The 115,343-nt window shown below is 69.0% G+C and carries 89 protein-coding genes, 1 pseudogene and 1 riboswitch (1 of these 91 cut by a window edge); of the genes and pseudogenes, 58 read left to right on the top strand and 32 right to left on the bottom strand.

Features of this window, described 5'->3' with window-relative positions; all coding sequences use genetic code 11:
- The 4 genes from VDQ83_RS01305 to VDQ83_RS01290 form a co-directional block, all read left to right on the top strand.
- Positions 1 to 683: the 3' portion of an L-serine ammonia-lyase gene (locus VDQ83_RS01305; protein ID WP_263395289.1), read on the top strand. It extends 700 nt beyond the left edge of the window; the window shows 683 of its 1,383 coding nt (coding positions 701-1,383); its start codon lies beyond the left edge, outside the window; its stop codon occupies positions 681 to 683.
- Between the two features lie 324 nt (positions 684 to 1,007).
- Complete coding sequence (locus VDQ83_RS01300; RefSeq protein ID WP_455433576.1) at positions 1,008 to 4,025, top strand: two-component regulator propeller domain-containing protein; 3,018 nt, start codon at positions 1,008 to 1,010, stop codon at positions 4,023 to 4,025.
- A gap of 69 nt (positions 4,026 to 4,094) precedes the next feature.
- Complete coding sequence (locus tag VDQ83_RS01295) at positions 4,095 to 5,102, top strand: alpha/beta fold hydrolase (RefSeq protein ID WP_455433575.1); 1,008 nt, start codon at positions 4,095 to 4,097, stop codon at positions 5,100 to 5,102.
- Positions 5,103 to 5,451: 349 nt separating this feature from the next.
- The gene (locus VDQ83_RS01290) at positions 5,452 to 7,506 is read left to right on the top strand and encodes a glycosyl hydrolase family 18 protein (protein WP_455433574.1); all 2,055 of its coding nucleotides are present in this window, start codon (positions 5,452 to 5,454) and stop codon (positions 7,504 to 7,506) included.
- A 106-nt stretch (positions 7,507 to 7,612) separates the two neighbouring features.
- Here VDQ83_RS01290 and VDQ83_RS01285 read toward each other — a convergent pair whose 3' ends face one another.
- Genes VDQ83_RS01285 through metX form a run of 3 tightly spaced genes read right to left on the bottom strand, consistent with a single transcriptional unit; the run spans position 7,613 to position 10,964 of the window.
- Entirely contained in the window at positions 7,613 to 8,668 is a 1,056-nt protein-coding gene (locus tag VDQ83_RS01285) for a homoserine dehydrogenase (protein ID WP_455433671.1), read from the bottom strand.
- 32 nt (positions 8,669 to 8,700) lie between these two features.
- Positions 8,701 to 9,918 carry an O-succinylhomoserine (thiol)-lyase gene (locus tag VDQ83_RS01280; protein WP_455433573.1) on the bottom strand — a complete coding sequence of 406 codons (1,218 nt, stop codon included), beginning with the start codon at positions 9,916 to 9,918 and terminating at the stop codon, positions 8,701 to 8,703.
- Positions 9,915 to 10,964, bottom strand: a complete 1,050-nt coding sequence (metX, locus tag VDQ83_RS01275) for a homoserine O-succinyltransferase MetX (protein WP_455433572.1) — start codon at positions 10,962 to 10,964, stop codon at positions 9,915 to 9,917. The genes VDQ83_RS01280 and metX overlap by 4 nt, the downstream gene beginning before the upstream one ends.
- A 70-nt stretch (positions 10,965 to 11,034) precedes the next feature.
- A riboswitch (SAM riboswitch) is annotated at positions 11,035 to 11,153 on the bottom strand.
- Positions 11,154 to 11,389: 236 nt separating this feature from the next.
- On the opposite strand from metX, the gene VDQ83_RS01270 reads away from it, so the two are divergent.
- The 4 genes from VDQ83_RS01270 to VDQ83_RS01255 all read left to right on the top strand — a co-directional run bounded on the left by VDQ83_RS01270 (position 11,390) and on the right by VDQ83_RS01255 (position 16,783).
- Positions 11,390 to 12,328, top strand: coding sequence for a peptidoglycan DD-metalloendopeptidase family protein (locus VDQ83_RS01270; RefSeq protein WP_455433670.1), 939 nt, complete (start codon positions 11,390 to 11,392; stop codon positions 12,326 to 12,328).
- A gap of 46 nt (positions 12,329 to 12,374) precedes the next feature.
- Positions 12,375 to 13,979: a peptide chain release factor 3 gene (locus tag VDQ83_RS01265; RefSeq protein WP_263395295.1), complete on the top strand. Its 1,605-nt coding sequence runs from the start codon at positions 12,375 to 12,377 to the stop codon at positions 13,977 to 13,979.
- 130 nt (positions 13,980 to 14,109) lie between these two features.
- Positions 14,110 to 14,754 (top strand): PAQR family membrane homeostasis protein TrhA, encoded by a 645-nt coding sequence (gene trhA / locus VDQ83_RS01260; protein WP_309918318.1) that lies wholly within the window; start codon positions 14,110 to 14,112, stop codon positions 14,752 to 14,754.
- 49 nt (positions 14,755 to 14,803) lie between these two features.
- Complete coding sequence (locus tag VDQ83_RS01255; protein ID WP_455433571.1) at positions 14,804 to 16,783, top strand: AsmA family protein; 1,980 nt, start codon at positions 14,804 to 14,806, stop codon at positions 16,781 to 16,783.
- Positions 16,784 to 16,882: 99 nt separating this feature from the next.
- On the opposite strand, the gene VDQ83_RS01250 is transcribed toward VDQ83_RS01255, so the two are convergent.
- The 3 genes from VDQ83_RS01250 to mtgA are packed head-to-tail and all read right to left on the bottom strand — an operon-like array spanning position 16,883 to position 19,073.
- Entirely contained in the window at positions 16,883 to 17,311 is a 429-nt protein-coding gene (locus tag VDQ83_RS01250) for a CBS domain-containing protein (RefSeq protein ID WP_184410723.1), read from the bottom strand.
- Positions 17,271 to 18,296, bottom strand: a complete 1,026-nt coding sequence (locus VDQ83_RS01245) for a glycosyltransferase family 2 protein (RefSeq protein WP_455433570.1) — start codon at positions 18,294 to 18,296, stop codon at positions 17,271 to 17,273. Before VDQ83_RS01245 ends, VDQ83_RS01250 begins: the two co-directional genes overlap by 41 nt.
- A 39-nt stretch (positions 18,297 to 18,335) precedes the next feature.
- Complete coding sequence (gene mtgA, locus VDQ83_RS01240) at positions 18,336 to 19,073, bottom strand: monofunctional biosynthetic peptidoglycan transglycosylase (protein WP_455433569.1); 738 nt, start codon at positions 19,071 to 19,073, stop codon at positions 18,336 to 18,338.
- Between the two features lie 81 nt (positions 19,074 to 19,154).
- Between mtgA and hslO the strand changes: the two genes are divergently transcribed.
- The 5 genes from hslO to VDQ83_RS01215 all read left to right on the top strand — a co-directional run bounded on the left by hslO (position 19,155) and on the right by VDQ83_RS01215 (position 26,650).
- On the top strand, positions 19,155 to 20,057 hold the full coding sequence (gene hslO / locus VDQ83_RS01235; protein ID WP_455433568.1) for an Hsp33 family molecular chaperone HslO: 903 nt from the start codon (positions 19,155 to 19,157) through the stop codon (positions 20,055 to 20,057).
- 117 nt (positions 20,058 to 20,174) lie between these two features.
- Positions 20,175 to 21,041, top strand: a complete 867-nt coding sequence (locus VDQ83_RS01230; RefSeq protein ID WP_455433567.1) for an XOO1806 family protein — start codon at positions 20,175 to 20,177, stop codon at positions 21,039 to 21,041.
- A gap of 244 nt (positions 21,042 to 21,285) precedes the next feature.
- A complete protein-coding gene (locus VDQ83_RS01225; protein WP_263395301.1) occupies positions 21,286 to 24,165 on the top strand; it encodes a TonB-dependent receptor plug domain-containing protein in 2,880 nt (959 codons plus the stop codon).
- Positions 24,166 to 24,242: 77 nt separating this feature from the next.
- Positions 24,243 to 26,087 carry a sulfotransferase gene (locus VDQ83_RS01220; protein ID WP_455433566.1) on the top strand — a complete coding sequence of 615 codons (1,845 nt, stop codon included), beginning with the start codon at positions 24,243 to 24,245 and terminating at the stop codon, positions 26,085 to 26,087.
- Positions 26,084 to 26,650, top strand: coding sequence for a 2OG-Fe(II) oxygenase family protein (locus VDQ83_RS01215; RefSeq protein WP_263395303.1), 567 nt, complete (start codon positions 26,084 to 26,086; stop codon positions 26,648 to 26,650). Before VDQ83_RS01220 ends, VDQ83_RS01215 begins: the two co-directional genes overlap by 4 nt.
- A gap of 48 nt (positions 26,651 to 26,698) precedes the next feature.
- Here the strand turns inward: VDQ83_RS01215 and VDQ83_RS01210 are convergent, their stop codons facing one another.
- Together VDQ83_RS01210 and VDQ83_RS01205 are read right to left on the bottom strand one after the other, a co-directional pair.
- Entirely contained in the window at positions 26,699 to 27,991 is a 1,293-nt protein-coding gene (locus VDQ83_RS01210) for an aspartyl/asparaginyl beta-hydroxylase domain-containing protein (RefSeq protein WP_455433565.1), read from the bottom strand.
- Positions 27,991 to 28,602 (bottom strand): TetR/AcrR family transcriptional regulator, encoded by a 612-nt coding sequence (locus VDQ83_RS01205; protein ID WP_263395305.1) that lies wholly within the window; start codon positions 28,600 to 28,602, stop codon positions 27,991 to 27,993. The genes VDQ83_RS01210 and VDQ83_RS01205 overlap by 1 nt, the downstream gene beginning before the upstream one ends.
- Positions 28,603 to 28,741: 139 nt before the next feature.
- Here VDQ83_RS01205 and VDQ83_RS01200 point away from each other — a divergent pair, with 139 nt between their 5' ends.
- The 3 genes from VDQ83_RS01200 (at position 28,742) to VDQ83_RS01190 (ending at position 32,700) form a co-directional block, all read left to right on the top strand.
- A complete protein-coding gene (locus tag VDQ83_RS01200; RefSeq protein ID WP_455433564.1) occupies positions 28,742 to 29,662 on the top strand; it encodes an alpha/beta fold hydrolase in 921 nt (306 codons plus the stop codon).
- Positions 29,659 to 32,139 carry an acyl-CoA dehydrogenase gene (locus VDQ83_RS01195; protein ID WP_455433563.1) on the top strand — a complete coding sequence of 827 codons (2,481 nt, stop codon included), beginning with the start codon at positions 29,659 to 29,661 and terminating at the stop codon, positions 32,137 to 32,139. Before VDQ83_RS01200 ends, VDQ83_RS01195 begins: the two co-directional genes overlap by 4 nt.
- Before the next feature lie 84 nt (positions 32,140 to 32,223).
- The gene (locus VDQ83_RS01190) at positions 32,224 to 32,700 is read left to right on the top strand and encodes a hotdog fold domain-containing protein (protein WP_455433562.1); all 477 of its coding nucleotides are present in this window, start codon (positions 32,224 to 32,226) and stop codon (positions 32,698 to 32,700) included.
- A 15-nt stretch (positions 32,701 to 32,715) separates the two neighbouring features.
- Here VDQ83_RS01190 and VDQ83_RS01185 read toward each other — a convergent pair whose 3' ends face one another.
- On the bottom strand, positions 32,716 to 33,069 hold the full coding sequence (locus tag VDQ83_RS01185; RefSeq protein ID WP_455433561.1) for a DUF1304 domain-containing protein: 354 nt from the start codon (positions 33,067 to 33,069) through the stop codon (positions 32,716 to 32,718).
- 90 nt (positions 33,070 to 33,159) lie between these two features.
- Entirely contained in the window at positions 33,160 to 34,524 is a 1,365-nt protein-coding gene (locus VDQ83_RS01180) for an NTP/NDP exchange transporter (RefSeq protein ID WP_455433560.1), read from the bottom strand.
- A 122-nt stretch (positions 34,525 to 34,646) separates the two neighbouring features.
- On the opposite strand from VDQ83_RS01180, the gene VDQ83_RS01175 reads away from it, so the two are divergent.
- Positions 34,647 to 36,242, top strand: coding sequence for a GMC family oxidoreductase (locus VDQ83_RS01175; RefSeq protein ID WP_455433559.1), 1,596 nt, complete (start codon positions 34,647 to 34,649; stop codon positions 36,240 to 36,242).
- 36 nt (positions 36,243 to 36,278) lie between these two features.
- On the opposite strand, the gene VDQ83_RS01170 is transcribed toward VDQ83_RS01175, so the two are convergent.
- Positions 36,279 to 37,175 (bottom strand): DMT family transporter, encoded by an 897-nt coding sequence (locus VDQ83_RS01170; protein WP_455433558.1) that lies wholly within the window; start codon positions 37,173 to 37,175, stop codon positions 36,279 to 36,281.
- 279 nt (positions 37,176 to 37,454) lie between these two features.
- Between VDQ83_RS01170 and VDQ83_RS01165 the strand changes: the two genes are divergently transcribed.
- Complete coding sequence (locus VDQ83_RS01165; protein ID WP_263395312.1) at positions 37,455 to 38,843, top strand: serine hydrolase domain-containing protein; 1,389 nt, start codon at positions 37,455 to 37,457, stop codon at positions 38,841 to 38,843.
- 1,295 nt (positions 38,844 to 40,138) lie between these two features.
- Positions 40,139 to 40,546 (top strand): annotated as a pseudogene (locus VDQ83_RS01160) (hypothetical protein); the annotation flags it as partial.
- A 1,266-nt stretch (positions 40,547 to 41,812) separates the two neighbouring features.
- Here VDQ83_RS01160 and gcvH read toward each other — a convergent pair.
- The 3 genes from gcvH to VDQ83_RS01145 all read right to left on the bottom strand — a co-directional run bounded on the left by gcvH (position 41,813) and on the right by VDQ83_RS01145 (position 44,072).
- On the bottom strand, positions 41,813 to 42,208 hold the full coding sequence (gcvH, locus tag VDQ83_RS01155; RefSeq protein ID WP_455433557.1) for a glycine cleavage system protein GcvH: 396 nt from the start codon (positions 42,206 to 42,208) through the stop codon (positions 41,813 to 41,815).
- A gap of 97 nt (positions 42,209 to 42,305) precedes the next feature.
- Positions 42,306 to 43,412: a glycine cleavage system aminomethyltransferase GcvT gene (gene gcvT / locus VDQ83_RS01150; RefSeq protein WP_455433556.1), complete on the bottom strand. Its 1,107-nt coding sequence runs from the start codon at positions 43,410 to 43,412 to the stop codon at positions 42,306 to 42,308.
- Between the two features lie 441 nt (positions 43,413 to 43,853).
- Positions 43,854 to 44,072 (bottom strand): twin transmembrane helix small protein, encoded by a 219-nt coding sequence (locus tag VDQ83_RS01145; RefSeq protein WP_003480622.1) that lies wholly within the window; start codon positions 44,070 to 44,072, stop codon positions 43,854 to 43,856.
- Positions 44,073 to 44,102: 30 nt separating this feature from the next.
- Here VDQ83_RS01145 and VDQ83_RS01140 point away from each other — a divergent pair, with 30 nt between their 5' ends.
- The 5 genes from VDQ83_RS01140 (at position 44,103) to VDQ83_RS01120 (ending at position 49,351) form a co-directional block, all read left to right on the top strand.
- On the top strand, positions 44,103 to 44,861 hold the full coding sequence (locus tag VDQ83_RS01140) for an SURF1 family protein (RefSeq protein ID WP_309922152.1): 759 nt from the start codon (positions 44,103 to 44,105) through the stop codon (positions 44,859 to 44,861).
- 27 nt (positions 44,862 to 44,888) lie between these two features.
- The gene (locus VDQ83_RS01135) at positions 44,889 to 45,464 is read left to right on the top strand and encodes a hypothetical protein (RefSeq protein ID WP_455433555.1); all 576 of its coding nucleotides are present in this window, start codon (positions 44,889 to 44,891) and stop codon (positions 45,462 to 45,464) included.
- 10 nt (positions 45,465 to 45,474) lie between these two features.
- On the top strand, positions 45,475 to 46,638 hold the full coding sequence (locus tag VDQ83_RS01130) for a COX15/CtaA family protein (protein ID WP_263396025.1): 1,164 nt from the start codon (positions 45,475 to 45,477) through the stop codon (positions 46,636 to 46,638).
- Positions 46,635 to 47,528, top strand: a complete 894-nt coding sequence (gene cyoE, locus VDQ83_RS01125; protein ID WP_309922158.1) for a heme o synthase — start codon at positions 46,635 to 46,637, stop codon at positions 47,526 to 47,528. Before VDQ83_RS01130 ends, cyoE begins: the two co-directional genes overlap by 4 nt.
- A 92-nt stretch (positions 47,529 to 47,620) precedes the next feature.
- Positions 47,621 to 49,351, top strand: coding sequence for a methyl-accepting chemotaxis protein (locus VDQ83_RS01120; protein ID WP_309922161.1), 1,731 nt, complete (start codon positions 47,621 to 47,623; stop codon positions 49,349 to 49,351).
- A gap of 213 nt (positions 49,352 to 49,564) precedes the next feature.
- On the opposite strand, the gene VDQ83_RS01115 is transcribed toward VDQ83_RS01120, so the two are convergent.
- The 6 genes from VDQ83_RS01115 to rpsU form a co-directional block, all read right to left on the bottom strand.
- Entirely contained in the window at positions 49,565 to 51,151 is a 1,587-nt protein-coding gene (locus VDQ83_RS01115; protein WP_455433554.1) for a thioredoxin family protein, read from the bottom strand.
- 328 nt (positions 51,152 to 51,479) lie between these two features.
- Positions 51,480 to 52,463 carry a bile acid:sodium symporter family protein gene (locus VDQ83_RS01110; protein WP_455433553.1) on the bottom strand — a complete coding sequence of 328 codons (984 nt, stop codon included), beginning with the start codon at positions 52,461 to 52,463 and terminating at the stop codon, positions 51,480 to 51,482.
- Between the two features lie 294 nt (positions 52,464 to 52,757).
- Complete coding sequence (gene dnaG, locus VDQ83_RS01105) at positions 52,758 to 54,494, bottom strand: DNA primase (protein ID WP_455433552.1); 1,737 nt, start codon at positions 54,492 to 54,494, stop codon at positions 52,758 to 52,760.
- 67 nt (positions 54,495 to 54,561) lie between these two features.
- A complete protein-coding gene (locus tag VDQ83_RS01100) occupies positions 54,562 to 55,476 on the bottom strand; it encodes a YihY/virulence factor BrkB family protein (protein WP_263396019.1) in 915 nt (304 codons plus the stop codon).
- Between the two features lie 128 nt (positions 55,477 to 55,604).
- Positions 55,605 to 56,051 (bottom strand): GatB/YqeY domain-containing protein, encoded by a 447-nt coding sequence (locus VDQ83_RS01095; protein WP_263396018.1) that lies wholly within the window; start codon positions 56,049 to 56,051, stop codon positions 55,605 to 55,607.
- Positions 56,052 to 56,343: 292 nt separating this feature from the next.
- Entirely contained in the window at positions 56,344 to 56,559 is a 216-nt protein-coding gene (rpsU, locus tag VDQ83_RS01090; RefSeq protein ID WP_003465342.1) for a 30S ribosomal protein S21, read from the bottom strand.
- 121 nt (positions 56,560 to 56,680) lie between these two features.
- Between rpsU and tsaD the strand changes: the two genes are divergently transcribed.
- The 6 genes from tsaD (at position 56,681) to VDQ83_RS01060 (ending at position 64,580) form a co-directional block, all read left to right on the top strand.
- Positions 56,681 to 57,760 carry a tRNA (adenosine(37)-N6)-threonylcarbamoyltransferase complex transferase subunit TsaD gene (tsaD, locus tag VDQ83_RS01085; protein WP_455433551.1) on the top strand — a complete coding sequence of 360 codons (1,080 nt, stop codon included), beginning with the start codon at positions 56,681 to 56,683 and terminating at the stop codon, positions 57,758 to 57,760.
- A gap of 96 nt (positions 57,761 to 57,856) precedes the next feature.
- Positions 57,857 to 58,213 carry a dihydroneopterin aldolase gene (gene folB / locus VDQ83_RS01080; protein ID WP_263396016.1) on the top strand — a complete coding sequence of 119 codons (357 nt, stop codon included), beginning with the start codon at positions 57,857 to 57,859 and terminating at the stop codon, positions 58,211 to 58,213.
- A gap of 108 nt (positions 58,214 to 58,321) precedes the next feature.
- Positions 58,322 to 59,770: a circularly permuted type 2 ATP-grasp protein gene (locus VDQ83_RS01075; protein ID WP_263396015.1), complete on the top strand. Its 1,449-nt coding sequence runs from the start codon at positions 58,322 to 58,324 to the stop codon at positions 59,768 to 59,770.
- Positions 59,770 to 60,711, top strand: a complete 942-nt coding sequence (locus VDQ83_RS01070; protein ID WP_263396014.1) for an alpha-E domain-containing protein — start codon at positions 59,770 to 59,772, stop codon at positions 60,709 to 60,711. The genes VDQ83_RS01075 and VDQ83_RS01070 overlap by 1 nt, the downstream gene beginning before the upstream one ends.
- A gap of 348 nt (positions 60,712 to 61,059) precedes the next feature.
- A complete protein-coding gene (locus VDQ83_RS01065; protein WP_455433550.1) occupies positions 61,060 to 63,237 on the top strand; it encodes a glycoside hydrolase family 3 N-terminal domain-containing protein in 2,178 nt (725 codons plus the stop codon).
- Positions 63,238 to 63,434: 197 nt separating this feature from the next.
- Positions 63,435 to 64,580: a PQQ-dependent sugar dehydrogenase gene (locus VDQ83_RS01060; RefSeq protein WP_455433549.1), complete on the top strand. Its 1,146-nt coding sequence runs from the start codon at positions 63,435 to 63,437 to the stop codon at positions 64,578 to 64,580.
- A 136-nt stretch (positions 64,581 to 64,716) separates the two neighbouring features.
- Here the strand turns inward: VDQ83_RS01060 and VDQ83_RS01055 are convergent, their stop codons facing one another.
- The gene (locus VDQ83_RS01055) at positions 64,717 to 65,022 is read right to left on the bottom strand and encodes a hypothetical protein (protein ID WP_263396011.1); all 306 of its coding nucleotides are present in this window, start codon (positions 65,020 to 65,022) and stop codon (positions 64,717 to 64,719) included.
- Positions 65,019 to 65,384, bottom strand: coding sequence for a PQQ-dependent sugar dehydrogenase (locus VDQ83_RS01050; protein WP_455433548.1), 366 nt, complete (start codon positions 65,382 to 65,384; stop codon positions 65,019 to 65,021). Before VDQ83_RS01050 ends, VDQ83_RS01055 begins: the two co-directional genes overlap by 4 nt.
- Positions 65,385 to 65,514: 130 nt before the next feature.
- Between VDQ83_RS01050 and VDQ83_RS01045 the strand changes: the two genes are divergently transcribed.
- Positions 65,515 to 66,429, top strand: a complete 915-nt coding sequence (locus VDQ83_RS01045; RefSeq protein ID WP_455433547.1) for a hypothetical protein — start codon at positions 65,515 to 65,517, stop codon at positions 66,427 to 66,429.
- A 348-nt stretch (positions 66,430 to 66,777) separates the two neighbouring features.
- The gene (locus VDQ83_RS01040) at positions 66,778 to 67,290 is read left to right on the top strand and encodes a hypothetical protein (protein WP_455433546.1); all 513 of its coding nucleotides are present in this window, start codon (positions 66,778 to 66,780) and stop codon (positions 67,288 to 67,290) included.
- 39 nt (positions 67,291 to 67,329) lie between these two features.
- On the opposite strand, the gene VDQ83_RS01035 is transcribed toward VDQ83_RS01040, so the two are convergent.
- From VDQ83_RS01035 to VDQ83_RS01015, 5 genes are all read right to left on the bottom strand, one after another.
- On the bottom strand, positions 67,330 to 67,827 hold the full coding sequence (locus VDQ83_RS01035) for a hypothetical protein (RefSeq protein WP_455433545.1): 498 nt from the start codon (positions 67,825 to 67,827) through the stop codon (positions 67,330 to 67,332).
- Between the two features lie 91 nt (positions 67,828 to 67,918).
- On the bottom strand, positions 67,919 to 69,214 hold the full coding sequence (locus VDQ83_RS01030; protein WP_309922201.1) for an APC family permease: 1,296 nt from the start codon (positions 69,212 to 69,214) through the stop codon (positions 67,919 to 67,921).
- Positions 69,211 to 69,966: a L,D-transpeptidase family protein gene (locus VDQ83_RS01025; protein ID WP_455433669.1), complete on the bottom strand. Its 756-nt coding sequence runs from the start codon at positions 69,964 to 69,966 to the stop codon at positions 69,211 to 69,213. Before VDQ83_RS01025 ends, VDQ83_RS01030 begins: the two co-directional genes overlap by 4 nt.
- Before the next feature lie 1,384 nt (positions 69,967 to 71,350).
- Positions 71,351 to 72,454, bottom strand: coding sequence for a dipeptide epimerase (locus VDQ83_RS01020; RefSeq protein WP_455433544.1), 1,104 nt, complete (start codon positions 72,452 to 72,454; stop codon positions 71,351 to 71,353).
- Positions 72,451 to 73,845 carry a C40 family peptidase gene (locus VDQ83_RS01015; RefSeq protein WP_455433543.1) on the bottom strand — a complete coding sequence of 465 codons (1,395 nt, stop codon included), beginning with the start codon at positions 73,843 to 73,845 and terminating at the stop codon, positions 72,451 to 72,453. Before VDQ83_RS01015 ends, VDQ83_RS01020 begins: the two co-directional genes overlap by 4 nt.
- Positions 73,846 to 74,222: 377 nt before the next feature.
- Between VDQ83_RS01015 and VDQ83_RS01010 the strand changes: the two genes are divergently transcribed.
- The 16 genes from VDQ83_RS01010 (at position 74,223) to hglS (ending at position 93,224) form a co-directional block, all read left to right on the top strand.
- Complete coding sequence (locus tag VDQ83_RS01010) at positions 74,223 to 77,015, top strand: TonB-dependent receptor plug domain-containing protein (protein ID WP_455433542.1); 2,793 nt, start codon at positions 74,223 to 74,225, stop codon at positions 77,013 to 77,015.
- Positions 77,016 to 77,120: 105 nt separating this feature from the next.
- Positions 77,121 to 78,701 (top strand): serine hydrolase domain-containing protein, encoded by a 1,581-nt coding sequence (locus VDQ83_RS01005; RefSeq protein WP_455433541.1) that lies wholly within the window; start codon positions 77,121 to 77,123, stop codon positions 78,699 to 78,701.
- 110 nt (positions 78,702 to 78,811) lie between these two features.
- Entirely contained in the window at positions 78,812 to 79,621 is an 810-nt protein-coding gene (locus tag VDQ83_RS01000) for an N-acetylmuramoyl-L-alanine amidase (protein WP_455433540.1), read from the top strand.
- A 118-nt stretch (positions 79,622 to 79,739) separates the two neighbouring features.
- Complete coding sequence (locus VDQ83_RS00995; protein ID WP_455433539.1) at positions 79,740 to 80,651, top strand: hypothetical protein; 912 nt, start codon at positions 79,740 to 79,742, stop codon at positions 80,649 to 80,651.
- 402 nt (positions 80,652 to 81,053) lie between these two features.
- A complete protein-coding gene (locus VDQ83_RS00990) occupies positions 81,054 to 81,839 on the top strand; it encodes a hypothetical protein (RefSeq protein WP_455433538.1) in 786 nt (261 codons plus the stop codon).
- Positions 81,840 to 82,004: 165 nt separating this feature from the next.
- Positions 82,005 to 83,969, top strand: a complete 1,965-nt coding sequence (locus VDQ83_RS00985) for an XVIPCD domain-containing protein (protein WP_455433537.1) — start codon at positions 82,005 to 82,007, stop codon at positions 83,967 to 83,969.
- Between the two features lie 351 nt (positions 83,970 to 84,320).
- Positions 84,321 to 84,878, top strand: coding sequence for a lysozyme inhibitor LprI family protein (locus VDQ83_RS00980; protein ID WP_455433536.1), 558 nt, complete (start codon positions 84,321 to 84,323; stop codon positions 84,876 to 84,878).
- 50 nt (positions 84,879 to 84,928) lie between these two features.
- Positions 84,929 to 86,308, top strand: coding sequence for a VgrG-related protein (locus VDQ83_RS00975; RefSeq protein ID WP_455433535.1), 1,380 nt, complete (start codon positions 84,929 to 84,931; stop codon positions 86,306 to 86,308).
- A 312-nt stretch (positions 86,309 to 86,620) separates the two neighbouring features.
- On the top strand, positions 86,621 to 87,292 hold the full coding sequence (locus VDQ83_RS00970; RefSeq protein ID WP_455433668.1) for a M15 family metallopeptidase: 672 nt from the start codon (positions 86,621 to 86,623) through the stop codon (positions 87,290 to 87,292).
- Between the two features lie 30 nt (positions 87,293 to 87,322).
- A complete protein-coding gene (locus VDQ83_RS00965) occupies positions 87,323 to 87,520 on the top strand; it encodes a CPXCG motif-containing cysteine-rich protein (protein WP_309913299.1) in 198 nt (65 codons plus the stop codon).
- A gap of 200 nt (positions 87,521 to 87,720) precedes the next feature.
- Positions 87,721 to 88,110, top strand: a complete 390-nt coding sequence (locus VDQ83_RS00960; RefSeq protein ID WP_455433534.1) for a hypothetical protein — start codon at positions 87,721 to 87,723, stop codon at positions 88,108 to 88,110.
- 225 nt (positions 88,111 to 88,335) lie between these two features.
- Complete coding sequence (locus VDQ83_RS00955; protein ID WP_263395996.1) at positions 88,336 to 88,692, top strand: EF-hand domain-containing protein; 357 nt, start codon at positions 88,336 to 88,338, stop codon at positions 88,690 to 88,692.
- Between the two features lie 288 nt (positions 88,693 to 88,980).
- A complete protein-coding gene (locus VDQ83_RS00950) occupies positions 88,981 to 89,361 on the top strand; it encodes an EF-hand domain-containing protein (RefSeq protein WP_455433667.1) in 381 nt (126 codons plus the stop codon).
- A 22-nt stretch (positions 89,362 to 89,383) separates the two neighbouring features.
- Positions 89,384 to 90,151: an HAD family hydrolase gene (locus VDQ83_RS00945; protein ID WP_263395994.1), complete on the top strand. Its 768-nt coding sequence runs from the start codon at positions 89,384 to 89,386 to the stop codon at positions 90,149 to 90,151.
- A 631-nt stretch (positions 90,152 to 90,782) separates the two neighbouring features.
- Positions 90,783 to 91,325 (top strand): hypothetical protein, encoded by a 543-nt coding sequence (locus VDQ83_RS00940; protein WP_455433533.1) that lies wholly within the window; start codon positions 90,783 to 90,785, stop codon positions 91,323 to 91,325.
- Positions 91,326 to 91,862: 537 nt separating this feature from the next.
- Complete coding sequence (hglS, locus tag VDQ83_RS00935) at positions 91,863 to 93,224, top strand: 2-oxoadipate dioxygenase/decarboxylase HglS (RefSeq protein WP_455433532.1); 1,362 nt, start codon at positions 91,863 to 91,865, stop codon at positions 93,222 to 93,224.
- Positions 93,225 to 93,463: 239 nt separating this feature from the next.
- Here the strand turns inward: hglS and VDQ83_RS00930 are convergent, their stop codons facing one another.
- The 3 genes from VDQ83_RS00930 to VDQ83_RS00920 all read right to left on the bottom strand — a co-directional run bounded on the left by VDQ83_RS00930 (position 93,464) and on the right by VDQ83_RS00920 (position 101,348).
- Positions 93,464 to 96,595 (bottom strand): efflux RND transporter permease subunit, encoded by a 3,132-nt coding sequence (locus VDQ83_RS00930; protein ID WP_263395991.1) that lies wholly within the window; start codon positions 96,593 to 96,595, stop codon positions 93,464 to 93,466.
- Positions 96,596 to 96,734: 139 nt separating this feature from the next.
- Positions 96,735 to 99,959 (bottom strand): efflux RND transporter permease subunit, encoded by a 3,225-nt coding sequence (locus VDQ83_RS00925; RefSeq protein ID WP_455433531.1) that lies wholly within the window; start codon positions 99,957 to 99,959, stop codon positions 96,735 to 96,737.
- A 141-nt stretch (positions 99,960 to 100,100) separates the two neighbouring features.
- Complete coding sequence (locus VDQ83_RS00920) at positions 100,101 to 101,348, bottom strand: efflux RND transporter periplasmic adaptor subunit (RefSeq protein WP_455433530.1); 1,248 nt, start codon at positions 101,346 to 101,348, stop codon at positions 100,101 to 100,103.
- Between the two features lie 287 nt (positions 101,349 to 101,635).
- Here VDQ83_RS00920 and VDQ83_RS00915 point away from each other — a divergent pair, with 287 nt between their 5' ends.
- From VDQ83_RS00915 to VDQ83_RS00890, 6 genes are all read left to right on the top strand, one after another.
- A complete protein-coding gene (locus tag VDQ83_RS00915) occupies positions 101,636 to 102,946 on the top strand; it encodes a M20 family metallopeptidase (protein ID WP_455433529.1) in 1,311 nt (436 codons plus the stop codon).
- A 199-nt stretch (positions 102,947 to 103,145) separates the two neighbouring features.
- Positions 103,146 to 103,964, top strand: a complete 819-nt coding sequence (gene queF / locus VDQ83_RS00910) for an NADPH-dependent 7-cyano-7-deazaguanine reductase QueF (protein ID WP_455433528.1) — start codon at positions 103,146 to 103,148, stop codon at positions 103,962 to 103,964.
- 111 nt (positions 103,965 to 104,075) lie between these two features.
- Entirely contained in the window at positions 104,076 to 104,369 is a 294-nt protein-coding gene (locus VDQ83_RS00905) for a LysM peptidoglycan-binding domain-containing protein (RefSeq protein WP_263395986.1), read from the top strand.
- A 78-nt stretch (positions 104,370 to 104,447) separates the two neighbouring features.
- Positions 104,448 to 104,978 carry a hypothetical protein gene (locus tag VDQ83_RS00900; protein ID WP_455433527.1) on the top strand — a complete coding sequence of 177 codons (531 nt, stop codon included), beginning with the start codon at positions 104,448 to 104,450 and terminating at the stop codon, positions 104,976 to 104,978.
- Positions 104,979 to 105,618: 640 nt separating this feature from the next.
- On the top strand, positions 105,619 to 107,850 hold the full coding sequence (locus VDQ83_RS00895) for an NADP-dependent isocitrate dehydrogenase (protein ID WP_455433526.1): 2,232 nt from the start codon (positions 105,619 to 105,621) through the stop codon (positions 107,848 to 107,850).
- 172 nt (positions 107,851 to 108,022) lie between these two features.
- Entirely contained in the window at positions 108,023 to 108,679 is a 657-nt protein-coding gene (locus tag VDQ83_RS00890) for a dihydrofolate reductase family protein (protein ID WP_455433525.1), read from the top strand.
- Positions 108,680 to 108,788: 109 nt separating this feature from the next.
- Here VDQ83_RS00890 and VDQ83_RS00885 read toward each other — a convergent pair whose 3' ends face one another.
- Complete coding sequence (locus VDQ83_RS00885) at positions 108,789 to 109,016, bottom strand: hypothetical protein (protein ID WP_455433524.1); 228 nt, start codon at positions 109,014 to 109,016, stop codon at positions 108,789 to 108,791.
- Between the two features lie 95 nt (positions 109,017 to 109,111).
- Between VDQ83_RS00885 and VDQ83_RS00880 the strand changes: the two genes are divergently transcribed.
- From VDQ83_RS00880 to fos, 4 genes are all read left to right on the top strand, one after another.
- Entirely contained in the window at positions 109,112 to 110,044 is a 933-nt protein-coding gene (locus VDQ83_RS00880; protein ID WP_263395981.1) for a LysR substrate-binding domain-containing protein, read from the top strand.
- A 9-nt stretch (positions 110,045 to 110,053) separates the two neighbouring features.
- On the top strand, positions 110,054 to 111,796 hold the full coding sequence (gene aceK, locus VDQ83_RS00875; RefSeq protein WP_455433523.1) for a bifunctional isocitrate dehydrogenase kinase/phosphatase: 1,743 nt from the start codon (positions 110,054 to 110,056) through the stop codon (positions 111,794 to 111,796).
- A gap of 84 nt (positions 111,797 to 111,880) precedes the next feature.
- On the top strand, positions 111,881 to 112,750 hold the full coding sequence (locus VDQ83_RS00870) for an energy transducer TonB (RefSeq protein WP_455433522.1): 870 nt from the start codon (positions 111,881 to 111,883) through the stop codon (positions 112,748 to 112,750).
- Positions 112,751 to 112,758: 8 nt separating this feature from the next.
- Entirely contained in the window at positions 112,759 to 113,175 is a 417-nt protein-coding gene (fos, locus tag VDQ83_RS00865) for a fosfomycin resistance glutathione transferase (protein WP_455433521.1), read from the top strand.
- A gap of 99 nt (positions 113,176 to 113,274) precedes the next feature.
- On the opposite strand, the gene rho is transcribed toward fos, so the two are convergent.
- Positions 113,275 to 115,119 carry a transcription termination factor Rho gene (gene rho, locus VDQ83_RS00860; protein ID WP_455433520.1) on the bottom strand — a complete coding sequence of 615 codons (1,845 nt, stop codon included), beginning with the start codon at positions 115,117 to 115,119 and terminating at the stop codon, positions 113,275 to 113,277.
- Positions 115,120 to 115,343 lie beyond the last annotated feature (224 nt).

The following is a 115,343-nucleotide window of genomic DNA, read 5'->3' as shown; positions in this document are numbered from 1 at the left end:
CCCTGCCCGGCGGCCTGCACGTCTCGCGCCGCGCGCCGGCGCTGTACCGCGAGCTGTCGTCCAAGCCGGAGGCGGCGATGCGCGATCCGCTGACCACGCTGGACTGGGTCAACCTGTACGCGCTGGCGGTCAACGAAGAGAACGCCGCCGGCGGGCGCGTGGTCACCGCGCCGACCAACGGCGCGGCCGGGATCATCCCGGCGGTGCTGCACTACTTCGACCGCTTCTGCCCGGGCAGCGACGAGCAGCGCATCTTCGACTTCCTGCTGACCGCCGCGGCGATCGGCATCCTGTACAAGGAAAACGCCTCCATCTCCGGCGCCGAGGTCGGTTGCCAGGGCGAGGTCGGCGTGGCCTGCTCGATGGCCGCCGGCGGCCTGGTCGCCGCGCTCGGCGGCAAGCCGGGACAGATCGAGAACGCCGCCGAGATCGGCATGGAACACAATCTCGGCCTGACCTGCGATCCGATCGGCGGGCTGGTGCAGATCCCGTGCATCGAGCGCAACGCGATGGGCGCGGTGAAGGCGATCAACGCCAGCCGCATGGCCATGCGCGGCGACGGCAAGCACAAGGTGTCGCTGGACAAGGTGATCCGCACCATGCGCGACACCGGCCGCGACATGCAGGACAAGTACAAGGAAACCAGCCGCGGCGGGCTCGCGGTGAACGTGATCGAGTGCTGAGCTGATGCCCGCGGCGCGGCCTGCATGCACCAGCGGGGCGCGCGGGGCGTGCCTGCGAACGCGGCAAGCCGGCGCCGGCGGCGCCCAGTCCACGGCATCGGCGCGCCCCCTAACGCGCGCGACCGCGTCCCCCGCGCCAGGCCTGCGCGGATGAATCGCCTCGCCGCGGCGGTCGCGATCGCCACGGCGCAGGCGTTTGCTGCAGTGCGGATAAAGATCCGCGCACCAGCGCCGATAGCGACTGTGACGACCCGCCGATTCGGCACTGGAATGCTCTTGCAGTCCCACCCCGCTTCCTGCTGCACCCGTGCGCTGCAGCTGGCCATGCTCCTGGGAGCGTGGTGCTCGCTCGTGCCGACGGCGGCCGCCCTGCAGCCGGACAAGCAGTTCAACCACTACGAAAGCCAACGCTGGGGCCTGGAACAGGGGCTGCCGCAGCTGAGCGTGCAGGCCTTCGCGCAGGACCGGCAGGGCTACCTGTGGATCGGCACGATGAGCGGGCTAGCGCGCTTCGACGGCGTGCGCATGACCACCTTCGGCGAAAAGGCGCCGGCGCACCTGCCCGGCCCGATGATCAAGGCCTTGCACGTGGATCCCAGTGGCGACCTGTGGATCGGGACCTACCGCGGGTTGGCGCGCTACCGCGACGGGCGCTTCAGCAACCTGCTGCCGCAGGATCCGCAGTCGCCGCTATTGAACATCGAAGCGATCGCGGTCGACGCGCAGGGCACGGTGCTGGTCGCGGCGCAGGACGGCGTCTACGCCGTGGTCGGCGACCGCCTGCGCCTGCGCCATCGCATCGCCGACGGTGCCTATGCCCTGCTGCCACGCGGCCGCGAGCTGTGGGTCGGCACGCGCGGCGCCGTGCTGCGTTTCGCTGCCGATGACGACGACGCGCCGCTGCCGCTGCCGGCGGACGCGCGCGAGGCGCCGGTACGGCAGTTGCTGGACGCGCAGGGACGGCTGTGGGCGGGCAGCCGCGACGGCCTGCTGTTCCGCCGCGATGGCCGCTGGCAGCGCCTGCCCGGCGACCCGGCGCTGACCCGGCGCGCGGTGGAAGCGCTGTTCCAGGACAGCGACGGCAACCTGTGGGTGGGCCTGCCCGGCTACCTGCTGCGCGTGCGCGACGGCGGCATCGTCGAGCAGTACGCCGAAGGCAACCAGGACGCCGGCGCCAGCGCGATCTTCGAAGATCGCGAGCGCAACCTGTGGCTGGGCAGCCGCTGGAAGGGCGCGACCCGCCTGTGGAACGGCTGGACGCGCCGCTACAGCAGTTACGAAGGCCTGGCCGACCCGTTGGTGTGGACCCTGGCGCGCGATCCCGACGGCTCGCTGTGGGTCGGCACCGGCAGCGGCCTGGCGCGGCTGCGCGATGGCCGCTACCAGCAGGTCCTGAGCCGCGAACAGCTGCCCGCCGATGTCCCCTACACCTTGCTGGCCGAACCCGGCCAGCTGTGGATCGGCACCCGCCGCGGCGCCGTGCTGTACCGCGACGGGCGCGCCACGCTGCCGCCGCTGCTGGCGCCGCTGCGCGAACTGCAGATCAGCGGCATCGTCCGCGACCGCGCGCAGCGCCTGTGGTTCGCCAGCAGCGACGGCCTGTTCCGCAGCGACGGCAGCCGCCTGCATCGCTACGGCACCAGCGACGGCCTGCGCGACCCGCGCATCCGCCTGATCCACGAGACCGGCGACGGCCGCCTGCTGGTCGGCACCCAGGCCGGCCTGTACGAATTGCGCGGTGAGCGCCTGGTGTCGCTGGCCGACGCCGGCTCGGCGCTGGCCGACGCCGACGTCACCGCCGTGCACGAATTGCCCGGCGGGCAGTGGGTGGTCGGCACGCTGTCGGAACAGCTGTGGGTGTTCGACGGCAAGCGCTGGACCATGTTCGACGAACGCGACGGGCTGCCCGACAACGCCGCGTTCTTCATCGCCGACGACGGCCACGGCAGCCTGTGGGTGGCGGGCCTGCGCGGCGTCTACCGGATGCCGTTGGCGAGCCTGCTCAAGCGCATCGAGGTGCCGGCCACGCCGTTGCAGGCCGAGCTGCTGCTCAACGAGCGCGGCGAGCGCCATGGCGGCGTGCAGGGCCTGTGCTGCAACGGCGCCGGCAACGGCAAGGGCTTCATCGACAACGGCACGCTGTGGCTGCCCAGCCGCGACGGCGTGGTGAGCATGGACACCGCCGGCATCGTCAAGAACCCGGTGGCGCCGCAGCCGGTGGTGGAACGCGTCCGCGCGCAGGGCCGCTGGCTGGCGCCGCAGGCGCTGCGCGAGGCGCCGCTGCCGGCGCAGGCGCGCGACCTGGATTTCGAGTTCACCGCCGCCTCGTTCCAGGCCCCGGAGAACGTGGAACTGCGCTACCGCCTGCTCGGCTACGACACCCGCTGGCGCACCCTCGACGACCTCCGCCAGCGCGTGGCGACCTATACCAACCTGCCCGGCGGCGACTACGTGTTCGAAGTCACCGGCAGCAACAACGCCGGCGTCTGGGCGCAGGCCCCGGCGCGGCTGCCGCTGCGCATCCGGCTGCGTTTCCAGGAGACGCTGTACTACAAGCTGCTGCTGGGGCTGGGCCTGCTGGCGCTGCTGCTGCTCGGCATCCGCATGGCGCGCCTGGTCAACCAGCGCCAGCGCGAGCGGCTGGAACGGCAGGTGCACAAGCGCACCGAAGCGCTGCAGGCGGCCAACCAGCGCCTGCAGGAAGCCAGCTTCACCGACGACCTGACCCAACTGCGCAACCGCCGCTACCTGTCGCTGCACATTCCCAGCGACATCGCGCTGTACCGGCGCATGGCCGCCAACGACCAGGACATGCTGTCCTCGGGCATGCTGTTCGCGCTGATCGACATCGACCATTTCAAGGCGATCAACGACAGCGGCGGCCACCACACCGGCGACGCGGTGCTGCAGCAGATGGCGCAGTTGCTGGTCAAGCTGACCCGCGAAAGCGACTACGTGGTGCGCTGGGGCGGCGAGGAATTCCTGCTGGTGCTGCGCTCGGCGCCGCGCGAGAACCTGACCGTGGCGGCCGAGCGCCTGTGCCGGGCGATCGCCGCACACCGTTTCACCCTCGATCACGGCCGCCAGGGCCAGGTCACCTGCTCGATCGGCCTGGCCGAATTCCCGTTCGTGCACGATCCCGACAGCCGCCTGGGCTGGGAACAATTGCTGATCCTCGCCGACCGCGCGCTGTACCAGGCCAAGGCCAAGGGCCGCAACGGCTGGGCCGCGTACCGGCCGGCGCTGGGCACGCAGGCCGAGCAGGTGCTGGCGGCGTTGCAGGAGCCGGCCGAGCGCATGCAGCACCACGCCTGCCTGAGCCTGGTGCACGGCAACTGCTGAGCCGCGTTGACGCCCCGCGTGCGCGGCGTGGGCTAGAGTCGCCGCGTCCCCCGCAGGTTCTCCCACCGCATGCGCCGACCCCTTTCGTTCCTTGCCGCGCTCGCCGCCGCCTCCCTGTTGCTGCCATGCCATGCCGCCACCCCGGCGCGCTATGGCCCGCAGTTGGAAGGCTTCGACTATCCCTCGAAGGTCGCGCACTACGCCCTCGTCTCGCAAGGTCAGTCCCTGCAGATGGCCTATCTGGACGTGGCGCCGACCGGCACGCCCAATGGCCGTACCGCGGTCCTGCTGCACGGCAAGAACTTCTGCGCCGCGACCTGGGAAGACACCATCGCGGCGCTGAGCGCGCACGGCTACCGGGTGATCGCGCCGGACCAGGTCGGCTTCTGCAAGTCGAGCAAGCCGGCGGCCTACCAGTTCTCGTTCGCGCAGTTGGCGGCCAACACGCACGCGCTGCTGGAGCACCTCGGCATCGCCCGCGCGGTGGTGGTCGGGCACTCGATGGGCGGCATGCTGGCGATCCGCTATGCGCTGATGTATCCGCAGGCCACCGACCACCTGGCCCTGGTCAATCCGATCGGGCTGGAAGACTGGAAGGCGCTCGGCGTGCCCTGGCAAAGCGTGGACGCGTGGTACCAAAGCGAACTGAAGACCGACTTCGACAGCATCAAGAACTACCAGCTGCGCACCTACTACGCGGGCCAGTGGAAACCCGAATTCGAACGCTGGGCGCGCATGCAGGCCGGCATGTATGCCGGCCCCGGCAAGCAGGCGGTGGCCTGGAACCAGGCGCTGACCTACGACATGGTGTTCAACCAGCCGGTGGTCTACGAACTGCCGCAACTGAAGGTCGCCACCACGCTGCTGATCGGCCAGAAGGACACCACCGCGATCGGCAAGGCGCTGGCGCCGGAGGCGGTGAAGGCGCAGCTCGGCGACTACCCCGCCCTCGGCAAACGCGCGGCGGCGGCGATTCCCGGCGCCAAGCTGGTCGAATTCGCCGAACTGGGCCACTCGCCGCAGGTGCAGGACCCGCAGCGCTTCAACGCCGCATTGCTGGACGCGCTGTCGCACTGAGCCGTGCGGCCCGCCGGGCCGCTGCACGTATTGCTCGTTCCATGCCACGCGCCGCTGCGTCGTCCGACCCAGCGGCGCACAGCGCTTGCGCCCTGCAGCATGACAGGCGCCATCGACTGTCTGCGCGAGCCCGCGGAACCAACGTTGTCACCCATTACTGAGATAGCCACCCCGATTGTTCAGCGCGGGGAATTGACAACGTTATCACCGCATCCGACGGTCCGTTCTCCAGCACGCCCGCACGACCCCGGTCGCGCCCAGGCGTGCTGGAAAGCAGCGCGTACAGGGGGAAAGGTCCGGCTGCCCCGGAAACGCAGGAACCACATCGCACAGGACAGGAGGTTTCACCATGAACGTGAAATTCGCTCTACCGTGGCTGTTGTGCTGTACCGCCCTCGTCGGATTCGCTTCCCAGGCACGCGCGCAGTCGGTGTCGTGCAGCGGCATCGCCGCCTGGGACGCGGCCAAGATCTACCAGAGCGGCGACAAGCTGGTGTTCCAGGGCAAGCTGTACCAGGCCACCACGCAGATATGGAACGCCGCGCCCACCTATTGCACCAGCTGCGGCTGGTACCAGGAACTGGGCACCTGCAGCACCACCGCCAACCAACCGCCGAGCGTGGCCCTGAGCGCGCCGGCCAGCGGCGCCAGCTTCGCCAGCGGCGCCACGATCACTGTGTCGGCGAATGCCGCGGATGCCGACGGCAGCATCGCCAAGGTCGAGTTCTTCCGCGGCGGCACCTCGCTGGGCAGCGACACCAGTTCGCCGTACAGCGTCACCTGGAACAACGCCAGCGCCGGCAGCCACCAGCTCACCGCCGTGGCGACCGACAACCAGGGTGCGACCGCCACCTCCGCGGCCCGCGGCATCACCGTCACCGGCACCCCGCCCACCGACACCACCGCACCGAGTGTGCCGACCGGCCTGGCCTCGGCCACGCAGACCAGCAGCAGCGCCACCCTGTCGTGGAACGCGGCCAGCGACAACGCCGGCGGCAGCGGCATCGCCGGCTACCGCGTGTACCGCAACGGCACCCTGGTCGGCTCGCCCACCGGCACCGCCTATACCGACTCGGCACTGGCCGCCGACACCAGCTACAGCTACCAGGTCGCCGCACGCGACAACGCCGGCAACGCCTCGGCCAACAGCGCGGCGCTGAGCGTACGCACCAGGCCGGCCGGCAATGGCGGCGGCAAGCGCGTCATCGGCTACTTCGTGCAGTGGGGCATCTACGGCCGCAACTACCAGGTCGCCGACATCGAGAAGAGCGGCTCGGCCAACTACATGACCCACATCAACTACGCCTTCGGCAATGTGCGCAACAACCGCTGCGAAGTGGGCGTGGTGCAGCCGTCCGATCCCAACACCGGCGCCGGCGGCGACGCGTTCGCCGACTACACCAAGGCGTTCGCGGCCGCGCAGAGCGTCGATGGCGTGGCCGATACCTGGGACCAGCCGCTGCGCGGCAACTGGAACCAGCTGAAGAAGCTCAAGGCCAAGCACCCGGGCCTGAAGGTGCTGATCTCGCTCGGCGGCTGGACCTGGTCGCGCGGTTTCGCCAGCGCCGCACGTCCGGAGAACCGCCAGGCCTTCGTGGCGTCGTGCATCGACGCCTACATCCGCGGCAATCTGCCGGTCACCGACGGCGCAGGCGGCACGGCGGCCGCGGCCGGCGTGTTCGACGGCATCGACATCGACTGGGAATATCCCAACGCCTGCGGCCTCAGCTGCGGCAGCGCCGAGGATCGGCAGAACTTCACCGCGCTGCTGGCCGAGTTCCGGCGCCAGCTCAACGAGGTCCGCTCCGGCCTGCTGCTGACCGTGGCGGTCGGCGCCGGCGTGGACAAGATCCGCGCGACCGATCCGGCGCAGTACCACCCGTCGCTGGACTACATCAACGTCATGACCTACGACTTCCATGGCGCGTTCGAGCCGACCACCAACCACCACTCGGCGCTGTTCGATTCGCCGGCCGATCCGTCCACCGGCGACCAGCGCTACTACAACAGCAACGACGCGATGCAGGCGTTCCTGGATGCCGGCGTGCCCGCGGCCAAGCTCAACCTCGGCATCGGCTTCTACGGGCGCGGCTGGAGCAACGTGCCCAACGTCAACAACGGCCTGTACCAGAGCGGCAGCCCGGCGCCCGGCACCTACGAGGCCGGCATCGAGGACTACAAGGTCCTGAAGAACGCGGCCGGCACCTCGCATACCGACAACGCTGCCGGCGCGCACTGGAAGTACAACGGCAGCACCTTCTGGAGCTACGACACGCCCGGCGTGATCACCCAGAAGATGGGCTACGTGAAGGCGCAGGGCCTGGGCGGCGCCTTCTTCTGGGAGTTCAGCGGCGACGCGCCGCAGGCGGAACTGGTCAAGGCGGTCAGCAACGGGCTGCAATAAGCGGCGCAGCGACGCCATCCAGCAAACGAAACGCCGGCGCAAGCCGGCGTTTCTCTTTGCGCGTCCCCGATACGGGGTCGGACGTCGTCGCGGTGCACGCAATCGCTCAGTCGGCGGCGATGCGCAACACGTCATCGAGCAATGCGGCCGCGGTCACCTCGGCGCCGGCACCCGGGCCCTGGATCAACAACGGCTGCTGCAGGTAGCGGTCGCTGTGCAGCGCGACGCGGTTGTCGGTGCCGGCACCGCTGGCCAGCGGATGGCCCAGCGGCAATGCGCGCAACCCCACCGACGCGCCGTGCGCATCGAAACGGCCGACGAAGCGCAGGCAGGCGCCGTTCGCGCTGGCCTGCGCCAGGCGCGCGGCCAGCGGCGCATCCAGCGCCGACAGCACCGCATCCAGCTCGCTCGGCGCTGCCGCGGCCAGCGCGGGCGGCAGCAGCGACTCCACCTGCACCTGCTCGGCGCGCAGCGGCAGCCCGGCAGCGCGCGCCAGGATCAGCAGCTTGCGGCGCACGTCCTCGCCGGACAGGTCCTCGCGCGGATCCGGCTCGGTATAGCCGGCCGCCGCCGCCTCGCGCACGCAGTCCGAAAACGCCTGCGTGCCGTCGTAGCGATGGAACAGCCACGCCAGCGATCCCGACAGCACGCCCTCCACCGCATGGATATGGTCGCCGCCAGCGACCAGCGCGCGCAGGCTGCTCAGCAGCGGCAGGCCGGCGCCGACCGTGGCGCTGTCGCCGTAGTGGGTGGCGCCCGTATGCCGCGCCGCCTCGATCTGCTGCGCGCGCTCCAGCGCCGCGCCGCGTCCTAGCTTGTTCGCGGTGACCACGTGCACGCCGCGCGCCAGCCACTGCGCATGCCGCTGCGCGACCGCGTCGCTGGCGGTGGCGTCGACCAGCACGTCGCCACGGCGCAGCTCGTCCGCCGCGAGGTCGTGCGCGCGCGCGCCGCGCGGCGCGGCGTTGGCCGCGTCCAGCGCGTGCGCGCTGGCATTGGCCAGGCACACCTGGCGCGTGCGCGAATTGGCCAGCCAGGCGAAGGCCGGCAGGCCCGCGCGCCGCTGCTGCAAGGCCTGGTAGCGCGCGACGAAGGCGCGGCCGACGGTGCCGGTACCGAGCAAGGCCAGCTGCGGCGCATGCACGACTGCCTCGGCGCGCAGCCGCGGCGCGAGCGCGTCGTCGGCGAGACGGCTCACGCGTCCACCCGTTTGCGTGCCACCGCCTCGCTGGCCTGCTGCGCGCGCAGCAGACCCGCCTGCAGGTCGGCGACCAGGTCCGCGCTGGACTCGATGCCCACCGACAGGCGCAGCAGACCGTCGCCGATGCCGGCATTGGCGCGCGCCTCGGCGGTCATCGCCGCATGCGTCATCGACGCCGGGTGCGCGACCAGGCTCTCGACCCCGCCCAGCGACTCGGCCAGGGTGAAATAGCGCAGGCCATCGACGAAGGCGCGCACCTCGGCCTCGCCGCCGGCCAGCTCGAAGCTGATCATCGCGCCGAAGCCCTGCTGCTGCCGCGCTGCGACCGCGTGACCCGGATGCGTGGCCAGGCCCGGGTAATAGACCTGGCTGACCGCCGCATGCCCGTCCAGCAGCGCCACCACCGCCTGCGCGTTCTCTTGGTGCACGCGCAGGCGCGCATCCAGCGTGCGCAGGCCGCGCAGGGTCAGGAACGCGTCGAACGGCGAACCGGTCAGGCCCAGCGCATTCGCCCACCACACCAGTTGCTGGTGCAGCTCGGCATCGGCGGCGATCACCGCGCCGCCGACCACATCGCTATGGCCGTTGACGTACTTGGTGGTGGAGTGGATGACGATGTCGGCGCCGAACGCGATCGGCTTCTGCAGCGCCGGCGACAGGAAGGTGTTGTCGACCACCGCCAGCGCGCCGGCCTTGTGCGAGGCATCGATGACGAAGCGCAGGTCGGTGATGCGCAGCAGCGGGTTGGACGGGGTCTCGATCAGCACCAGCTTCGGCGCCTGCGCCAGCGCCTCGGCCAGCGAGCGTGGATCGGTCAGGTCGGCGGTGATCAGGTCGAAATGGCCCTTCTTGGCCAGTGCGTTGAACAGCCGCCAGCTGCCGCCGTACGCATCGTGCGGCACCACCAGCTTGTCGCCCGGCTGCAGCAGCGCGTTGAGCACCAGGTTGATCGCGCCCATCCCGGTGGCGGTGATGACGCCGCCGGCGCCGCCTTCCAGTTCCGCCAGCGCCTCGCCGAGCAGGTCGCGGGTCGGGTTGCCGCTGCGGGTGTAGTCGTACTGGCGCTTGTTGCCGAAGCCGTCGAAGCTGAAGTTCGACGACAGCACGATCGGCGGGGTCACCGCGCCGTAGGCGGTATCGCGGTCGATGCCGGCGCGCACCGCGGCGGTGGCGGCGCTACAGGGCAGATCGTTGTCGTGGGCAGTGCTCATGCGGTAGCTCCGGTGGGGCGAAGGGCGGTGGCGAGGATCGCGTCGATGCGGTCGGTTTCTTTCAGGAAGGCGTCGTGCCCGTACGGCGAGCGCAGCACGCGCAGGCTGCCGCGCGGGCCCAGCCCTTCGACCAGGGTGACCAGGTCGGCCAGTGGCACCAGGCGGTCGCCTTCGACCGCGACCACCACGGTCGGCACGGCGACGGCGGCCGGGTCGATGCGGTGCAGGTCGATGGATTCGGACAGGCGCAGGTAGGCGTTGACCTGGGTGCGCGCCACGTACTGCGCGCCGGCAGCATCCAGGTAGTCCTCGGCGGCGACGCGGACGCGGCCGTTGATCACTTCCGGCGGCGCATCGAAGCGCTCGCCGAACTCTTCCGGGGTGCGGTAGCTGAGCATCGCGAACTGCCGCGCCAGCGACAGCCCGTGGCTCTCGGCGCACTGCAGCTGGCCCAGCGCCACCGCGCGGCGCTGCAGCGCGCGCCACGCCGCAGCATACGGATGCGCGCGGTGCGCGCCGCTGACCGCGACCAGCTTGTCCAGGCGCTGCGGATGCCGCACCGCCAGCTGCAGGCCGACCAGCGCGCCGTAGGAATAGCCGACGAAACCGTGCAAGCGGTCGATGCCCAGCGCGTCGAGCAGCGCGGCGATCGCATCGGCCTGGTCGGCGCTGTCGATCGGCGCGTCAAGGCTGCCGTCGGCACCGACGAAGTCGAACGCCAGCAGCCGCCGCTGGCTCGGGTCCAGCGCACGGCCGGCAGCGACCAGGCCCTCGGCCCAACCCTTCTCGGGAAAACTGGCATTGGCGGCCAGATGGCGATGCGCGGAGATGCCGCCGGCGACGAACACCACCGGCGCCTGTGCCGGGCCGGTGAGTTCGTAGCGCAGGCGCAGCAACTGCACGCCGGCATGACGCAGCGGCAGCGCCACCGCGACTTCGCCGCGCAGCGCGAGCACGCCATCGGCTGCCGGCGCGACGGCAGCGGCAGGGCGGTCGAGCGGCGCATTCACGGCAAGGGGGCGGTTGGGCGTATTCACGAGGCTCATGGCGATATCCGGGGAGGAACGGCCATCGAGCTTCGCGGAGCTCGCGTTCGACGTGCGGAAGGCACGAATCGAACCATCTTTCGGCGGACGCGGTGGTCCCCGCAGGATTTGGCACCTACACGGTCGCTTGCGCGTTCGCTGGCTGCCCCGGCATCAAAGGGCCTGTCCCTCCGCCGGTCTCGATGGTGGAGCCACGATGCCAGCGTTTTTCGGCAATGTCAAATCTCTTTATTCGGATGGAGAGATATAAGAGGCCGCAGCCGCGGCTGCCGCATACTCCGCGCTGCCACGGCGCTCCCCCCACGCCGGCGCCAGGAGCCCCGATGCCCGGCCAGTGCCCCGCCCCCGCCACCGCCACCGCCACCGCCCGAGAAGCTTCCGCGTTCCCGCAGCGCCGCCGCGCCGCGCCGCGTTGGCGGCTGTGCATCGCCTGGTCGCTGCTGGCCGCGGTGCCTGGACTGGGTACGGCGGCGACCCTGTATGCATGGAAAGACGCCGACGGCGTCACCCATTACGGCGACCACGTCGCCGATCCGCAGCGCGAAGCGGCATCCGGACCACCTCCGCCGACGCGTCCTTCGGCCGCCCAGACCGCCCTGGCGCGGCTGCGCCTGGACGGCCAGGCCCCGCGCCAGCAGGCCTGGGCCGACAACCGTCTGGACGGCCCGGTGCAGGTGCACCTGCGCTACCGCCACGCAGACAACGTCGCCGCGGTCCCGGCGCTGCCGCTGCGCACGGTGCTGCCGGCCCGCGGCAGCGCGCTGCTGTCGCGGCTGTACGCCAGCGACCCGCGCTACGCCAGCCAGTTCGACCTGCTCCTGGAGGCCGTCCCCGGCGATCCGGCCGCCAAGCCGCAGGACGCCCTGTACCGGCTGCCGTTCGACGGCGTCCCGGTGCGGGTGGACCAGGGCGTGGGCGGCCGTTTCAGCCACCACGACGCGCAGAACTACTACGCGCTGGATTTCGCCCTGGCCGAAGGCACCCCGGTGCTGGCCGCGCGCGCCGGCACGGTGATGCAGGTGGAAACCGGCTTCGCCGAGGCCGGGCTGGACCGCGAGACCTTCGGCGGCCGCGCCAACTTCGTGCGCATCGTGCACGCCGACGGCAGCATGGCGCTGTACGCGCACCTGGCGCCGCAGGGCGTGGCGGTGCATGCGGGCCAGCGCGTCGCCGCCGGCGAGCGGCTGGCGCTGTCGGGCAACACCGGCCTGAGCACCGCGCCGCACCTGCACTTCGCCGTGCAGGCCAACCGCGGCATGCGCCTGGAGTCGATCCCGTTCCGCATGGCCGGGGCCCTCGGCGAACTCAAGCTGCCGCGCAGCGAGGACGCCGCGCAACCCGTGGCCGGCGCCGCGGCGCTATAATTCCGCCCTTCCCTGTAGCCGTGATCGCCCAGTGGGCGCCGTTGCCATGTCCGATGTTGCCCAGGAAGCTGCGCGCCGCCGCACCTTCGCCATCATTTCCCACCCCGACGCCGGCAAGACCACGCTGACCGAAAAGCTGCTGCTGTTCGGCGGCGCGATCCAGATGGCCGGCTCGGTCAAGGGCCGCAAGGCCGCGCGCCATGCGACCTCCGACTGGATGGCGCTGGAGAAGGAGCGCGGCATCTCGGTGACCTCGTCGGTGATGCAGTTCCCGTACGAAGGCAAGATCATCAACCTGCTCGACACCCCCGGCCACGCCGACTTCGGCGAGGACACCTACCGCGTGCTCACCGCGGTGGACTCGGCGCTGATGGTGATCGACGTGGCCAAGGGCGTGGAAGAACGCACCATCAAGCTGATGGAGGTATGCCGGCTGCGCGACACGCCGATCATGACCTTCATCAACAAGCTCGACCGCGAGGGCAAGGACCCGATCGACCTGCTGGACGAAGTGGAGACCGTGCTCGGCATCCAGTGCGCGCCGGTGACCTGGCCGATCGGCATGGGCCAGCGCCTGAAGGGCGTGGTGCACCTGATCAGCGGCGAAGTGCACCTGTACGAGCAGGGCCGCAACTTCACCCGCCAGGACTCGACCATCTTCCCGTCGCTGGACGCGCCCGGCCTGGCCGAACGCATCGGCGAGCAGATGCTGGCCGAGCTGCGCGACGAGCTGGAACTGGTGCAGGGCGCCAGCCATGCGTTCGACCTGGACGCCTACCGCGCCGGCAAGCAGACCCCGGTGTTCTTCGGCTCCGGCGTCAACAACTTCGGCGTGCAGCCGCTGCTGGACTTCTTCGCCGAGCATGCGCCGCCGCCGCAGCCGCACGCCACCACCGGCCGCCCGGTGCAGCCGACCGAGGAAAAGCTGACCGGCTTCGTGTTCAAGATCCAGGCCAACATGGACCCGCAGCACCGCGACCGGGTCGCGTTCATGCGCATTTGTTCGGGCCGCTTCAGCGCCGGCATGAAGACCCTGCACGTGCGCACCGGCAAGGACACCAAGCTGGCCAACGCGCTGACCTTCATGGCCAGCGACCGCGAGATCGCCGCCGAGGCCTATCCGGGCGACGTCATCGGCATCCACAACCACGGCACCATCTCCATCGGCGACACCTTCACCGAAGGCGAGGCGCTGTCGTTCACCGGCATCCCCAACTTCGCCCCGGAACTGTTCCGCCGCGCGCGGCTGCGCGACCCGCTCAAGCTCAAGCAGCTGCAGAAGGGCCTGGCGCAGCTGTCCGAGGAAGGCGCCACCCAGTTCTTCCGCCCGCTGATGAGCAACGACCTGATCCTGGGCGCGGTCGGCGTGTTGCAGTTCGAAGTGGTCGCCTACCGGCTCAAGGACGAATATGGCGTGGATGCCAGCTTCGAGCCGGTTGGCGTGGTGACCGCGCGCTGGGTGCATTGCGACAACGCCAAGAAGCTGGAGGAGTTCCGCGAGAAGAACGCGATGAACCTGGGCATCGACGGCGCCGGCGAACTGGTCTACCTGGCACCGACCCGGGTCAACCTGCAACTGGCGCAGGAACGCGCGCCGGACGTGCGCTTCGCCGCGACCCGCGAGCACGCGCACAGCGTCGCGCTGGACTGATCGCGCCGGGCCGACGCTGCACGGCGCGCGGGCGTGAACCGCGCGCCAATTGCTGCGCCGCAACGGATGCGAATCGCTCGCAAGTGCGGTACCGTTTGCGGCCATGGAAGCCGACCAGCCGTCTTCGCTCATGCACGCCGACGCGCCGCCTTCTACGGACTGGCGCGACGAACTCGCCAGCGCCCTGACCCACGGTCTGGGCGCGGTCGCCGCACTGGCCGGCAGCTCGGTGCTGATCACCCTCGCCGCGATCTACGGCGACGGCTGGCAACTGGCCGGTGCGATCGTGTTCGGGGTCGCGTTGCTGCTGCTGTACACCGCCTCCACGCTGTATCACGCCATCCCGCATCCCGGCGCCAAGGCGCGGCTGCAGGTGCTGGACCACTGCGCGATCTACGTACTGATCGCCGGCACCTACACCCCGTTCACCCTGGTCGGCCTGCGCGGTCCCTGGGGCTGGGGCCTGTTCGCGGCGATCTGGACCATCGCCCTGGCCGGGGTGGTGTTCAAGCTGTTCTTCACCGGCCGCTTCCGGCTGCTGTCGACCATCCTATACCTGGCCATGGGCTGGCTGATCGTGGTCGCGATTGAGCCGCTGCTGCACTCGGTGGATGTCCCGACCCTGTGCTGGCTGCTGGCCGGCGGCCTGTTCTACACGCTCGGCACCTACTTCTACCAACGCGACACGGTGCGCTACTTCCACGCGATCTGGCACCTGTTCGTGCTCGCCGGCAGCGTCTGCCACTTCGTCGCGGTCACCGCACAGGTGCTCTAGCGCCACGCGCTTTCGCGTCACCTGCACGCCGGCCGCCTAGTATGGCCGGATGGATCGCGAACCCACTCCTGCAACACGAGACCGGCCCCGCTCCTGGCCCTGGCGCCGTCCCGATGGCCGCCTGCGGCGCTGGCCGTTCGTGCTGGGCGCGCTGGTACTGGTGCTGCTGATCGTCATCCTGATCTTCGACTGGAACTGGTTCAAGGGCCCGGTCGAGCGCGCGGTGCAGGCCAAGACCGGCCGCGAATTCCACATCGACGGCAACCTCGACGTCGACCTCGGCGGCACCACCACGATCCGCGGCGATGGCCTGCGCTTCGCCAATGCCGAGTGGTCGAAGCAGCCGCAGATGGCCAGCGCGCAACGCGCGGAGATCGACCTGGCGATCTGGCCGCTGCTGCGCGGCAAGGTACGCATCCCCGAGATCCGCCTGACCCAGCCGAACCTGCTGCTGGAAACCGGGCCGGACGGCCGCCCCGGCAACTGGAGTTTCGGCAGCAACGACGGCGGCTCGCAGGTCGTACTCGGGCGCCTGCTGGTGCAGCAGGGGCGGCTCAAATTCCAGGACGTCCCCGGTCGCACCGACATCGACGTCAGTGTCGACAGCCTGACCTCGCAGCGCAGCCGCGGCGATGCCGCGCCGCCGATCGCGGTCGCCGGCGACGGCCGCTGGCGCGGCAATCCGTTCACGCTCAAGGGCAGCACCGCCTCGCCGCTGGAACTGAGCGAAAGCGATCACCCGTTCAAGGTCGACCTGCGTGGCAGCGCCGGCAGCACCCGCGCGCACATGCGCGGCACCCTGACCAATCCGTTCCAGCTGCGCGTGTTCGACCTGCAGCTGAACCTGGCCGGCGCGGACATGGCGCATCTGTACCCGCTGCTCGGCATCGCCATGCCGTCCACGCCGCCGTACCAGTTGGACGGCCGGCTCAAGCGCAACGGCGAAATCTGGCACTACGACGACTTCAACGGCCGCGCCGGCGACAGCGACCTGGCGGGCAGCGTGCAGATCGACACCGCCGGCGAACGTCCGTTCCTGCGCGCGGACCTGCGCTCGCGGCGCCTGGACTTCGACGACCTGGCCGGCTTCGTCGGCGCACCGCCGCGCACCGGCGCCGGCGAGACCGCCAACGCGCAGCAGAAGGCGCAGGCCGCCGAACTCGCGGCCGAGGCCAAGGTGCTGCCCTCCACCCCGTACAACCTCGGCAAGCTGCGCGCCATGGATGCCGACGTGCGCTGGAAGGCGCAGCGGATCAACGCGCAGAAACTGCCGCTGGACGACATGGACGCGCACCTGAAACTCAACGACGGCGTCCTGCTGCTGCAACCGCTCGACTTCGGCGTGGCCGGCGGCAACATCCGCTCGGACATCCGCATGGACGCGCGCAAGCCGACCATCGCCACCCGCGCGCAGATCTCGGTGCGCGGCATGCAGTTGGGCAAGCTGTTCCCGGACGGGCAATTGGCCAAGGAGGCCTCCGGCGCGATCGGCGGCGAGATCGCGCTGGCCGGCACCGGCAACTCGGTCGCGCAGATGCTCGGCAGCGCCGACGGCACCGTCGCCGTCGGCATGGGCAAGGGCCACATCAGCAACCTGATCATGGAACTGGCCGGACTGGACATCGCCGAGTCGCTGAAGTTCTTGGTCACCAAGGACCGCGAGATTCCGGTGCGCTGCGCGTTCGGCGATTTCGCGGTCAGGGACGGCGTGATGGACTCGCGCGCATTGGCCTTCGACAGCACCGACACGCTGATCGTCGGCAGCGGCACCGTCGACCTGGGCGAGGAGAAACTGGACCTGCTGCTGAAGGCGCGTCCGAAGGATCGCAGCATCCTGTCGCTGCGCTCGCCGCTGCGCGTCGGCGGCAGCTTCAAGGATCCGACCTTCCGCCCCGACTTCAAGGCACTGGGTATGCGCGGCGCGATCGCCCTCGCGCTGGGCAGCATCGCCCCGCCGGCCGCCCTGCTGGCGACGCTGGAAACCGGCCCGGGCAAGGACAGCGATTGCGGCGGCAGTTACGCGAAGTAGCCGGGATTGGGGATTCGGGATTCGGGATTCGCAAAAGCAGAAGCGGGCCAATGTGCTTTTGACTTTTCCGAATTCCAAATCCCAGATCCCGAATCTCGGCTAGCTCGTGATATAGCGCTGCAGCTGATCCAGTTCCTGCTGCTGCTCCTCGATCACCGCCTTGACCAGGTCGCCGATCGAGATCACGCCGACCACCGCGCCGGCCTGTACCACCGGCAGATGGCGGATGCGCTGGCCGGTCATCAGCTCCATGCACTGCTGCACGCTCTGCGACGGGTCCACCGTGTACACCTTCGCGCTCATGATGTCGCGCACCGGCGTGGTCGCCGAGGAGCGGTCCTGCAGCACCACCTTGCGCGCGTAGTCGCGCTCGGACAGGATGCCGGCCAGGCGCCCGTCCTGCATCACCAGCACCGCGCCGATGCCCTTCTCGGCCATCAGCCGCAGCGCATCGACCACCGCCGCATCCGGCGACACCGCGTGGATCTCACCGCCCTTGTCGCCCAACAACTGTCGTACCGTACGCATCGCTGCTGCCTCCCGGTTCGCTGGATCGCACGGCCGAGGATACTCCTCCACCCGGTGCACGCCAGGTGTCGATCAGATACAGCGGGCGCTGCTTGGATTCCTCGTACAACCGGCCCAGGTATTCGCCGATCAGGCCCAGCGCGATCAGCTGCGCGCCGCCCAAGAACAGGATCGCCGTCATCATCGTCGGCCAGCCGGCGACCGGGTCGCCCCACAGCGCGGCCTTGATCACGATCCAGGCCGCGAACAGGAATGCGCCCACCGCCGTCGCTAGGCCCAGGTAGGTCGCCGCCCGCAGCGGCGCGGTGGAAAAGCTGGTGATGCCTTCCAGCGCGAAATTCCATAACCGCCACAGGCCGAACTTGCTGCGCCCGGCCAGGCGCGGCGCACGCCGGTACGGCAGCGCCAGCTGGCGGAAACCGACCCAGCCGAACAGACCCTTCATGAACCGGTGGCGCTCGCGCAACTGCCCCAACGCCGCCAGCGCGCGCGGCGACAACAGGCGGAAATCGCCAGTGTCGGCCGGGATCGGCGTCTTCGACAGGCGTCCGATCACCCGGTAGAACAGCGACGCGGTGCTGCGCTTGAGCCAGCTCTCGCCATCGCGCGCGATGCGGGTGCCGTAGATGTCGTCGTAGCCGGCGCGCCAGTGCGCGACGAATTCCCCGATCAGCTCCGGCGGATCCTGGCCATCGGCATCCAGCAGCATCGCCGCGCCATGCTCGACGAAATCCAGCCCCGCGGTCAGCGCCAGCTCCTTGCCGAAATTGCGCGACAGGCGCAGCGCCCCGACCCGCGGATCGGCCGCGGCCAGCGCCTGGACCACCTCCCAGGTCGCGTCGCGGCTGCCATCGTCCACGTACAGCACCCTCCCCTCCACGCCGTCCAGGCCATCGAGCGCGGCGAGGATGCGCGGATGCAGCAGCGGCAGGGTCTGCGCCTCGTTGAAGGCGGTGACGACGACGGTAAGGCGCTCGGATTCCATGCACCGATGGTACGGAGCGGCCCGCGTGTTCACCAGCGGCTACGGCGCCTGCAGATAGGCAGGCCCGCCCAGCTGCCGCGCCTGCCGCTGGATCCAGTTGGCGCGGCGCTGCACGTAGGGGCCCGGACGCGCGGCGTTGTAGCGTTGCGGCGACGGCAACACCGCCGCCAGCAGCGCGCTCTGCCCAGGACTCAGCTGCGCCGCATCCTTGCCCCAGAAGCTGCGTGCCGCGGCCTGCGCGCCATAGACCCCGTCGCCGAACTCGGCGACGTTGACATAGACCTCCAGGATCCGCCGCTTCGGCCACAACGCCTCGATCAGCACCGTGTACCAGGCCTCCAGCCCCTTGCGCAGCCAGCTGCGGCCCTGCCACAGGAACACGTTCTTGGCCACCTGCTGGCTGATCGTGCTGGCGCCGCGCAGGCGGCCGCCGCGCGCGTTGTGGTCGCGCGCCTTCTCGATCGCCTCCAGGTCGAAGCCATGGTGGCTGGGGAAACGCTGGTCCTCGGCGGCCACCAGCGAGATCGGCAGGCTCGGGGCGATCTGCGCGGTGTCGCGCCAGTCGTAGGCGACGCGGAACGACCAGTCGCCCTCGCCCCAGGCGCCGAGCTGGCGCTCGAGCATCATCGCCGAGAACGGCGGGTCGACGAAGCGCAACGCCAGCACCTGCGAGACGCTGGCCAGCACGAACACCAACGGCGCCATCAACAGCCAACGCAGCCAGCGTCGCCGCCGCGGCGCGGCCGCGCCACTTGCAACGTCCCGCGCCGCCCCCATTGCTATGCGTTCTTCGACTTTGTCCACCGAGATGACCCACTATCCTGCGGTCGCCATCTTCCCATGCGCAGCGAGGCCGCGATGAGTTCTTCCGATCACGATCACGATCACCTGACCCGCTTCCTGCTGCCCGGCGCCGGCGTGCGCGGCGTGCACGTGCGCCTGGAGTCGGCCTGGCGCGAGATCCTCGCGCCGGCCAGCTATCCCGCCGCGGCGACCGAGCTGCTGGGCGAGGCGTGCGTGGCCGCGGCGCTGTTCACCGGCCATACCAAGGTCGACGGCCGCCTGTCGGTGCAACTGCGCAGCCAGGGCGCGCTGCGCACCCTGTTCGCCGAATGCACCGCGGCCGGCACGCTGCGCGGCATCGTCCAGCTCAGCGAGGGCAGCGACGCGCCGCGCGACCTGCGCGCGCTCGGCGACGGCGCGCTGCTGGCGATCACCATCGAGAACCCCGGCCTGGACCCGCGCGAACCGCAGCGCTACCAGAGCCTGGTGGCGCTGTCGGCAGCCGAACTGGGCGAAGCCTTCGAGGACTATTTCCGCCAGTCCGAGCAACTGCCGACCCGCCTGATCCTGGCCGCCGACGGCCAGCAGGCGGCCGGGCTGCTGCTGCAGAAACTGCCCGGCGACGCCGGCGACGAGGACGGCTGGAACCGCGCCGGCGCTTTGTTCGAAACCGTAGACGAATCCGAGCTGCTGGCGCTGCCGGCCGAAACCCTGCTGCACCGGCTGTTCCACGAGGAAGCGGCACAGCTGCTCGGCACCAGGCCGCTGCGCTTCGGCTGCTCCTGCTCGCGCGAGCGGGTGGCGGCCATGTTGCGCTCGCTGGGCGAGGAAGAAGCCCGCGCCGCCGCCGAGGCGACCGGCCAGGTCGAGATCCGCTGCGAGTTCTGCGGCCGGCACTATGACTTCCCCTTGACGGAATTCGGCGTATTGTTCGCCATAACCCCGGCTGAACCGGCGCCGCCAGAGCGCTTGCAATAGCTGGGGGCGAGCTTTAGGACCGGGGAGTCTGGCTTGTTAAAGAAACATAAACCCACTAGCATCATCCACCCTGCCCGGCGGGAACTTTAGTTCCTGCCCGAGAGTCCCAGACCGCTGATGCGAACCCTACTGCGCCTGCCACTTGCCCTGCTGATCGCCCTTGCGGCGGCCACGGGCGCGCATGCGCAGAGCAAGCCAGCCAGCAGCGACCGCGACCGCACCGTCCTGCCGATCTGGAACAAGGGCAGCGGCAAGGTCGAGGCCTTGCTGTACCTGGAACCGACCGGCGAGCAGGCGGCCGGCGCGCGCTGGCACTTCGGCCGCAATTCGCTCGACGCCGCCTTCGGCCTGTCCTCCGGCGACTCGCTGGGCCTGCTGTGCAACAGCGCCAGCGGCAGCAGCATCAGCGGCCTGGCCAGCCATTGCATGCTCGCCAGCCTGGGCGACGACGACGGCGATGCCGGCGGCCACCACGTCGCCGCGACCACCACCTTCAATCGCCCCGGCGGGCGCCTCTCGCTGTCGGCCGGCACCGGCCGCGAGAACATGCCGGCGTGGCTGGCCGGGGCCACCAAGACCCCTGCGCTGCGCATGGAGCAGAACGACCTGACCGTGTTCGCGCAGCAGAACATCGGCCGCGAAGGCTTCGTCTCGATCGGCGGCACCTATGCGCGTGCGCGCCTGGTGCCGATCGCCGATGCCTCCGAAGCCCTGGTCAACCAGTGGGACAGCAAGAGCCTGAGCATCGGCGGCGGCTACGGTTCCTTCAGCGCCAACGTCATCGGCCGCGTGGTCGATGCGCCGGGCCAGCCCGGCAAGTGGTCCGGCCTCGGCGTGGGCCTGACCTGGCGCACTCCGTGGAGCGGCCAGCTGACCGTCGGCGCCGAGAACGTGATCACCCGCGGCAAGAACCCGTTCGCCCCGAACAACATCAGCACCGAGGAAGGCACCATCCCATACGTGCGCTACGAACAGGACTTGTAAAAGCCAACCTCCTGTTTCGAAAAAGAATTTCTGCAAGAAAAGCCCCTTCGAGGGGCTTTTTTTTGCCCTGAGCAAGTCAAATATTGTGACTTACACCACACTTTTGCGGATATTATTAACAACTCTTTAATTTCCGGGAAGAGGCAGTTACTATCGGTTCACCCTGCGGATTTTGGCGTCGCATTTCGACACCACCGCCGGACAACCTTCAGTTGCCACCACACCTCATTCGGAGAGAGAGCCAATGAATTGCAAGACCCACCGCCTGCGCGACGCCATCACGTTCGCGCTCGCCGCTGGCACCACCGCCCTGCTCAGCACGGGCGCGGCGGTTGCCCAGGACAGCACTTCCAGCGACCCCTCCAAGACCCTGGACACGATCCAGGTCACCGGTTCGCGCGTTGCCCGCGTCGAGACCGAGACCGCCAGCCCGGTGGTGGTGATCGATCGCGCGGCGATCGAACAGACCGGCAAGCTGACCCTGGGCGACCTGGTGCAGGAGCTGCCGGCGATGTCCGGCGCGCCGTCCACCCCGGCGGTCAACAACGGCGGCGGCGACGGCAAGTCCTCGGTCGACCTGCGCGGCCTGGGCGATGAGCGCACGCTGCTGCTGGTCAACGGCCGCCGCGTCGCCAACAACGACGTCAACTCGATCCCCGCCACCGCGGTGGAGCGCATCGAAGTGCTGACCAGCGGCGCCTCGGCCGTGTACGGCTCCGATGCCGTCGCCGGTGTGGTCAACTTCATCCTGCGCAAGGATTTCGAAGGTCTGGCGGTCAGCGTCGACTACGGCCAGGCGACCCACCTGAGCGATGGCGCGCGCAACGGCGGCTCGGTGACCTTCGGTCAGGTCGGCGATCGCGGCAACATCATGGCGGGCCTGAACTACAACAAGTTCGACGGCATTTCCTCGGCCGACCGCAAGTACTCCAAGGACGCGACCTACCTGTACAGCGGCTACGTGACCATCCTCGGGTCCAGCCGTACGCCGGGCGGCCGCATCACCATGCCGGCCAACCTGGCCACGCAGTACGGCTGCGGCACGGTCACCCTGACCCCGGGCGCCAGCGGCGCCTCGCAGGCCGACTACCGCTGCTACTCCGGCGCGCGCGACTCCTTCAACTATCAGGCCACCAACCTGATCATGACGCCGCAGGAACGCACCAACGCGTTCTTCCTGGCCAACTACCAGATCACTGACAGCATCAACGCGTTCGCCCAGGTCTACCACAACAAGACCAGCTCGAACTTCGCCATCGCCGCGCTGCCGTTCGATGCCCGCGGCGACAAGGTGGTCATCTCCGCCGACAATTTCTACAACCCGTTCGGCGTGGATTTCGGCGCGGACGTCGCCGGCAACCAGTACAACCAGTTCCTGACCCGCTTCACCTCGCTGGGCCAGCGCCGCTCGTACTACAGCACCGTCACCGACCAGGTCGTCGCCGGCCTGGAAGGCTTCGTCGGCGACACGTCCTGGAAGTGGGACGCGGCGATGAACTACGGCCACTACACCCGCGAGAACACCAGCTACGGCTACGTGTACTACGCCGGCCTGCGCGACGCGCTGGGCCCGTCGTTCCAGGACACCGACGGCGTGGTCAAGTGCGGCAGCGCCGGCAACGTGATCTCCGGTTGCACCCCGCTCAACATCTTCAACATCAACGACCCGCAGACGATCTCCACCCTGGAAGACTACGAAGCGCGTCCGACCTACTCCACCACGTACCAGATGCGCAGCTTCGAAGCCAATGCCAACGGCGAGCTGTTCACGCTGCCGGCCGGTGCCGCGCAGCTGGCCGTGGGCCTCTCCTGGCGCGAGGAGTACCAGAAGAACTCGGTCGACTACATCGCCATCGCCGACCCGGACGGCAACTGCTTCATCTCGCAGGAAGCCTGCGGCACCCCGCTGAGCGGCAAGTACAACGTCAAGGAACTCTACGGCGAACTGTACGTCCCGCTGCTGTCGGAAGTCCCGTTCGCGCACCTGCTGGCGGTCACCCTGGGTTCGCGCTATTCCGACTACAACACCTTCGGCGACACCACCAACAGCAAGATCCAGCTGGAATGGCGCCCGATCGAGAACCTGCTGCTGCGCGGCACGGTCGCTGAGGTATTCCGTGCGCCGACCATCGACAACCTGTACAGCGGTGCGACCGGCGATGCGCCGAACTTCACCGACCCGTGTATCGGTTACGGCGCTCCCGGTGGTCCGCGTGATCACGAAGCCGCGTGCGGCGCGGGCTCAGGCGCGACTGCCATTCCCGTCACCGGCATCACGCCGAGTGGCCTGTCGCAGACCACGGGCGTGTGGTCGGGCTCGGTCGCGGCTGGTTTCGAGCTGAAGCCGGAACAGGGCAAGTCGTTCGACTGGGGCGTGGTATACGACCCGGAATGGCTGCCGGGCTTCTCGGCCAGCCTGGACTACTGGCGCCTGTACCTCAACGACACGATCAACCGTGCCGATGCGCAGACCGTGGCCAATATCTGCTACGAAGACGAAAGCAGCCCGTTCTGCGGCTTCATCAACCGCTACTCGGATGGCCAGGTCAACTTCATCCGTGAACCGATCGTCAACCTGGGCCGCCTCGACACCAAGGGCTGGGATCTGGCGCTGCGCTACCGCCTGCCGGATACCGCGTGGGGCAGCTACACCTTCGGCCTGGACGGCACCTACATCGCGCGCTACGACAACAAGACCAATCCGGCCGATCCGGATGGCGTCGTGACCCACGTTGCCGGCACCTACAACAAGACCTACGGCCTGTACTCGCGGGTCCGTGGCCGCCTGTTCGTCAACTGGCAGAAGGGCGACCTGGCCGCCAGCTGGCGCGTGCGGTACATCGGTCCGTTCGACGTGGGCAGCGCCGATCCGTCGCAGAACTTCAGCTCCGATGCCGGCTTCCCGACGGTGGTCTCCGAGTACGGCTCCTACTTCATGCACAGCGTCAGCGCCAGCTACGCGCTGCCGTGGTTCAATTCGAAGATCGAAGTCGGCCTGGACAACGTGTTCGACAAGCAGCCGCCCATGCTGTATCAGAACAACGTGCTCAACGCGAACACGGACGTCAACAGCTTCGACACCGTGGGCCGCTACCTGTGGGCTCGCTACAGCATGAACTTCTGAGCGCGGCAACGACGCTCTTTGTTTGAAGACGGGGCCGCGCGAACGATTCGCGCGGCCCTTTTCATTGGCAGACTCAAATGAATTCACCGCAACTGCACTACGCCATCCAACTGATCGAACAAGATCAGGCCGCAGCCGCAGCCGATCTGTGCCGACAGGCGCTGGCGGGCGCGCCCGGCGACCCGTCCTGGAACACCTTGCTGGCGATGTCGCTGCAGCATGCCGGCGACACCGCTGGCGCCGCCGCCATCTACCAACGCCTGACCGAACTGCAACCGCACGAGTCCGCACACTGGGCCAACCTCGGCCTGACCCTGCGCACGCTCGGCGAGCATGCCCCGGCCGAGCACGCCTATCAGCGAGCGCTGTCGCTGGCGCCACGCACCTACCACTTCCTGGTCGATTACGGCCTGCTGCTGCTGGACAAGGGCGACATCGCCCATGCCCGCCACCGCTTCCTGGATGCCGTGGACCTGGACCCCTCCCAGGCCGAAGCGCGCATCTATGCCTCCATCGCCTGCTTCGAGTGCGGCGACGCGCAGCGCGCGGCGACGTTGCTGCCGCCACCGGCGGTCTGGCCGCAGCTTGCGGACAACCTGCGCGAGGAACTGGCGACCGCATTGATCCAGGTCGGCCGCACCGACGAAGCCGAGGCACTGCTGTCGCAGAACCGGCCGGGGCAAAGCCCGTCGCTGTCCAACCTCATCCGCCTGGCCCAGCTCTACGAACGTACCAATCGCGTCGAGCAGGCCGAAGCCTTGCTCGCGCAGGCGGCATCGATGCCGCAGCAACACGACCGGCAGACACGCGTCGACGTGCTGCAGCTGGAAACTTCGCTGTCACTGCGGCGCAAGGACTACGCGTCCGCACGCAGCGCCGCCGAGACCCTGCTCGCGCTGCAGCCGCAGATCCAGGCCCAGGCCAACGCCTACTTCGCACTGGCCGGTATCGAAGACAAGCAACGCCATCCCGCCGCCGCGATGGCGATGCTGGAGAAGGCGCATGCCATCCATTTCAAGCTTGCCGCCGATACCGTGCCGGAAATCGCGCACTCCAACGAAGAACCGCTGAAGGTTTCGAGCCTGTGGCTGGACGAGGCGCAGGCGCGCTATGCACAGGCGCGCGACGCTGCGCCCGGCAGCGACGCCTCGCCGGTATTCATCGTCGGCTTCCCGCGCTCGGGCACCACCATGCTCGAGCAGATGCTCGATGCGCACCCGGGCTACGCGTCGATGGACGAACGCGCGATTCTGCAGCGTTGCATCGAATGGATGGAGGCGCAGGGCAAGCGCTATCCCTACGATCTCGGCGAACTGGATGAGGCGCAGGTCGAGGCGATGCGCCAGGTGTACTGGTCGGAGATCGCCAAGGTCATCGCACTGGCGCCGGGCCAGCAGCTGGTCGACAAGAATCCGCTCAACATGCTGCGCCTGCCGATGATCATGCGCCTGTTTCCGAACGCCAGGATCATCCTCGCCCTGCGCCATCCCTGCGACGTGCTGCTGAGCTGCTACATGCAGAACTTCCGCTCCCCGGCGTTCATGGTGCTGTGTTCCAGCCTGGAGCGCCTGGCCAAGAGCTACGTCAACGCGATGCGGTTCTGGATCCACCACCAGGCCTTGCTGCAGCCGGACCTGCTGGTCCTCAAGTACGAGGAGACGGTGGCCGATTTCCCGGCCCAGGTACAGCGCATCGGCGGTTTCCTCGGTATCGCGCAACCCGAATTCCTGGCCGGCTTCAGCCAGCACGCCGCGCGCAAGGGCTATATCAGCACGCCCAGCTATTCGCAGGTAGTGGAGCCGGTGAACCGGCGCGCGGTGGATCGCTGGCATGCGTACGCGCCGTGGCTGGCCAGCGCGCTGCTGATCCTGCAGCCGGTGGCCGCGCATTGGGACTACGACCTGGAGATGCCTGCGCCATGAAAGCGCTCAGCGACTACATCCGCAGCTACGACGACGCGCTGCCCGAGGCGTTCTGCCGCCAGCTGATCGATGGCTTCGAGGCCTCGCGCGCGCATCACCAGCGCAACGGCAGCAACAGCCGCGCGGTGCTCGGCGACAGCAACTGGACCGAACTGGATGTCGGCAAGCTCGCCGACCCGGCGTTCCTGGGGTTCTTCCTGGACAAGATCGAGCACTACCTGGCGCGCTACAACCAGGACCTCGGCCTCACCCTGTCGATTCCCTACCGTCCAACCATCGACCGGCTGATCCTGAAGAAATACGAGGTCGGCGGCGGCGACCGGTTCCAGCCGCACTTCGATTCGATCGACGAGGTGTCCGAACGCTACCTGGTGTTCCTGTGGTACCTCAACGACGTGGCCGAGGGCGGCACCACGCGCTTCTGCGACCTGGACGTGGAAACCGCGCCGCGCGCCGGCAGGCTGCTGATGTTCCCGCCGTACTGGATGTACCAGCACGTCGGCAATCCGCCGGTCTCCAACGCCAAGTACATCCTGTCCACCTACCTGATGTTCAAGCGCTGAGCAGCGCGCCGCGCGCGCCGGCCCGGCCGTGCGAACGCGGCCGCTTGGCTACAGGCCCGCGCGCAGGTTGAACGCGCCGATCGACTCGATCAACTGCCGCAGCGCCAGCGTCTCGGCCTCTTCCAGGTCCGGATGCCAGGTATCCAGGATCATCACCACCCGCACCTGGTCGCTGTGGTTCCAGGCCTGGTGCAGGCAGCTGTCGTTGAAGGTGACCGGTTGTCCGACCTGCCAGGCGTGGGCGATGCCGGCCACCTCCAGCGCGCAGTCCGGCGGCACGATCAACGGCAGATGCGTGACCACCCGCGAGTTACTGACGCCATAGTGCGGCTTGATCGTGGTGCCGGGCGCCAGGATCGAGAACAGCACCTCCGGCGCGTGCAGGTCGATCCGGGTCAACGGCACGTGCGCCAGCGCCGCCGCAGTGATCGGGCAACGCTGCAGGTTCTCGGCGTGCGCCACGCCATGCCGATAGAAGAAGTACGCGTCCCAGGCGCCATCGCCCTGCTTGGCGCTGAGATAGTCCTGCGGCGTGGCGCCATTGCTGAAATCCAGGAACGGCTGCACCGCCTGGCGCGAGGCCAGGACCTGCCGCACTTCGTTGCAGATGCCCTCGGTGGCGCCCTGCAGCCGCGCGTACCAGGGGAAGCGCTCGGCACCCAGATACGGCGAAGGATCCAGGTCGGGCACATACAGAAAGGTCGGGCGTTGGCCATCGTCGGCCGGGCGCGGCTGCACCCCCAGATAGATGCGCAGCGCCGCCGTCACCCGGCGCAGCGCCGCTTCGCCGAAGCGCTCGATCAGCGGCTGCACCGCGGCCGCGAACAGGGCGTGCCGGCCCCGATCGATCCGCGCCATCGCCGCGAGCACCCGCGGCTGCAGCTCCGGCGCGGTGCTGCGCTGGTCGAGCCAGCGGCCCTTGGCCTGCGCGGCATGCACCGCGGCGAAGTACATCGGCAAAGCGTCATCGCCATGCCCCGCCGCATCCAGGCTCTCGGCGTAGCACAGCCGCACCAGGAACGCGTCCGGCGCCAGCTGCAAGGCCTGCTCGAACGCCGGCAGCGCCTGCGCATGCTCGCCCAGATGGGCCAGGCACATGCCCAGCCGGCTCCACGCCTCCAGGGTCGGCTCGGCGGCGGCCACCAGGGTCCATGCCTGCGCCGCGCGCGCAAGCTGGCCGCTCTCCGTCAACAGCGTCGCGTGCATACGCCGCAGCGTCACATCGTCCGCCGCCTTGGCCAGCACCTGTTCGCACAGCGCATCGGCACGCCGATAGTCGCCCTGGGCGAGATGGCGGCGCACCTCCTCGTGCACGCTAGCGCGCGTCAGTTCCTGAAACATCAGCCCGGGATCAGGGTCACGATGACGTGTTCGACGTAGGCCTCGAACTCCTCGCGCGCCTGCTTGGGCTGGTGCAGCTGCAGCGACAACTGCAGGAAGCCGACATAGGCGGCATACGCCAACCGGGCGCGGTGCTGGGCATCGGTGCGGCTGAGTCCGGCCTGGCGGAACGAGGCGATCAGGTACTCCATGCGCCGTTGCGAAACCCGGTCGATGACCGGACGCACCGCCGGATGGTCCAGCGCCTTCAGCAATTCGCTATAGATGATGTGCGGCTTGACCTCATGCGCGACCAACTGGAACAGCGCGCGCAGGCGCGTGCGCGGATCCGGCACCTCTTCCAGGCTGCCGAACACCTGCTGCTGCTCGACCAGTTCCCAACGCTCCAGCGCCGCCTGCAGCAGCGCATCGCGCGAAGGGAAATGCCAGTAGAAGCTGCCTTTGGTCACGCCGAGCCGGCGCGCCAGCGGCTCCACCGCCACCGCGTTGACGCCTTGCTCGGCGATCAGGTCCAGTGCGGCCTGCGCCCAGTCTTCGGCGCTGAGTCGGTTGTTGCGGCCGCCGCTCGGAGCGGCGGCATCGTCGGTGCTTGGCGCGGAAGCATTGTTCATCCGGCGATTTAACCATACGGGGAAGTCGGTTGCAGTATGTGTGCTCCATGAATCGAGCGCAAATGCCCGGCAGCGTTGGCTTTTCGCTTCCATACTGCATCGTATTGACATCGCCGCGCGCTACTCCATACTAGCTCGTATGGTTTCTTCTCCCTCCACCGCGCCCACTGCCGTCTCCGCCATGCTTTCCGGCGCGGACGACATGCGCCTGGCGGCGACCGTCATGGACTCCGGCGATGCCGGCAGCGTGCTGTTCGCGCACGGCTTCGGCCAGACCCGGCACGCCTGGATGGCCAGCGCCGCGGCGTTGCAGGCGCACGGCTATCGCAGCGTCGCCTACGACGCGCGCGGCCATGGCGACTCCACCCGCAACCCCGCCGCCCTGGCGTATCGCGGCGAACAGTTCACCGACGACCTGATCGTGGTCGCCGGCGAAATGGCGCCGGCGCCGGTCCTGGTCGCCGCCTCGATGGGCGGGCTGTTCGGGCTGATGGCCGAGGCACGCTGGCCGGGCCTGTTCCGCGCGATGGTGCTGGTCGACATCACTCCGCGCTGGCAGCCGGCCGGGGTCGAACGCATCCTCGCCTTCATGAGCGCGCATCCGCACGGCTTCGCCACCCTGGACGAAGCCGGCGACGCGATCGCCGCCTATCTGCCGCAGCGCACGCGCAAGTCGCCCGAGGCGCTGCGCAGCGTCCTGCGCCGGCACGCCGACGGCCGCTGGTACTGGCACTGGGATCCGCGCCTGGTCGAGGAACTGGCGCGCGACAGCGACCAGCACCAGGATGCGATCGCGCAGGCCGCCAGCGAGGTGCAGTGCCCGCTGCTGCTGGTCAGCGGCGGGCGCAGCGACCTCGTCACGCCGCAGACCATCGAAGACTTCCTGTCGTTGGTGCCGCATGCGCAACATGCGCACCTGCCCGAGGCCACGCATATGCTGGCCGGCGACGACAACGCCGCATTTACCGCCACTGTGTTGCATTATCTGGACGCACTGCCACCGGCTAGCGCCGCCGCACCGTCCGCCGTCACCGAGCATGTCCCCGGAGCAAGCCCATGAGCATCGTCGCACCCTTCCTCGTGTTGTTGTTGGCAGGCGCTTTCGCCGCCTATCACCGCATGCGGCTCGCCGTCTGGGCCGCGCTGAGCGCCACGCTGCTGGTCGCGTGCTGGCTGCTCGGCGCCCACCACACCGCCACCATCGTCGCCGCGGTGCTGCTGGCGCTGGTCGCGGTGCCGCTGCTGTTGCCGTTCGTGCGCAAGCCGCTGCTCACCGCGCCGATGCTGAAGGTGTTCCGCAAGGTGCTGCCGCCGCTGTCGCAGACCGAGCGCATTGCGCTGGAAACCGGCTCGGTCGGCTTCGAGGGCGAGCTGTTCACCGGCGACCCGGACTGGCAGAAGCTGCTCGACTATCCCAAGCCGCAGCTGACCGCTGAGGAGCAGGCGTTCCTCGACGGCCCGGTGGAAGAGCTGTGCCGCATGACCAACGACTGGGAAATCACCCACGTCCATGCCGACCTGCCGCCGGAACTGTGGAGCTTCGTCAAGAAGCACAAGTTCTTCGGCATGATCATTCCCAAGGAATACGGCGGCCTGGGCTTCTCCGCGCTGGCCCACCACAAGGTGATCCAGAAGATCGCTTCGGTGTCGAGCGTGGTCAGCTCCACGGTCGGCGTGCCGAACTCGCTGGGCCCGGGCGAGCTGCTGCTGCACTACGGTTCCAAGGAGCAGAAGGACTACTACCTGCCGCGCCTGGCGGTGGGCCAGGAAGTGCCATGCTTCGGCCTGACCGGCCCGTTCGCCGGTTCCGACGCGACCTCGATTCCCGACTACGGCATCGTCTGCAAGGGCGAGTGGAATGGCGCCAACGTGCTCGGCGTCAAGCTGACCTTCGACAAGCGCTACATCACCCTGGCGCCGGTGGCGACGCTGGTCGGCCTGGCGTTCCGCATGTACGACCCGGACGGCCTGATCGGCGACACCAAGGACATCGGCATCACCCTGGCGCTGCTGCCGCGCGAGACCCCGGGGGTCGAGATCGGCCGCCGCCACTTCCCGCTGAACTCGCCGTTCCAGAACGGCCCGATCCATGGCCGCGAGGTGTTCATCCCGCTCAGCCAGCTGATCGGCGGCGTGGACATGGTCGGCAAGGGCTGGAACATGCTCAACGAGTGCCTGGCCGTGGGCCGCTCGATCACCCTGCCCTCCACCGCCAGCGGCGGCGCCAAGTACGGCGCCATCGTCACCGGCGCCTACGCGCGCATCCGCAAGCAGTTCGGCCTGTCGGTCGGCCGCTTCGAGGGTGTGGAAGAGGCGCTGGCGCGGATCGGCGGCAAGGCGTACGCGATCAGCGCGCTGTCGCAGGCCACCGCCGCGGCGGTGGATCGCGGCGACGTGCCGTCGGTGCCGTCGGCGATCGCCAAGTACCACTGCACCTCGATGAGCCGCGAAGTCATCAGCGACGTGATGGACGTGGTCGGCGGCAAGGGCATCATCCTGGGGCCGCGTAACTTCGCCGGCCGCAGCTGGCAGGCGGCACCGATCGCGATCACCGTGGAAGGCGCCAACATCATGACCCGCAGCCTGCTGATCTTCGGCCAGGGCGCGATCCTGTGCCATCCGTGGGTGATGAAGGAGATGAAGGCCGCCGGCAATCCGGACCACAAGGCCGGCGTCGACGAGTTCGACCGCAACCTGTTCGGTCACATCGGCTTTGCCATCTCCAACGCGGTGCGCTCGCTGTGGTTCGGCCTGACCGCCGCGCGCATCGGCGCCGCCCCGGGCGACGCCTATACCCGCCGCTTCTTCCGCAAGCTGGACCGCTACTCGGCGAACCTGGCACTGATGGCCGACGTGTCGATGCTGATGCTCGGCGGCAAGCTGAAGTTCAAGGAATCGCTGTCCGGCCGCCTGGGCGACGTGCTGAGCCACATCTACATGACCAGCGCGATGCTCAAGCGTTACCACGACGACGGCGCGCCGGCGACCGACCAGCCGCTGCTGGCGTGGGCGTTCCACGACAGCGTGCATAAGATCGAGCTGGCGCTGTCGGCGGCGCTGCGCAACTTCCCGATCCGCCCGGTGGGCTGGCTGATGTGGGCGCTGATCTTCCCGTGGGGCCGCCGCGCCGAAGCGCCGGGCGACCGCCTGGGCCACCGCGTCGCCGCGCTGCTGATGACCCCGAACGAAGCCCGCGACCGGTTGGGCCAGGGCGTGTTCCTGACCCCGTGCGAAAACAACCCGGGCGGGCGCATCGCCAGCTATCTGACCAAGGCGGTGCTGGCCGAGCCGGTCGAGCGCAAGTTCCTGAAGGCGCTCAAGAGCAAGGGCATCGAGGCGCTGGACTTCGCCTCGCAGCTGGACGAGGCGGTGCGCGAAGGCGTGCTGTCGGCCGACGAGCGCCGCCAGCTGGAGGAACTGCGCGAGATCACCATGGACACGATCGGCGTGGACGACTTCGACGCCGACGAACTGCGCTCGGCCAGCTACTACCACCGCGCCACGGCCGGCGACGACCATTCGCGCGAAGCGGCCTGATCCATACCGGCCTGCTCCACGCCGGCGACACGCTCACCACGACGGCGGACTTCGGTCCGCCGTCGTCATTTGGAGACGCACACCATGAGCCAACTGCTGTCGCTCTATCAACGCATGCAACGCTGGCCGGCTGGGCAATGGCTGTTCTCGCGCGCGGTGTGCTTCAAGGCACCCTATTTCGCCAGCATCGCCCCGCGCATCACCGTGCTGCAGCCGGGCCGCTGCGAGGCGCGTTTTGCGCATCGGCGTCGGGTCAGCAACCACCTGGGCACAGTGCATGCGATCGCGCTGTGCAACCTGGCCGAACTGGCCGGCGGGGTCATGGTCGATGCCAGCCTGCCGCCGTCGATGCGCTGGATCCCGAAAGGCATGCGCGTGGAATACCGCAGCAAGGCCCGCGGCACGATGCACGCGGTGGCGACGCCGGACGTGGCGATCGTGGCCGCCGACAGCGGCTACGAGCTGCCGGTCAGCGTGGAGATCCGCGACGAAGGCGATCAGGTCGTGTTCTTCGCCAGCATCGCCATGTGGGTGTCGCCGCGCACGAAGGCGAAGGGCTAGGCAGCTGCGCGGCGCTCAAGACGCCAGCAATAGCGCCGCGATCGCCAGCGCCGCCGGCAGCGCCTGCACATAGAGGATCCGGCGGCTGACGCTCCACGCGCCGTACACGCCGGCCACGACCACGCAGCCGAGGAAGAACAGCATCACGTCCACCCGCTGCGTCGCCACGCCCCAGCCGAGGCCCGCGGCGAGAAAGCCGTTGTACAGGCCCTGGTTGGCCGCCAGCACCTTGGTCAGCTGCGCCTTTTCCGGCGTGTTGCGGAACACCTTCATGCCCAGCGGGCGCGTCCACAGGAACATCTCCAGCACCAGGAAATACAGGTGCAGCAGCGCCACCAGGCACACCAGGATCGAGGCCAGCAGGGTCATGCGCGCGTCCGTCGGCGAAAGAGAAGACGCACAGCATAGCCGCTGGCGCTGCGGCGGGCATCGCGGCCCAGCAACGCACGTCGGCGCGGATCAGCGCGCTGGCGGCGGCGTCTCTGCCACGGTGGGCGCGGCGCTTTCGACGGCACGCGCCAGGCGCCAACCGATGACGCCGGAGAGCGTGGCCGCGATCGCGGCCAGCGCGGCGAAACCGGGTACGCCCATGCCCAGTCCGCGCAGGCCGATCATCGCCGAGGAGACGGCCACGTCGCCGGCACGCCACACCGCCGTATCCACTGCGTTCTTGCCCTGGTAGCGCAGCTGCCGCGGCACCCGCGTATATAGCGATTCGCGCGCGGGGCCGACCATGCCGTAGGTCAGCGAACGGGTGATCACCACCGGCAGCACCACCCAGGGCACGATCCATACGGCCAAGGCATAGGGATCGGGCGACAACGCGGTCGCCACCAGCGTGCCCACGCTGATCAGCGCCCACAGCGCGATCACCGCGCCGGCGCCCTTCTTCACCAGCAGCCAGCGAGTCACGGTGATCTGCACCGCGACCTGCAACACATTGGTCAGCATGTCGATGTTGGCGGCGAACTGGGTGCGCTCGACCGCGTTGTGGAAGGTGGCGCCGGAGTAGTCGGTCATCAGCGCATAGCCGGCCGTGCCGATGCAATCGCCCAGCAGCATCAACAGCGCCATGCCGCGCATGAACGGATTGGCCAGGATCTGCTTGAGGCCGTCGAACATGCCGCCGCCGACCGCCGCCTCGTGGCCGGCGTCGTGGCGGCGCGCGCCATGCACCCGCGCCCAGCGCCCGAGCAGGATCACGCACACCAGCGCCACCCCGAGCAGCGCCGCCGACACCACCAGCAGCGGCGCCACGCCGATCAGCCCGACCAGCCCACGGGTCAGCAGCGGGCCAGCCACCGCGCCGGCGGTGCCGCCCAGGCCGATCAGCGGGAACAGCCGCCGCGCTTGTTCGTTGCTCCAGATGTCGGCCATGAAGCTCCAGAACACCGACACCACGAACAGGTTGAACACGCTGACCCAGACGAAGAACACGATGCCCAGCGCGCGCGGGCTGAGCCCGCCGTGGCCGCTGAACAGCGGCACGAAGCCGAGCAGGCACAGCGCGAAGAACACGTACACCGCTGGCACCACGATCCGCCGCGGCCAACGCGCCGCCATCCACGCGAACAGCGGGGTCAACAGCAAGGTGGCGACGAAGGTCGCCATGTAGAACCAAGGCAGCTGGGTCGAACCGACCGCCGCGGCCAGCTGTTCGCGCACCGGCCGGATCACGTAGTACGCCGCCAGCACACAGAAGAAATAGACGAAGGACAGCAGCACCGCGCGCAGCTCGCCGGTCTGGACGCGCTTGTTTTCCGCTTGCATCGGCTCGCCGTTCGCCGTGTGGTTGCGCGCACGGTAGCCGATGCACTGCAACATCGCCAGCGCCGCGGCCCGCGCGCAGGCCCGACGACGCGGCGCCGCATGCACGTTGCGGCGCGCCGAGCATATGCTCTATCCGCGGCGTCTAGCGTCGGCGCCACGAAACAGGGGAACCGCGGGTGTACGACTACATCATCATCGGCGCAGGCTCGGCGGGCTGCGTGCTGGCCAACCGGCTCAGCGAGGATCCCGATTGCAAGGTACTGCTGATCGAGGCCGGTCCGCGCGACCGCAATCCCTTCATCCACATGCCGGCAGGCCTGGCGCGGCTGGCCGGCAATCGCCGCATCAACTGGAACTACCTCACCGCGCCGGAGCCGGCCTTGAACGACCGGCGCCTGTGGTGGCCGCGCGGCAAGGTGCTGGGCGGCTCCAGTTCGATCAACGCGATGTGCTACGTGCGCGGCGTGGCGGCCGACTACGACGATTGGGCCGCCGACGGTGCCGAGGGCTGGGACTGGCGCGGCGTGCTGCCCTATTTCCGGCGCAGCGAGCGCAACAGCCGCGGCGGCAATGCGCTGCACGGCGGCGACGGGCCGCTGCACGTGTCCGATCTGCGCTACCACAACCCGCTCTCGGACGTGTTCATCGCCGCCGGGCAGCAGGCCGGCTTCGCCCACAACCCCGATTTCAACGGGCCGCAGCAACAGGGCATGGGCCTGTACCAGGTCACCCAGAAGGACGGCGCGCGCTGCTCGGCGGCGGTCGCCTACCTGGCGCCGGCGCAGGCGCGCGACAACCTGCAGGTGATCACCGACGCGCTGGTGTTGCGCCTGCTGGTCGAGGGCGAGCGCGTGGTCGGCGTGGCCTACGCGCAGCGCGGCAGCGAGGTGCATGCGCGCGCCGCGCGCGAAGTGCTGCTCAGCGCCGGCGCAGTGAACTCGCCGCAGCTGCTGATGCTGTCGGGCATCGGCCCGGCCGACGAGCTGCGGCGCCACGGCATCGCGGTGCGCCTGGACCAGCCGCAGGTCGGCGCCAACCTGCAGGACCACCTGGACGTGTGCACGCTGTACCGCACCCGCCCGGGCATCAGCTACGACCGCCGCAACCAGCTGAAGATCGCCTTCGACTATTTCCTGCGCGGCCACCGCGGCGCCGGCAGCAGCAACATCGCCGAGGCCGGCGGCTTCATCCGTTCGCCGCTGGCGCCGGACGCGCGCGCCGACATCCAGCTGCATTTCGTGCCGGCGATGCTCGACGACCACGGCCGCAACCGCCTGCCCGGCGACGGCTTCACCCTGCACGCCTGCCACCTGCAGCCGCGCAGCCGTGGCCGCCTGTCGCTCAACGACGCCGACCCGCGCACGCCGGCACGGCTGCAGGCGAACTACCTCAGCGATCCCGACGGCTTCGACCTGCGCATGCTGGTGGAATGCGCGCGGCTGGCGCGGCGCATCCTGCAGCAGCCGGCGTTCGATCCCTGGCGCGGCGCGCCGCTGCTGCCGGCGCGCGAGGACCTGGACGAGGCCGGCCTGATCGCCTACATCCGCGCCAAGGCCGAGACCATCTACCACCCGATCGGCACCTGCCGGATGGGCAACGATGCGCAGGCGGTGGTCGATCCGCAGCTGCGCCTGCGCGGGCTGGAAGGCGTGCGCGTGGTCGACGCGTCGGTGATGCCGCGCCTGGTCAGCGGCAACACCAACGGGCCGACGATGATGATCGCCGAACGCGCCGCGGACCTGATCCGCGGCCGCAGCGCGCTGCGCGACTGAGCCGCCGCGCCGGCGCGCGCTGCCGCCGGCCGCGTTTCAGCGCGCGCGCCCGGCCAGCCACACGCCCAGCGCCGCCAGCGCGAAGCCGCACAGCTTCAGCGCGGTCAGGTGCTCGCCGAGCAGCACATGGCCGAACACCGCGGTCACCGGCGGCATCAGGAAGAACAGGCTCGCCACCTGCGTGGCCGCACCGCGCCGCAGCAGCAGGAACAGCAGCGCGAAGCCGCCGATCGAATTGACCAGCACCAGCCACGCCATCGCCGCGACGAAGCCGCCGCTGGCCTGGAAGCGGAAGCCTTCCCACGCCGCCAGCGGCAGCAGCACCAGCGTCGCGGCCGCGTTCTGCACCGCCAGCCCGACGCGCAGGTCGAGCTGCGCGGCATGCCGCTTCTGGTACAGGGTGCCGGCCGCGATGCCGAACAGGCCCACCAGCAACGCCAGCCAGCCGCCCCACGGGGTGGCGGCATCGATGCGGTCGGCGGCGACGGTGGCGACGCCGGCGAAGCCCAGCGCCATGCCCAGCCACTGCGCGGCGCGCAGCCGCTGGCCGCCCCACCACGGGCTGGCCGAGGCCACCAGCAACGGCATCGCCCCGATCACCAGCGCGGCCACGCCCGAGCCGGTGCCCAGCGCGAACGCCGCGTACACCCCGCCGAACTGCAAGGCCAGCATCAACACCCCGGCCACCGCGCTGCGTGCCAGTTCCTGCCGCGGCAGCGCCCGCAGGCGCGCGGGGCCGGCGGCCAGCGCGAAGCACACCGCGGTCAGGCCGAAGCGCCACAGCAGCGCGGTGAACGGCGCGGCATGCGCCACCACCTGCTTGCCGGCGATGTAGCCGGTACACCAGACCAGCACGAAGGCCAGGCCCAGCCAGGTTGCGGCGGCGGGCGCCGTACGCGCGGCGGGGATCGGGGGAAGGTCGGGATCGGGCATGCGGCATGATCCCGCAGCCGCGCGGCGACGTCACTGTGGGCAACGGTTCAGCCAGGCCCGCGGCGGTCGCGGCGGCTTCGGCACATCGGTTGCATGCGTTTCCAGGCATACGTTACGCCGTCGCGGCAGCCGCTGCGGACGGCGCACTGCCGGCCGTGTCGGCCCGGCAAAATCACCAGCAGGATCAAGACGATGCCCATTCATCTTCTCCCGGTTTGTGCAATGGCGAAAAGCGGCGCTAGAATCGGTTTCGGCAGTACCTCACAGGCCACACGCGCGATGAAACAGAACAGCAGGCACCGGCTCCTTCGACCGGTGGCAACCGGGTTGCTCGGGGCATTGCTGCCCTTTGCGATGTCCTCCACCGCGCAGACGCCGGCGCCGTCGCAGCCGCTGCCGCCGCCGATCTACACCGAAGCCACGCGCTACACCTCGCCGACCCAGCCGCTGCCGTACCGCGCCTCGCTGCCGGACAGCAAGGTGATGCCGCTGGCCACGGACTTCGATGTCGCCAGCCTGGAAGCGATGGCCGAGCAGCTCACCTACGGCGAGCGCGTGCCCGGCCTGGCGGTGGCGATCGTGCACAACGGCCAGGTGGTCAGCGCGCGCGGCTACGGCGTCACCGACGTCAACCGCCCCGAGCCGGTCGATGCGCACACCGTGTTCCGCCTGGCCTCGCTGTCCAAGGCCTTCGCCGGCACCATGGCCGGCCTGCTGGTCAACGACGGCACCCTGCGCTGGGACAGCAAGGTCACCGACTACGTGCCCGGCTTCCAGCTCAGCGATCCGGTCGCCACCCGCCAGTTGAACGTGGCCGACCTGCTCAGCCATCGCGTCGGCCTGACCTACAACGCCTACGACCGCGACGTCGAATCCAACGCCGACTACTACACGCTCAGCCACAAGCTCGCCTACGCCCCGCTCAAGTGCGCGCCGGGCGAGTGCTACGCCTACCAGAACGTCGCCTTCAGCCTGATCGGCGACGTGGTGTTCGCCGCCTCCGGCAGCTTCTACGAGCAGTCGGTGGAACGCCGCATCTTCAAGCCGCTGGGCATGAACGACGCCAGCATGGGCCTGGCCGGTATCCAGGCCAGCCCGCGCTGGGCGCGCCCGCACGTACGCAGCCGCAACGGCTGGGTGTCGCTGATGCCCAAGCCCACCTACTACCGGCTGGCCCCGGCCGCCGGCGTCAACGCCAGCATCAGCGATATGGCGCAGTGGCTGATCGCGCAGACCGGGCATCGTCCGGACGTGCTGCCGGCGCCGCTGCTGGCGACGCTGCACGCGCCGCTGATCCTCACCCCCGGCGAGATGCGCTCGGGCTGGCGCCGCGAGCGGGTCAACTCGGCCAGCTACGCGCTGGGCTGGCGCGTGTTCGATTACTCGGGCCACCAAGTGGTGTTCCATGCCGGCGCGGTGCAGGGCTATCGCGGCCTGGTCGCGCTGGTGCCCGAACGCGACCTGGGCGTGGCGATCCTGTGGAACGGCGAGAGCGGCCTGCCTTCCGGCCTGCTGCCGACCATCCTCGACCGCGCGATCGGCCTGCCGACGCAGCGCTGGCTGGACGTGGATACCGACTTCGGCAGCGACAACATGATGGCTGAGCGCCCGGATCCGAAGGACAAGAAGGGCGCGTCCGCGTCCAAGTCGGTCGCCTCGCCGCACTGACGCAGGCGGTCTCCTGATGGATTCGGTGGAAGGCGGCGCGAGCCGCCTTTCTGCTGTCTGCGCGCTGCCTTCGCGGGAGCTGCACGGCAGGAGCGGCTTCACCGCGACGAGATCCGATGGCGACGCAAGCCGGCGACTTCGCCTGATCAGGCCTTGATGAAACCGCTGGGATACGGTCGCGGCTGAAGCCGCTCCTACAGAGGAGCAGCGCGCGGCACAGGCTCGGCCACGCGGAAGCGTTTGAAGCCATCGGCTAAACGCCCTGGCTGCGTCGGCCGTCGAGTGTCGCCACCGCCGCCGCTGCCGACACTCACGCAAATGTCCCCTCAAGCGAATAAAGCCCCTCTCCCGCCGGGAGAGGGGTTGGGGTGAGGGTCCGTGCGAAGCCTCGCGGCAAGAGGTTGCTGAGAGGGTCGGGGTGAAGCCTCCCGGCAGCGAGTGCGCCTGGCGATGCACGTCGCCTCGCTGCATAACCCGCGCTACGCACGCCTCCTCATCCGGAGCTTCGCGCCACCGTCCCCCGAAAAGGGGTGCTGGTCCCGACGGGCGAAGGTGGCAGAGTGGTTATGCAGCGGACTGCAAATCCGGGAACGCCGGTTCGATTCCGACCCAGGTCGCCACGAATGGAGATCAGCAGCCAGGCAAGGCAGCAGGTCGACACTGCCGCGATGATGTTGCCCGCACGCCAGCGCCGGCTTTTTCCACGCTCGCACGCTCGCACGCTCGCACGCTCCGCGCATCGAGCGCATCGAGCGCGGCAAGCGCGGCAAGCGCGGCAAGCGCGGCAAGCGGCGTATGGAGCATGGCGCGAATGGTCCGAAAACGCCAAGGCTGTCAGCGCCGGCATGGCAGCACTGTCGGAATGCCATTGCGCAAACGAAGGAGAAGCCGACGAAGCCGGCGAACCTCGCCTGCGACAGCGAAGCAGCCGCTTGGCGGACGCGAGGCATCGTCACTGCCGGAGAACGCAGTCCGAATTCGGTGCGGTTCGGGCACGCATCAGGCGGCGACGGAATGCGACGGCGGCCAACAGCGTCGGCTAGGGACTGGCCACGGTGCAGGCAACGCGTCAGCTGCAGGTAGGCGGATGGCGGATGGCGGATGGCGGATGGCACGTCAGCGGCACATCGATGTCCTGGCAAGCAGTTCGCCACGGCGACGGCAACCGGACGCCCATAAAAAAGCTCCCTCCCCGCTGGGCACCGGGGAGAGAGCTTAGGTACGGCTATCGGGATGGATCAGATCAGATCAGCGGCGCGGGCGTTGCCGGCAGTGCGACCGGAGCGGTCTTCTTCTTGCGGGCAGCCGGCTTCTTCTTCGCGACGGCCTTCTTGGCGACAGCCTTCTTCGCGGCTGGCTTCTTGGCAGCCGACTTCTTGACCGCCTTCTTCGCCGTGGCCTTCTTCGCGGTCTTCTTTACCGCCTTCTTCGCGGTTGCCTTCTTCGCGGTCTTCTTGGCGGCGGTCTTCTTGGTCGCTGCCTTCTTCGCGGTCTTCTTTACCGCCTTCTTGGCGGTGGTCTTCTTGGTGGTGGCCTTCTTGACGGCCTTCTTCACCTTGGCGACCTTCTTGGCGACTTTCTTGGCAGCCTTCTTGACCGCCTTCTTTACCGAGATCTTCTTCGCTGCCGGCTTCTTGGCGGCAGTCTTCTTGACCGCTTTCTTAGCGGCCGGCTTCTTTTTCGCAGCTTTTTTCGTGGCCATGGGATGGCTCCTCGTCAGTGAACTATGGATTGAAAACGCCCAGTTAAAGCAAACCCGCGGCGATGGTCCGCCTGCAGGATCCGCCGGCGCGTCGTGCGGGCCGGGTCGGATACAGAAACACCCGTACCGAAACTCGATACGGGTGCCGTGCCGGGGGAGACGTTGCGTTTCTCGGAGGGAAGCGACACCTGATCCACCATCATCGGGTTCCTGGCGGATGTCCAAGTTGTGCTTCGCGGTTTGATGTCGATCCGATTCACTCGCTTTCGCAGCAACGTCTGCTGGGCGAAACCTAATCACGCTTTTTTTTACTGTCAACAGTTCTACGCAATTTTTTTTCAGGCGTCGCGTGCCGCGACCATGCCGATCGCCGCGATCGGCAGCCCTCCGACCTCGACAACCGCCGCCGCCAAACCCGCAGCGAATCTTTGGCGCAAACAAAAACAGCGGTAATTCCCGTGCTTTTTTGCAACGGGCCAACGCGAGCGGCAGTTTGGCGCGCGGCCATGCCAAGCGTGGGCGGCAGCGAAGCGCGAGCGCGCGAGCCTGTCCGCAAGCTGAAAAAAACTTTTCGCGGCATGCGCCGTTCCGGCATCGCACAAGAGCAAATGCGCAAAACTGCGCAAACTTTTTCGCGCTGTTCGGCGCTTGTCGGCGCGTTGCGTGCGTCGCCACGCAGCGCATCGCGGCGGCGCGCGATGCCGCTGCGACGTCCGCTCGCCGCGCTGCGTTCCTCACCATCGCGTCACGCGCACGCGGCCGGCGCGTCGTGTTCCATCCCGCCACCGCGTCCGCTGCCGAGCGCGCGGTCGCAGCGCCGGCACCGCTGCATGCCGCATGCGCGTCGCCGCGGCGAACACGTTCCGATCAGACGAACGCGGCATCTCTGCCGTCCGCGCTCGCACTGCAGCGGACGTGATCGCCGTCGGGAGATGCGCTGCACGCGCCGCCCGAGTGCGATGCGCTGCGACGCGCATCACCGCCAAAAATCCGACGCGACATCCGCTCGCGTCGCAGCGTCCGTCCCGCGGCATCGCCTCGGCCGGTTGCAAGGGCAGCGTACGCAGCGAAGCGCGCGGCGCGCTGCCGTCGCCTGCGCCAGGTCGATCTCCCACGGTGCGCCGCATGCGTCGTTCGCGACCGCGCCGATCCGCCGGCTGCCGAGAACATCGCGCGCCGTGATACGCCACCGCCCCGTTCCGCCGCCCCAAACGAAAACCGGCCGCACAAGGCGGCCGGTTCGGCTGTCGCGACGAGTCGGCTCGGCTCAGTGGCCGTCTTCCTCGAGCAGTTCGGCGTAGTCGTCCGGGGTCAGCAGCTCGTTCAACTGCTCCTGGTCGGCGATCTCCAGCACGAAGATCCAGCCTTCGCCGTAGGCGTCCTCGTTGATCGTCTCCGGCTTGTCGCTGAGCGCGGCGTTGACCTCGACCACCTTGCCGGTGAGCGGGCTGTACACGTCCGACGCGGCCTTGACCGACTCGACCACGGCCACGCCGTTGCCGGCGACGACCTCGTCGCCGACGTTGGGAAGTTCGACGTAGACCAGGTCGCCGAGCAGGCCCTGGGCATGGTCGGAAATGCCGATGGTGACGCGACCGTTGCCTTCGACGCGCGCCCATTCATGGGACTTGAGGAATTTGAGGTCGCCAGGGATCTCGCTCATGGGGCTGCTCCGGAAAAGACGATGTCGGGGATGGGGGGCTAGTGTAGCGAACCGGATGCTCCGCAACGACGTCGCGGGCGTCGCGGCGACCGGCGGCTCAGCCGAGAACGCCGGGCTGGACCTGGCCTTCGCGCACGAACGGGAACTTGACCACGCGCACCGGCACTTCCTTGCCGCGGATGTCCACCCGCACCTCGCCCGGCGCGCCGGCCGGCACGCGCGCGAACGCGATCGCCTTGCCCAGCGTCGGCGAGAACGTGCCGGACAGGATCTCGCCCTCGCCCTGCGCGGTGAGCACCTTCTGGCCGTGGCGCAACACGCCCTTGTCGTCCATCACCAGGCCGATCATCTGCCGCGGCGCACCGTTGGCCTTGTGCGCTTCGAGCACGTCGCGGCCGATGAACACGCGACCCTCGTCCAGCGTCACGGTCCAGGCCAGCGCCGCTTCGTACGGCGACACGGTCTCGTCCATGTCCTGCCCATACAGGTTCATGCCGGCCTCCAGGCGCAGCGTGTCGCGCGCGCCCAGGCCCGCCGGCTTGACCCCCGCCTGCAGCAGCGCGTTCCAGAACGCCACGGCCTGCTGCTGTGGCAGCACGATCTCGAAGCCGTCCTCGCCGGTGTAGCCGGTGCGCGCGACGAACAGCGCCACGCCGTCGGCCGAGGTCGCCTCGAACGCGGCGAAGCGGCCCAGCTTCTGCACCGCGGCGCGATCGTCCTCGCGCAGCAGGCCGATCACCTTGGCGCGCGCGTTGGGGCCCTGCACCGCGATCATCGCGAAGTCCTCGCGCTCGCGCACCTCCACGCCGAACGCCTGCGCCTGCTCACCGATCCAGGCCAGGTCCTTGACCCGGGTGGCGGCGTTGACCACCAGGCGGAACAACGTGTCGGACATGTAATAGACGATCAGGTCGTCGATCACCCCGCCCTGCGGGTTGAGCATGCAGGTGTACAGCGCCTTGCCCGGTTGCTTCAGCTTGTCCACCGAGTTGGCCAGCAGGTGGCGCAGGAAGCCGCGCACCTGGGTGCCGTGCAGGTCGACCACGGTCATGTGGCTGACGTCGAACATGCCCGCGTCGCTGCGCACCTGGTGGTGCTCGTCGATCTGCGAGCCGTAGTGGATCGGCATGTCCCAGCCGCCGAAGTCGACCATCTTGGCGCCGAGGGCGCGATGGCTGTCGTTGAGGATGGTCTTCTGGGTCATGGCGCGGGTCCGTGAGTAAAGTCGCCCATTATCGCCGGCCGTGCGGGGGATAAGGAATGGGACTCGGGACTCGGGACTCGGGACTCGGGACTCGGGACTCGGGACTCGGGACGGCAGGATGCTGTCCGAGGGTAAATCGCTGTCAAGCGATTTGATGCAAAAAGGCCGCTTTCTCTTAGAAAAAAGCGCCCCCTTTTTTGCAACTCTGGCGCAGCCGCTTTTCTGTAGGAGGGGCTTCAGCCCCGACGCCTTACCGGTAACGCGTCGGGGCTGCAGCCCCGACGCGTTATCGGTAAGGCGTCGGGGCTGAAGCCCCTCCTACAGAAAAGCGGCTTGGCTGGAGCGGGGAAAAGCCGCTTGTTCTTCAATAAATTGGCACTTTTTTCATCAGGGCGTTTGACGGCGATTTTTTCGCTCGGACACCATCCTGCGGTCCCCGGTCTACCGCCCCAACCCATGCGGCTTGATCACCCCGGTATAGATGCCCAGGATCACCAGCAGGATCAGGCAGACCGATAGGCCGATGCGCCAGGTCAGTGCGTTCACCGTGCGCTTGCTCTGGCCACGGTCCACCAACAGGTAGTACAGGCCGGCGCCGAGGTTCCACAGAATGACCAGCAGGAAGGCGACGATCAGCAGGGTTTTCAGCGAGTCGTTCATGGGCGTCTCGGTGCACGGTATCGCTGCATTATGACCCTGGCCGCGTCCTCGCGCGTCGCCGCGCGCGCGCGCATGCCGCTGTGGCTGGGCTGGGGGCTCGCGCTGGCGGTGGCGCTGGGATTCTGCGCGCTGGGCCGCTGGCAATTGCTGCGCATGCACGAGAAACAGGCGCTGCTCGCGCAGGCCGCGCACGTGCGCGACCGTCCGCAGGCGCTGGCCGATGCGCTGCGCACGCTGCGCCCGGCGCAGCTGGCCTGGGTGCACGGCAGCGGCCGTTTCCTGCCCGGGCAGATCCTGCTCGACAACCAATTGCGCGAGGGCCGCAGCGGGGTCAAGGTCTATCAGCCGTTCCTGGCCGACGGCGCGTCCGCGCCGCTGCTGGTCGAACTGGGCTGGCTGCCGTTGCCGGCCGATCGCGCGCTGCCCACACCGGTGCCGCTGCACGGGCAGTACGCGCTGGCCGGCCTGCTCGGCCCGGCGCCGTCGCACGGGCTGGCGCTGGGGCCGGCGCTGGTCGCCGCGCCGGCGCCGCAGCTGTGGCTGGCGATGCGCATCGAGCCGGCGGCGATCGGCGAGGCGCTCGGACGCCGCGACATTTTGTCGCAGGTGCTGCGCCTGGATCCGGCGTTGCCGCTGGGCTATCCGCGCGACCTGGAGATGCTGCCGAACACCCTGCCGCCCGAGCGCCACTTGGGTTACGCGGTGCAATGGTTCGGCCTGGCGCTGGCCGTGCTGATCACCGCGGCGCTGCTGAGCTGGCGCGCGCGCAAGGGACGGGGCGGGCGCTGAGCGCGCGCGCATGAGAAAATCCCCGGCATGAATGCCTCCCCCTCGGCTCCACGCCAGGCGACCGCGCGCGGCCGCTGGACGTTGATCGCGCTGTTCGTCCTGTTCTTCGGCTCGATGCTGGTCGCCGGCGCGCTGCGTTTTTCCGGCTGGCAACCACCGGGCAACCGCAACCACGGCGAACTGCTGCAGCCGCCGGCCGACCTGCGCGCGCTGCAGCCGCGGCTGGACGACGGCAGCGTCTACGCCTGGCAGCCGCAGCAGCGCGTGTGGCGCATCGCACTGGCGCCGCCGCGCGACTGTGCCAGCGCCTGCGAAGCGCTGACGCGCGATCTGAACAAGGTCTGGCAGCTGTTCGGCCATGACGCCGACCACGTGCAGATCCTGTGGATCGGCACGCCGCCGGCGGCGGTGCGCGCGCTGCCGCAGGTGCGCGTGCTGCGCGCCGACCCGGCGCTGCTGGCCGGCCTGCCGCGTGTGCACGATGCCGCAGGCGTGCCGGTCTACGTGATCGATCCGAACGGCTTCGTGGTGCTGCGCTACGCGCCGGGCTTCGACCCGGCCGGATTGCGCGCGGATGTGTCGAAGCTGCTGAAACTCCTGTGAGTCACCCCCTATGAACCTGTTCGCGCCGCCGGCGCTGTTTCGGCACTTCCACCGCATGGCCTGGCTGGCGGCGTTGTTCACCGCCAGCACGATCATGTTCGGATCGTTCGTGCGCCTGTCCGACGCCGGCATGAGTTGCCCGGACTGGCCGACCTGCTATGGCCGGGTGACCTGGCCGCAGAGCAGTGACGAGGCCAACGCGCACGCCGCGAGCAAGATCCGCCCGCTGGAGACGCACAAGGCCTGGCGCGAGCAGGTGCACCGGTTCCTGGCCGGGGCGCTGGGCGTGGAAGTGCTGGTGCTGTCGTTGCTGGCTGCGCGCCGGCGCCGGCTCGGCATCGCGCAGATCGTCGGCGCCGCGGCGCTGGTGGCGCTGTCGATCCCGCTGTACATGTCCGGCTGGCCGACGTGGGCGATGGCGTTGGCGGGCACCGGCGAAGCGATCCTGCTGCTGGCGGCGCTGCGCTGGTCCAACAGCGACCTGGCGCGCGCGGCGGCGCTGACCCTGGCGGTGGTGATCTTCCAGGCCCTGCTGGGCATGTGGACGGTGACCCTGCTGCTCAAGCCGATCGTGGTGATGGGGCATCTGCTCGGCGGCCTGCTGATGTTCTCGCTGCTGGTGTGGATGGCCTGGCGCGCCACCCACCTGCCGATCACCCTGGCCGACGCGTCGCGGCTGAAGTGGCTGCTGCGCCTGGGCGTGGCGCTGCTGGCGCTGCAGATCGCGCTCGGCGGCTGGGTCAGCGCCAATTACGCGGCGCTGGCCTGCGGCGGCGGCAGCTGGTCGGCCGACAACTTCCCGCGCTGCGTCAGCCAGTGGTGGCCGCCGCACGATTTCCGCGAAGGCTTCACCCTGTGGCGCGGCATCGGCGTGGACTACGAAGGCGGCGTGCTCGACGGCGCGGCGCGCATCGCGATCCAGATGGCGCACCGGATGATGGCGCTGGTCGTGGCGGCCTACCTGCTGTGGCTGGGCTGGCGGCTGAGCCGCTCGCCGGGCATGCGCGGCTGGGCGGCGGCGCTGGTGGTGCTGCTGCTGGCGCAGGTCAGCCTGGGCATCCTCAACGTCAAGCTGGCGCTGCCGCTGCCGGTGGCGGTGCTGCACAACGCCGGCGCGGTGGCGCTGCTGTTCGTGCTGGTGTCGCTGCTGGCGCGCTTGCGGGCGCCGCAATGAGCGCGACGGGCATCCACTGGCGCGACTACTGGGACCTGACCAAGCCCAAGGTGGTGGCGCTGATCGTGTTCACCGCGCTGGTCGGCATGTGCCTGGCGATTCCCGGCGTGCCGACCTGGGCGCAGGTGCGTACCGGCCTGATCGGCTTCTTCGGCATCTGGCTGGCGGCCTCGGCCGCGGCGGCGATCAACCAGTTGCTGGACGCGCGCATCGACGCGCAGATGGCGCGCACCTCGTGGCGGCCGCTGGTGGTGGGCAAGGTGCTGCCGTGGCAGGTGCTGCTGTTCGCTACAGCGCTGACCGCGCTGTCGATGACGATCCTGGTCATCTGGGTCAACACCATCACCGCGGTGCTGACCTTCGCCTCGCTGATCGGCTACGCGGTGATCTACACCGTGTTCCTCAAGCGCACCACGCCGCAGAACATCGTCATCGGCGGCCTGGCCGGCGCCGCGCCGCCGCTGCTGGGCTGGGCCGCGATCACCGGCATGCAGGGCCAGTGGGACTGGGCCTACGCGTCGCTGCTGGTGCTGATCATCTTCGTGTGGACGCCGCCGCACTTCTGGGCGCTGGCGATCTTCCGCCGCGCCGACTACGCCAAGGCATCGATCCCGATGCTGCCGGTCACCCACGGCGTGGTGCATACGCGCAGGCAGATCCTGGTGTACACGCTGCTGCTGGTGGTGGTGACCCTGCTGCCGGTGGCGGTGGGCATGAGCGGCGTGTTCTACCTCGGCGGCACGCTGGTGCTCGATGCGGTGTTCGTCTGGTTCGCCTGGCGCATGCTCGACCCGCCGGACGAGATGTTCTCGATGCGCATGTTCGGCTATTCGATCGTGTACCTGATGGCGTTGTTCGCTTTCCTGCTGGTCGATCACTGGATCGGCTGAGCGTCCCGTTCCCGTTCGCGGCACTCAAGGGACGGCGGCCCAGGCCGCTACCGATGGATTGACCGTAGACGGCGAGACCGTTGGGAGGGCGTATGTGGGGAAAGAGCAAGCGCGATGCGGCGATGGCGCTGCAGGGCATGACCGCACGTCTGCGTGAGGTCGAGACCGAGCGCGACCGTGCCCACGCCGAGGCCGAACACGCCCGGACCGAGCTCAGCTATCTGCGCGGCCGCTTCGACCTGGTCACCGGCGGCACCAGCGACGGCCTGTGGGACATGAGCGTGGTGGCCGGCGATCCGATCAATCCGGCCAACGAGTTCTGGTGGTCGACCCAGTTCCGTGCGCTGCTCGGCTTCGCCTCGGAGGCGGAGTTCCCCAACGTGCTCGACAGCTGGGCCTCGCGCCTGCATCCGCAGGACAAACAGGCCACGCTGGACGCGTTCGCCGCGCATCTGGCCGATCGCAGCGGCCGCACCGCGTACGATGTGGAGTACCGGCTGCAGCTGAAGAACGGTCAATACCGCTGGTTCCGCGCGTTGGGAACCACCCAGCGCGACGCCAACGGCGCACCGCTGCGGGTGGCCGGCTCGCTCACCGACATCGGCGAGCGCCGCGAGCGCGATGCCTTCCTCGACGTGATCCTGACCCGCTTCGAACTGGGCGCGGAGATGCTCAACGACGGCCTGTGGGACATGAGCGTGATCGCCGGCGACCCGATCAATCCGGCCAACGAGTTCTGGTGGTCGCCGCAGTTCCGCGCGCTGCTCGGCTTCGCCTCGGAGGCGGAGTTCCCCAACGTGCTCGACAGCTGGGCCTCGCGCCTGCACCCGGAAGACAAGCAGGCCGCGCTGAACGCGTTCGCCGCGCATCTCAACGACCGCAGCGGCCGCACCTCCTTCGACATCGAATACCGCTTGCAGCAGAAGAGCGGCCAGTACCGTTGGTTCCGCGCGCGCGGGCTGACCAAGCGCGCGGCCGATGGCACGCCGCTGCGTGCGGTCGGTGCGTTGCTGGACATCCATGCCGCGCGTCAGCTCGGCGACGCGGCACGCACGCTGCAGGTCGCGGCGGCCGAGATGGTCGAGGACAACAACGACCTGGCGCGGCGCACCGAGCAGCAGGCGGCGGCGCTGGAGGAAGCGGCCAGTTCGATGGAAGAGATCACCAGCACCGTGCAGAGCAACGTGGACCACGTGGGCCATGCCAATCGGCTGGTGGACGGCGCCAGCGACGTGGCCCAGCGCGGCGGCACGGTGGTGAACGACGTGGTCGCGACGATGGCCGGCATCGAAACCGCATCGCGCAAGATCTCCGACATCATCAGCGTCATCGACGGCATCGCGTTCCAGACCAACATTCTGGCGCTCAACGCCGCGGTGGAAGCGGCACGCGCCGGCGAACAGGGCCGCGGTTTCGCGGTGGTGGCCACCGAGGTGCGCAGCCTGGCCCAGCGCTGCACCGATGCCGCCCGTGAAGTCCGCGGCCTCATCGCCAGCTCCAGCGAGCAGGTCGAACGCGGGTCGGCGCTGGTGGCGCGGGCCGGGACCACCATGGGCGAGCTGTTCACTGCGGTGCGCGAGGTGCAGGGGATCATGGGCGAGATCGCCAACGCCAGCCGCGAGCAGAGCGCCGGCATCGTCCAGGTCAACCAGATCGTGGTGCAGATGGATACCGCGACGCAGAAGAACGCGGCCCTGGTCGAGAAGATGGCCGATGCCGCGCGCGGTCTGGAGGGCCAGGCGCAGGGTCTGACCGCGCACACCACCAGCGGCCGCCGCCCAGGCAGCGGCCATGCCGCCGAACCGGTGCGCGCGGTGGCCTGAGCGGTACGCAGCGAAGCCGCTGGCGCGGCGGTGGGCGGCGTCGCTCGACGCCGCGCCGGCCGCTGGACACGCCGCGCACCAAGCGGCATCCGCGGCGAGCCCCCCTCGAATATGTTTGTGCGATGCCTTTCGTTCGATGGCGCCCGGCGCGGCGCGCGCTGCCTAGGCAGGCGCGTGCGCCAGCACGGGCGCATGCCGCGATGACCCGGGCGCTCAGCTCAGCCAGTGCTGGCAGCTGTCGCGGTCCTGGCTGCCGCAGCTTTGCTGCATCTTGTGTTGCAGGCGTGCGAGCACGGCGCTGCCGCCATGGCCCTTGCTCCAGCCCTGCAGGGTCTTGGCCAGGGTGTCGAAGCGCTGCTTGGTGCGCTGGTGGTAGCCGCCGGGCTGCCCGGCCAGTTCGCCGATGACCTGGCCTGCGGCGGCCTCGATTGCGGCCGCATTGTCCGGCTGCAGCCGGATCAGGCCATCGACATAGAGCACGCCCCACTGCACCCGGGTGGCGGGGCCTTCGGCGCTCTCGTAGGCCTTCTTCAGCCAGTACAGCGCGGTCTGCCTGTCGCCGCGCGCCTCGGCCAGGCCGGACAGTTCCGGCATGTAGTAGTACGGCGTCTTGCTGCGCCCCAGTTCGGCCAGCAGCAGCTGTTCGGCGCCGGCGCTGTCACCGGCGTCGTCGAGCAGGCCGGCGGCGTTGCTGATCGTGGACTGGCGTTCGTAGTCGGTCTTGGCGGCCTGTTCGGCCCAGCGCACGCGCTGCTGTACCTTTTCGGTCACCGCGGCCGGCAACGGCGGATGCGGCGCGTCGCCCGGATCGGCCGGCTGGCCCTGCGCCAGCCGCGCCAGTTGGATGTCGGCATAGGCGGTGTCCAGGCGATCGCTGATCGGTAGGCTCGCGTCGGCGTAGACCTGGTCCAGCGCGTGACTCAGCGCGCGCGACAGCGTGGCCCGTTCGCCGGCATCGGCGGCCGCGGCCTGGACCAGCTCGCGCGCCGAGTAGGTCAGGGTGCTGCGGTTGGCGCGGACCTCGGCCGGATCGGCCAGCACCGCCTGCAGCAGGCGGCGATCAGTGGCGCGGCGCTTGGCCTCCATGGCACCGGCCTTGTCCGGATCCTGCGCGGCCAGCGCCAGCAGTGCGAAGCGGCGCTGCAGTGCCGGCTGCGGCGCGGCGGCGGCCAATTGCGCGAGCACGCCGGCGGCCTGCTCCGGCTTGACCAACTGGCTCGCATCCACCGCCCAGCCGTATTCGCCGAGCAGGGTCCAGTCGTCGGCGCCGAGCGTGGTGGGCGCTTTCAGCGCCTGTTGCAGCAGTTGCGTCGAGCTGGTGGTGCGGGTCGCCGCCACGCGCAACGCTTCGGCCAGCCGGCCGGTGTCGCTGTCGCCGGCCAGGCGGGTGACCTCGCTGCGATCGGGGCGCAGCACGATGATGGTCGGGTAGCCCTTGATGCCGAAGCGTTCGCCCCAGGCCTGCGCGCCTTCCGAATCGCCGTCCAGGTGCACCGCGACGAAGGCGCGGGTGCGGGCGATGAAGGCCGGGTCCTTGAACAGCGTGGCCTTGAGCCGGTTGCACGGCGGGCACCAGGCCGCGCCCCAGTACAGCAGCACTGGCTTGTTGTGTTCACGGGCTTCTGCGAAGGCGTCGTCGACGTCGCCCTCGCGCCAGGCGATGCCGGCGCTGTCGGGCGTCTTGGCCGGCGCAGCGGTCTGTGGCTTGGAGGCGGCGGGCGGCTTGTCGCAGCCGCCCAGCGCCAGCACTGCGGCAAGGCTGGCGGACGTCATCACGGAAAGGCGGAGCGTACGGCGCATACGTCGGTCACCGGGCGAAGAGGGGAGGAGCGGCAACAGCGGATGCCGTGCAGGCCATGGCGCCAATCGCGCACTCTACCTAGCCGATCGTGCCGCGGGTACCCGGCGGACATGTCGTTTGCGCATTTGCATATGCCGCGATTCAGCGGCGGCGGCCGGCGCGCGTTTGCCACACGGCGCGAACGACGGCGCGTGGCGGGCCGTCATGGCGCAACGTTGCTGTTTTGCCACGGCGGCTCGCCGCGATCGGCGTGTTGTGCACGCACGCAGGCGTCGGCCGCGCCTTCTCGGGCAGGCCGCGCCGATCCGTCGCCGTGCCGCGCGCTCGCTAGTCCTGTGTCGCCGTCTTCGTATCGCGCGCGTAGCGCTGCGCGATGAAGGCGCAGACGATCAGCTGGATCTGGTGGTAGATCATCACCGGCAGCACGATCGCGCCGAGGCTGCCGCTGGCGAACAGCACCTTGGCCATCGGCACGCCGGTGGCCAGGCTCTTCTTCGAGCCGCAGAACACGATCGGAATCTCGTCCTGGCGGGCGAAGCCCAGCCGCCGCGCGGCGAAGGTGATCAGTCCCATCGCCAGCGCCAGCAGCAGCGCGGCGACCAGCGCCACCCCGAGCAGCGCCGGCAGCGGCGTCTTGCGCCACAGGCCTTCGATCACCGCGGCGCTGAAGGCGGTGTACACCACCAGCAGGATCACGCCCTGGTCGGTGTAGCGCAGCACCGCGCGGCGCCGTTCGACCCAGCCGCCGATCCAGCGCCGCAGCAGGTGGCCGACCACGAACGGCACCAGCAGCTGCAGCATGATCTTGCCCATCGCCTCCAGCGGGTTGGCCATCGCGCTCTGCGCACCGGCGAGCAGGCCCATCAGCAACGGCGTCAGGAACACACCGAGCAGGCTCGACAGCGAGGCGCTGCACACCGCCGCCGGCACGTTGCCGCCGGCCATCGAAGTGAACGCGATCGACGATTGCACGGTGGACGGCAGCGCGCACAGGAACAGCACGCCGATGTACAGCTCCGGGGTCAGCAGCCAGTGCGACAGCGGCTTGAGCAACAGGCCGAGCAGCGGGAACAGCACGAAGGTGGCGGCGAGGATGGTCAGGTGCAGGCGCCAGTGCAGCGCGCCGGCGACGATCGCCTCGCGCGACAGCCGCGCGCCGTGCAGGAAGAACAGCGCCGCGATGGCGATATCGGTGGCGTCGTCCATCACCGCCGCGGCGCGGCCCTGCACCGGCAGCAGCGAGGCCAGCAGCACCGTGCCGAGCAGGGCCAGGGTGAACGGTTCGATGCGGAGTTTTTTCAGCAGGCTCATCGGTGGCGGAATCTCGGCGAAGGGGTTCGTCGGCGCGGGCGGTGAGGAAGCGATCGCGCCACTGCGTGCGGAACGACACCCTCGTGCGTAGCGCTCGCGACTGCGGCGGTCGCGCAGAAAGCGGCCGCGCCGCGCAGTGGCCAACGCGGACCACCCTCAGTGGCGCGGGCATCGCGTGGACGGGGGGACGCGATACGCCGCGCATGTGGCGCAGACCGCGAACGGCTCCGGTCGCCCACGCACGCAAGCTGCGCCAGCACAGCATGCATTCTGCTCGCAGGCCGGCGCACCACGTCAATGTGCGCTGGCGCGCAGCCGCAACAGCTCGCGCAGTTCGTACTTGTCGGTCTCGTCCAGGCCTTGCGCGCGTTGCTTGGCCTGCAGTTCCTCCAGCCGCTGCTGCAGGGTCTGCCGCTCCAGTTGCACCACCACGTCGTGCAGTTCCTGGCGCCAGCTGGCGGTCTCGCCGGGAATCTCCTGCACCGCCAGTTTCTGCAGCGCGGCCAGTTCCTCGCGTTCGTGGAAGTGTTCGAGCAGCGCGCCGGTGGTGATCTCCGGGCGCGTGTGCACGATCTCCAGCAGCTCGATCATCAGTTCGATGCCGGGCAGGCGCAGGCCGGCGAACGGGTAGGGCGGCGGCAGGTCCAGCGCCAGCGAAGGCGTATGCAGCAGGCGCACGATCGCCTCGCGCACCAGGCTGCGCTTCTGCGTGGGCCGCACCGCGCGCGGCGGCGGCTTGGCCGGCTGCGCGGCGGCGGGCGCGGGGCCGCCGATGCCGGTGATCTCGGCCAGGCGCTGGCGCATCAGGTCGCCGAAGGCGCCATCGGGGATCTGCGCCAGCATTGGCCGTGCGCGTTCGGCCAGCCGCGCCTTGCCGTCGAGCGTGGCCAGGTTGACCTCGCGCGAGAGTTCGTCGAAGAAGAACTGCGACAGCGGCGTGGCCTGCTGCAGGCGCGCGGCGAAGCCGTCGGCGCCTTCCTTGCGCACGATGCTGTCCGGGTCCTCGCCGTCGGGCAGGAACAGGAAGAACGCCTGGCGTCCGTCCTTCATCCGCGGCAACACCGATTCCAGCGCCTTCCAGCCGGCGCGGCGGCCGGCGGCGTCGCCGTCGAAGCAGAAGAACACGTCCGGCGCGTTGCGGAACAGCAGCTCGGCGTGCTCGGAGGTGGTCGCGGTGCCCAGCGTCGCCACCGCCTGGGTAACGCCGAACTGGAACAGCGAGACCACGTCCATGTAGCCTTCGACCACGATCAGCCGCTCGATCTTCTGGTTGGCCTGGCGCACCTGCCACAGGCCATACAGCTCGCGGCCCTTGTGGAACAGCGCGGTTTCCGGCGAGTTCAGGTACTTGGGGCCGTCGTCCTTGTCCATGACCCGGCCGCCGAAGGCGATGACCCGGCCGCGGCGGTCGAAGATCGGGAACATGACCCGGTCGCGGAACTTGTCGTAGACGTGGCCGCGCTCGTTCTTGGAGAACAGCCCGGCGCGCTCGAGCAGCTTGTGGCGGCGCTCGTCGGTGCCCAGCGCGTCCTTCAGCGCGCTGAAGCCGTCCGGCGCGTAGCCGATCTGGAAGCGCGTGCGGTTGTCCGCGTCCACGCCGCGGCCGTCGAGATAGCTGCGCGCCTTGTCGCTGGATTCGAGCTGGCGCTGGAAGAACTTGGTCGCCGCGTCCAGCGCCGAGTACAGGTCGCGATGGTCGTCGCCGGCGGCCTGCGCGGCGCCGCGCTGCTGCGCGTCGCGCGGCACTTCCATGCCGGCGCGCTTGGCCAGTTCGTCGACCGCGTCGAGGAACTCGAGGCGGTCGTAGTTCATCAGGAAGCTGATCGCGGTGCCGTGCGCGCCGCAGCCGAAGCAGTGGTAGAACTGCTTGGTCGGCGACACCGTGAACGAGGCCGAGCGCTCGTCGTGGAACGGGCAGCGCGCCGCGTATTCCTTGCCCTGGCGCTTCAGCGGCACGCGCGTGCCGACCACCTCGACGATGTCGGTGCGGGCGAGCAGGTCGTCGATGAATGCGTCGGGGATGCGGGCCATGGGCGATAGGATGCCATGCGTCCGCGCCGCGGCCACGGATCGGGCCGCAAACCCTGGCGTTGCGGTGCTACAGCTGCGGCGGAATCGCCGTGATCGCGCTGGCGTCGATCCCGGCGGCGGCCAGCTTGCGCCGCGAGCGCAGGCGTTCGTCGATCACCGCGGTGATTAGCGCGCCGACGAAGAACACCACGGTGGCGTAGTAGATCCACACCAGCAGGATCACCAGCGCGCCCATCGAGCCGTAGGCGCTGCCCGGTGCGGCGGTGGCGATGTACAGGCCGATCGCATAGCGCCCGGCCACGAACAGGCAGGCGGTGATGGCGCCGCCGATCACCGCCTGGCGCCACTCCACGCGCCGGTCCGGCAGGTAGTGGTAGAGCACGGCGAAGGCCAGGATGTAGATCGCCAGCGTGGAGACGTAGCCCACCGCGGGCAGCAGCGACGGCAGGCGCGCGAACAGCACCTGCACCACCGTGGTCAGGATCATCGAGATCAGCAGCAGAAAGCCCAGTCCCAGCACCACGCCGAAGGAGAACACGCGCTTCTTCAGCCACGCCATGACGCCTTCCAGGCGCTGCTTGTCGGTGCGGAAGATCAGGTTCAGCGCGTTCTGCAGCTGCGCGAACACCGCGGTGGCGCCGACGAACAGCAGCAGCGTGCTCCACAGCCCGGCCAGCGAACCGACGCTGGGCTGGTTCTTGGCGTTGTCGATGATGGTCTGCGCCACTTCGCGCGCGCCGTGCCCGGCCAGCTGCCCGATCTGCTCGATGAAGGCCTGCTGCGCCTGCGGGTACAGCGAGGCGGTCAGCCACAGCAGCAACACCAGCAGCGGCGCCAGCGACAGCAGCGCATAGAACGACAGCGACGCGGCCTGGGTCATCACGTCGATCTCGACGAAGCGCCGCAGCAGCGCCGCCGGCAGGCTCTGCTGCAGGCGTTCGAGGTGTTTTTGCAGGCGGGTGGGCGACAGCGACAGGGACATGGGAGCGGGCACGGCCTTCGGCGGCGCGCGGCATCGCGATGCCGGGCCCGCGCTGCGCGAAAAAGTGTCGCGGGTCGCCGGCGTTGTAGCAGCCGGCGGCCGAAAGGCGGGTGAAACCCGCCGCCGGATCAACCGGCCAGTTGCTGCTTGACCAGCACCGAGACCAGGCCCATGTCGGCCTTGCCGGCCAGCGCCGGCTTCAGCACGGCCATCAGCTTGCCCATGTCGGCCGCGCCGCTGGCGCCGGTCTGCGCGATCGCGGCCTGGATCGCGGCGACGATCTCGGCCTCGCCGAGCTTGGCCGGCAGGTAGCGCTCGATCACCACGATCTCCTCGCGCTCGATCGATGCCAGGTCCTCGCGGCCGGCCGCGGCGTACTGGCTCACCGAATCCTTGCGCTGCTTGACCATCTTGTCCATCAACGCCAGCACCGCGGCGTCGTCCACGTCCTTGCGCTCGTCCACTTCCTTCTGCTTGATCGCGGCGTTGATCAGCCGGATCACGCCCAGGCTGTGCGTGTCGCGGGCCTTCATCGCGGCCTTCATGTCGTCGATGAGCTGCTGCTTGAGGGTCATGAGGGGCTCCAGGGGGAAGGGAAAAGAAGGGCGTTCATTCTAGGCGCTGCGCACGTCGGCGCCGGGCCGGGCGCATGCGGGGGCGCGAGCGGAGCAGGACGGGTGCGCCTGCGGCTGGCGAGGCCGCACGGCTGCCAATAACGCTGCCGGGGCCAGGAGATCGCTGCACCGGTGCGGCCGGCGAAGAATCCGGGCCACACAAAAAGCCGGCGACGCTTGCGCGTGCCGGCTTCGTGGGCTTACCGTAGCGGATGCCGAAACCGGCACAACCCGCTACCGCAAACCGCGATCCTCAGTACAGACGCTGACGCTTGGTGACGTCGCGAGACGTCCGGCGCAGCTGACGCTTCACCGCGGCTGCGGCCTTGCGCTTGCGTTCCTGGGTCGGCTTTTCGTAGAACTCGCGCTTGCGGGTTTCGGCCAGCACGCCGGCCTTTTCGCAGGTGCGCTTGAAGCGACGGAGCGCAAACTCGAAGGGCTCGTTCTCGCGGACTTTGACGCTGGGCATGGAATCTCCGGGACACAATGGTGACCGGGTCACGCCCGGCGAGCCGCACATTATAGCGACTGATTTCCTGGCTGCAAGCGGGGCGTTTGCCTGCCGCCGATTCGGCCCCACAATGGCATCCATGAGAGTCCTCGGCATCGAATCCAGCTGCGACGAAACCGGCGTCGCCGTCTACGACACCGCCCTGTCCGGCGCGGCCGCGCTGCGCGCGCACGGGCTGTACAGCCAGATCGCGCTGCACGCCGAATACGGCGGTGTGGTGCCGGAACTGGCCAGCCGCGACCACGTGCGCAAGCTGCTGCCGCTGATCCGCCAGACCCTGGCCGAGGCCGGGCTCGACGTGCGCGACCTGGACGGGGTGGCGTACACCGCCGGCCCGGGCCTGGTCGGCGCGCTGCTGGTCGGCGCCGGCGTCGCCCGCGCGCTGGCCTGGGCGCTGGAGGTGCCGGCGATCGGCGTCCACCATATGGAAGGCCACCTGCTGGCGCCGCTGATGGAGGACCCGGACCCGGTGCACGGCGTGCCGGCGCCGCCGTTCGTGGCGCTGCTGGTGTCCGGCGGGCATACCCAGCTGATCGCGGTGGAGGCGATCGGCCAGTACCGGCTGCTCGGCGAGACCCTGGACGATGCGGCCGGCGAAGCCTTCGACAAGACCGCCAAGATGATGGGCCTGCCGTACCCGGGCGGCCCGCAGCTGGCCGCGCTGGCCGCCCAGGGCACGCCGGGCCGGTTCCGCTTCGCGCGGCCGATGACCGACCGCCCAGGGCTGGATTTCAGCTTCTCCGGGCTCAAGACCCAGGTGCTGCTGGCCTGGCGCGGCAGCGACCAGAGCGAGGCCACCCGCGCCGACATCGCCCGCGGCTTCGAGGACGCGGTGGTGGACACGCTGGCGATCAAGTGCGAGCGCGCGCTGCAGGCGGCCGGCAGCGACACCATCGTGGTCGCCGGCGGCGTCGGCGCCAACCTGCGCCTGCGCGCCAAGCTGCAGGCGATGGCGCAGGCGCGCGGCGGCCGCGCCTGCTTCCCGCGCCCGGCGCTGTGCACCGACAACGGCGCGATGATCGCCTTCGCCGGCGCACTGCGCCTGCAGGCCGGACAGTCCAGCGACGCGGCGGTGCGGGTGACGCCGCGCTGGGACATGGCGGCGCTGCCGCCGTTGGCGGCAGCGCGGGATTCGGGATTGGGGATTGGGGATTCGTAGAAGCGGCTGCGTGCGGGCTCCGGTCTCTGCTTTTGCCTCTGCTTTCGCCTTTGCTCTTACCATTCCCGAATCCCCGATCCCGAATCCCTGCCCCCAATGGATAAAGTTTTCATCGAAGGTCTGGAAATCGACGCGCTGATCGGCATCTACGATTGGGAGCGGCGGATCCGGCAGACCTTGCGCTTCGACCTGGAGATGGGCTTCGACAACCGCGTGCCGGCGGCCAGCGACGACATCGCCGATACGCTCAACTACAAGGCGGTCAGCAAGCGCCTGGTGGAACTGGTCGAGCAGTCCGACTGCGGCCTGGTGGAGACGCTGGCCGAGCGCTGCGCGGCCGCGGTGCTGGCCGAGTTCGACGTGCGCTGGCTGCGCCTGAAGCTGAGCAAGCCGGGCGCGGTGCGCGGCGCGCAGGCGGTGGGCGTGATCATCGAGCGCAGCCGCGACGGCTGAGCGCGGCCTGCGCCGGCGCCGCTTGACGCTCATTCCGGTTCCGTGCATGTTGCTGTGCAACGCAACATCTGGCCGATCGCGCTCGGTGGCGTACAACGACGGGGCACGATGGACTGGAGCAAGTACCGCACGGCCACCTACGACGAGCTGATCCAGGCCGATGGCCAGCCGCGTCCCGCCGCCCGCCGGGTCATCGAATACCTGTCCAGCCTTTCGGGGCGCGAATTGTCCGAACGCCAGCTCGCCGCCGATGTCGCCGCGCGGGTCATGGGCATCACCTTCACCGTCTATTCCGATGGCCGCAACGTCGACCGCACGCTGCCGTTCGACCTGATCCCGCGGGTGATCCCGCTGCGCGAATGGGAGCGCACCGAGGCCGGGCTGAAGCAGCGCATGCGCGCGCTCAACCTGTTCATCGGCGACGTCTACGGCGCGCAGCGCATCGTCAAGGACAAGGTGTTCCCGGCGATGCTGCTGGAGCACTCGGTGAACTTCCGCCCGCAATGCGTGGGCATTACGCCGGCGCTGGGGGTGTGGGCGCACATCTGCGGCTCGGACCTGGTGCGCGATGCCGACGGCACGCTGTACGCGCTGGAGGACAACCTGCGCATTCCCAGCGGCGTGTCGTACATGCTGGAAAACCGCATGGTCGCCAAGCGCGTGTTTCCCGAACTGTTCGAGACCAGCGCGATCCTGCCGGTGGACGAGTATCCCTCGCAGCTGTACGACACCCTGGCCGCGCTGTCGCCGCGGCCCGGCGACCAGCCGGTGATCGCGCTGCTGACCCCGGGCATCTTCAACAGCGCGTATTTCGAGCATGCCTACCTGGCGCAGGCGATGGGCATCGAGCTAGTCGAGGGCGACGACCTGTTCGTCGCCGACGACGACTGCACCTACATGCGCACCATCTACGGGCCGCGCCGGGTCGATGTGATCTATCGCCGGGTCGACGACCTGTTCATCGATCCGGAGGTGTTCCACCCCGATTCGGTGCTAGGCGTGCCCGGGCTGATCCGCAGCTGGCGCGCCGGCAAGGTGGCGCTGGCCAACGCGCCCGGCGCCGGCGTGGCCGACGACAAGGTGGTGTTCGCCTACGTGCCGAAGATGATCCGCTACTACCTGGACGAGGAGCCGATCCTGCCCAACGTGCCCAGCTACCTGTGCCACGACGACAAGGATCGCCAATACGTGCTCGAGCATCTCGACCAGCTGGTGGTGAAGCCGGCCAACGAATCGGGCGGCTACGGCATGCTGATCGGGCCGCGCTCGACCAAGCGCCAGCGCGACGAGTTCCGCAGGCTGATTCAGGCCGACCCGCGCAACTACATGGCGCAGCCGACGCTGGGCCTGTCCACCGCGCCGATCGTGACCGAGGTCGGTCCGTCGGCGCGGCACCTGGACCTGCGCCCGTTCATCCTGTCGCGCGAAGACGTCTACGTCACCACCGGCGGGCTGACCCGGGTGGCGATGGAAGAGGGTTCGCTGGTGGTCAATTCCTCGCAGGGCGGCGGCGCCAAGGACACCTGGGTGGTGGATCTGGACGAGGAGACGGACTGATGCTCTCGCGCGTCGCCGACAACCTCTACTGGTTCAGCCGCTACGTGCGCCGTGCCGAGACCACCGCGCGCCTGGTCGGCGTGGGCAGTCTGCTGCAGCTGGACCTGCCGCGCTCGGTGCGCTTCGCCTGGCGGCCGATGATCGACACGGTCGGCGCCGGCGAGATCTTCAACGTGTGGTTCCCGCAGGCCGGCGACGACGTCGGCGATGCCGACGTGGTGCGTTTCCTGCTGCTGGACGAGCGCAATCCGTCCTCGCTGCGCACTTCGGCGCGGCAGGCGCGCGAGCTGCTGCGCGGCATCCGCGACACGCTGCCGCAGGAAGTGTGGGAGGCGGTCAACGACCTGCACCTGTACATCGACGCCAACGGCGAGCGCAGCGTCGGCCGCCGCTACCGGATGGAGTTCCTCGGCCACGTCACCGACGCCTGCCTGAAGGTGTCCGGCCTGCTCACCGCCAACGTCAGCCGCGACATCGGCTTCCAGTTCCTGCGCCTGGGTACGGCGATCGAACAGGCCGACATGACCACGCGGATCATCGATGCCGGCGCCTCGGGCCTGATCACCCCGCGCAAGGCCGACGATCTGGAGGCCTACCAGAACATGCAGTGGATGAGCGTGCTGCGCTCGCTGGCGGCCTACCAGATGTACCGCCGCCACGTGCGCCAGCGCGTCACCGGCGAGCACGCGCTGCGCTTCCTGCTGCAGAACAACGATTTCCCGCGCAGCGTGCATTTCTGCCTGACCCGCGCCCAGCACATCCTGCCGACGATGCCGCCGCGGCCGAACGTGGAGCGCGCGCTGATGCGGATCAACGGGCTGGTGCGCAACGCCGACCCGGCCTACCTGGCGCGGCACAATCCGGCCGAGTTCATGGACGAGATCCAGACCCATCTGGGCCATCTGCATACGGCGATCGCCGAGGCCTACTTCAGTTCCTGAGCGCCCGTTGCGGCGTCGCGCCGGTCCTCGCCGCAGCCGCGAGGGTCTGCGGTCGGCGTCGCAGGGTTGGTGAGACGCAATCGGGTGCCGTGCCGGAGGCAGGAGAGGCGCGATCGCGGCTGCGCCCGGCAGTTGTCGTGTGTGCCTGGCTTGACCGCCGCGCATGGCGGTCTCGTGCCGCAAACGGCGGGATTGCGGGATCCGGAGGCGTATGGAGCTCCCGGCGGGCAGGGCGGGCGCGGCGGTAGACAGTTTGCTGAATAGGCGAATCCGGCCGCACAATTTGCTCTTTCGACTGGCCGGAGAGCTAGAATTGACGGCTATGTAAACGTTTTCTCAAAGGACCCCATGGCTTCGGATCGTATCGAATCGCTCATCGCCCGCATGACCGTCGAAGAGAAGGTCGGCCAGCTCGGCGTCTTCGCCGACATGGTGCGCCCGTTCGCGCCGGACGTGAATCCGGAAGCGAACGTCAGCAATGCCGATGAGGTGCTGCAGCAGGTGCGCGCCGGCCGGGTCGGCTCGCTGTTCAATGGCGTAGGCGCCGAACTGGGGCGGCGGATCCAGCAGACGGCGCTGGAAGAGAGCCGCCTGGGCATTCCGGTGATCCTGGCCGCGGACGTGATCCACGGCATGCGCACCGTGTTCCCGATCCCGCTGGGCGAGGCCGCCAGCTTCGAGCCAGACCTCGCCGAGCGCACTGCGCGCGCCACCGCGATCGAGGCCACCGCCGCCGGCATCCACTGGACCTATGCGCCGGCGGTGGACATCGCCCGCGACCAGCGCTGGGGCCGTGGCGCCGAGGGCGCCGGCGAGGACGTGGTGCTGGGCTGCGCGTTCGCCGCCGCGCGCGTGCGCGGCTTCCAGGGCCCGGACCTGCGCGCGCACGACGCGCTGCTGGCCACGCCCAAGCATTTCGCCGCCTACGGCGCGGTCGCCGCGGGCATGGACTACAACAGCGTGGACATCGCCCCGCAGACCCTGCGCGACGTGCACCTGCCGCCGTTCCAGGCCGCGTTCGGCGCCGGCGCGCTGAGCGTGATGACCTCGTTCAACGACATCAACGGCGTGCCGGCCAGCGCCAACCACGAGCTGCTGACCGAGATCCTGCGCGGCGAGTGGAACTTCCCCGGCGTGGTCATCTCCGACTACACCGCCGACATGGAGCTGATCGCGCACGGCTATGCCGCCGACGAGCGCGACGCGACCAAGAAGGCGTTCCTGGCCGGCATGGACATGAGCATGCAGAGCGGCTTCTACGCCGCGCATCTGCCGTCGCTGGTGGCCGATGGCGAAGTGCCGATGGCCGCGCTGGACGCGGCGGTGCGGCGGGTGCTGGCGCTGAAGGAGGCGATCGGCCTGTTCGACGATCCGTACCGCTCGCTGGACCCGGCGCGCGAGGCCGACCAGTCGCACATCGTCGCGCACGATGCGTTGTCGCGCGAGGCGGCGCGGCGCTCGATCGTGCTGCTGAAGAACGACGGCGACGTGCTGCCGCTGCGCAAGCGCGGGCAGAAGATCGCGCTGATCGGGCCGTTCGTGCAGGACCGCGAGAACATCGAGGGCTGCTGGACGCTGTTCGGCGACAAGACCCGCTACGTGACCCTGGAGGCCGGCGTGCGCGCGGCGCTCGAAGACGCCGACGCGCTGAGCGTGCTGCCGGGCTGCGACCTGGAAGCGCCGCTGGACGGCGGCATCGAGGCGGCGGTGGCCGCCGCGCGCGCCGCCGACGTGGTGGTGCTGGCGCTGGGCGAGCCGCAGCGCTACAGCGGCGAGGCGCAGTCGCGCACGCAGATCGTGCTGCCGCCGGCGCAGCAGGCGCTGGCCGAGGCAGTGGCCGCCACCGGCACGCCGCTGGTGGTGCTGCTGCGCAATGGCCGCGCGCTGGCGCTGCAGGGCGCGGTGCGCGACGCGGCGGCGATCGCGGTGACCTGGTACCTGGGCACGCAGACCGGCCCGGCGGTGGCCGACGTGCTGTTCGGCGACTACAACCCGTCGGCACGCCTGCCGGTCAGCTTCCCGCTCGATCCGGGCCAGCAGCCGTACTTCTACAACCATGCGCGCACCGGCCGGCCGGAACTGCCGACGATGAGCGAGTTCAAGGCGCGCTGGCGCGAGATCCCGAACGCGCCGCTGTATCCGTTCGGCCACGGCATCGGCTACACCCGCTTCGCCTACGGCACGCCGCAGCTGGATCACGTGCAACTGGGTTGGGACGACACGCTGACTGTGACCACCCGCATCGACAACGTCGGCGAGCGCGCCGGCGAGGAAGTGGTGCAGTTGTACGTGCACGACCGCGTCGCCAGCCGGGTGCGCCCGGTGCGCGAGCTGAAAGGCTTCCGCAAGGTGCAGCTGGCGCCGGGGCAGAGCGTGGAGGTGGTGTTCACCCTGGACCGCCGCGCGCTGGCCTTCAGCGGCCGCGACGGCCGCTTCGAGGCCGAGCCGGGGCTGTTCGACCTGTGGGTGTGCGCCTCCTCGGCCAGCGGCGAACCGGTCGGCTTCGAACTGCTGGCGCAGGCGTAAGGCCTCGCGGGCTTCCGTGCAGGCGGGGCGCCCGGCGGCATGCCGCGCGGCCAACCCCTGCGCGGCCCGTGGCGGGTTCCTGTCTACCGCGCGCGGGCGCGTCGCGTGACCGCGGCCACGGCTTGGCCGCTGCATGCTTGCCGTCTACGCCTGGTTTGCTAGGTTCGGCGTTCGACCCCATCCGATAGGTGCACGTCATGCAACGTTCTCTCCTGGGCCTGGCCTGTGCGTTGGCAGTGAGTCTGGCCGTGTCCGCCGCGCACGCGGCGCCGGCGACCAAGACGGCGGAGCGGCGCGGCGACTGGCCGTTTTCGGCCACGCCGTTCGCCACCTTCAACGAGCCTTGGGCGATGAGCTTCCTGCCCGACGGCAGCGCCCTGGTCAGCGAGAAGCGCGGCACGCTGAAGCGCTTCGACCCGGCCAGCGGCCGCACCGGCACGGTCAGCGGCGTGCCCGCGGTCGCCTACGGCGGCCAGGGCGGATTCGGCGACGTGCTGCCGCACCCAGGCTTCGCCCAGAACGGCTGGGTCTATCTGAGCTACGCCGAGGCCGGCAGCGGCGACACCCGCGGCGGCGCGGTGGCGCGCGCCAAGCTGACCCTGGACGGCAATGGCGGCGGCGCGCTGTCGCAGCTGAAGGTGATCTGGCGCCAGCAGCCCAAGGTGTCCGGCCAGGGCCACTATGGCCACCGCCTGGCGTTCGGGCCGGACGGCAAGCTGTGGATCAGCTCCAGCGAGCGGCAGAAGTTCGATCCGGCGCAGGACATGAGCGGCAACCTGGGCAAGATCGTGCGCCTCAACGACGACGGCAGCGTGCCGGCCGACAACCCGTTCGCGCGCCGCGGCGGCGTCGCGGCGCAGGTGTGGTCGCTCGGCCACCGCAACGTGCTCGGCCTGGCCTTCGACGCCAAGGGCCAGCTGTGGGAACACGAGATGGGCCCGGCCGGCGGCGACGAACTGAACCTGATCCAGCGCGGCACCAACTACGGCTATCCGATCGTCTCCAACGGCGACCATTACGACGGCCGGCCGATCCCCGATCACAGCACGCGCCCGGAGTTCGCCGCACCGAAGGTCAGCTGGACCCCGGTGATCTCGCCGGCCGGCTTCGTCATCTACAGCGGCAGCGTGTTCCCGCAATGGCGCGGCAACGGCTTCATCGGCGGACTGTCCTCGCAGTCGCTGGTGCGCATCGAGTTCAACGGCGAGAGCGCGCGCGAAGCGGCGCGTTACGACATGGGCAAGCGCATCCGCGAGGTGGAGCAGGGCCCGGACGGCGCGCTGTGGCTGCTGGAAGACGGCAGCGGTGGGCGTTTGTTGAAGCTGCAGCCGTTGGAGAGTTGATCGGTGAACGTGGCCGGCGCGCCTCGTGCAGGGCGCGCCGGCGGTCTTGCAAGCGGCAACGCCTATGGGCTTGCCGAGGCTGCGGGACGCGGCTGCAGCCGCTCCTGCATGAGGCTTGGTCGTCTGTCGTAGCGACTCAATCCTGGCCCGCCCGCTCCCAGGCACGGCGCACCGCATGCCGCGCCTTGCTCCAGCTCAGCGTCTGCGAGCCCTTGGTGCTGTCCCAGTCGCGATGCAGTTCGGCTTCCACCTGCTCGTAGGCGCGATTGAAGTTGCGCACGCGCGCCTCGTGTCCGGCGTGATACGCCGGCTCGTAGTCCTCGAAACGCTCGCCTTCGCTGTAGTACGGCTCCTCGGCGAAGCGCTCGCGCCAATATTGCGAGACCAGGCTGCGGTCGTCGTCGTTGGGTTCGCGGCCGGGAATCTGATAGGGAACGCTCATCGTCGTCTCCTGTGCGGATGTGGCAGCGACGTTAGCGGCGGCAGCGTTAATGCGGTTCCAGCGCCGCGTGATCGGTGCATGAAGCGTCGTGCACGCCGTTGCTGCACACCGGCGCGACCTGCAGCTCCGACAGCGCGCCGCTGCCGTGGGCATTCAACTTGAGCCTGGTCCGCGCCACCGCGGGTATCGCCTTTGCCGACCTCGGCATAGCTCAGGTAGACCCAGCCGTTCTGAGCGAAGCCCGGGTGCGGCAGCACGTCGCCAACGCCGCCCGCTGACTTTCGCCGGTGCCGCGGCCTGTGCCGCGAGACCGCCAGATCCAAGGCAAGACTGCAAGCCAGACCCAGAGAAGAACGTTGCATGGCGCCATCTGTCGGATGGAGGATCTAACACCAGGCTGGCACCCAGCGCTGGCACCAGGCATGCATCGTCCAACCAAAGCGAAACAGCCGCCAGCCGTCATAATATCGGACGATTAACAAACGGGATCTAATGAAGGTGAGCGGAATATCGGATGCGGAGTTTATTGAAGGGGCCTTTATTCAGGAGGGCGTGAGTCCGGTCGCGGGTATCATCATCGCTGCCTGTACGCTTGGCGACGATCATGACAACCCAAAAAACAGGATCGGCGTTAGGAGGCAGGATGTCTGGCTCGAGTTCGGGTTGTCTGCAGAAGCTATTCTCTCGATTGATGCCGCTACTGACGGCTCTGCTTACATCTTGGGAGAGAACGGTTCAGTCGTGCGTTTCGACTGGAAATCGCCAACAAGAGAGGAGCTCAAAGCCTCGCGGAAGGCCTACGCAAACCCTGCCGTCGGTAACATCGGCCCACTGCGGAGACTTCGTATCATAGGTGGCGATGTGATCTGCGCAGGATCTGTCGGCCAGGTCTATCGCTTACTTGGCGATCGGTTCGAGACGCTGCCGAAGTTAAGCGTTGGCTATCAGGATGTGACAATCGAGGATGTCGCCGGAAGCAGTCGCAGCGACGTTGTCGCTGTAACTTCCGATGGTTACGCCGCGCATTTCGACGGTAAAAATTGGACCGTGCTTGATCTGCCAACCAAGGCAGGTCTTACCAGTATCTGCCGGTTGGACAACGGCCACTATGCCATTGTTGGCAAGCATGGGGCTGTACTGATCGGCGTTGCAGATCAATGGTCCATTGTTCAGCCGATCGACACGAGGAGAAGTTACTGGGGGGTTGCGACATATAACGATGAAATATATGCAGCGCATTTGGCCGGCGTGGACAAAGTTGCCGGACAGACGTTGATTGCCTTGGATATAGAAGAAGCAGACCTCCAATTCACAGTGCTTCGAAGCAGCGCCGAAGGGGTGTTGTCCTTTGCGGACAGAACGATCGGAGTGATCCGCGATGATCGCTGGCAAACGATAATGAAGTGATGCGTGCTAAGGGCGCGTAGCAATTTGGAGCCCGACATCTGGCAATGTTGTGGAGCCGGTCACGGATGTGGCTCGCGTTGGCGACGGCGTTGAGCTGGACATCGCGATGCCACCTGCGACGAATCGAGTCGGTGCATGTCGGTGCTGGGGTAGCAAACCACTCACCGCCGCGTGCGCGCAGGCAGCCACCTTTGCAGGCATCGTTGGCTGATCCAAAGATTCGATAACGGCGATGCGGCACCCCGGGAACGAGGACGCCGGCTCGGCCGCGGCCCAGGCGCCGGCTGCGTGCCCCCCGCCGATGGCTTACGATCCGCGGCAACGCCGCTCATCGCCCCGCAGGATTCCATGGCCGCCACCGGTCTCGCCTTGTTCACGCCATACCTGGCCACTGCCGGCATCGGCTGGCTGTATTACCGGCGCCTCCGCCGCTATTTCGGTCGCCAGCCCTGGCAGCCACGGCGGACCGTGGCGCGGATGCTGCTGCTGGTGCTGGCGACCGCGGGGCTGACCTACCTGGCAGCGGTGTTGCCGCCGGTCCGTCTGGGCATGGCGCTGGGTGTGGTGGCCGGTGCGGCGTTGGGCGCCTTCGCCTTGCACCACACCCGCATCGAACTGCGCGATGGCGCGCGTTTCTATACGCCAAATCCGTGGATCGGGGCCGGGCTCAGCGTGCTGCTGATCGGGCGCCTGGCCTGGCGCTGGGCCAGCGGTGCGTTTTCCGGCGGCGGCGCGCAATCGCTGCAGAACGCCAGCCCGCTGACCCTGGCGATCGCCGCGGCGCTGATCGGCTACTCGCTGGTGCACACCGGCGGCTTGCTGCTGCGCATGCGCGCGCTGGCGCCGCCGCCGCATTCTTAGCCCTGCCGTCACCACGGGACGCGCGGCGGCGGCCTACGCTCACTGCGCGGCAGCGGCGGACTCGTAGGGCAGCGCTGTGGTGCCGGCGTTGCGCAGTGCGGCATCGGCGGCGTCGAGCTGCGGCGACTCGCCTTCGATCACGACCAGGACGCGGCCGGCCTCGATTTCCTCTTCGAAGTTGCGCCGCACCGGATCCGGCACGGTGGCGCCGACCAGCGCCGAGGACCAACTGCCGACCAGCGCGCCGGCGATGGCCATCACCCCGGCGCCGGCCAGGGTGATGCCCAGCGGCGGCACCGCGATCGCCGCCAGCCCGGCGAGCAGGCCGGCCGCGCCGCCGCCCATCGCACCGCGCGCGGCGGCCGGCAAGGTGTCGGTCTTGACGTCCTTGCGTTCGTCGGGAATCGCGTCCAGTTCGATGTCGCCGCGCGCGATCAGCGACAGGTCGTCGTTGTCGATGCCGGCGCTGCGCGCCGCTTGCAGGGCGCGGGTGGCGGTGGCCACGTCGGGGGCGCTGTAGACACGGCGTAGTTTCATCGCGGACTCCGGCATCGATCGAGGCGGGCGCCCAGGGTCGAAGCGATGCGGTTACCCGCGCGTGACAATCGCGCAAGGCCGCGTGAAGGCCTTACGCCGCCCCCTTGCGCGGGAAGCAGTAGAACAGCGCGCCGACCAGCAGCGCCACGCCGGCCGCGGCCAGGTTCTGCCAGCTGGCGCTGAGCAGCAGCGCCAATGCCAGCAGCAGCGCCGCCAGCGGGATCAGCGGGCCGCCCGGCAGATGCAGCGCGCCGGGACGGTCGCCGTAGCGCCGTGCCAGCACCAGCACCGCCGCGGCGGTGCCGATGTAGGCGAACAGGCGGGTGACCATCGACAGCAGCGCCAGCTGCACGAACGAGCCGGACAGCGCCAACGCCAGCGACAGCACGCCCTGCAGCAGGATCGCCGCGGCCGGGGTGCGGAAGCGCGGATGCACGCGGGCCAGGAACGCCGGTCCATAGCCATCCTGCGCGAGCGCGAACAGGAAGCGCGGCCCCAGCATCACCGTGTTGCTGGTGGTGCCGAGGATGGAGATGGTGGCGCCGACGGTGAGGATCAGCGCCAGCGCCTCGCCGCCGAAGCCGCTGGCGGCATCGGCCAACGGCGTCGCCGACTGCGCCACGTTCGCCAGCGTGCCCTGCGCGACCACCTGCACCGCGGCGTAGATCAGGGTGACGGTGACGATCATGGTGATCAGCGCGAACGGTACGTCGCGGCGCGGATTGCGGTATTCGCCGGCGGCGGCGGGGATGTTCTCGAAGCCGGCGTAGGCGAACAGCAGCAACAAGGCCGCCTCGCCCATGTTGCCGAAGTCGCGCGGATCCGGCGCCTGGCCGGAGAACGCCCACGACCAGTCCACGTAGAACAGGCCGATCGCCACGAACAGCAGCAGCGGCACCAGCTTGCCGATCACCAGCGCCACGCCGGTGCGCGCGGCCGATTTCACTCCGATCACGTTGATCGCGGTGAGCAGGCCGAGTGAGCCGACCACGATCGCCAGGCGCGCGCCGCCGCCGGCCGCGGCCGGCCAGAAGCGCACCACCGCATCGGCCAGGCCGTTGCCGAGCGCGGCGGCCGAACTGATCCGGGTCAGCCAGATCATCCAGCCGATCTCGAAACCGGCGAAGCGGCCGAATGCCTCGCGCGCATACAGATAACTGCCGCCGGGTTCGTCGAAATAGCTGGCGGCCTGCGCGTAGCACAGCACCAGCAAGCCCACCGCCAGCCCGGCCAGCAGCACCGCCCACAGGCTCATCGGCCCGAGCAGCGCGGCGGTGGCGGCGGGCAGCAGGTAGATGCCGCTGCCGATCACGTCGTTGATCGACAGGCCGACGATCTGCCAGCGGCTGACCGCGCGGACCAGGCTCGGTTCGGGCGCGTTGCTCACGGTGCCGGCTCCGCCGCGGGCAGCGTCCAGGCGGTGCGCAGGCGCTGGTAGTCCTTGCGCGGCAGCAGCACGAACAGCGGCGCGGCGTCCGGCCGCAGCCAGGCCAGCAGGCGCTGCATGTCGGCCGGTTCCATCGCGGTGCAGCCGGCGGTGGCTTCGCCCGGCGCGCGCCACAGGTGGGCGAAGATGCAGCTGCCGGCGCCCGGCCGTGCCTGCGGGTTGTGGCCGATCACGAAGCCTTCCTCGTAGCGGCGATCGCCGTCGTGGTGCAGGTCCAGGCGCATCGGCTCGGTCGAGCCGGCGACCGCCTCGGCACCGACCCGGTCGGCGTCGACGATGCGGTTGTACAGCGGCGAATCGGGCACGTCGATGCAGTAGCTGCTCTGCTGCATCGGTTGGTAGGGCAGCGCGCTGTCGATGCGCTGCGCGTAGCCGAAGGCCTCGCCGATGGTGAAGATGCCGGCCGGGCTGCGGCCGTCGCCTTCGCGCTTCTGTGGGCCGTCGGCCTGCGCCGGATGCAGGCCCAGGCCCCAGGCGCTGCCGTTGCGGCCGAGCGTCACATCGAAGCGCTGGCCGTGCGCGCGCCAGCCCTGCGCGGTGCGTTCGAACGCTTGCAGTTGGCCGCGCGGGCTGTCCCAGTCCGGCGCCATCACCAGCACCAGCTGGCGCGCCTGCTGCAGTGCCGGCGGCGCGGTGCCGTCGGTGGCGGTACCGGCCAGGCCGGGGCCGGCGACGGCGGCGCACAGCAGCATCAGCGCTGCGCGCCATGTGCGGCGGGCGGCGCCGGTCTGCGTCAGGGCGGACAACCATGGGAACTTCGGCATGCGCATCTCCGGTCGCGATCGGGCATGGAACAGGTACTGGACCCGTTCCAGGGCCGCCGCGCGTTGCCGGCGGCGGTCAGGGTGGCGGCACAACGGCACTCGCACGATGTCGGGTGGGCGCTCTGCAATAGTGCACGTTACCGTAGTTGTTCGGTGCGTGGCGGCGGTCGTGTGCGCGGTTGCGTGGGCAGTGGCTCGATGCGGCAGGCGCGGCGGTGCGTGGTGCAGCAAGTCCGGCGGGTTGGTCGCGGTTCGATTCGGCTTGTGTCGGCCATTGCCTCTACGTGTTGGTCGCCACTGTTGGCTATGTATCTTCCGCGGCCGTGCAGCCGTCGTACCCGTCATTGTTGCCGTGGCCATGCCATGCCATGCAGTGCCGTGGTCGTGGTCGTGGTCGTGGTCGTGGCTGTTGCTGTTGCTGTTGCTGTGGTTGTTGCTGTTGCTGTTGCTTTACCGGTCCCTTACGTAGCGGCGAATAGGGCGGGAAAAACCCCGAAGGGGCGGCGCACAGGGATGTGCGCCGTTCGCGGCAGGGGCAGGATGCCCCTTCCGCGAATCCCGTCCTATTCGCGGACCCGGAGCGCGCAGCGCGTAGGGCGAGGAGGCAGGGTGTGCTTTCTTTTGGTTACTTTTCTTTGCACAAGCAAAGAAAAGTAACTCGCCAAAGGCGAAAGCTTTGCTCTTGCTCTTGCGATGGCAGTGGGAAGGATCCTTGTAGGAGCGGCTTCAGCCGCGACTGGTTCTGTCAGGAAAGCGTCGCGGCTGAAGCCGCTCCTACAAAGCAAACGTTTGAAGCAAACAAAAGCAACGGCGAAGCAAAGGCTTCCGCCCTTGGCGGGTCACTTTTCTTTGCTCGTGCAAAGAAAAGTAACCAAAAGAAAGCACGCCCTGCCTGCGCGCCCTCCGCGCTGCGCGCTACGGGTCCGCGAATGCACCGGGGATTCGCGGAAGGGGCATCCTGCCCCTGCCGCGAACGGCGCACATCCATGTGCGCCGCCCCTGCGGGGTTTTTCCCCGGTCCATCCGCCGCTGCGGAAGGGAACCCGGTAAGTCAAAAGCAACAGCAACAGCAATAGTCAGAGTCAGAGCCAGAGCCAGAGCAACAGCCAGAGCAACAGCTAGAGCAACAGCTAGAGCAACAGCAAAGGCAGAGGTAGATCAGAACAGGCAAGGCAAAGGCAAAAGCAAGCCAAGGCGGCAAACCGTTCAGGGCTGCGTGGCGTTTTAATCGACGATCGCAATCGTAATCGTGTTGTAAGCAGCTGCACTGCAATGGCCTTGGCATGCCCGCACATGCGCCAACAGGCTCGCATTACCCGCGCGGCGGCAGCAGCTCCAGGCCGCGGATCTCGCGGATGCCCAGGCCAGGCGCGTCGGTGATGGTGATCTGCGAGTCGTTGAAGATCACCCCGCCCTCCACCGGGTTGAACAGGCCCAGCGATGGGCCGTCCAGGTCCACCTTGGTGATGACGTCGGCCTTGGCCACCGCCAGGTGCACCGCCGCCGCCACGCTGATGCTCGACTCGAGCATGCAGCCGATCATGCATTGCACCCCGTACAGCGCCGCGATGTCGGCGATGCGGATCGCGTTGGACAGTCCCCCGGCCTTCATCAGCTTGATGTTGATGATGTCCGCCGCGCGGCGCTGGATCAGGTCGAAAACCTGCGCCGGCGCGAATACGCTCTCGTCGGCCATCACCGGCGTGTTCACCCGCTCGGTCACGTACTTCAGGCCATCGATGTCCCAGGCCTTGACCGGCTGCTCCAGCAGCTCCAGCGCCACCCCGGCGTCTTCCAGCGTGCGCATCGCGTACACCGCCTGCTTCGGCGTCCAGCCCTGGTTGGCGTCCAGGCGCAGCAGCGCGCGGCCGTCGACCGCGGCGTGGATCGCCTTGACCCGCTCGATGTCCACGTCGATGTCCTTGCCGACCTTGATCTTCAGCGCAGTGAAGCCGCGCGCGAGCGCCGACAGCGCATCGGCCACCATCTTGTCGACGGCGTCCACGCTGATGGTGATGTCGGTGGCGATGGCCGGCGTGCCGCCGCCGAGCATCTTGTACAGCGGCGCGCCGTACAGCTGCGCCCACAGGTCGTAGACCGCGATCTCCACCGCGGCCTTGGCGCTGCCGTTGCGCTCCAGCGCGCCCTGGATCAGCCCGGTCAGCCGGTTGAGGTTGGCGACGTCCTCGCCGACCAGGCGCGGCGTGATGAAGCCGTCGATCGCCGCGACGATCGAGCCGTGGGTGTCGCCGGTGATCGGTGCGGTCGCCGGCGCTTCGCCATAGCCGATGTGGCCGCTGTCGGTGTGGACCAGCACGATCACGTCCTCGACCGTCTCCACGGTGCGCAGCGCGGTCTTGAACGGGGTCTTCAGCGGCACGCGCAACATGCCCAGCTGGATATCGGTGATCTTCATTCGGTGGCGACCGGGCGGACGCGTTGGATGCGGGTGATGCGGTCGATGAAGGGCGTGCCGTCGCCGAGCAGCATCGGCTCCAGCGGGGTCACCGAGACGCCGTTGAGGCGCACGCGCTGCAACTGCCCGCTCGCGTCGCGGTAGCTGGCGCCAGCGACGTCGTGGATCACCCAGGTGTGGCCGCGGTCGTGGCCGATCACCATCATCACGTGGCCGGGGATGTAGACCAGGTCGCCGACCTGCAGCTGCGCCAGCGCCCGCTGCCGTTGCACCAGCGGCGCGGTGGCGGCGTAGGGCACGGCGGCGAGGCTGGGGCTGCGCGCCTGGTCGCCGGTATTGCGCGGCAAGGCGATGCCCAGGCTGCGGTAGACGTCGGAGACGAAGCCGCTGCAGTCACGCGCGTCGTAGTCGTTGCCCCAGCCGTAGCGCTCGCCGAGAAACTTGAACGCTTGCCGCAGCAGATTGCGTTGGGTGGCCGCCAGCGGCGCGGTGGCGACGTCGGCGCCGCGTGGCACCAGCGCGGGCGCCAGCCGCAGCCGGCCGTCGTCGCCGCGCAACGGCAGTTGCACCACGTACGCGGCCAATGGCGACTGGCCGTTGACCAGCTGTTGCGCCGGCCAGTCTTCGCGCAGCGGCAGGGTGCTGCCCATGTCCAGCGCTACCTGCGACGCGGCCTGCAGTTCCGGGGTGAACGCGGTCAGCGCGCGGGCGCCGGTCACCACCAGCCGCGGCGTGCGCCGCGCGTAGTCCAGCACCACGGCGCGGTCGCCTTCGGCGACGCGGTCGCGTTCGATCCACGCTGCATAGTTCGGCGCCAGCACGAACAGCCACTGGCCGTCGCCGCTGGCGTGCAGGATCGCCACCGCGGTGCCGGGATACAGCGCCGATTCCTGGAAGCGGTCGATGTCGTGGTCGTCGCGGCCGCTGAACGCGCGTTGCCGGGTGGGGAAGGTGCGCAGGTCGGCGCGGCGCACCACCAGCGCGTAACGCGGCGCGACTTGCGCGGGGACCGCGTCCAGCCCTAGCGCAGAGTGCAAGGCGGCCAGCTGCGCGGCGTCGAGCATGGCGCCGCTCGCGTCGTAGAGCGTGCGCGTCGGCGATGCCGACAGCGCCAGCACCTGCGCGCGCACCTGTTCTGCGCTGTAGCGTTCGGGCAGCGCCTGCAGGTCGTGCATCGACGCATCGTGGCGCAGCAGATGCGCGTTGAAGGACTGCACCTGCGCCGCGTCGAGCAGCGGGCGTTGCGCAGCGGGCAGGCGCGCGATCCAGTAGTCCGCCTGCAACTGGCTGGCACGCACCTGGAACGGCACCGTGTCGTCGGCGCTTGCCGCCAGCACCGGGCCGCTCAGCGCTGCGGCCAGCAGCAAGCACAGGCCACGCATCGTGTTCATCGGACCCCGCGAGATGGAAAGCGTATCGACGGCTGCGCGTCGCTTCGGAATAGTCTTTTTCCCGATTCGGCTTGTCAAGAAGAGTTGATTGACAGGCTGTTTTGCGCCGTGTTACACCCGAAAGACAGGAGCGAGGAGCCGACGCCGACAGGCGCTGGTTCCGCCAGCAGCGAGACGAGGGCCTGGAACTACGGCGCACGTCGCAGGGGTCGCCGTTCGGTATGCGCACCTGGGGGAAGTCGAGGAATAGAAGGAGGGCGCCGTGCTGCGGCCGTGCGTCGTGTTGTCCGCGTGGGTGCCCAGGAAGGCGGCCGGCTGTTGGCCTGCGTCGGCTCGGGTCATCGTCGTCAGCGTCGTCGCTTGCAGGAGAGAGCCGCGTGTCCGATCCAATCCATGTTTCCCGTCCCCGTCTGCGTCCATCCGGTCTGGCCCTCGCGTTGCTGGCCGTGCTGGCATTGCCGCCACTCGCCGCCGCGCAGGACGCGCCCACCGCCACGCGCGACCTGGACAAGGTCACCGTCACCGGTTCGCGCATCGCACGCTCGCAGGTGGAAGGCCCGGCGCCGGTGACTGTGATCACCGCGCAGGAGATCCAGAAGCAGGGCTTCAGCACGGTGTGGGAGTCGCTCGGCACGCTGACCCAGTTCAGCGGCAGCGCCTTCAACGAAAGCGACCAGACCGGCAGTTCGCCCAACGGCCAGTTCCTCAACCTGCGCGGTCTGGGTCCGGGCTATCAGCTGATCCTGCTCAACGGCAAGCGCATGGCCGACTACCCGCAGTCCTACGGCGCCAACGGCACCGCGGTCAGCCTGGGCAGCATCCCCGCCGCGGCGGTGGAACGCATCGAGGTGATGAGCGGCGGCGCCTCAGCGATCTATGGGTCCGACGCAGTGGCCGGCGTGGTCAACATCATCACCAAGCGCGATTTCAGCGGCGACACGCTGCGCCTGCGCGGCGGCACCACCACGCGTGGCGGCGGCGACAGCGGGCAGCTGCAATGGAGCGGCGGACGCACCGGCGACCGCTGGAGCCTGACCTACGCGTTCGAGCGGATGGACCGCGAGGCGATCGTCGCCAGCCAGCGCGACTTCATGGATTCCTACGACGACCATCCGGCCAACAAGGCCGACCCGTCCAGTCCCAATGCGTCGATCTCCGGCGTCTACCTGCGCCGCGGCAACACCTATCTGTGGCCGAGCGGCGGCGCGCTGTCGACCTCGGCCAGCGCACTGGACAGCGCCTGCGCGGCGACCAATCCTGCGTTCGCGCCCTACAAGACCGCCGACAACCTGGCCGCGGCCAACCGCTGCGGCGCGTTCGGCTACTACGAAGGCCGCTCGGTGCAGAACGGCTACGGCAAGACCTCGGCCTACCTGTCCGGCACCTTCGATTTCAGCGGCGACGTCACCGGCTATGCGCAGGTGCTGGCCAATCGCTCCAAGGACGAAAGCTCCAGCCAGACCCACTACTACATCGGCGAAGGCGCCTTCACCGTCTACGATCCGGACCTGGGCCTGGTCACCGCGCAGCGCATCTTCCTGCCGTCTGAAGTGGGGGGCATCAAGAACATCGAATACGACGAGAAATCCTGGAACCTCAACGCCGGCGTGCGCGGCAAGCTGTTCGACGGCCGCTTCGACTGGGACGCGAGCGTGTCGATGTCGCGCTACGACATCACCACCCGGCGCCCGCGCTTCCTGACCAATGCGGTGCGCGACTACTACATGGGGCCGGTGCTCGGTTATCGGCCCGACGGCACCGAGATCCGCGAGTTCTACGCCGACAAGCTGTTCGCGCCGGGCAGCGCGGCGCTGTACGACCAGCTCACCACCGACGTGGTGAGCCGCGGCGAATCCAGCACCGACCAGGCGCAGTTCGTGTTCAGCGGCGACCTGTTCGAGCTGCCGGCCGGCATGCTGCAGATCGCCACCGTGCTGGAGGCGGCGCGGCAGAAGTACGATCTCGCGCCGGATCCGCGCACCACCGTGGATTACACCGGCAGCGAGCGCATCTACAACCTGACCCAGACCCCGGGCGGCGGCCCGCGCGACCGCTATGCCGCCGGCCTGGAGCTGCGCGTGCCGATCTTCAGCCGGCTCAGCGCCACGCTGGCCGGCCGCTACGACAAGTACGACGACATCACCTCGGTCGACGACGCCACCACCTGGCAGGCCGGGCTGGAATGGCGGCCGTTCGACAGCCTGCTGCTGCGCGGCAGCCATGCCACCAGCTTCCGCGCGCCGGACCTGCTGTGGATCTACGCCGGCACCAGCGCCAACAATCCCACCGTCACCGACGAATACCTGTGTCGCCGCGATGGCCTGGATCCGCTGTCGGCGGCGTGTTCGAGCGCGCACGAATACCAGACCTTCTCCACCCAGTCGTCCAATCCGTTGCTGGAGGAGGAGAAGGGGAAATCGACCACGCTGGGCTTCGTCTGGGACGTGCTGCCGACGCTGTCGCTGAGCGCGGACTACTACCGGATCGAACTGGAAGGCCGGGTCGAATCGATCTCCAGCGAGAGCCTGCTGGAGAACAACGCCAACTGCCTGCTCGGCAGCGACCGCGCCGGCAATGCGGTCGATACCGCTTCGGCCGCCTGCCAGTTCTACATCCAGTCGGTGACCCGCAGCCCCGGCACCGACCTCACCGCCGAAGGCCAGATCACCGCGTTCGAGACCTTCCCGATCAACCAGTCGCTGATGCGCACCGACGGCGTGGACGCCAACCTGCGCTACAGCGTCGATCTCGGCGACTGGGGCGCGTTCGGCCTGCAGGCCGGCTACACGCACGTGCTGAAGATGGAAGTGGCGCAGTTCGCCGGAGCCAAGCCGGTGGACGTGATGAACGACGTCGATTACCTGGCGTTCCGCACCCGCACCAACTGGCGCCTGAACTGGAGCATCGGCGACTGGTCGACCAGCCTGTACGGCTACCGCTACGGCTCGCGTCCCAACTACGCCGAGACCGGGCGCGTGGCGCCGTACGTGGTGTGGAACGCGGACATCGCCAAGCAGATCACCGACAAGGCCACGCTCGGCATCAGCGTGCTGAACGTGTTCGACAAGATTCACCCGCGCGACGACAGCTACACGGCCTGGCCGTACTTCCCGCGCGTGTACGGCGCGATCGGCCGCCAGCTGTATGCCAATTTCACCTACACCTTCTGAGCAGGCGTGCGGGACGACGTCGCCACAGCGGCAACGATGAGACCGGATGCATCACGGCGCAGCGCCGCGGCGCGCTTGCGCGGATGGCTGCTCGCCGCCTGCGCGATGCTGCCGGCACTCGCCTCGGCGGCGCCGGACACCGTCGCCGCGCCGCCGCGCGCCGAGCTCGACCGCCTGTTCGAGCAGGCGCTGACCCGCTACCGGTTGCCGGGGCTGGCGGTCGGCGTGATCGAGAACGGCGAGGTGGTGTATGCGCGCAGCGCCGGCGAGCTGCGCGCCGGCAGCGGCGAGCGCATCGATGGCCAAACGCTGTTCAAGATCGCCTCCAACAGCAAGGCCATGACCACCGCGCTATTGGCGCGGCTGGTCGATGCCGGCAAGCTGCGCTGGGACGATCCGGTGATCAGCTACCTGCCGGAGTTCCGCATGTACGACCCGTGGGTCACGCGCCACATTCAGGTGCGCGACCTGCTGATCCACAACAGCGGCCTGGGTCTGGGCGCCGGCGATCTGATGCTGTGGCCGGAACCCAACGATTTCACGCGTGCCGACATCGTCGCCGGGCTCGCCCATCTCAAGCCGACCCACAGCTTCCGTTCGCACTACGCCTACGACAACCTGCTGTACGTGGTCGCCGGCGAGGTGGCCGCGCGCGCCGGCGGCAAGCCCTACGAGCAGTTGCTGCGCGAGCAGGTGTTCGCGCCGCTGGGTATGCGTCGCTGCCAGGTCGGCGCCTGGGAGCGCGATGCGGTCGGCAACGTCGCCCAGCCGCATATGCGCCAGGGCGGGGCCAACGTCGTGGTGCGCGCGGACCCGGCGCAGATTGCGGATACGCCATCGATGGCGGCCGGCGGCGTGCGCTGCAGCCTGGACGACATGCTGGCCTGGATGCGCGCCTGGCTGGCGCCCGACAGCGACACTGCGGCATGGCTGTCGCCGGCGCAGCGCCAGGCGCTGTGGACGCTGCACACGCCGATGCCGATCACTGCGCAGATGCGCGAGTGGGACGGCACGCGCCTGTACGGCTATGGCTACGGCTGGCGCCTCTCCGACGTGGACGGGCAGTGGCAGGTCGCGCATACCGGTACCTTGATGGGCATGTATTCGTCGCTGGTGCTGCTGCCGGACCGGCGCAGCGGCTTCGTCATCCTCAGCAACGGCGAGGGCGGCGAGATGCGCACCACCCTGGGCGAGGCGCTGCTCAAGCGCTTCACCCGTCCGCAGCAGCGTGGACTGGACGTCGAACACTACGCGACGCTGCTCGAGCGCACGCGTGCGCAGGCCGACAAGGCGGCGCCTGCCGCGGGCGAGACGCCTGCGCGCGTGCCGGTAGCCAGTGCAGCATCGCGCGATCGGCAAGGCGTGTGGCGCGATCCGTGGTTCGGCGAGGTCGTGCTGTGCCCGCAGCACGACGCGCTGCGCTTCCAGTCGCGCAAGTCGCCGCTGCTGCGCGGCCGGGTCATGCAGGTCGGCGCGCGCTGGCTGGTGGACTGGGACGAGGCCAGCGTCGATGCCGAGCCGTGGCTGGACTTCGTCGCCGATGCCGACGGCATGCCGCGGATGCGCCTGGCGCATGTCGATCCGACCGCGGATTTCAGCTACGACTACGCCGATCTGGACTTCGTGCGGGCGGGGCCATGCCCTGATGTCGTGGGAGGGACTTCAGTGCCGACGCTTCAGCGGTAAAGCCCGTCGGGACTGAAGTCCCACCCGCAACCACCATCTCGTTCACCAGGTTTCTAGATACTGCTGTTGCTTGCGCTCGCTGCTCACTGTCAGATATTCCGGAATTCTTCATGACCCGATTCTTTCCCTCTTCTGCATCGCACCGCACCCGCTGGCTGGCACCGCTGGCGCTCGTCGCCCTGCTCGCCGCCTGTGCGCACGCGCCGCAGCGCAATCCGCTGGCCGAATGGGTGCCGTCGCCTAACCAGGACCTGCGCCGGCCGATCCTGATCGTGATCCACTACACCGACCAGGACTCGGTGCAGCGCAGCCTGGACACGCTGCGTTCGCACAACAGCAAGGGCAAGGTCAGCGCGCACTACCTGATCGGCCGCGACGGCAAGCGCTACCAGCTGGTCAGCGACGAGCGCCGCGCCTGGCACGGCGGCGCCGGGCGCTGGGGCACGATCACCGACATCAATTCCGCCTCCATCGGCATCGAACTGGACAACGACGGCAAGACCCCGTTCGCGCAGGCGCAGATCGACAGCCTGCTGCTGTTGCTGGAGGACCTGTGCACGCGGCTGCGCATCCCGCGCACGCAGGTGGTCGGGCACCAGGATTTCGCGCCCACGCGCAAGGTCGATCCGGGCCCGCTGTTTCCGTGGAAGCGCTTGGCCGACGCCGGTTTCGGCCGCTGGCCGGCGGCGGATACGCCACCGGCGCCGCCCGGCTTCGACCCGTGGCAGGCATTGGCGTTGATCGGCTACCCGCTCGACGATCGCGCCGCCACGTTGCGTGCCTTCCACCACCATTACCGCGGCAACGATGCCACCGCGCTCGACGCCGAAGACCTGCGCATCCTCTACGCGCTGACCCAGCCGGCGCTGGCACGGCCGCAACCGCAACCGGCCGCGGCGATCGAATCGGACGCGCCCTAGCGGCGCCGGTCGGTCCGCCGGCGCCTGTACCGACGCGTGCCCGGTGCGCGGCATCCGCTGGATCGACGCACGTTCTTGGTAGCATGAGCGCGCCAAGAACTCCAAAGGACGCAGTGTTATGAGGCTCGCAAAGACAGCCCTGTGGGTGGCAGCGTTGCTGCTGATCGGCGGTTGCACGGACAAGGCCGCCGACCCCGCGCCGGCAGGCACGCAGGCGCCGCCCGCGGCGACCGCTACCGCCGCGCCTGCGCCCGCGGCAGCACAACCCGAGCCGGTCGGCGTCGAGGTGCCGGCGCCCGGGCAGGTGCTCGCCGACATCTATGGCATGAAGGGCGACGGATCGGCGTCCTACACCATCGACAACGGCGCCCTGGCCAGCTTCTGGTACGGCTACCGCTTCGACCTCGGCGGCAAGCACTACTACACCGGCTTCGCCAACGCCGGCCCGGAGAAATACGGCAAATCCGAGGAAGAGAACACGCCGGATCCCGCCGTCGGCGTCAGTATCAGCCAGGCGACCTATGTGCTCGACGAGGCGGACGGCAAGCCGGCGTGGACGCTGTTCCATGCGCAGCAATGGGCCGGCGATTTCGGTGGCAACGAGAAGGCCGACGCCCTGGACCAGAAGCGCGCGCCGCAGCGTACCGAGACCAAGGACGGCCACCTGCTGCTGGCGCTGCCGACCACGCGCTTCGCCGACGGCATCACCAGTTCGGGCTTCGCCGTGTTCACCTTCGACCCGAACAAGAACGACCTGGGCGACTACAAGGGCTGGGTCTACCTGGGCACCGTGGCCACCGGTGAAGACAACGGCGCGGCCTGCGACGACCAAGGCACCATGAAGTGCGCCGCCAGCACCGGCACGCTGAGCTTCGAGCCCGGCAGCGGACCAGTGCCGAGCCTGCGCGTGACCATGAGCGGCACCGCCATCGCCGGCCCCGGCAAGGTCCGCACCCTGGGCGCCGCCGACGTGGCGACCTACACCTACGACCAGGCCAGCGGCAAATACATGCCGCCGCTGGATCGCTGAACACCGGCCGACCGGCCCGCGCCCGGGCCGGCCGCAGGCGTTCGTGGAGGGGGGCTGCCCGCTAGTCGCCGGCAACGGAACTGGTTAAGATGCCGCCACGGGGCCTGATGATCAGGCGAGTCATTCGCGAGCGGCAATGGATGCTGCACTCGCCCGAAATGCCGGAGTGGATCGCCGGCTTGCGGTTCGCCATGCGCGAATCGCCATCACCGCCCCTGCTTTGGGGCCGGATTGCAATCCACCGTTCTCTGTCCGAAGCCGCGCCTGCGGGAGCTGTCGTCTCCGCGGGTCGCGCTGTGTCCGCGATGCGCAAGATGGCGGCATTCTGGACACTGCGGCGTGGCGTGTCGGGATTTGCGGGTGTGTTTCCGGCTTCTTCAACGAATACAGGATGTTCTGCACATGTCCAATGACAACAAGCTTGCCGTCGCCACCGAGGCGCCGCCCTATCCGGGCAGCGTGCTGTATCTGATCTACGGCATGGACGGGGACGGCGCGCTGTCGTACGAGATCGACAACGGCGCCGTGGCCAGCTTCTGGCACGGCCAGCATTTCGATCTGGGCGGCAAGCATTACTACACCGGCTTCGCCTACGCTACGCCGAACAAGTACGGCAACGACGACGCCGAGACCTTCCCGGATCCCGGCGAAGGCGTGTCGATCAGCCAAGCCACGTTCCTGCTGACCGCGCCGGGCAGCGAGCGGCCGTGGATGCTGTTCCACGCGCAGCAGTACGTGGGCAGCTTCGGCGGCTACGAGCGCGCCGACGCGGTCGACGAGACGCGCAAGCCGCAGCAGCACGTCCTGGACAACGGGCAGCTGCTGCTGGCGGTGCCGACCTCCAGCTTCGGCAATGGCATTACCAGCCTCGGCTTCGCGCTGTTCACCTTCGATCCGGACAAGAACGACCTGGGCGACTACCAGGGCTGGGTGTACCTCGGAACGGTCGCCGCCGGCGAAGACAACGAGGCCAGCAGCGATGAAGAGGGCACCGTCCCGCACGTCTCCAGCGTCGGCACGCTGAGCTTCCAGGCGGTGCCCGGCGAGCCGATGCCGGCCCTGCAGGTGGCGCTGCGCGGCACCGCGATCGCCGGCCCCGGCCGGGCGCGGTTGCTCGATGCATCCGATGCGGTGGTCTACGCGTACGACCAGGCGAGCGGACAGTACCAACCGAAAGCAAGCGCATGAATCCGCCGTGCGCCGATCCACGGATTGGCGCACGGCGGCAGCAAGAACGCACTACCCGCAGTACCCGAATTGTTTTGTTGACCGCGCACTAACAAGCTCACGGACGAGCTCGGTTGACCTTGTCGGCGCACGCCGCCGTATATCAACCTCAAGGAGTAACACGAGATGGCACGCGATTACACGAAGGCCGAGAACCTCGACATCATCGAGCGTGAGGCCAAGGAACGCCACATTCCGGTCGACGATTTCATGCGTTTCGCCTATATCGAAACCGGCGGCAGGTTCGACGAGCAGGCCAGCCGCGGCCCGAACAGCGCCAAGGGCCTGTTCCAGTTCACCCCCGGCACCGCAGCGGCCTACGGGATCAGCGGCCGCGAACTGGATGCGGTCGCCAACACCGACGCCGCGGCGCGCCTGTACCAGGACAACCAGCATTCGCTGACCCGCCAGCACGACCGCGACCACCGCCCGTACCTGTCCGGCAAGCCGCAGCCCGATGGCCTGGACATGTACATGGCGCACCAGCAGGGCGCCGGCGGCTACCGTTCGATCCAGGCCGCGGTCGCCACCGGCAACTTCGCGCGCGAAGACACGCGCTCGAACATCCTCAACAACGTACCGCGCGAGAAGGATGCGGCCGGCGCCAAGCAGTTCGAGGCCTATACCGGTGCCTCGCTGGCCGAGTTCAAGAAGATGTCCGACCAGGACATGGCCAAGACCTTCCTGAAGTACTGGGACACCAAGTTCGACCACATCGCGATCCCGGAAAAGGGCATCAAGCCGGTCGCCGAAGGCCAGGCCCAGGCCACGCCGGGCCAGCACGCCGAGCAGCGCGCGCAGACGCCGCAGGCTGCCGCGCAGACCACGCCGGCCACCGCCAAGCAGCAGGGCGACGGCGGCATCCAGCTCACTGCCGCGCACGCGATGGGCATCAAGTACGACGACGTGCAGTACGCGATCAACATCAAGGGCCACAAGCTCTACCACCCCGGCGCGGACGGCAAGCACCTGGAGCAGGGCTACATCGATTGCTCCGGATGGGTGTCCGAGCTGCAGAACGCCACGATGCGCGAGATCAACCAGAAGGCCGGCCACACCGTCTTCGGCCGCCAGGACATGCTGGCGCAGGGCATGAACGGCTCTGGCGGCATCGTCAAGAAAGCGTTCGACAATTCCGGCGTGCTGCTGCAGGGCCAGGACGTGTTCAAGCCGGGCGCGCTGAAGGAAGGCATGGTGATCGGCGTGGATGCCGGCAACACCAAGCACGAGCACTGGAAGGGTATCGACCACATCCTGATGGTGGTGCGCGACCCGAAGAGCGGCGAACTGCAGGTCAGCCAGTCCAGCGGCAGCAAGGGCGTGAACACCATGCCGCTGGACGATTACCTGGCCGGCCACAAGAACGCCAAGCTATTCGCGTCCGACCCGCTGGCCAAGGCGCGCGACCTGCTGCAGGACAAGCAGCAGACCCAGTCGCAGCACCAGGGCGGCGATGCGCGAACCGGGCTGAAGCCGGGCGAGCAGGGTCCCGACGTGAAGGCGATGCAGCAGGGCCTGATCGAGCTCGGGATCAAGGACAACAGCGGCAAGCTGCTGACCGGCACCGGCTACTACGGCGACAAGACCAAGGAAGTGGTGGCCAACCTGCAGCGCGAGAAGGGCATCGAGCCGACCGGCATCGCCGACAAGGTCACGCTCGATGCGCTGAGCAAGCTGCAGGCGCAGGGCAAGGAGGCCAAGCTCAACCCGGCGGCCGCCGAGGCGCAGCGCGCCGACAATCCGCTGTTCACCCAGGCGCTGGAGAAACTGCAGAAGCAGGGGCCGAACGGCGGTTTCAACAGCCGCGAGGAACTGCAGCGCGCGGCCGGGCAGGTGGCGTTCGAGGCCAAGGTCGGCGGCATGTCGCGCATCGACGACGTGGTGCACAGCACCGACGGCAAGGGCCTGATCGCGGTGGAGCGCAACCCGAACAATCCGCACGACGTGAACCGCGCCTACGTGGACAAGCAGCATGCCGCGACGGTGCCGCTGGAACAGAGCCAGCAGCAATTGGTGGCCGAGACCCAGCGGCAGGCGCAGGAGCAGCAGGCCCAGGACCAGCGTACCCAGACGCAGTCGCCGACGCGCTGATCCGCACGCCGGCAGCGGCTGCCGCCGACAGCAGTGTCGGGCGGCAGCCGAGGCCGCTGCGGTTGCCGATCGCGCTGGCCGCCGGCGAGCGTGCTGCAAGCCGCATGGTGGCCTGCCAGGCAACGCCTGCGTCAGCGACTAGGGTTGCTGCGCGCTTGCGGCGAAGCGCGAGGTTGAAGTGGACGTCCGATGCAAGACGCTCCACCGATCTTCGCGCTGCCTGCAGCATCGTGACGTCGTTCGAACATCGCGTCGCGTGACGTCGCAACGCGACGCCGCGTTGGACATGGTTTCGACGATCGTTTAGAACTGCCCTCCCTCATCCGCATCACCACAAGGCGAATTCCGACAGTGGCCATCGTCAAGATTTTTCATGTTTCCTGCGTGCTGGCGCTCTGCGGCCTGACCGCTGCGTGCAACGGCGGATCTTCCGCGCCGGCGCCGGCATCGGCTTCTGCGTCGGCACCCGCCGCCAGTGCGCCGGCAACCGCACCGGCGGCGCCCGCAGGCGATGCGCCCGCGGCCGATCCGCAAGCGGCGAGCGCGACGTCCACCCAGGCGGATGCCGCCGCCGCACCAGCGAAACCTTCAGGAGAGACCGTCGTGCTGCGACCTTCCTATGACGCATGCATCAGCGCCGCCGCAGGTGTGACGCCGACGATGCAGGATTGCATCGATACCGAATACCAATACCAGGATGGCCGCCTGAACACCGTCTACAAGGCGCTGATGGCCAAGCTGGGCGATGCGGAAAAGAACGCGCTGCGCGAGCAGCAGCGCAAGTGGGTCGCCGATCGCGACGAACGGTGTTTCTACGATCCCGACAGCGGGCAGGCGGGGCGCGTGGACGCCGCCGAATGCCGTCTGGACATGACGGCCAAGCGCGCGGACGAACTGGAAGCGCGCTGATTCCTTCAGTGGTTTTTTGCAATGCAACTTTTTAGACAAGGAGATGGACGATGAGCGACAAGGATTGGGAACTGGGGCAGACCTCCAAGCACTACGAGACCGGCGGCCGCGGGGCGAGCACGGTGTCTTCGGGCATCGACGATCCCGGCGGCGTGTCCTACGGTTCCTACCAGATGACCTCGCAGGTCAAGACCAAGGAAGGCACCGTCATCGTGGGCGGCACCGTCGCGGCCTTCGTCAAGGACAGCAAGTACGCCGATGACTTCGCCGGCCTGAAGCCCGGCTCGGCCGAGTTCAGCGCAAAGTGGAAAGACCTCGCCAGGACCGATGACACCTTCGCGCAGGAGCAGCACGACTACATCAAGCGCACGCACTACGACAGGCTGGTCGACCGGTTGCAGGACAAGGGCGTGGACCTGTCCGACCGCGGTCCGGCGGTGCAGGATGCGCTGTGGAGCACGGCGGTTCAGTACGGTCCCGGCAGCGACAAGAAGCCGGGCGGCTCGGGCGTGTTCCTGAATGGACTGGAAGAGAAGTTCGGCAAGGACTACGACCTGTCCAAGCTCTCGGACAAGGACATCGTCGGCGCGGTGCAGGATTACAAGGCCGACCACGTCAAGGGACTGTTCCCAAAGGTGGAGAGGCAGAGAACCCTGGATTCGCTGCAGAACCGCGCCGAGAACGAAAAGGCCGACCTGCTCAAGCTGGCGGACCAGGACAAGACGGTCACCCGGACCGGCGAGCAGCCGGCCAAGCATGAGCGGCCGTCGCAGCCGGACAAGTCCCACGGCGGCAACAGCCCGCATGCCGACAACGGCGACGGCGTGCTCAAGCGCAACGAGCAGGGCGCCGCGGTGAAGGACATGCAGGAAAAGCTGTCCAAGCTCGGGTACCTGGACGCGAAGGACGCCATCGGCACCTACGGTCCGAAGACCGAGGCGGCGGTGGAGAAATTCCAGCAGGACCACCGGCTCAAGGGCGTGGACGGCAAGGCGGGCCCGGAAACGCTCGCCTCCATCGACAAGAACCTGCAACAGCAACAGGGCGTGGAGCAGTTGCGCCGCGACAATCCGATGTTCGACCAAGCGGTCAAGCAGATGGAGAAGCAGGGACCGAATGGCGGTTTCGGCAGCCGTGAGGAGATGCAGCGCGCGGCCGGGCAGGTGGCGTTCGAGGCCAAGCTGAGCGGCATGTCGCGCATCGACGACCTGGTGCACAGCACCGACGGCAAGGGCATGATCGCGGTGGAGCGCAACCCGAACAATCCGCACGACGTGAACCGCGCCTACGTGGACCGGCAACAGGCCGCGGCGGTGCCGCTGGAGCAGAGCCAGCAGCAGTTGGCGGCCGAGACCCAGCGCCAGGCGCAGGAGCAGACGCAGGACCAGCAGCGCACTCAGTCGCAGTCCACGCCCTCGCCGACGCGCTGATCTGCGTCGCCCGGCACCGGCGGCCGCCGACAGGAATGTCGGACGGCCGCCGGTGTCGGCTCGCTCGCGGGCACCGGGTCGATCGCGACCTCTGTTGCCTGCCGACGCGCACCGCGTGCCAGCCGCCACAGCGACTGGCGCGCGCCCTCTCGAATCCACGGCGCATGCCGACCGCCCTGCGCGGCGATGGCCTATGCTGCGCGGATGCCGCACCGCGCCGCCACCACTTCACGTTTCCTGCCGTGTCGCATCCCTTCGGTGCCGCCTGCGCGACGCTGCATGTCCGCGTTGTTCGGCGCGTACGCCGTCGTCATGGCGAGCGCGGCGATGAATGCGGCGGCCGCTCCAGTCCTGTCGCCGGCGACCACGCCCGCGCAGGCCGGACTGGTGGACGTGCACGACGTCGCGCCGCAGATCGCGCTGGACATCCGCTATGCCGGCCACGACAACTTCACCGGCCGCCCGGTGCCCGGCTACAACGCGCCGAAGTGCTACCTGCTGGCCCCGGTCGCGCAGGCGCTGGCGCGGGTGCAGCAGGCGATGCACGCCGAGGGCTACCGGCTGCAGGTGTTCGACTGCTACCGGCCGCATCGCTCGGTACGCGCCTTCGTGGCCTGGGCCGGCGACCTCGGCGACCAGAGCGGCAAGGCGCGCTACTACCCACACCTGGACAAGTGGGTGCTGCTCGGCGACTACATCGCCCAAAGCTCCGGCCACAGCCGCGGCGCCACCGTCGACCTGGGCCTGCTCGACTGCCGCAGCGGCCAGTGCGCGCCGCTGGACATGGGCACCGGCTTCGACTTCTTCGATCCGTCCGCGCATACCGACGCGCCCGGCATCGATGCCGCACAGCGCGCGAACCGCCAGCGCCTGCTGCGCGCGATGGCGGCGCAGGGCTTCGTCAACTATCCGCTGGAATGGTGGCACTACACCTTCCAGCCCGAGCCCAGCCCCGGCACCGCCTACGACGTGCCGGTACGCTAGGCGTCCCGTTTCGCTGCACAGGCCAAGATCATGTCCGGCATGCAAAGCTTCATCGACCTGCAATGCCCGTATTGCGGCGAATGGATCGACCTGGCCCTGGACCCGTCGGTCGAGGCGCAGCAGTACGTGGAGGATTGCCAGGTCTGTTGCCGGCCGATGCTGGTGACGGTGCGCTGGGACGAGGACGGCGCGCCGATGGTGAGCGCCAGCGCCGAGAACGATGGCTAGCTAGCGCGTTCGATCCAGGCGCTGCCGGGCCTGTAAGCGCTGCAGGGAGAAAGACGGCAGCGCGGGCGTCGGCTCCATTGGTCCAATGTCCATGTACAGACCCGATGCGTCCACGCGCTGGCCGGGTCACGTCGCATCGTTCCCGCACATCGCAAGCGACACCGCCTAGACTGGCGCTCTCGACCACTGGAAGCACCGCAATGAACCTGCCGCTGCACTTCGGCCTGCTGGGCTCGCTCGAAGCCGGGCTGATCGCGCTCGCGCTCGGGTTCCTGATCTATGCACTGTGGCATCGCCTGTGCCGCTGGCTGCAGTGGACCGACGGCCATGCGCTGGGCTGGTCGTGCCTGATCGCGGTCGTCGCGTCCGCCGGGATCGATTGCTGGAACCTGTTCTACACCGGCATCGTGCGCCTGGAGTCGCCGTTGTACGCGCGGCTGGCGCTGGCCAGCATCCACGATCCGAACGAACTGGGCACCCGCGTGGTGCTGGAAGTGTCCGGGGCGCTCGCGGGCGTGGCCGCCGGCTGGGTCGCGTTCAGTTCGCGTTCAAGCGAAAAATCCGGCGATGGCGACCACGAAATCGTGTGAAAAACACGCTTTTTTTCCAGTTTGCAAACGGCTCGAACGAACGGCTTACCGCATGCTCACCGACCGCTAACCAAGCGAGTAGCGCGTGTGTTCGGCGCAGTGGTTAACGAAGCGTTGCCTGCGATTTTTCGCAGGGGAATGGATTCAGCCTGGCACCGGCACGGTGTGGCCATGCACCGGATTCGACCGGGCATGCCACAACCGAGAGAGCAAAGGAGACCACCCATGAACATTCGCAACCGCACGCCGCTGATCGGTACCGCCGCCATTCTCGCCGCCGCACTGGCCCTGCCGGCCTTCGCCCAGGATGCGCAGAGCGATGCCGCCACCCAGGCGCAGTCGCCCACCAGCGCGACCGGCCAGTCCGCACAGTCCGGCGCCTCGGGCGGCGGCCAGACCTGGGCGGACGTGGATACCGACAGCGATGGCGCCATCAGCAAGCAGGAGGCGCAGGTCAACGCAGGTCTCAGCCAGATCTTTTCGCAGGCCGATGCGGACCACAACGACAAGCTGACGCCCGACGAATACAAGGCTTATGTCGCCAAGCAGCAGGGCGGCGCAGCCGGCAGCGACGGCAAGTAACGCGTCATCCGGCAACGCGCTGACGACGGCACGCGCATGACGAGGGCGCGTGCCGGCTGCGGCGGGTGGCTGCGGCGACCACCGTCGCCGCGCAGTTCCAAGCAAGGCGCATGCATGAGGAACATGCGTGAGGAAGGGCGGCCTGGGTGCCGCCCTTCTGCTGTGCGCACCTTGCCAGGACACGGAACAGCGCGCCCATCAGCCGCGGTACGGCACAAGGTGTAGGGTAGCGGTCCGCCGACCGCCTAGGCTGCCATGGCCCTGTTCCGCCGTTCGCTGCGCCTATGCCTGGCGCTGTTGTTTATAAGTCTCGCCGCCGCCGGCGTGGCTGCGGCGCAGCAGGACCCGGCCGCGCCGGTGCTACCGCTGCCGGTCCCGACGCCTGCGTCCGTTCCGACGCCGGCACCGCTGCCGCCGTTGCCCGCACCGCCAGCCTCGACCCTGCCGGTGCCGCCTGCGCCTGCCAGCGATGCAGGCGCCGCCGCCGGCGCGCGCAGTTTCGCCGCGCTGGACCTGGACCGCGACGGCCGTATCGGCCGCGCCGAAGCCGCGGCGGACCCGGTCCTGCGCGAGACCTTCGACACGTTCGACGCCGATGCCGACGGCGCGCTGTCGCGCGAGGAGTACGCGCATTACCAGCCCGGCCCCGGCGACCCTGTAGCGCAATGAGCCGCGCTGCTATGCTTTCGCGATGCCTACGCCTACCGCTCTGCGCTCCTCCGCCATCGCCCTGGTCGGCTTCGACGGCGACGACACCCTGTGGAAGAGCGAGGACTACTACCGCGACGCCGAAGCCGCGTTCGAAGCCATCCTCGGCCAGTACCTGGACCTGCGCGACGCTGGCACGCTGCAGCATCTGCTGACGGTGGAGCGGCGCAACCTGAAGGTGTTCGGGTACGGCGCTAAGGGCATGACCCTGTCGATGATCGAAGCGGCGATCGAGCTGACCGAGGCGCGCATTTCCGCACGCGATGTGCAGCGCATCGTCGAGATCGGCCGTGCCACGCTGCAGCATCCGGTGGAGGTGATCGCCGGCGTGCGCGAGGCGGTGGCCGCGATCGCCGCCGATTTCGAGGTGGTGCTGATCACCAAGGGCGATCTGTTCCATCAGGAAGCGAAGATCGCGCAGTCCGGGCTTGGCGCGCTGTTCCCGCGCATCGAGATCGTCTCGGAGAAGGACCCGACCACCTACGCCAAGGTGCTGGCCGAATTCGGCATCGGCGCCGAGCGCTTCGTGATGATCGGCAATTCGCTGCGCTCGGACGTGGAGCCGGTGATCGCGCTCGGCGGCTGGGGCATCCACACGCCCTATGCCACCACCTGGGCGCACGAGGCTGAGCATGGGTTGTCCGCCGATGAGCCACGCCTGCGCGAGGTGGCCCTGGCCGCGGACTGGCCGCAGGCAGTGGCCGACCTGAACCGGCATGCGGCTGCTCAGGGAGCGTTGCCGCTGGCGTGAGAGCGGTCGCAGCAGCGGTCCCCGGTGCCGTGTCGCTGCCGATTGCTGCGTCGTCGACGGCAGCGGCGCGATGGGGGCTAGCACTCGCTTGCGCGGCTAGCGCTGTTGGTCGCGGTCAGCAGGTAGCGCGAAGAAGCAGGTGCTGCCGTCCGACTCGCGCGGCATCGAATGCAGCGTCTTGGGCTGTGGTAGGCGGCCTGCGCCGCTTCGTCGAGCAGGGTGTAGAACTGGGTCGCCACATCCGCCGCAATGCCGATCGAACGGTTGGCCAGCAGGCTCGGGAACCGCGCTGGCCTGACCGCCGGTCCAGTTTGTTCTTGCCGCAACGGCGCTGCGCTGTCGGCGTCGATTTTCCCTCCAGGGCGATCTTGCGCCGCGCGCCAGCCAAGCGTTCCGCCGGATTGGCAGGCACGACGACGTCCATGGCGGGTTCGGTGCCTGGCAGCGGTGTCGGACCGTCAGCTGCAACTCCTTCTCGTTGTAGTGGCCTCGCACCGTCGGCGTCGATCTTCCATTCAAGCCGCTCTTGGGCTGGCGCCAGCCGCGCGCTGCACCAGATTGACGGATGTGGCGGCTTCCATGACGCCCCCAAAACCCTGACAGCGATGCCGGCATCCGGCAGAATCGGCGCATGCCGTCCCGCCTGCGCTCCGCCTGTCTGATCCTGCCGCTGGCGCTATGCATGGCCGGCGTCGCCGTGGCCCAGGACGCGCCGGCACCGAGCGCCACCGCCCCGGCTGCCGCCGCGCCCGGCAGCGGCGACGCCTGGATCGACCGGCAGTTGCTGGACATCGACCGCTACGCCGCGCGCTACCAGGACAGCTTTCTCGACGAGGTCGCGCGCTATGCGCAGCTGCCGCGCGGCTACGCCGAGGCGCTGCTGCGCGAGCGCCGCTGGCCGCCGCGCGACATCTATTTTGCCGGCTTCCTGGCCAAGGCCGCGGGGGTGCCGTACCGCGAGGTGGTGCGTACGCGGACGGCCGCCGGCCCGGCAGCGAACTGGGCCGACGTGGCGCGCGCGCTGCAGGTCGAGCCGGGCTCGCTGACCTACCGCACGCTGCGCCACGCCATCGTCGCCAGCTACGACCACTGGGACCGCCCGATCGTGCTGGACGCGCTGCTGCGCCGCCAACTCGGCGATCGCGCGCAGCGCGATCAGGCGGCGGCGCAGTAGGCGGCGACGCCGCAGGGAGCGCCCTGATGGCCGGTGACGCGAACCGTCGCGCAATGCCTTCGCAGCGCGCACGCAACCAGCGAAATCCCTTGTGGGAGCGACTTCAGTCGCGACGCGGCGATTTCGGCACACACACCTGGCCGAACAGATGCCCGAATGGCATGGAATCCCGCGAACTTGTTGCTTCGCTCGTCGCGACTGAAGTCGCTCCCACAGGGGTGTCGCAGCCGGTCTGTGAGCGGTCATGGCCGGGCGGAAGATGCTGTCTTGCTCCGATACCACCCCGGCCTGAGTTTTCCCGTCCGGCACCTGCCTGGACTTGCGCGCCGGGCACGCTCCGCGTTCGCCCTCTCCGGCCCGATTTTTCCCGATCCGGTACCTCTCCTGGACTTCGGTGCGGTCAAGCGCCGAAGTCCGCCCTGGATGCTGCACGCATGGCTTCAATCTCCCGCATGACTGGCCGCGCCGTCGCCGCGGCGCGAGAATAGGCGCTCTGCCGGACCCGTGTCCGGCGCTACCGTCGCTCCGGACCGCCCGATGACCACTGCCTTCGTTTCGCCCGATGCCATCCGCAGCCTGTTCGCGCAGGCCATGTCCGACATGTACCGCGCCGAGGTGCCGTTGTACGGCGCGCTGATGGAACTGGTGGCGCAGGTCAACGCGGCGACCCTGGCCGCCGACCCGGCGCTGGACGCGCAATTGCAGCGCAACGACGAGCGCGCGCGGCTGGACCAGGAACGGCATGGCGCGATCCGTGTCGGCAGCGCGGAGGAACTGGCCACGCTGCGGCGGCTGTTCGCGGTGATGGGCATGCATCCGGTCGGTTACTACGACCTGTCGGTGGCCGGCGTGCCGGTGCATTCCACCGCATTCCGTCCGCTCGACGCGGCGGCGCTGGCGCGCAACCCGTTCCGCGTGTTCACCTCGTTGCTGCGGCTGGAACTGATCGAGGATCCGGCGCTGCGCACGCAGGCGGCGCAGATCCTCGCGCAGCGGCGCATCTTCACCGATGCCGCGTTGCAGCTGATCGAACGCTGCGAGCGCGACGGCGGCCTGGGCGAGGCCGATGCGCAGCGCTTCGTCGCCGAGGCGCTGGAGACCTTCCGCTGGCATGGCGACGCGACCGTGCCGCTGCCGACCTATCGCGCGCTGAGCGATGCGCACAAGCTGATCGCCGACGTGGTCAGTTTCCACGGCCCGCACATCAACCACCTGACCCCGCGCACGCTGGACATCGATGCGGCGCAGGCGGAGATGCTGCGCCGGGGCATCGACGCCAAGGCGGTGATCGAGGGCCCGCCGCGGCGGCGCTGCCCGATCCTGTTGCGCCAGACCAGCTTCAAGGCGCTGGAGGAAACGGTGCGCTTCCCGGCTGGCGATGGCGCCGCCGAGGCCGGCACCCACACCGCGCGCTTCGGCGAGATCGAACAGCGCGGGCTGGCCCTGACCGCGAAGGGCCGCGCGCTGTACGACGCCCTGCTGGAGCGCGCCCGCGCCGCCGATGGCAGCGCCGGCGGCGACTACGCGGCGCGGCTGCAGGCCGCGTTCGCCGATTTTCCCGACGATTACGCCACGCTGCGCCGCGAAGGCCTGGGCTATTTCCGCTACGCGCTGACCGATGCCGGCCGCGCCGCCGGCGCCGCGGCGTTGGCCGGCAAGCCCGCCGAAGCGCTGATCGGCGACGGCCTGGCCAGCGCCGACCCGATCGTCTACGAGGACTTCCTGCCGGTCAGCGCCGCGGGCATCTTCCAGTCCAACCTCGGCGGCGGCGAGCAGCGCGCCTATGCCGCGCACGCCAACCGCGCCGCATTCGAACAGGCCCTGGGCGCCGCAGTGCACGACGAGTTCGCGATCTACGCCGGCATCGAGCGCGCCTCGCTGGACGCCTTGCAGAGCTAAGCACAAAGTCCCTCTCCCATTGGGAGAGGGGTTGGGGTGAGGGTACGGCGCGAAGCGTCTCGCTGGGTTTGGGTACACGAGGCTTCGCCCGTACCCTCATCCGCCCCTACGGGGCACCTTCCCCCGAAAAGGGGGCCGTGATCCCGAGGGGAGAAGGGGCGCAACCTAGCCCCTCTCCCATTGGGAGAGGGGTTGGGGTGAGGGTACGGCGCAAGCGCCGCGCCCATACCTCGCGGCGACTAATGCGATGCGGCCGGTTGCCCCGCCGCACGCGTCAGGCGTCGTGCACGGCGCCGGGCGCGGCGCGCCCGCCAGCGTTCGCGCAGGCAGGAGAAGATCACGTACAGCGCCGGCGTGCTGAGCAGGGTCAGGCTCTGCGAGATCAACAACCCGCCGATCATCGCGATGCCCAGCGGGCGGCGCAGCTCCGAGCCTTCGCCTAGCCCGACCGCCAGCGGCACCGCGGCCAGGATCGCCACCATCGTGGTCATCATGATCGGGCGGAAGCGCACCACGCAGGCCTCGCGCACCGCGTCCAGTGGCGACTTGCCGTGCTCGCGCTCGGCGACCACGGCGAAGTCGATCATCATGATCGCGTTCTTCTTGACGATGCCGATCAGCAGCACCAGCGCGATCATCGAGATCACCGACAGTTCGGTGTTGGTGACCCACAGCGCCAGCAGCGCGCCCATGCCCGCGGCCGGCAGCGTGGACAGGATCGTCACCGGATGCACCAGGCTCTCGTAGAGCATGCCCAGCACGATGTAGACCACCACGATCGCCGCCAGCACCAGGACCAGCATCGAGTTCGGCTGCAACTGCACGCCGAAGCCGCCGCCGTCGGCGATGCGGATGTCGCCGGGCATGCGCAGGCCGTCGACGGTGGCCTTGATGATCGCGTCGCCTTCGCCGGTGCTCACCCCGGGTGCCAGGTTGTAGCTCAGGTCCATCGTCGTGTACTGGTTCTGATGGGTGATCTGCGGCGGCGCCAGGCCCGGCACCTGGTGCGCCACCGCGGTCAGCGGCACCATCGCGCCGCTGCGCGTGGGCACGTAGATCCGGTCCAGCGCCGCCGGCGTGGCGGTCTGCTCGGGCAGCGCGTTGACCACCACGCTGTATTGGTTGAGGTCCGAATAGATCGTGGAGATCTGGCGCTGGCCGAACGCGCCGTACAGCGCACCGTCGATCGCGCCGATCGACACGCCCAGGCGCGCGGCCTGGGCACGGTTGATGACGATGTTCTGGCGCAGGCCGGCGGTATCCACGTCGGTGCCGACATCACGCAGCTTCGGGTTCTGCTTCAGCGCCGCCTGCAGCTTGGGCAGCCACTCCTGCAATTGCGCGTTGTCGTTGCCCTGCAGCGAGACGCGGTACTGCGCGCCCTGGCTGGTACCGCCGCCGCCGTCGCTGGGCAGGTCCTGGATCGCGCGCAGGCGCAACTGCAGGTCCGGGTAGCGGTCGGCCTTGGCGCTGAGCCGCGACAGCACCTGCGCAGTGGTCTCGGTGCGGCCCTCGTCGCGGGTCTTGAGTTCGATGTTGAAGCTGGCGCTGGAACCCTGGCGGCCGCTGCCCAGGCGCGCGCCGACGATCTTCACCGCCGGATCGGACATCAGCATGTCGGTGATGCGGCGCTGTCGATTGACCATGTCGGCGAAGGACACGGTGGCGCTGGAACTGGCGCGGCCCCAGATCAGGCCGGTGTCCTGCGCGGGAAACGAGCCCTTCTTCACCGCGCCGGCCAGGAACACCGTGGCGGCGATCAGCAGCAGCGGGGTCAGCGCCAGCAGCAGCGCGTGGCGCAGCGAGAAGTCCAGCGCGCGGGTGTACACGCGCAGCATGCCGGCGTGCACGCGGTCCAGCCAGGCGCCGAAGCGGCTCGGCCGTTCCGGTTCGGCGTGCGCGGACAGGAAGCGGCTGCACAGCGCCGGGGTCAGGGTCAGCGAGACCACCGCCGAGACGCAGATCGCCGCGACCAGGGTCACGGTGAACTCGCGGAAGAACGCGCCGATCATGCCGCTGGCGAACAGGAGCGGGATGAACACCGCCACCAGCGAGGCGGTGATCGAGACGATGGTGAAGCCGATCTCGCGCGCGCCGGCCAGCGCCGCGTCCAGCCGCGACATGCCCTCGTCGAGGTGGCGCATGATGTTCTCGATCACCACGATCGCGTCGTCGACGACGAAGCCGATCGCGATCACCAGCGCCAGCAGGCTCAGGTTGTTGAGGGTAAACCCCATCACGTACATCGCCAGCGCCGCGCCGGCCAGCGACAGCGGCACGGTGGCCGCGGCGATCAGCGTCGGCGCCAGCCGGCGCAGGAACAGCGCCATGGTCAGCACCACCATCGCCAGGCTGATCAGCAGCGTGGCCTGGACTTCGTTCAACGAGGCGCGGATGGTCGGCGTGCGGTCGAAGTAGGCGGACATCCTGGTGCCCGGCTGCAGGTAGCCGCGCAGCATCGGGATCTGCGCCTTGACCCGGTCCACCGTCTCCACGATGTTGGCGCCGGCGCGGGTGAACACGTACATCACCACCGCCGGCCTGCCGCCGAACCAGGCGGCCTGGTAGGCGTCCTGCTGGCCGTCGTAGACGTTGGCCACGTCGCGCAGGCGCACGGTGCGGCCCTCCTGCTGCGAGATCACCAACTGGCCGAAGTCGGCGGCCTTGGCCACCGAGTCGTTGGCCACGATCGCGGTGGTGGAGCTGCCGTCGCTGAGGAAGCCGGTGGGCGAGGTCACGTTGGCCGCGCGCACCGCATTGCGCAGGTCGTCCGGGGTCAGCCCCATCGCGTTGAGCGCGCGCAGGTTCACGTCCACCCGCACCGCCGGGGTGGAGGCGCCGCCGATGTCGACCGAGGCCACGCCGCTGATCTGGCGCAGGCGCTGCGCCAGCAGCGAGTCGGCGACGTTGTACAGCTCGTCGGCCGACTGCGTGTCCGAGGTCAGCGCGATGGCAATGACCGGATCGTCGTTGGGATTGGCCTTCTGGTAGCGCGGCGTGGACAGGCCCGAGGGCAGGTCGGCCTGCGCGGCGTTGATCGCGGTCTGCACGTCCTGCGCGGCCGAATCGATGTTGCGGTCGTTCTGGAACACCATGAACACCTGGCTGTTCCCCTCCGAACTGGAGGAGCGCATGGTGTCGATGCCAGGCAGCTGGCCCAGGTGCCGTTCCAGCGGCGCGGTGACCGTGGCGGCCATGGTCGAGGCGTCGGCGCCGGCCTGGCTGGCCTGCACGAAGATCACCGGGATGGAGATGTTCGGCAACGCCGCCACGCCCAGGCGCAGGTAGCACATCATGCCGATCACGAACAGGCCGATGGCCATCAGCGCGGTGCCGATCGGGCGGCGGATGAAGGGGGCGGAGAGGTTCATTCTGTCGGGACCGGGGACCGGGGACCAGGGACCCGAAGAACGGAAGTCGGTAGAGCCTCGGATCGCGATAGCGCGCTTTTCCGGGTCCCCGGTCCCCGGTCCCCGGTCCCGATGGCGGCGGCGGTAGCAACGACCATCCTCATGCCGGCCGCCCCGCTGCCGCCACCGCCCGCCGCTCCCGATACGCCCGCAGCCGCTCCGATGCGCGCTCCATGTACAGGTAGATCACCGGTGTGGTGTACAGCGTGACCAGCTGCGACAGCAGCAGGCCGCCGACGATGGCGATGCCCAGCGGGCGCCGCAGTTCCGAGCCGATGCCGTCGCCCAGCGCCAGCGGCAGCGCGCCCAGCATCGCCGCGGCGGTGGTCATCATGATCGGGCGGAAGCGCAGCAGGCAGGCGCGGCGGATCGCGTCGTGGGCGTTGGCGCCTTCGCGGCGTGCGTCGATCGCGAAGTCGATCATCATGATCGCGTTCTTCTTGACGATGCCGATCAGCAGCACGATGCCGACGATGCCGTCCACCGACAGGCTCAGCCCGCACAGCATCAGCGCCAGCAGCGCGCCGACGCCGGCCGGCGGCAGCGTGGAGATGATCGTCAGCGGATGGATGTAGCTCTCGTAGAGCACGCCGAGCACGATGTAGATCAGCACCACCGAGGCCAGCAGCAGCCACACGATGTCGGTCTGGCTGCCGGTGAATTCGGCGGCCTTGCCGATGAACTCGGCATGCAGCTGCGGCGGCAGCTGCAGCTGCGCGTTGGTCTCCTCGATCGCCGCCACCGCCTGCGACAGCGAATAGCCCGGCGCCAGGTTGAACGACACCGTCACCGCCGGCAGCTGCTGCTGGTGGCTGACCACCAGCGGGGTGGTGGTGAGCTTGGCCTCGGCCAGTGCGGACAGCGGCACGGTGCCGCCGCTGCCGACGGCGATGCCGGTGTTCTGGTTGCCGATGCCGGTGGCGGTGGACGAGTTGCTGGAGGTGGTCTGGCCGAAGTTGGTGGCGTTGCTGGCGGTCAGCGCGCCGCTGCCGTTGCTGGCGACCGCCAGCTGCTGCAGCAGTGCGGTGCTGGTGCGGAACTGCGGCGCCACTTCCAGCACCACGCGGTACTGATTGAGCTGGGTGAAAATGGTGGAGATCTGGCGCTGGCCGAAGGCGTCGTACAAGGTGTCGTCGATGGTCTGCATCGGCACGCCGAGCGCGCTGGCCTTGTCGCGGTCCACGGTCAGTTCCAGCGCGCGGCCCTGGTTGGCCAGGTTGTTGTCCACGTCGGCCAGTTCCGGGCGCTTGCGCAGCGCCTCGGTCAGGCGTGCGGCCTGGGTCGCCAGCTCGGCGCTGTCCACGTCCGACAGCGAATACTGGTATTCGGTCGCGGCCACGCGCGTGTCCAGGGTCACGTCCTGCACCGGCTTCAGGTACAGCGCCACGCCCGGCAGCCCGGCCACGGCTTTCTGCAGCCGCGGCAGCACCTCGTCCAGGCTGTCGCGGTCGCCGCGGGTCTTCAGCACGATGCTCAGCTGGCCCTGGTTGAGGGTGGGGTTCATCGAGCCGGCGCCGATGAACGCGGCCACGCCGGTCACCGCCGGATCGCGGCGCAGCGCCTCGGCCACCGCCTGAGTGCGCTGCTGCATCTGCGGGAAGGCCACGTTCTGGTCGGCCTGGACCACGCCGGTGATCAGCCCGGTGTCCTGCTCGGGCAGCAGGCCCTTGGGGATCACCACGTACAGCACCACGGTCAGCACCATCGTCGCCAGCGCGATCATCAGGGTCAGCGGCTGGTGCCCGAGCACCCAGTCCAGGGTGCGCTCGTACAGCGTCACGGTGCGCGTCCACACGGTGGTCTTGCCGGCCGCGGCCGCGCGCTCGTGCGCGTCCTCGCCTTCGGGCAGCGCGTCGGGCTTGAGCAGGTAGGCGCACATCATCGGCGTCAGCGTCAGCGACACCAGCATCGAGATCACCACCGCGATCGACAGCACCCAGGCGAACTCGTGGAACAGGCGCCCGGTGACGCCCGGCATCAGCAGCAGCGGCAGGAACACCGCCACCAGCGACACGGTCAGCGACAGCACGGTGAAGCCGATCTGCTTGGCGCCGATCTCCGCCGCCTCGCGCCCGCTCTTGCCCTGCTCGATGTAGCGCACGATGTTCTCGATCATCACGATCGCATCGTCGACCACGAAGCCGGTGGCGACCACCAGCGCCATCAGCGACAGGTTGTCCAGCGACATGCCGGCGAAGGCCATCACCGCGAAGGTGCCGGCCAGCGACAGCGGCACCGCCACCGACGGGATGATCGTGGCCCACAACCGGCGCAGGAACACGAAGATCACCGCCACCACCAGGCCGATGGTCAGGATCAGGGTGAACTTGACCTCGTGCACCGAGGCGCGGATGGTTTCGGTGCGGTCGGAGAACACGTCCAGGTGCACGCCGCTGGGCAGCACCGCCTGCAGCTGCGGCAGGATCGCGCGGATCTGCTCCACCGTCTGCACGATGTTGGCGCCGGGCTGGCGGCGCACTTCCAGCAGCACCGCCGGCTTGCCGTCGGCCCAGGCGGCGAGCTGGTCGTTCTCCACCCCGTCCACCACCTGCGCCACGTCCGACAGCCGCACCGGCGCACCGTTCGTGTAGCTGATGATGGTGTCGCGGTAGTCGGCGGCGCTGGACAGCTGGTCGTTGGTACCGATGCTGTAGGACTGGGTCTTGCCGTTGAGCGAGCCCTTCGGCGCGTTGACGTTGGTCTCGGTCAGCGCGCTGCGCAGCGCCTCCATGGTCAGGCCCATGTTCGACAGCTGCGCCGGGTTGACCTGGATGCGCACCGCCGGGCGCACGTTGCCGGCGATCGACACCAGGCCCACGCCGGGCACCTGCGACAGGCGTTGCGCCAGGATCGAGTCGGCGTAGTTGTTGACCTCGCGCAGCGGCAGCGTGTCGGAACTGAGCTTGAGGGTGAGGATCGCCGCGTCGGCCGGGTTCACCCGGTTGTAGACCGGCTGGTAGGGCAACGACGAGGGCAGGGTGGACTGGCGGATCGCCGCCTGCACGTCCTGCGCGGCGATGTCGATGTCGCGGTCCATCGCGAACTGCAGGATGATCGTGGACAGGCCCGCCGACGAGTCCGAAGTCATCATCTGCAGGCCGGAAATCTGCCCCAGCTGCCGCTCCAGCGGCGTGGTCACCAGCGAGGCCATGGTGCTGGCGTTGGCGCCGGGGTACTGGGTGGTCACCACCAGGCTGGGCGCGTCGATCTCCGGCAGCGCCGACACCGGCAGCTGCCGGTAGCCGAGGATGCCGAGCAGCAGCACGCCGGCCATCAGCAAGGTGGTGGCGATCGGGCGGCGGATGAAGATCGTCGAAAAGCCCACGGGGGTGTCCTTGCTCGGAAGTCGGGAGGGAGCGGGTCGATCTGCGGCGGGTGCGCGGCGCGCGCTGCCTGCGGCGGCGGTGCAGCCGCGCGGTGTGCGTGCGCGCAAGCTGACGCGGGGCGCCAGGCCCCGCGCCGTGGCTCAGCGCGGTCCGCCGCCGCGACGGCCGCCGCCGTCCTTGCGTTGCTGCTTGTGTTCGGCCGCCTTCAGCTCGGCCTCGGTCGGCTGCGGCGGCGCCTGGCCCGGCTTCAGCGCGGTGACCTTGGCGCCCGGCTTCAGCCGGAACTGGCCTTCGGTGACCACCCGCTCGCCGGCCTTCAGGCCCTGCACCAGCTGCACCTGGCTGTCGCCCACTTCCACGCCCTGCTTGACCGTCTGCATCTTGACCGTGTTGTCGCCCTGCACCACGTACACGTAGTCGCCGTCCGGGCCGCGCTGCACCGCCTGGGTCGGCACCACCACACCGTTGGCCAGCGTGCGCAGGGTCAGCCGCACGTTGACGAACTGGCCCGGCCACAGCGCGTTGTTGCCGTTGGGGAACTCGGCGCGGACCTTGAAGGTGCCGGTGTCGCTGCTGATCTGGTTGTCGACCACGTCGACGCGGCCGTCGCCGGCGATCACATGCGCGTCGGTGCGGTCCAGCGCCGCCACCGTCAACGGTCCGGCCGCCTGCGCCTCGCGCAGGCCCTGCAGCTCGCGCTCGGCAAGGTTGAACACCACGTAGATCGGATGGATCTGGGTGATGGTGACGATGCTGCTGCTGGTGCTGACGATGTTGCCCACGTCCACGCCGCGCAGGCCGGTGATGCCGTCGATCGGGGACAGGATGCGGGTGTACTGCAGCTGCACCTGCGCCGCGCGCATCGCCGCGTCGTTGGCGGACACCGCCGCCTCGTACTGCGCCACCTGGTTGCGCTGCGTGTCCAGGTCGGTCTTGGCCACGTACTGGCGGTAGGCCGGCGAATCGGAGCGCTGGAAGGTGGAGCGGGCGGTCGCCAGCAGCGCCTGGTTCTGGCGCTTGCTGGCCGCGGCCTGGTCGTAGCTGGCCTGCAGCGAGCGCGGGTCGATCTGCGCCAGCAGGTCGCCCTTCTTCACTTCCTGGCCTTCGCGGAAGTTCAGGCTCATCAGCTGGCCGCCGACCTGCGGGTTGATGGTGACCGTGTTGAGCGCGGTCACCGTGCCGTTGGCGGTGGCGTAGATCGGCACCGCCTGGCTGCTGGCGGCGACCACGGTGACCGGGACCGGCGCGGCGTCGTCGCCATCGCCGGCCATGCCCGCACCACCCCGGCCCTCACCCTGGCCAGTGCCGCCGCGCAGGAAATGCGCGCCCACGGCCACGACGAGCACCGCTGCGACGATCAGCAGCGCAATCTTCCAGAAACGCGACATCCGGGGGAACTCCTGTGGCGAGGCGGGGTGGGGGACCCTCCCGCAGTGGCTGGTGCGACGAGCGGTGCAGCATATCGCTGGCGCACCGCGATTGGACCATGACTGAAGGGATGGGGGCGCCCATCGGCGGCAACGGGCACTGGCAACGGCAACGCACCGGTGCGGTCTCGGTTGACACGGATTTCTAAGGGGTTTTTTCGCCGCGGCCGGGCGCCGGCCGGTGTATGTCCGCCGCCAATGCAATACATTGACTGAACGCCCTGCGACCAACCCACCGGAGATCGTCCATGCCGCGCCTGTCCCGCCTGCTGTCCGCGATGCTGCTCGCCGTCCCCGCGCTGGCCTGCGCCCAGTCCGCCGAACGCCCGGAAGTGGCGGCCGCCGCCGCCAAGCTGCAGGCCAAGGTGGTGGACTGGCGGCGCGACTTCCACCAGCACCCGGAGCTGTCCAACCGCGAGCAGCGCACCGCGGCCAAGGTCGCCGAGCGGCTGCGCGCGCTGGGCCTGAAGCCGCAGACCGGGATCGCCCACCACGGCGTGGTGGCGATCATCAAGGGCGGCCTGCCGGGGCCGAAGATCGCCCTGCGCGCGGACATGGACGCGCTGCCGGTGACCGAGCAGACCGGCCTGGCGTTCGCCTCCAAAGCCACCGCCGAGTACCGCGGCGAGACCGTCGGGGTCATGCACGCCTGCGGCCACGACGCCCACACCAGCATCCTGCTGGGCGTGGCCGAGGCGCTGGTGGCGATGCGCGCGCAACTGCCGGGCGAGGTGATGCTGGTGTTCCAGCCCTCCGAGGAAGGCGCGCCGGGCAATGAAGAGGGCGGCGCCTCGCTGATGCTCAAGGAAGGCCTGTTCCGCGACTTCAAGCCCGACGCGATGTTCGGCCTGCACGTGTTCTCCAGCGTGCAGGCGGGCAAGATCGCGGTGCGCGGCGGCCCGCTGATGGCCGCCTCGGACCGCTTCAGCATCAAGGTGATCGGCCGCCAGACGCATGGCTCGGCGCCGTGGAACGGGATCGACCCGATCGTCGCCAGCGCCGACCTGATTGGAGCGGCGCAGACCGTGGTCAGCCGCCGCGCCAATATCTCCAGGCAGCCGGCCGTGGTCAGCTTCGGCGCGATCAAGGGCGGCATCCGCTACAACATCATCCCCGACGACGTGGAGATGGTCGGCACCATCCGCACCTTCGACGAGGGCATGCGCCAGCAGATCTTCGCCGACCTGAAGACCGTCGCCGAGCACACCGCCGCCGCGCACGGGGCCAAGGCCGAGGCGCACGTGCCCGACCAGGACGGCAACCCGGCCACGGTCAACGATCCGGCGCTGACCGCGAAGATGCTGCCCAGCCTGCAGGCGGTGGTCGGCGCCGGCAACGTCTACGAGCCGCCGCTGCAGATGGGCGCCGAAGACTTCTCGTTCTATGCGCAGCAGGTGCCGTCGCTGTTCTTCTTCGTTGGCGCCACCGGCCCCGGCATCGACCCGGCGACCGCGCCGAGCAACCACTCGCCGCAGTTCCTGCTCGACGAAGCGGCGCTGGACGTGGGCCTGCGCGCGCTGCTGCAGGTGTCTTTGGACTATCTGTCGATGAAGCCGTGATTCGGGAGTCGGGATTGGGGATTCGTCAAAGCGGTTGTCCGGGGCGGAGATAGCGCCGCACTCCCTGGCATTTTGGATTCGGATGGATTGGCCAAGCCGCAGCTCGCGCGGTGCGCTTTTACCAATCCCGAATCCCGACTCCCCAATCCCGACCCTCCATACACCTTCCAGCCAGACCGCCCCCGCTAGACTGGCGGGCATGAACACCCCCCAGGATTCCAGTCTCGGCCGCGAGGTCGCGTATCCCTCGCAGTACGATCCCGCGCTGCTGTTCCCGATTCCCCGCGCCGGCGGCCGCGCCGAGATCGGCCTGGACGCCGCGCCGCTGCCGTTCTACGGCCTCGACCGCTGGCATGCCTACGAACTGGGCTGGCTGGACGCGCACGGCAAGCCCTGCGTGGCCACCGCCACCTTGCAGGTGCCGTGCACCTCGCCGCAGCTGATCGAATCCAAGTCGCTCAAGCTCTACCTCAACTCGCTCAACGCGATGCGCTTCAACAGCGCCGAAGCGGTGCGCGCCTGCATCGTCACCGACCTGTCGGCGCGCGCCGGCGCCGACGTGACCATGGAGTTCGGGCTGCCGCCGGTGGACCCGCTGGGCGACGGCGAGTCGCTGGATGTGTTGGACATCGCCATCGACTGCTACGGTCCGCCACGTCCGCAGTACCTGCTCGCCGCGGCCGACGACATCGTCGAGGAGGCGCTGAGCAGCGCGCTGCTCAAGTCCAATTGCCCGGTCACCGGGCAACCGGACTGGGCCACGCTGAGCGTGCGCTACCGCGGCGGCCGCATCGACCGCGAAGGCCTGCTGCGCTACCTGATCAGCTTCCGCGAGCATGCCGGCTTCCACGAGCAGTGCGTGGAGCAGATCTTCCACGACCTGATGACCCGCTGCCGCCCGCAGTCGCTGCAGGTCGAGGCGCGCTACACCCGCCGCGGCGGCCTGGACATCAATCCCTGGCGCGCCACGCCGGACGTGGCCGAGCCGATCGCCTTCCACCGCGATCCGCGCCAGTAGCGCGCAGGCTGAATAGCGCCGGCGCCATTCACGGCTGCGCGATCCGCTTTTAACAAATCCTGTGCAACCGTGGCCGCATCCCATCCACGCACACGCACGGAGCCACACGCGATGAACAGCGACAAGCGCGCCGATTTCTCGGCAGTCACCGCCAAGGTGGACACCACCGCGGAGGTCACGCCGAAGGCGGATTTCTCCGCGGTGCAGTCGCACGTGGACACCACCGCCGAACAGGTGCAGCAGGTCTACGTGGTCAAGCCGGGCGATTCGTTGTCCAAGATCGCCAAGCTGCACTACGGCGACGGCAACGCCTGGACCCGCATCTTCGAAGCCAACCGCGACGTGCTCGACGACCCGGACAAGATCTATCCGGGCCAGACCCTCAAGCTGCCGCCGCGCGCCTAGCGCAGCGGCCTGCGCCCAGCGCAGGCATGGCCGAACGCGTTCGCCTTCCAGTCATTCCATCCAAGGAGCACCACCTACATGAAGATCCATTCGAAGACGTTGACGTCGCCGCTGCTGCTGGCCCTGGTCGGCACGCTGGCCCTGGCCGGTTGCAAGAAGCAAGAACAGAGCCAGAACGCCACGCCGGATCCCACCTCCTCCGCGCCGACCGAGGAGATGCCGGGCCCGTCCGACGTCGCCAAGACCCCCGAGCAGACCGCGCCCGCCGCGGCGAACGCCGGCACGGTGACCGTGTCCGCGGTGACCGTGGGCAACACCGCCGGCGCCGACAAGGCCGTCGCGCCGCTGACCACGCTGGGCAGCAAGGACAAGATCATCGTCTCGGTGAAGACTGAAGGGTCTTCCACCAACACCAGCGTCGGCGCCCGGCTGTTGTTCCAGGACGGCCAGACCGCCGGCGAACACAACGAAACGCTGACCACCGCCGGCGCGGAAACCACCAATTTCGAATTCACCAACGGCAACGGCTGGCCGGCCGGCAAGTACAAGGCCGAAGTCACCGTGAACGGCCAGCCGGCCGGCACGCCGCAGGAGTTCGAAGTCAAGTGATGCGCACCGTGCATCGCTAAGTCACACGGTCACGGATCGCGCCTGCCGACTCTCTCCCGGCCGGCGCGGCACGCTGGGCGCAGCCGCGAGGCTGCGTCCTTTTTTATTGGGGCGCTGTGCACTGCGTGGAAGTGCCAGCGCACCTGCAGCGCTGCAGTCGCGTGGTGCGATCGCACGCGGTCCCACGCCGCGCTGCGCAACACCTAGTCATGCGCGCCGGCGTCCGCCATGCGCCGGCGCATGGCGCCCCGCTTCGTCCACATTCGATGGTGCCGGCACGGACCGCACCGCCGTGCGCTGCAGTGCGTTCCATACGCATGCGCAGGGATGACGCACCGCCTTGCGCCGCAAGCGATGACGGAATTTGTCCCGCGAGCCAACGCAAGCCATCGCGGCCATGCCGCGTCGCACCCAATGCGCACGCACCGGTTCGTGCGCTGCCGGCGGTCTCCACCGTTCCATGCAAACGCTTTCTCCGGCCCGCGGAAAACGCGACAATCGGCGGCCGTCATGCCATCGCCGTCGCAGGATTTCCCTACGCCGGAAGCGCTGCGATCCGCACGCCGTCCGCGCCGTGCCACCCGCAGTCTTTTCCGCGGCACCGTGTCCTTCCCGAATCGCAAGAGAGCCTACGTCACTCATGTCGAATACGCCCAAGATCCTGTACACGCTCACCGATGAAGCACCGTACCTGGCGACGCAGTCGCTGCTGCCGATCGTCGCCGCCTTCGCCGGCACCGCCGGCATCGCCGTGGAAACCCGCGACATCTCGCTGGCCGGCCGGCTGATCTCGCAGTTCCCCGAATACCTGCGCGAGGATCAGCGCATCGCCGACGACCTGGCCGAGCTGGGCCAGCTGGCGACCACGCCGGAAGCCAACATCATCAAGCTGCCGAACATCAGCGCCTCGGTGCCGCAGCTCAAGGCTGCGATCAAGGAACTGCAGCAGCAGGGCTACGCGCTGCCGGACTACCTGGACGAGCCGCAGGACGACAAGCAGAAAGAGGCCAAGGCCCGCTACGACCGGGTCAAGGGCAGCGCGGTCAACCCGGTGCTGCGCGAAGGCAATTCCGACCGCCGCGCGCCGCTGTCGGTGAAGAACTACGCGCGCAAGCACCCGCACCGCATGGGCGCGTGGAGTGCGGAGTCCAAGTCGCACGTGGCGCATATGGACGCCGGCGATTTCTACGGCAGCGAGCGTTCGGTGCTGATCGAGCAGGCCGGCAGCGTCAGGATCGAACTGGTCGGCAACGACGGCACCACCACCGTGCTGAAGGACAAGACCGCGGTGCAGGCCGGCGAGATCATCGACGCGGCGGTGATGAGCAAGCGCGCACTGGCCAGCTTCGTGCAGGCGCAGATCGCCGATGCCAAGCAGCAGGGCGTGCTGTTCTCGCTGCACCTGAAGGCGACGATGATGAAGGTCTCCGACCCGATCATGTTCGGCGTGGTGGTCGGCGCGTTCTACCAGGAGGTGCTGGACAAGCACGCCGAGGCGCTGAAGCAGGTCGGCTTCGATCCGAACAACGGCATCGGCGACCTGTACGCGCGCATCGCCACGCTGCCGGACGCGCAGCGCACGCAGATCGAGGCCGATCTGCAGGCGGTGTACGCGCAGCGCCCGGCGCTGGCGATGGTCAATTCCGACAAGGGCATCACCAACCTGCACGTGCCCAGCGACGTGATCGTCGATGCGTCGATGCCGGCGATGATCCGCGACTCGGGCAAGATGTGGAACGCCGAGGGCAAGCTGCAGGACACCAAGGCGCTGATCCCGGACCGCTGCTACGCCGGCGTATACCAGGCGGTGATCGAGGACTGCAAGCAGCATGGCGCGTTCGATCCGGCGACGATGGGCAGCGTGCCCAACGTCGGCCTGATGGCGCAGAAGGCCGAGGAATACGGTTCGCACGACAAGACCTTCCAGATCACCGCCGCCGGCACGGTGCGGGTCAGCGACGCTGGCGGCAACGTGCTGCTCGAGCACCCGGTCGAGCCCGGCGACATTTGGCGCATGTGCCAGGTCAAGGACGCGCCGATCCAGGACTGGGTCAAGCTGGCGGTCAGCCGTGCGCGCCTGAGCGACACCCCGGCGGTGTTCTGGCTGGATCCGCAGCGCGCGCACGATGCGCTGATGATCCAGAAGGTGGAGCGCTACCTGCAGGACCACGACACCAAGGGCCTGGACATCCGCATCCTGTCGCCGGTGGAGGCGACTGCGTTCTCGCTGCAGCGCATCCGCAAGGGCGAGGACACCATCTCGGTCACCGGCAACGTGCTGCGCGACTACCTCACCGACCTGTTCCCGATCATGGAGCTGGGCACCAGCGCCAAGATGCTGTCGATCGTGCCGCTGATGGCCGGCGGCGGCCTGTTCGAGACCGGCGCCGGCGGTTCGGCGCCCAAGCACGTGCAGCAGTTCGTCGAAGAGAACTACCTGCGCTGGGATTCGCTGGGCGAGTTCCTGGCCCTGGCCGCGTCGCTGGAGCATCTGGGCCAGCGCGAACGCAGCGCGCGCATCGGCGTGCTGGCGCGGACCCTGGACCAGGCCAACGGCCAGTTTCTGGACAACGACAAGTCGCCTTCGCGCAAGGTCGGCGAACTGGACAACCGCGGCAGCCATTTCTACCTGGCGATGTATTGGGCGCAGGCCCTGGCCGCGCAGGACGACGATGCCGCGCTGAAGGCACGCTTCGCGCCGCTGGCCAGGCAGCTGACCGAGAACGAAGCCGCGATCGTGGCCGAGCTCAACGGCGTGCAGGGCAAGCCGGTCGACATCCAGGGCTACTACCGCCCCAACCTGGAACTGGTCAGCCAGGCGATGCGGCCGAGCGCGACGTTCAACGCCGCGCTGGCGACGCTGACGGCCTGACGCGGACGCTTGCCACGGGGACAGGCCATGCCGGCCTGTCCCCACTGGCGACGGCGCGCCGAGCGCCGCAATCCCGAAAAAATATCGTGCGTGCTTGTCGAGACGCGGCGTCCTGGGACGTCGTGATTGGGTAACGTTGGCCGAGCGTGGCCACGCACCGAAGGAGCGCGGGATGAGAAAGATCATTGTGGGAGCGTTCGTCAGCCTCGATGGCGTCATGCAGGCCCCGGGCGGGCCGGACGAGGATCCCATCGGCGGTTTCAGGCACGGCGGCTGGGCCGCCCCGTATTTCGACCCGACGCTGGAAGGTTCGGTGGGCGAGATGTTCGCCAAGCCGTTCGACCTGCTGCTCGGGCGCAAGACCTACGACATCTTCGCCGCGCATTGGCCGTATGTCGGCGCGGACGATCCGATCGGCCCGATGTTCGACCGGATCAACAAGTACGTCGCGACCCGTAACCCGGCGCTGGACCTCGCCTGGCAGAACAGCCACGCGCTGCGTCCCGACGCGGTGGCCGCGGTCCGCCAGCTGAAGCGCGAGGACGGCCCGGACCTGCTGACCCAGGGCTCGACCGACTTCCTGAAGACGCTGTTCGACAACGACTTGGTCGACGAACTCAACGTATCGTTCTTCCCGCTGGTGCTCGGCACCGGCAAGCGGCTGTTCGGCGGTGCCTTCCACGGCGCCTTCCAGCTGGTCGCATCGATGGCGTCCGCGTCCGGTGTCGTCGTCAACCGGTACGTCCGCGCCGGCGACATCGTCACCGGCTCGTTCGAATTCGAGCAGCCGACCGACGCCGAACTGGAGCGCCGCCGCCGATTGACCTGAGACGGTTTGCCGCGCGGTCGCGCGCGGCTGCCAGTGCGTGGCGCAGACCGGTCGGCGATGCATCTGCCACGCGTGTGCAGGCGCCGCGTAGCCGCGCGTCTGCGGCGGATCAGCGGAACGGCGAGAGCGCGGTCATCGCCCGCAGCAGCGCCGAACGACGGCGCGCGCCCGCTGCCGGGGCCGGCTCGCCGGGCGTGGCCTGCGCTGCGTCGGCGGCAGGCGTTGGCGCTGCCGGTCCGGGTCCTGCCGGTGCGGCCTGCGCTGTCGCCAGCGAACGCGCCAGCTCGGCATTGGCGATGTGCCCGTGGTGGAACAACAGATCGCTGTAGATGCTCATCGTGGTGCTCCTGGCTTGAGTGGAATCGACGATAGGCGCAAGCTGAGCCTTGAAAAAGCGACCATTCCGCAAGTTAGACTTGAATTGGATTCAACATGGCACGTCCGCCGCTGCACGCTCTGCAAGGTTTCGTCAGCGTCGCCCGGCTCGGCAACCTGTCGCGCGCCGCGGCCGCGATGCACCTCACCGTCAGTGCGCTGAGCCATCAGATGCGCGCGCTGGAACAGCGCCTGGGCTATCGGCTGCTCGACCGGCACGCGCGCGGGGTGACCCTGACCGCCGACGGGCGGCGCCTGCTCGAGCGCATCGGCCCGCACCTGGACGCGATCGGCGAGGCGCTGCAGCCGTTCGCCGCGCGCCGCGACGACGTGCTGACGATCAGCCTGACCCCGTCGATGGCGTCGGCCTGGCTGGTGCCGCGCCTGGGCGATTTCCTGGCGCGGCATCCGCACATCGAGATCAATCTGCTGTCCGACCAGCGCCTGGTCGATTTCGAGCGGCAGCCGCAGATCGACGCGTCGTTGCGGATCGGCAACGGCCAGTGGCCGGGGCTGGCGGTCGAGGCGTTGTTCGACGAGTGGCTGGTGCCGATGGCCAGCCCGGCGCTGATCGCGCGGATGGGCGCGCGCAAGCGCACGCCGCTGGCGCAGTGGCCGCTGATCGGCGATCCGGACGGCGAATGGGAGCGTTGGTTCGCCGCCGCCGGCGAAACCGCGCCTGCGCGCTATGTGGCGGTGTTCGACGATTCCGAGTCGCACCATCGCGCGGCGCTGGATGGCGTCGGCGTGGCCCTGGGCCGCATCACCCGCGCGCGGCTGATGCTCGACGCCGGCCAGCTGGTGTCGCTGTCGCCGCACCGGGTGAAGGCGACCTGGTCGCACTATCTGGTGTATCCGCCGCGCTCGGCCGCGCATGGCGGTTTCCTGGCGTTCCGCGACTGGCTGCGCGCACAGGCCGACGAGCACCGGCAGCACACCCAGGCCCCCGAGGCGGCGGCCGCGCCCAGGCGCCGCCGCGCGCGCGGGTAGACTGCGGCCATGACCATCGCGCCCGCTCCGCCCGTGCCCACCGAACCCCGCGCCGACGCCGTCGCGCGCAGCATCCGCGACGCGTTCGAGGACTACCACGCGCGCTTCGCGCAGATCAGCGCGCGCGCCCGCCGTCGCTTCGAGACCCGCGACTGGAACGCCGCGCGCAACGACGCGGTCGAGCGCATCGCGCTGTACGACCAGTGCATCGGCGAGTGCATGCTGCGCCTGCGCGCGCTGCTGCTCGGCCAGGCCCACGACCGCACGCTGTGGGCGCAGGTGCGCGACAGCTACGCCGCGCAACTGCGCGGGCTGATCGACCAGGAGCTTTACAAGACCTTCTACAACACGCTGACCCGGCGCTTCTTCCGCACCCAGGGCGTGGATACGCGGATCGAGTTCGTCGCGCTGGACATCGAGCCGACCGACGCGATCACCCATCCGGTGGCCAGGCACAACTACGTGGTCTCCGAGACGCGGCCGGTGGATGCGTTCGTGCGCGTGCTCGGCGACTACCCGTTCGACGTGCCGTACGCGCACCGCACGCGCTGCGCCGCGGCCATCGCGGTGCGCCTGCAGGACGACCTGGCGCACTGGGGCGAACATCCGGTGCGCGGCATCGAATTGCTGGAGACGGTGTTCTACCGCGAGCGCCGCGCCTACCTGGTCGGCCGCGTGTTCGGCGAGCATCGTTTCTCGCCGTGCGTGATCGCGCTGGTCAACGACGCCGACGGCCTGCGCGCCGAAGCGGTGCTGACCAAGCGCAACGACGTGGCGCAGCTGTTCGGCATCTCGCGCAGCTACTTCCAGGCCGACCTGCCCACCGTCGGCGATGCGGTGGTGTTCCTGCGCAGCCTGCTGCCGCACAAGCCGATCGACGAGCTGTACACCATGCTCGGCCGCGCCAAGCAGGGCAAGACCGAGCGCTTCCGCACCTTCTTCCGCCATTTCCAGGCGCAGCCCAACGAGCAGCTGGTGCATGCCGAGGGCACGCCCGGAATGGTCATGGCGGTGTTCACCCTGCCCAGCTACCCGCTGGTGTTCAAGCTGATCCGCGACCGCTTCGCCTACCCGAAGACGATGAGTCGCGAGCAGGTCGAGGACAAGTACGCGCTGGTGTTCAACCTGGACCGGGTCGGCCGCCTGCTCGACGCGCAGCCGTACCGCTCGCTGCGCTTCCCGCGCGCGCGCTTCGCCCCGGCGCTGCTCGCCGAACTGCTGCAGGGCTGCGCGCGCAGCCTGCGCGAGGACGGCAATGACCTGATCTTCGAGCTGTGCTACGTGCAACGGCGGCTGCGCCCACTGAACCTGTACCTGCGCGAGCAGACCGCCGACGCGGCGCGCGAGGCGGCCCTGGACTACGCGCAGGCGATCAAGGACATGGCGCGCAACAACATCTTCCCCGGCGACATGCTGCTGAAGAACTTCGGCGTGTCGCGGCAGGGGCGCGCGGTGTTCTACGACTACGACGAACTGTGCCTGGTCACCGACTGCACGTTCCGCGACTGGCCGCAGCCGCGCAACGACGAGGAAGCGATGTCCGCCGAGCCCTGGTTCCACGTCGCCGCGCGCGACGTGTTCCCGGAGCGCTTCGCGCTGTTCATGGGTCTGCCCGCCGCCTCGCTGGACGCGGTCAAGCGCGCCCATGGCGAACTGTTCGATCCGCAATGGTGGCGCGACCTGCAGGCGCGGCTGCGCGAGGACGACTACCCGGACGCGCCGCCGTACCCGGAGTCGCTGCGCCTGGCCTGACTTGTCGGCGTCGTGCCGCTGCGCTGTAATTGACGGCTACGACTTCTCGCAAAGGAATGACGAATGCAAAGGAACATGCAGGGGATGGCACTGCGCGGATGGCTGTTGCTGGCGCTGGCACTGTTCGCCGGCAGCGCGCTCGCCGCAGGACCGGGCGCGGTGCGCAAGCAGATCGAAAGCAGCCTGTTGCTGCAGGGCAAGGTCGACATCGAAGCGGACGGCTCGGTCAGCCGGGTCGTCTTGGACAAAGAAGAGAGGCTGCCGTCCGGCGTCGTGAATTTCGTGCGCAGTTCGGCGCTGCAGTGGACGTTCGAACCGGTCACCCGCGACGGCAAGCCGGTGGCCGCGCGTGCGCCGATGAGCGTGCGCGTGGTGGCCAAGCGCCAGGAGGGCGACAGCTACCAGATCGCCATTCGCAACGTCAGCTTCGATACCTATGACGAACGCGACCCGGCCGCGGTGGCCATGCTGCAGATGGCCCCGCCGGCCTACCCCGAAGCGGCGTTCCGCGCCGGCGCCGGCGGCATGGTCTACCTGATCGTCAAGGTCGGCCGCGACGGCAAGCCCGAACAGGCCTTCGCCGAGCAGGTCAACCTGCAGGTGGTGGCGTCGGGGAACGAAATGCAGCGGCTGCGCGACATCTTCACCAGGAGCGCGTTGGCGGCGGCCAAGAAGTGGACGTTCCGCCCGCCGGCGCAAGGTGAGGCGGCCGCCGAGCCCTACTGGATCGTGCGCGTGCCGGTGAGCTACTCGCTCGAGGGCAACCCCAACGAAGGCAATCCCGACGACTATGGCCGCTGGGTCAGCTACGTGCCCGGGCCGCGGCAACCGGCGCCGTGGCCGGTTCCGCAGGACCGCGCGCAGTTTTCGCCCGATGCGCTGCCCGGCAGCGGCGTGTACATGGCCGGGCGCAACGCCGGTCCGCGGCTGCTGACTGCGCTGGAAGGCGGCTGAGGTATCCGGTGCTTGCCGGTCTGAGCCATCTGACGCTGGCGGTCGCCGACCTGGAGCGGAGCGTGGGTTTCTACCGCGACCTGCTGGGAATGCGCCTGGCCGCACGTTGGGACAACGGCGCGTACTTGGAGTGCGGGCCATTGTGGCTGTGCCTGGCCGTGGCGGCTGCACCCGGACGGCCACGCCCGGCGGCCGACTACACCCACTATGCGTTCTCCATCACGCAGCACGCGTTCGCCGGCTTCGTCGAGCGGCTGCGCGCGCACGCGGTGGTGGAGTGGCAGCGCAACCGCAGCGAAGGCGATTCGTTCTACTTCCTCGACCCCGATGGCCATCGGCTGGAAGCGCACGTGGGCGACCTTGCCTCGCGTCTGGCGCAATGCCGGTTGCAGCCCTATGCGGGCATGCGCTTCCATCCGGGCTGAGCATCGCCCAGGCATGCGGCGATGGCGCCGCCCACCGGGACGCGCAAACGAAAACGCCCCGCCGAAGCGGGGCGTTTCGCGTTCGAGGCCGCGCCGGACTCAGCGCTTCATCGAACCGAAGAACTCGTCGTTGGACTTGGTGTTCTTCATCTTGTCCAGCAGGAATTCCATCGCCGCGATCTCGTCCATCGGGTGCAGCAGCTTGCGCAGGATCCAGATCTTCTGCAGCAGCTCCGGCTCGATCAGCAGGTCTTCGCGACGGGTACCGGAACGGTTGATGTCGATCGCCGGGTACACGCGCTTTTCGGCGATACGGCGGTTCAGGTGCACTTCGCTGTTGCCGGTGCCCTTGAACTCCTCGTAGATCACCTCGTCCATCTTGCTGCCGGTCTCCACCAGCGCGGTGGCGATGATGGTCAGCGAGCCGCCTTCCTCGACGTTGCGCGCCGCGCCGAAGAAGCGCTTCGGGCGGTGCAGCGCGTTGGCGTCGACGCCGCCGCTGAGCACCTTGCCGGAGGACGGCACCACGTTGTTGTAGGCGCGGGCCAGGCGGGTGATCGAGTCGAGCAGGATCACCACGTCCTTCTTGTGCTCGACCAGGCGCTTGGCGCGCTCGATCACCATCTCGGCGACCTGCACGTGGCGCGCGGCCGGCTCGTCGAAGGTGGAGGAGATGACCTCGCCGCGCACGGTGCGCTGCATTTCGGTCACTTCTTCCGGCCGCTCGTCGATCAGCAGCACGATCATGTGCACGTCGGGATGGTTGGTGGTGATCGCCGTGGCCACCTGCTGCATCAGCATGGTCTTGCCGGCCTTGGGCGGGGACACGATCAGCGCACGCTGGCCCTTGCCCTGCGGCGCCATCAGATCGAGGATGCGCCCGGAGATGTCTTCCGAGGAACCGTTGCCGCGTTCCAGGGTGAAGCGCTTGCGCGGGAACAGCGCGGTCAGGTTCTCGAACAGCACCTTGTTCTTGCTCGCTTCCAGCGGCTCGCCGTTGATCGTGTCGACGATCGACAGCGCGAAGTAGCGTTCGCCGTCCTTCGGGAAGCGGATGCGGCCGGACAGGTGGTCGCCGGTGCGCAGGTTAAAGCGGCGGATCTGGCTGGGCGAGATGTAGGTGTCGTCCGGGCCGGCCAGGTAGCTGGCCTCGGCCGCGCGCAGGAAGCCGAAGCCGTCCGGCAGGATCTCCAGCACGCCGTCGGCGGCGACGCCTTCGCCGTGGCGGGTCAGCACCTTCAGCAGCGCGAAGATCACGTCCTGCTTGCGCGCGCGGGCCACGCCGTCCTGGATGTTGAGCTGCTCGGCGATGTCCAGCAGCTTCTGCGCCGGCATCCGCTTCAGGTCGCTCAGCGAGTAGATCGGGAAGCCTTCCGGCACGTTGGCGTGCGGCCGCGGCACGAACACTTCGTTGGCGCCGGTGTCGTTGGGCAGGCCGTTGTCCGGGTAGCGCTCACGGCCACCGCCATTGCCACCACCACCACCGCCGCCGCCGCGATCGCGGCGATTGCGGAAGCGGTCGCGGCGATTGCCCTGCTGGTTCTGGTTGTTCTGCTGGTTGTTCTGGTTCTGCGGATTCTGGTTGTTGAAGCGCGCATTGCCGCCTTCGCGCGATTCGCCGCCGTCATTCTGGTTGCCGCCGCCCTGGCCCTGGGCATCGCCGCCGGAGGCGGGAGCGGGCTGGGGCTGGGACGACGAGGACGGAGCCTGCGCGTGTTCCTGCGGCGCGGCACGTTCCTGACGTTCCTGGCGTTCCTGCGGCGCGGGGCGGGGCGCGTCGGCCTGGGCCGGCGCCTGGTTCAGCGGCAGGTTCGGCTGCGCCGGCGCGCCGTGCTCGGCTCCGCCGTCAGCGCCGGAGACGGCCTTGCTGACACGCGGCTTGCGCGCGCGCTTTTCGGCGGGGGCGTCGACGCTCCCGGGTTCGGTGGTGGTGTTATCGGACAAGTGGTGATTCCTCGCTATGAGTGCGAGCGCCCAGCGTGGGGGCAAACGGGTTGGGAAGGGGTCTAGAAGAGAATCTTCCAGAGGGGGTGCGGTGCGCGAATGCCACCGGATACGCCGACACTATCATCGCCGCGCAACCACGGCAAGCAGGCGTTACCGGGCGATTCAGCCGGCCGGCAGCGGCGCTGCGGGCCGGTACGGCAGCGGCCCGCTCCGATCCGGAG

It is taken from the genome of Xanthomonas sp. WHRI 7945 (assembly GCF_035026585.1).
This window is presented reverse-complemented; position numbering and strand designations above follow the sequence as displayed.

What these genes read in the sequence shown, in the direction of transcription:
- VDQ83_RS01205 (WP_263395305.1), bottom strand. Translation starts at nt 28,602, where the DNA reads ATGAACAATGCTTCCGCGCCAAGCACCGACGATGCCGCCGCTCCGAGC.
- VDQ83_RS00920 (WP_455433530.1), bottom strand. Translation starts at nt 101,348, where the DNA reads ATGTCGCGTTTCTGGAAGATTGCGCTGCTGATCGTCGCAGCGGTGCTC.
- VDQ83_RS00955 (WP_263395996.1), top strand. Translation starts at nt 88,336, where the DNA reads ATGAACATTCGCAACCGCACGCCGCTGATCGGTACCGCCGCCATTCTC.
- VDQ83_RS01210 (WP_455433565.1), bottom strand. Translation starts at nt 27,991, where the DNA reads ATGTTTCAGGAACTGACGCGCGCTAGCGTGCACGAGGAGGTGCGCCGC.
- VDQ83_RS01005 (WP_455433541.1), top strand. Translation starts at nt 77,121, where the DNA reads ATGCTGCCGGCACTCGCCTCGGCGGCGCCGGACACCGTCGCCGCGCCG.
- VDQ83_RS01230 (WP_455433567.1), top strand. Translation starts at nt 20,175, where the DNA reads ATGCGAACCCTACTGCGCCTGCCACTTGCCCTGCTGATCGCCCTTGCG.
- VDQ83_RS01250 (WP_184410723.1), bottom strand. Translation starts at nt 17,311, where the DNA reads ATGCGTACGGTACGACAGTTGTTGGGCGACAAGGGCGGTGAGATCCAC.
- VDQ83_RS01170 (WP_455433558.1), bottom strand. Translation starts at nt 37,175, where the DNA reads ATGCCCGATCCCGACCTTCCCCCGATCCCCGCCGCGCGTACGGCGCCC.
- hslO (WP_455433568.1), top strand. Translation starts at nt 19,155, where the DNA reads ATGAGTTCTTCCGATCACGATCACGATCACCTGACCCGCTTCCTGCTG.
- VDQ83_RS01110 (WP_455433553.1), bottom strand. Translation starts at nt 52,463, where the DNA reads ATGAGCCTGCTGAAAAAACTCCGCATCGAACCGTTCACCCTGGCCCTG.
- VDQ83_RS00895 (WP_455433526.1), top strand. Translation starts at nt 105,619, where the DNA reads ATGTCGAATACGCCCAAGATCCTGTACACGCTCACCGATGAAGCACCG.
- VDQ83_RS01145 (WP_003480622.1), bottom strand. Translation starts at nt 44,072, where the DNA reads ATGAACGACTCGCTGAAAACCCTGCTGATCGTCGCCTTCCTGCTGGTC.
- VDQ83_RS01100 (WP_263396019.1), bottom strand. Translation starts at nt 55,476, where the DNA reads ATGTCCCTGTCGCTGTCGCCCACCCGCCTGCAAAAACACCTCGAACGC.
- VDQ83_RS00990 (WP_455433538.1), top strand. Translation starts at nt 81,054, where the DNA reads ATGTCCAATGACAACAAGCTTGCCGTCGCCACCGAGGCGCCGCCCTAT.
- VDQ83_RS01045 (WP_455433547.1), top strand. Translation starts at nt 65,515, where the DNA reads ATGAAGGTGAGCGGAATATCGGATGCGGAGTTTATTGAAGGGGCCTTT.
- folB (WP_263396016.1), top strand. Translation starts at nt 57,857, where the DNA reads ATGGATAAAGTTTTCATCGAAGGTCTGGAAATCGACGCGCTGATCGGC.
- VDQ83_RS00970 (WP_455433668.1), top strand. Translation starts at nt 86,621, where the DNA reads ATGGCGAGCGCGGCGATGAATGCGGCGGCCGCTCCAGTCCTGTCGCCG.
- VDQ83_RS00965 (WP_309913299.1), top strand. Translation starts at nt 87,323, where the DNA reads ATGTCCGGCATGCAAAGCTTCATCGACCTGCAATGCCCGTATTGCGGC.
- VDQ83_RS01165 (WP_263395312.1), top strand. Translation starts at nt 37,455, where the DNA reads ATGAAACAGAACAGCAGGCACCGGCTCCTTCGACCGGTGGCAACCGGG.
- cyoE (WP_309922158.1), top strand. Translation starts at nt 46,635, where the DNA reads ATGAGCGCGACGGGCATCCACTGGCGCGACTACTGGGACCTGACCAAG.
- VDQ83_RS01140 (WP_309922152.1), top strand. Translation starts at nt 44,103, where the DNA reads ATGACCCTGGCCGCGTCCTCGCGCGTCGCCGCGCGCGCGCGCATGCCG.
- mtgA (WP_455433569.1), bottom strand. Translation starts at nt 19,073, where the DNA reads ATGGGGGCGGCGCGGGACGTTGCAAGTGGCGCGGCCGCGCCGCGGCGG.
- VDQ83_RS01225 (WP_263395301.1), top strand. Translation starts at nt 21,286, where the DNA reads ATGAATTGCAAGACCCACCGCCTGCGCGACGCCATCACGTTCGCGCTC.
- VDQ83_RS01280 (WP_455433573.1), bottom strand. Translation starts at nt 9,918, where the DNA reads ATGAGCACTGCCCACGACAACGATCTGCCCTGTAGCGCCGCCACCGCC.
- metX (WP_455433572.1), bottom strand. Translation starts at nt 10,964, where the DNA reads ATGAGCCTCGTGAATACGCCCAACCGCCCCCTTGCCGTGAATGCGCCG.
- hglS (WP_455433532.1), top strand. Translation starts at nt 91,863, where the DNA reads ATGACCACTGCCTTCGTTTCGCCCGATGCCATCCGCAGCCTGTTCGCG.
- aceK (WP_455433523.1), top strand. Translation starts at nt 110,054, where the DNA reads ATGACCATCGCGCCCGCTCCGCCCGTGCCCACCGAACCCCGCGCCGAC.
- gcvT (WP_455433556.1), bottom strand. Translation starts at nt 43,412, where the DNA reads ATGACCCAGAAGACCATCCTCAACGACAGCCATCGCGCCCTCGGCGCC.
- VDQ83_RS01015 (WP_455433543.1), bottom strand. Translation starts at nt 73,845, where the DNA reads ATGAACACGATGCGTGGCCTGTGCTTGCTGCTGGCCGCAGCGCTGAGC.
- VDQ83_RS00940 (WP_455433533.1), top strand. Translation starts at nt 90,783, where the DNA reads ATGCCGTCCCGCCTGCGCTCCGCCTGTCTGATCCTGCCGCTGGCGCTA.
- VDQ83_RS01215 (WP_263395303.1), top strand. Translation starts at nt 26,084, where the DNA reads ATGAAAGCGCTCAGCGACTACATCCGCAGCTACGACGACGCGCTGCCC.
- VDQ83_RS01255 (WP_455433571.1), top strand. Translation starts at nt 14,804, where the DNA reads ATGGATCGCGAACCCACTCCTGCAACACGAGACCGGCCCCGCTCCTGG.
- trhA (WP_309918318.1), top strand. Translation starts at nt 14,110, where the DNA reads ATGCACGCCGACGCGCCGCCTTCTACGGACTGGCGCGACGAACTCGCC.
- VDQ83_RS01055 (WP_263396011.1), bottom strand. Translation starts at nt 65,022, where the DNA reads ATGAGCGTTCCCTATCAGATTCCCGGCCGCGAACCCAACGACGACGAC.
- VDQ83_RS01115 (WP_455433554.1), bottom strand. Translation starts at nt 51,151, where the DNA reads ATGCGCCGTACGCTCCGCCTTTCCGTGATGACGTCCGCCAGCCTTGCC.
- VDQ83_RS01035 (WP_455433545.1), bottom strand. Translation starts at nt 67,827, where the DNA reads ATGAAACTACGCCGTGTCTACAGCGCCCCCGACGTGGCCACCGCCACC.
- VDQ83_RS01130 (WP_263396025.1), top strand. Translation starts at nt 45,475, where the DNA reads ATGAACCTGTTCGCGCCGCCGGCGCTGTTTCGGCACTTCCACCGCATG.
- VDQ83_RS01290 (WP_455433574.1), top strand. Translation starts at nt 5,452, where the DNA reads ATGAACGTGAAATTCGCTCTACCGTGGCTGTTGTGCTGTACCGCCCTC.
- VDQ83_RS00985 (WP_455433537.1), top strand. Translation starts at nt 82,005, where the DNA reads ATGGCACGCGATTACACGAAGGCCGAGAACCTCGACATCATCGAGCGT.
- VDQ83_RS00905 (WP_263395986.1), top strand. Translation starts at nt 104,076, where the DNA reads ATGAACAGCGACAAGCGCGCCGATTTCTCGGCAGTCACCGCCAAGGTG.
- VDQ83_RS01040 (WP_455433546.1), top strand. Translation starts at nt 66,778, where the DNA reads ATGGCCGCCACCGGTCTCGCCTTGTTCACGCCATACCTGGCCACTGCC.
- VDQ83_RS00915 (WP_455433529.1), top strand. Translation starts at nt 101,636, where the DNA reads ATGCCGCGCCTGTCCCGCCTGCTGTCCGCGATGCTGCTCGCCGTCCCC.
- queF (WP_455433528.1), top strand. Translation starts at nt 103,146, where the DNA reads ATGAACACCCCCCAGGATTCCAGTCTCGGCCGCGAGGTCGCGTATCCC.
- VDQ83_RS01195 (WP_455433563.1), top strand. Translation starts at nt 29,659, where the DNA reads ATGAGCATCGTCGCACCCTTCCTCGTGTTGTTGTTGGCAGGCGCTTTC.
- VDQ83_RS01185 (WP_455433561.1), bottom strand. Translation starts at nt 33,069, where the DNA reads ATGACCCTGCTGGCCTCGATCCTGGTGTGCCTGGTGGCGCTGCTGCAC.
- VDQ83_RS01070 (WP_263396014.1), top strand. Translation starts at nt 59,770, where the DNA reads ATGCTCTCGCGCGTCGCCGACAACCTCTACTGGTTCAGCCGCTACGTG.
- VDQ83_RS00880 (WP_263395981.1), top strand. Translation starts at nt 109,112, where the DNA reads ATGGCACGTCCGCCGCTGCACGCTCTGCAAGGTTTCGTCAGCGTCGCC.
- VDQ83_RS00995 (WP_455433539.1), top strand. Translation starts at nt 79,740, where the DNA reads ATGAGGCTCGCAAAGACAGCCCTGTGGGTGGCAGCGTTGCTGCTGATC.
- VDQ83_RS01300 (WP_455433576.1), top strand. Translation starts at nt 1,008, where the DNA reads ATGCTCCTGGGAGCGTGGTGCTCGCTCGTGCCGACGGCGGCCGCCCTG.
- VDQ83_RS01190 (WP_455433562.1), top strand. Translation starts at nt 32,224, where the DNA reads ATGAGCCAACTGCTGTCGCTCTATCAACGCATGCAACGCTGGCCGGCT.
- VDQ83_RS01135 (WP_455433555.1), top strand. Translation starts at nt 44,889, where the DNA reads ATGAATGCCTCCCCCTCGGCTCCACGCCAGGCGACCGCGCGCGGCCGC.
- VDQ83_RS00960 (WP_455433534.1), top strand. Translation starts at nt 87,721, where the DNA reads ATGAACCTGCCGCTGCACTTCGGCCTGCTGGGCTCGCTCGAAGCCGGG.
- VDQ83_RS00930 (WP_263395991.1), bottom strand. Translation starts at nt 96,595, where the DNA reads ATGAACCTCTCCGCCCCCTTCATCCGCCGCCCGATCGGCACCGCGCTG.
- VDQ83_RS01060 (WP_455433549.1), top strand. Translation starts at nt 63,435, where the DNA reads ATGCAACGTTCTCTCCTGGGCCTGGCCTGTGCGTTGGCAGTGAGTCTG.
- VDQ83_RS01265 (WP_263395295.1), top strand. Translation starts at nt 12,375, where the DNA reads ATGTCCGATGTTGCCCAGGAAGCTGCGCGCCGCCGCACCTTCGCCATC.
- VDQ83_RS01245 (WP_455433570.1), bottom strand. Translation starts at nt 18,296, where the DNA reads ATGGAATCCGAGCGCCTTACCGTCGTCGTCACCGCCTTCAACGAGGCG.
- VDQ83_RS00870 (WP_455433522.1), top strand. Translation starts at nt 111,881, where the DNA reads ATGGCACTGCGCGGATGGCTGTTGCTGGCGCTGGCACTGTTCGCCGGC.
- VDQ83_RS01020 (WP_455433544.1), bottom strand. Translation starts at nt 72,454, where the DNA reads ATGAAGATCACCGATATCCAGCTGGGCATGTTGCGCGTGCCGCTGAAG.
- VDQ83_RS00900 (WP_455433527.1), top strand. Translation starts at nt 104,448, where the DNA reads ATGAAGATCCATTCGAAGACGTTGACGTCGCCGCTGCTGCTGGCCCTG.
- VDQ83_RS01050 (WP_455433548.1), bottom strand. Translation starts at nt 65,384, where the DNA reads ATGCAACGTTCTTCTCTGGGTCTGGCTTGCAGTCTTGCCTTGGATCTG.
- VDQ83_RS00975 (WP_455433535.1), top strand. Translation starts at nt 84,929, where the DNA reads ATGAGCGACAAGGATTGGGAACTGGGGCAGACCTCCAAGCACTACGAG.
- VDQ83_RS01200 (WP_455433564.1), top strand. Translation starts at nt 28,742, where the DNA reads ATGGTTTCTTCTCCCTCCACCGCGCCCACTGCCGTCTCCGCCATGCTT.
- VDQ83_RS01065 (WP_455433550.1), top strand. Translation starts at nt 61,060, where the DNA reads ATGGCTTCGGATCGTATCGAATCGCTCATCGCCCGCATGACCGTCGAA.
- gcvH (WP_455433557.1), bottom strand. Translation starts at nt 42,208, where the DNA reads ATGAGCGAGATCCCTGGCGACCTCAAATTCCTCAAGTCCCATGAATGG.
- VDQ83_RS00890 (WP_455433525.1), top strand. Translation starts at nt 108,023, where the DNA reads ATGAGAAAGATCATTGTGGGAGCGTTCGTCAGCCTCGATGGCGTCATG.
- dnaG (WP_455433552.1), bottom strand. Translation starts at nt 54,494, where the DNA reads ATGGCCCGCATCCCCGACGCATTCATCGACGACCTGCTCGCCCGCACC.
- VDQ83_RS01120 (WP_309922161.1), top strand. Translation starts at nt 47,621, where the DNA reads ATGTGGGGAAAGAGCAAGCGCGATGCGGCGATGGCGCTGCAGGGCATG.
- VDQ83_RS00945 (WP_263395994.1), top strand. Translation starts at nt 89,384, where the DNA reads ATGCCTACGCCTACCGCTCTGCGCTCCTCCGCCATCGCCCTGGTCGGC.
- rpsU (WP_003465342.1), bottom strand. Translation starts at nt 56,559, where the DNA reads ATGCCCAGCGTCAAAGTCCGCGAGAACGAGCCCTTCGAGTTTGCGCTC.
- VDQ83_RS01295 (WP_455433575.1), top strand. Translation starts at nt 4,095, where the DNA reads ATGCGCCGACCCCTTTCGTTCCTTGCCGCGCTCGCCGCCGCCTCCCTG.
- VDQ83_RS01000 (WP_455433540.1), top strand. Translation starts at nt 78,812, where the DNA reads ATGACCCGATTCTTTCCCTCTTCTGCATCGCACCGCACCCGCTGGCTG.
- tsaD (WP_455433551.1), top strand. Translation starts at nt 56,681, where the DNA reads ATGAGAGTCCTCGGCATCGAATCCAGCTGCGACGAAACCGGCGTCGCC.
- VDQ83_RS01180 (WP_455433560.1), bottom strand. Translation starts at nt 34,524, where the DNA reads ATGTTGCAGTGCATCGGCTACCGTGCGCGCAACCACACGGCGAACGGC.
- VDQ83_RS01220 (WP_455433566.1), top strand. Translation starts at nt 24,243, where the DNA reads ATGAATTCACCGCAACTGCACTACGCCATCCAACTGATCGAACAAGAT.
- VDQ83_RS01095 (WP_263396018.1), bottom strand. Translation starts at nt 56,051, where the DNA reads ATGACCCTCAAGCAGCAGCTCATCGACGACATGAAGGCCGCGATGAAG.
- VDQ83_RS01025 (WP_455433669.1), bottom strand. Translation starts at nt 69,966, where the DNA reads ATGCTGCTGTGCGCCGCCGTCGCCGGCCCCGGCCTGGCCGGTACCGCC.
- VDQ83_RS01075 (WP_263396015.1), top strand. Translation starts at nt 58,322, where the DNA reads ATGGACTGGAGCAAGTACCGCACGGCCACCTACGACGAGCTGATCCAG.
- VDQ83_RS00885 (WP_455433524.1), bottom strand. Translation starts at nt 109,016, where the DNA reads ATGAGCATCTACAGCGATCTGTTGTTCCACCACGGGCACATCGCCAAT.